Below are 109,627 nucleotides of genomic sequence, written 5' to 3' on the forward strand. Positions count from 1 at the left end.
GGCGCCGGTCCACGTCTTCGTGGATGCGGTAGGCCACCGCCCGGTTGGCGGTGATGCGGTCGCGCCAGGCATCGCCACGGTGTGGGAATGACACCTTCGCGGCGAGCACGTACCGGCCGTGCTTCGCGTTGGCCAGGTGCGCCAGCGGGGCCGGGAGTTTGACGGAGACCTCGCCACCGGGGGTGACGCGGATCGTCTCGTTCCCGTGCCGCTTCCCCGACTCGCCGTCGGCCTGCAGGAACCGCCGTTCGGCCTCCCACCGGCGCCGCCACTCGGCCTCGGTGAGCTGGGCGGCGTCGAGGTGGTTACGGTTGCGCAGCAGGCGCTTCCCGCCCCGGACGACACGGACTCGGCCCGCGGCGCGGTCGTTGCGCTCACGCTCAAGCCGGTCCTGGAACACATGCAGGCGCCGGATCTTAACGAAGCGCTCCTGTGCGGTGCGGTAACCGCCCGGAGCCCGCCTGCTGCCCTTCTCACCCACCGGCAGCGACAGCCGCCGCGCGATCATCTTGATACCGGCCTCGAGGCCCTGGATGTGGGCAAGCTGAGCGCGGCGCGACAGCGCCCACTGGTCGTGCGTGGCCTTCGTGATCGACCCGGCCCAGCGGGAGGACGACTCCAGCGTCAGGGCACGTTTCCGCTCGGCCCAGGCGTCGCTGTCGTGGTCGAGGCCGGTCACGCAACGGGCCTTGAGGTCCTTCCCGGCAAGCCTGCCGAGATGGTCACCGACCAGCCGCAGAACCTCCTCATCCTCACTGGCCAGTCCCTTGAGCCGGTCGCGAATCGCGACACCGGACGGGCCGACCGCGACGAACGGCGCATCGATCGGGCGCAGCTCACCCATGCCAGGCGGCCTCCAACGCCTTCCGCGCCCGATCACGAGCCGAGCGGCGGCCGTACAGGCGAGCGCAGAACGAGGTCAGCACCTCCACCATGTCCCGCACCAGATCGTCGGCAACCTCGCCGTCATCGAGCACGACCAAACGGCGGCCATGCGCGGACAAAGTGGCCTCAACCAGCTCCACATTCATCCGCCCAAGGCGGTCCTTGTGCTCCACCACCACGGTGCTCACGTCCGGATCGGCGAGGAGGCGACGTGCCTTGCTGCGGCTGCCGTTCATCCCGGAGCCGATCTCCGCCTCAACACGCACGATACGGTGACCGGCCTTCACAGCCCACGACGACAGCCGGGCGACCTGGCGCTCCAGGTCATTTTCCTGATCGTGGGACGACACACGGGCATACAAGCCCAGCCCTCCGACAGCTTCCGCAGTGGTGTTGGCTTCGACGTTCACCAGAATCATGCGCGGCCCAACACGCCAAGCGGGCACGGGAAGCGTCCCGTTACGAAACCAGCGATACGCCGTGTGGGGACTAATCCCCTGCGCTCGCGCCCACTCAGTCAGATTCACGCAAAGACCGTAGCACCACCCACCCAGACTGCCCTTATACACACTCACGCACACTCATTCGAGGGCAGTTCCGACCCCGAACCCGAGTACGACGGGCCCGACCGGGCCTATCTGTACCACGAGCACGACCAGGCCTATCGGGAGGAACGCCGGGACCACGATCCGTACCGACCGATCGAGGCCAGTTCGGTCCACGAGGCGCGTACGGCGCGCAGCAGGAAAGGCACGGCCTGCCGGAGGCGGGCTACACCGACGAGGGGTATTACCCGCACGATGTTTCCGCCGGCCGCAACGAGTACCGCCACGAGGAGTCCAACCCGCAGGACCCCAAGGCGGAGGAGGACCGGCGGCATCGAGGGAAGCACAGCCACGGGCGTGCCCGCCCGCGACCGGCCAGCCGAGGGCGCCGCTGGCTGATTCCGGTCGGAGGGCTCGCGTTAGGGGCGCTGCTCTGCGCCCTAGCGTTCATGTGGGGGTCGGGCCACCCACCGGAAGGCGGGCTGCCGGTGTCGGCGGCCACCACACCGCCGGACCCGTCCGAGGAGCTGATCGTCTTCCCGGAGGTACCGTCCACGTCGCCCAGTTCAGCGGCGCCACGCAGTTCCTCCGGCACGCCCAGCGCCACACCGTCGGTCACTCCGACGCAAACGCAGAGCTCGGGCCCGGTCCTGCTCGGCCCATCGAGCAGCCGCGGTGTGGCGAACATGGCCCAGCGGTACTGCGATCGGTACACGGGGGGCTCAGCAGAGGCCCGCAACGACGGCCGGTGGCAATGTACGAGGCTTCTCTCCGCGTCCATTGTCGACATGGACGTCGCCTGCCGCGACACGTACGATTCGGGCGCCTACGCACGGACATCGAATCCGGGTGACCCGTACGCCTGGCGGTGCTACCGATGATCACCCGACCGGCAGCCCCGCCGTTCAACCCCGGGGTACAGCGGAGTGAGCGACATCCCGCGCAGGCAGCCCAACAGCGCACCCACGCGGCCCGACTGGACCTGGCGCAGATCGACCAACCCACCTACCGGCCACCACGGTGACCGCGACACTGGTTCCAGACGGATACGGCGGCGTGGCGGCCACGCCGGCGTGTCGGTTCGGTGCGGGTCGTTGAGTACGCCACCGGATTGCCTTCAACGGAGCGTCTGGTGCGCTGTTCGGGTGAGCGGGACGAGTTCGTGTCGCCTACCGCGAGGGCCACGCCCCTCGACCTTCCACCATGACAAGTGGTACGCCCCTCCAGCCGTTACATTTGCGTGAGCGGACGTGCGCAGACAGTGTTCGCGATGGTGCCGCTGGTCCTGCCTTTCGGTGAGCAGGTGACGAAGGGCTGGCCGTGAGGGCGTAGGGCACTCGACGCTCAGGTGGCCGGCCGACGAAGCCGCTCGCGATCGACCACCGCTCGCGCATCAGGGGACGACGTCACGGTGCTCACCCACCACTACCTGGTACACGCCGACGACCTCGAGCGGTTCCACCCGCCCCTCGGCGCCGCCCGGCCGATCAAGTGAATCGCAGGCCAATGACACGGCGCCGATCGCACGGCATGATGGTTTACCTGGTCAGAGGCCCGGGTACGGTGTGGGCAACTGCTGCCCCGCCAACGGGCTGCTCGACCTGGGGAGAACAGGGATGACGACGGCCGAGGCGCCCGTTCCGGTCCCAGATCACGCCGAGGACCAGATCTGCCGCACCTTGGACGACCTACATGCTCGTACGCAGCAGGCAGCAGCGCACCTCGCTGACATCTATGCTCGCCTCGCGCTGCTGGAGAAGGAGATCGAGCGGCATCAGCAACGCCGCTAGGTGTCTGAAAGTGGTTGTAGGACGCCGGCCAGAGATCGGGCTCAGTGGCGGAGCCATGATTGTCAGCGGTAACACCGCCAAGCGTATGGATCGCCAGGATTCGACGTTTGTGCGTAGGCGCCCGCACCGTACGTGTCGCGGCAGGCGACGTCCATCTCGACGACGGACGCGAAGAGAAGCTTCGTGCACCGCCAACGGCCGTCGTTGCGGGGCTGGGCTGAGCTTCCGGCGGCGTGTTGATCGCAGTACTGCTGGGCCATGGTCGCCACCCCGTCGTTGCTCGACGGGCCGAGCAGGAGCGGACCCGAGCTTTGGGTCGGCGTCGGCGTCGGCGTGGTCACGGCGCGTCTCGAGGGCGGCGCGGCGGAACCTGTGGTTGACGGTGTGGCGCTATGCGTGGCGGACCGTGTGACCGACCGTGTAGTCCTGGGCGTGGCGGAAGAGCTGCTCGGCGTCGCGGAAGTGGGCGCCGTTGACGGCATCACAGGGAGAGTGATCGGCTCCTCAGACGCGTCCGGCGGGATGGTCGCGGTCGACAGCGGCAGCCCGCCTTCCGGCGGCGGGCTCGACCCCCACATGAACGCCAGAGCGCCGAGCAGCATCCCCAAGGCAAGCCCGCCGACCGTGATCAGCCGGCGCCGCCGGCTGGCCGGCCGTGGGCGGGCATCAAGCTTCCGGTGCTGCACCCGTGGCCGCCCGTCCTCGACCGCCTCGAGGTCCTGGGCATCGGGCTCCTCGTGGCGGTACCCGTTGCGGCCGGGGTCATCGTCCTGCGGATGGTGTTCCTCGTGGGTATAGCCCACCTCCGGTAGGACGTATGTCTCCTGCAGCGCCGCGTACGCGTCCTCGTGGACCGGTCCGGCATCGACATACGGCTCCGGGGCCCGCCGTTGCTCCCGATCGGCCAGCTCGTGCTCGTCGTACTGATAAGTGTGGTCGGGCTCGTCACGCTCCGGTTCCGGGTAGGCAATCGGGTCCGGCTGCCGGTACGCGCGCTCGCACTGGCCGTACGCCCCGTCGAACTGCTCGGACTCATCCTCGTATTGGTGTGCCCGGTGCCGTGCGTGCCGCCCGTCGTGCTCCTGGTTCGTCTCCGCGGGTGTGTACAACTCCTCGTAGGGATCCGAGACGTCGTCGCGCCATTGCGGCGCGGCGGCCGCCTGCCACTCGGAGTTTGTGTCCGAGTCGCTTGCTGCCGGTCGCGACAGTTGAGAGATCCAGCTGTCTATGTCACTTGCCGGGTCGTTAAGTTGGGCGGCCCCATCGGCGGGGCGAGCGGTCGATCTCTCGGCCACGGTCGCCTGCCTCCTCTGAACGCACAGGTGCGGACAGCTAGTTGACCTTACTCGCCATCAGCCAAAAGTCCACCCGACCCATCCCACGAACAGACGACATACGATCTCCGCCGGCTGCTCCGACCGGCATGACGATATCCGCGTCCAGCTCAACAAGGTCATGACCGCATCCGCCACCGATGGCCAACCGGGGCGTGTGCACAACCTCCTCTACGCGGACCTCAGCGACGGATCCGACGCCGTCCCCACCCTGCCCAGCGGCCCGGTGACGGAGACATCAACCGGCCCCACAAGGGCGACCCTGTACGGCGGTCCAACAGAAAGCGGGTGCACCGGCGCTAATCGTCGGAGTCGGGCTCGGTGAGCAACGGCAGTACCCCGGTCATCGACAGCACGCGCCGGACATGGCCGGTGGGATTGACCACCGCAGCTTTACGTGCGGGTGTCGCGGCGGCTCGACGGGATCTACACCGTCACATACGGCAGACGTTGCCAACCAGACGGATCCCAGCGACAGCATCGGCCTCGCCCTGTTCGGCGTGGACGTCTACCCGGTACGGCGGATTCCGCATCGCGATCCGGCGACCGGGCAACTCGGTGTGGCGACCGAGGGCGACATGTTTCTCGGCGGCCACATGGGCACCGGCGAGCCGTATCCGATTCCCTACCGGGCGGTCACCCCGTGGCAGTCCGACTGCGGAAACCTGCTGGTCCCGGTCTGCCTGTCTGCCACTCATATCGGCTACGCGGCCACCCGGATGGAACCGGTGTTCTGCGTCCTGGCTGAATCCGCAGCGGTTGCCGCGGTGCAGTCCCTGCGCGAACACACCGACGTGCAGGACATCGACGTTGCCCAACTCCAATCCCGACTCGTCGAGCGCGGCCAGGTCATCGCATGGACCGCCGCATAGGCCCTCAGATCCTCATTCGCCGGATGCGCGGACAGTGTCGCAGCCGGGCCATGAGGATCACCGAAAAACAGCCGCACTCTGGCGGCCTTTCGCCGCTCGGCCGGCGAGCATCATGGCGACCTGCGGGTTGGACCGGGCGACGAAGGCCGAGTACGCGGGGTCGGCGTCTGCGGCGACGCCACCTCGTCGCCGGTACGGGACTCACGTGCCCCACAGGCCCGTCTCAGGCGGACGCGATGTGATGTTCCTTCTCTTCCCGGGCGGATTCACGGTGCTCGGTGTTTGCGGATCTCGTCTGGCCAGGCGAGAGTGACGCCGAGGGTGTCGGTGAGCAGCCGCTGGTAGTCGGCCAGGTGGGTGTGGTCGATGCGGACCTTGCGGGGTGGCACGCCCCGGTCGAGGCAGTACGCCGCCATGGCGCCGGCGGCCTCGCCGATGCTCCATTCGACCGGGTGCAGCCGGTAGCAGCCGTTGGTGATGTGGGTGGTACCGATGTTCTTGCCGGCGGCGAGCAGGTTGTCGACCCGGATCGGGATGAGGGCGCCGAGCGGGATCTGGAACGGGTACGACTCGATGTCGACGTAGGTGCGCCCGGCGGTGCTGGGGTGCAGGTCGATGCGGTAGTGGCCGATGCCGACGCTGTCGGAGAAGACCTGGCTGCCGGCTCCGGGTGGGCGGGCGTCGACGCCGACGTGCTGCTCCAGGACGGTGAACTCGGCCTGGATGCGGCGTGATTCGCGGATGTAGGGGGCGATGGCTAGTCCGTCGCTGGTTCCGGTGACGTCGCCCCGCAGCCGTAGCCCGGGGTATCCGGTGCCGTCGCCGTCCGGATGCGGTGCCTCGGTCTGCATCCAGTACAGGAACGACAGCGACAGGTCGCGGGCGCCGTCGAGCGCGGCGGCCCGGGTGGCGTCGTCGACGCCGAGCAGCGGGGCCTGCCAGTAGTCGATCTGCGGCCAGTTGACCAGGGTGACGTCGGCGAAGGCGGTGCCGGTGAATTGGTGGGCGGCCAGGATCCGCCGGTAGTGCCACAGGTCGTCGGCGGGCCCGCTGGCGGGGTCATCGCGGAAGATGGGCCGGTTGCGCGTACCGAGGGTGATCGGTTCGACGTCGATCCAGGACAGCTGCGGGCCGGGCCAGAACGGGGCGACCGTGGTACGCCAGAAGTCGTAGCCTGCCGGGCGGTCGATGGTGTGGTCCTCGCCGGGCCGGTGTTCGAGGGCGAAGCACCAGGAGATCGCCTGCTGGTTGAGCGGGTCGGCGACCGGCAGCGCGTGGGGTTCGCCGGTGGTGTCCTGGCCTTCGGCGCCGATGACGTGCTCGACTCCGGCCAATGGCAGCAGGTCGCCGAGTTCGGTGGCGTCGAGGATGTAGTCGGCGGTGACGGTGATGTCGCTGCCGTCGGGGCGGCGCAGGGTGACCGCGGTGATCTGCTCCCCGGTGGTGTCGGCCGCGACCGGTTCGTGCTGCAGCAGGACCGTCACGCGACCGGCGGACTGCCACGGTGCCAGCAGCTGATCGATGACGGCCAGGGCCGAGCGGGGTTCATGGCACAGCCGACTGACGTGACCCAGCCCCGGGTTGAGCAGCGGGTCGGCGGCGGCCCGCGGCGTCAGCGGGTAGTTGTCCCGGTAGTGACGGCGGATGCGCTGCCGGAAGTCGGCGTAACTGACGGCGGCGAGCTGGGTCTCGATCCAGGCGTTCTCGTCCGGTGGCACCGCCTGGCTGGTGAGCTGGCCGCCGAGCCACTCGGTGGTCTCGGCGAGTATCACCTTGCGGCCGAGCTTGGCGGTGGCCAGCGTGGCGGCGACGCCGCCGACTCCCCCGCCGACCACCAGAACATCCGTCTGCAGCTGCGTACTCACGCAGTCGTTCCCCTTTCGCGTCTCGGGTTCATTGGCCGGTCGGCCGGGGTCGGGCTCCACTGGCGCGTCGGGCACCGAGGAGCTGGCGCCCTCATCGGGCGTCCTCGCGTACGATCCGTGGGCCGGCGTGGGTTCCCAGCTGGGCGAACCATTCCGACGCGAAATCCAGGTCCGGAACAGTTCCCGCCGGCAGCGGAATGCCAGGTACGGCGAGCTCGGGTGGCGTGCGGTGAGCCCGCAGCTCGGCGATCACGTCGCGGACCCGCGCCCCGACCGGCTTCACACAATTGTTCGTGTCGATGAGACCGAGTCCGTATTCGAGCTCGTCGAAGCCGCGGAATCGGCGATCGATGTCGTGCGACGCCCACCACGTCACGGCGGTGACCTCCGGGATCGCGGCGGTCCGCCGCAGCATCCGTTCGGCGAAGTCCGGCACCGTCGTCCGGTCGAGCCAGAGGTCGGACACGCCGACCTCCTGCACCCACAGCGGCTTCCGCCGTCCGCCGAGGGTCGCCAACGCGACCTGGGCGAGATAGTCGGGGATTGCCCACGCGCCGCGCTCCTGGTCACCGAACCGTGCGAGCGCCCCGGTGAAGTACGGCCAGGCGTGGATGGCGACCAGGTCCGAGATGTCCACCACCGCGTCTGCGGTGAGCGCGCAGTCGCCGGTCATCCAGGGTTCGTGATCGACACCAACGGTCACCGGTACGCCCGGTGCCCCGGCGCGCGCGGCCGTGACCATGCGGCGTGCCCAGGCATCGCAGGCGCCTGATCCGAGGCCGGCCTGTCGCATGAGGACGTTCGGCTCGTTCGCGATGTCGAGACACCACAGGGCCGGGTGCGCAGAGACGGCCCTGGCGGCTGCGGTCACCAACAGCGCGGCGGCGTCCACCGCGTCTGGCTCGGTGAAGGGATTGGCATCCCGCAGCCAGGCGGGACGGAAGTCGAAGCCGCTCAACCAGCCGTCGAGCACTGTCGGGCAGACTGCCAGGCCGCGCGCTTCGGCGAGGTCGAGCAGGCGTACGAGCCGGTTGAGCATGGCCGAGGAGACGTACGCCGGGTTCGGCTGGAACAAGGGCCACAAGCACTGGATGCGCACGTGGTCGAAGCCGAGTCCGGCGATGACGTCGAGATCACGCGCGATGGCAGCGTCGTTCCAGTCGACCCACGCGTACCACCAGTCGCGGCTGGGCAGGTAGTTGACGCCGTAGCGGACTGAGGTGCTCACCGGCCCAGCCGATCCGCGAGGAACGACGCCTGGAGCGTCCACTGACCTGCGGCACCACCTTCGTGACCGTTGTAGGAGTGGACCGTGATCGTCTTCTCCCCCGCGTACGCGTTGAACGCGGCGAACACCGTGGACGGAGGGCAGGTCTGGTCCATCAGACCGACCGAAAAGAGCGCCGCCGCGGACGCGCGAGACGCAAAGGACACCCCGTCGAAGTACGACAGAGTCGTGAAGACCCGCTCCGTCATGCCTCGTTGCACCGCGAGGTATCGGACGATCTCCTGGTACGGGTCACGCTCGGTGAGGCCCACCGCCCGCTCGAAGTGACACAGCAACGGGACGTCCGGCAGGGCGGCGACGAGACCGCCGGCCAGCCCGGCGGCGGCCAACGCGATGCCGCCGCCCTGGCTGCCTCCGCAGACCGACACGCGAGCGGCGTCGACCAGCGGGTGCTCCCGAACAGCGTCGATCGCGCATACGGCATCGGTGAACACCCGGCGGTAGTAGTAGGTCTCGGGGCTGTCGATGCCGCGGGTCATGACGCCACTGGCGGCAGGGCCGCTGCCGTGCGGATCGGGCGTGAGGCCGCCGACGCCCCACTGCGCCCCCTGCCCGCGCGTGTCCATGACCAGGAACGCGTATCCGGCGGCAACCCAGGGAAGCCACTCGTGCGGCAGGCCGCGACCCGCACCGTAACCCAGGTACTGCACGACGGTGGGCAGCGGCGCCTCGGCATTGGCCGGAACGAGCAGCCACCCTGCGACCGGTTCGCCCGCGTACCCGGAGAACCGCACGTCGAAGACCTGGCATGCCGCCAGGGGCGACTCGACCGGCGTGAACGACGGTTTGTCGCCCGCGGCGCGCGCCTCGGCGAGCGTACGCGTCCAGAAGTCGTCGAAGTCCGCCGGTTCGCGGACCTCAGGCCGGTAAGCGCGGAGTTCGTCGAGGGGGAGGTCGAATCGAGGCATGGGGTTCCTTCCGAGATCAGGCATTCGGCGGACGAGGGCGGCCGGCACTGCAGCGCAAGCCTTTGGGGCGGCCCGGAGAATCCCCTCCTGTTAGGGAGAGGAGGATGTCAACCTTTCAGGGCTCCCGAGTTGCCGGCCGCCCGCAGGAACTGCCGCTGGAACACGAGGAAGAGCACCACCGGGATGATCACGGAGATGAACAGGGCGCCCATGAATTGCGCGAAGTCGGCGGAACTCTCCAGCCGCGGCAGCGCGACCGAAATCGGCTGGTCCTGCGGATTCGGCAGCACCAGCAGCGGCCACAGGAACTCCTTGTATGCCCCGACGAGCGTCAGCAGGCTCACCACGCCCAGGATCGGCCGTGACATCGGCAGCACGAGCGAGACGAAGACCCGGAAGGGACCCGCGCCGTCGATGCGGGCCGCCTCGAACAGATCGGCGGGAATGGCCGCGAAGAACCGTTGCATGAGCAGCACGTTGACCGCGTTGGCCGAGGCGGGCAGCCACACCGCCCACAGGGTTCCGATCAGGTTGACGCGCACGAGCGGCATGTCCATCACCGTCAGGTAGAGCGAGACGAGCGAGATGACGCCGGGAATGAACAGCGTCGCGAGGATCGCTGCGAACACGGCCTTCGCGTACCTTGGCTTCAGAATGGCGAGCCCATAGCCACCGGTCGTGGCGACGAGGAGCCCGAAGAACAGCGACCCCGCCATGAGCCAGAGCGTGTTGACGAAGTAGCGCGCGAAGTCGACCTTTGTCCACACCTCGGCGAAGGTGTTCCAGTGGACCCCGCTCGGCCAGAGCGAGAACGGCGCGGAGAGCGTCTCGGTCGTGGTCGATGTCGCGGCCTTGAACAGCCAGAACAGCGGTCCCAGGCACAAGACGGTGAGAGCGGCGAACAGCAGCACTCGGACGGCGACGAGGGCGATCCGTACGCCGGGTCGGCGCCGATCGATACGGGACAGGAGGCTGCGTTCGGCGTCGGCGGTCATGAGCTGCTCCAGTGCTTGGTCGCCCGGAGGTAGATCCAGGAAAGGCCGGACAGGGCGATCGCGAGCAGTAGGCTCAAGGCCGTCGCGCGCCCGTAGTCCCCGGATACGAACGCGTACCGGTAGATCAGCATGAGGATCGTGACGGTGCGGTTCTCGGGACCGCCATTGGTCATGATGTAAGGCTCGGTGAAGACCTGGAAGGTGCCGATCAACTGCAGCAGCATCATCACGAGCAGCACGCCGCGCATCTGCGGGAGAGTGACGTGCCAGAACCGCCGGAACGCGCTCGCCCCGTCTGTTTCCGCGGCGTCATACAGCTCGGTCTGTACGCCCATCAGCGTGGCGAGATAGATGATTGTCGCAGTACCGAACGACCCCCAGGTGGCCTGCAGCACGATCGAGGTCATGGCGAGATCACCGTCGTTGAGCCACGACAACGGGCCCAGCCCCACCCACCCGAGGATGGTGTTGAGCACGCCGGTCGGGCTCGGGTCGAAGAATGCCTTCCACAGCAGGACGGCGACCACGGGCGGGAAGATCACGGGCAGGTACACGAGCGCCGAGGCCAGTCCCCGGGTGCGACGCAACTCCGCGATGAAGACCGCCAGGATCACCGGCACGGGGAACCCGATCACGAGGGCCAGCAGCGCGAACCACAGCGTGTTGAGCGCGGCCGTCAGGAGCAGCGGGTCGGCCAGGACCCGCGTGAAGTTGTCGAGGCCGACCCAGTCGGCCGTCAGGAAATTGGTCTGCTGCATGCTCAGGGGCAGCGACCGCAGGATCGGCCACCACGAGAAGAGGCCGAACGACAGTAAGAGCGGCAGGAAGAACACCAGCGTGGACAGCCCACCACGGCGTACCCAGCCCATGAGCCCCCGCGAAGGACGGTTCGCCACGGTCTGCTGCATGCGGGACGCCGGCCGGGACGGTGCCTGGACAGTCACCGAGATCACCTCGTCTGTTCGGGTGGACTCCCCGTCGCGTCACGGCGACCGCGGCGGGACGGGGAGCCGGTAGCAGAGATCAGCCTGCGTCGATGGTCGTCTGGACCTTGCGCTGGGCGTCCTTCAGCAGCGCGTCGATGTCGGCATCCTTGCGCGTCAGTACTGCTTGGACCACAGTGTCAAGCGTCCCGTACGTTTCCTGCGTCTTCGTCGGCGGCTCGGGGACCAGAGCCATCGTCTGAGCGGAGGTGAGGTACGCCGCGTAGTTCTGCCGCGGCACGTTGACGTAGTCCTTCACCCATGCGAGATAGTTGTCGGTCGTCGCCTGGTCGAAGAGCGAAAGCGCCGGTTCGCCCACCGGCTGTTTGTCGGCCGCTTTGGCCTTTGCGTCCGCGACGGCCGCCTCCTGGCTGCCGTACTTGCGGAGGTACCGGTACTCCGCCCACTTGATCGCGGCCTTGGTCTCGGCGGCCGAGGCGCGCGGATTGATGATCGCGACGGTACCGCCGCCGAGCGTACCCAGGCCCTGGGCCGCCTGCGGCAGCGGCGCGAGGCCGAAGTCGTCGGGCTTCATGCCCATGTTCGACACGAGCGTCTTGTACGCGTCCGCGCCCTGCACGAACATGCCGATCTTGCCGCCAGCGAACGCTTTCATGGCGTCGTTGTAGCCGATCAGGAAGTTCGAGCCGAAGGTGTTGTCCTCCCATCGCAGGGAGCGGTAGAACTCGAGCGCGCTGCGGGTGGCGTCGTTGTCGACGGTCGCGTTCTTGCCGTCCGCCGACTCGATGGTGCCGCCGTTGGCGTAGCTCATCGTGGTGAGCACCCAGCCGCCGGTGTTGTCCTTCGTCATGCTCGCGAAGCCCTGTACGCCGGTGGCCGACTGGATCGCCTTGGCGTCCGCGCGGACCTCGTCCCACGTCGTCGGGGGCTTGTCGGGGTCGAGGCCCGCCTTCTTGAACAGGTCACGGTTGTAGAGCAGACCCATGCTGTACGCCTGAACTGGCACCCCGTAAATGTGCTCGCCGGAGTCCTTGACGATCTTCTGAATGGACGGGTTGATCCGGCCGATCGCGGAGTCCTTGGGGATGGTGCCGGTGATATCCGCGATCTGCTTGCGAGCGATCAGTCCCTGCATCTCGGTGAAGGGGACGTAGAAGACGGTCGGGAGCTTGCCGCCGGCCAGAAGTGCTTGAAACGTGCGTACGTCGAAGGTGGCCTCGTCGCCGGTGACTTTGATGTCGGGGTTGGCCTTGGTGAAGTCGGCGATGTCGCGGTTGAAGTTGTTGAGCTCCTCCGGCTGCTGATTGGTGGGCATGCCCGCGACGGTGATCGACACGGGCCCGGATGAGTCGCTGTTCGGCCCGCTGCACCCGGTGGCGAGGGCGAGCGCTGCGACGGCGAGGGCTGCCGGCGCGAGAAGCCGGGTTCTTGTGCTTTTCATGAGTCTCCTCGGACGGTGTTGGTGGTGGATCACTGAGTGTGGGCGGGGCTGCCGGTCAGGGAGCGATGAGTCCTCCGTCCCGGCCGCGGACCCGCGCGGCCCACGCGTCGTGCGCGGAGAGCCCGGCGGGGAACCGGGCGGCGGCGGCCTCGTCGAGGTCGATTCCCCAGCCCGGTGCCTCGTTGGGGCGCAGCCAGCCGCGCTCGATGCGCAGCGTCCCGGGGAAGACCTCGTGCACGGCGGGGGTGTACACGTGGCCTTCCTGGATGCCGAAGGCCGGGCTGGTCACATCCAGAGCGACGTTGGCTGCCGCACCGATGGGCGATGTGTCGCCGGGGGCGTGCCACGCCGTGCGCACCCCCACGAGTTCCGCAGCGGCGGCGATCTTGCGTGCCGCGGTGAGGCCACCGATGCCGGAGACGTGGGAGCGGATGAAGTCAACGCCCCCGCCGAGCACGAGGCGTGCCGCGTCCGTCAGCGACGTGGTCAGCTCGCCCACCGCGAGGGGCACGGGTGAGGCCGTCCGTACCTCGGGCAGGCGGTCCCAATGCTCGGGCGCGATGACGTCTTCCAGAAAGAACAGGCGGTACGGCTCGAGCGAGCGGGCGAGCGCGACGGCCTGTTTCGGCGAGAGTCGCGAGTGCACGTCGTGCAGCAGAGCGATGTCGGGGCCGAGCCGGGCGCGGGCTGCCGCGAAGAGTTCGGGGGTGAGCCGCAGGTACTCCTCGACGTTCCAACCGCCCGGGTACTGGTGGTCGGCGGTTGCGGCGTGGGGCACCGCCGGGGCACCGTAGTGGCCGGCGCCCGGCTGGCCCGTCTGCAGCCGGATGTGCCGTAGCCCCTCCTCCCGGAGACGTTCTGCCTGGTCGAGGGTCTCCTCGACGGTCGCGCCGGCGGCGTGCAGGTAGGTGTCGGCCGCCGCGCGTACCTTGCCGCCGAGAAGCTCGTGCACCGGCCGTCCGGCCCGTTTTCCCGCGATGTCCCACAACGCCTGGTCGAGCCCGGAGATCGCGTTGTTGCCGACCGGGCCCTCACGCCAGTAGGACGAGAACCTGGCGAGGCGTACGAGGTCTTCGATGTCGCCCGGGTAGCGGCCGACGACCAGCCGGGCGAGATGCTCCTCCACGTAGGTCGCGACCGCCCGCCAGCGCTGCGTGAAGGTGGCACAGCCCAACCCGTAGAGGCCATCGTCGCTCGTCTCGACCTTGACGACCAGCAGCGGGATGCCCTCCGGTGCGGTCGCGATCGCCCGGACCCGGGTGATGCGCACGTCGTCGGGTGCTTCCCAGGGCTGGGCGAAGGGGGACGTTGCGTCCTGCGTGCTCATGCAGATGCCTCCATGACGGATGCCCCGCCCTCGGCGAGCGAGACGACGGGAGCCCAGCCGAGCACGCGGCGCGCGGCGGACGTGTCGATCGGCGCTCGACGCCCCTCGAATCGTTGCCTGCGTTGGACGTGGGCGGCGTAGCGATCGAGAAGGTCCTCCGTGGACTCGTTCAGGATGGTGTCCGCCGCGGCGACCAGAAGCGTGTGCATCCCGGAGATCGGCTGGGTGAGGCCGCGCAGGATCGCGTCGACGGCATCGGCCATCTCCAGGTACGCCCACCCCTCCCGGGCGAGGCGCGCCCGTTCCGCGGGAATCGCGATCATGCGCCGCACCGTGTCCCGCAACGCGGCGAGTTCGCGGACGAGCGGGAAGCGCAGCGCGACGACGGTCATGTCCCAACGGCTGCAAGCGAAGGCGGCGACCTGCTCGTCGACCCACTTCGACAGCGAGTACGCGTCGTCGTGCGCCACGGGCGACGCCTCGTCCAGCGGGTAGTACGCCGGCATCACGTCGTGCCGGTTCATCGGTACCCCGAAGGCGTTGATCGAGCTGGCGATGACCGCCCGGCGGATGCCGGCCTCCCCGGCGCACGCGAGGACCGTGAATGTCGCGGAGGTGTTCCCGACGAACACGGCCCGCGGCGTGTCGAGGTCGGGGTGCGCCGTCGCCGCCAGATGAACGACCGCGTCCACGTCCGCGAGCGCGTCTCGCACCAGGACTTCATCGGCGGCGTCGCCCGTGAAGACCCGGTCCGCCGGGGTCGGCGCGGACCATGTACGGGACAGCGCGGTGACGGCGATGCCGCGGTCGACGAGCGCCTCGACCGTCGGCCGGCCCACGGTCCCGTCGGCACCGGTGACCAACACTCGGGTGGGTCGGATGAGCTCAGGCACGCCGGTGATCCTCACTGTCGGAGACATGTTGCGAAACTGCTTTCGCAGCAGAGAAGCACACGCCCCGAAGGATGTCAATACGCGGATGCCGACGGACCGCTGCGGCGCATGCCGAGGCACGGCAGTCCCGTCAGGACTGCCGTGCGGTCAGGAACGCTGCGCTGTCCGGCCGTGCGTCAGGAGGAAGGACCGAGCACGAGGGTCGGCGCCACGAGGTGCTCGCCGGGCGCCCGCTCGGGAGAAAGGACATCGGCGGCGGCGAGCCGGCCGAGCCGCTGCAGCTCCAGATCGACGGTGGTGAGCCGGCGGATCCCCTGGTCCAGGACGATGCCTTCCCAGTTGTCGACGCCGACGACGGCGATGTCCGCGGACACCCGCAGGCCGCGCGCGGCGCAGACCTCAAGCACGCCCAGGCCGATATGGTCGTTGCCGCAGAAGACGGCGTCGATCTCGACACCGGAATCGAGCAGGTCGGACATCGCCTGGGCGCCCCATCCGTGAGACCAGGATCCGTGCCGGGTCTCACCGGCCTGCTTCAGCCCGGCAGCCTCCAGTTCCGTACGCATTCCGCGCTCACGCAGGCGCACGGCGATGCTGTCCCGACTGCCCGTGATGTGGGCGATACGCGTACGACCGCGCTCCACCAGGTGCCGCGTCGCGAGGCGGCCCGCGCCCTCGTTGTCGGGCAGGTAGACGACATCCTCGCGCTGGTCCGACGCCGCGAACGCGTACGTCACGGGTACGCCGAAATGGTGCGTCACCGACGGCGACACGCGTTCGTGACCGTCCCCGACGACGAGAAGACCGTCGATGCGGCGCGCCTGGAGCGCCCGGATGCTCTTGGTCATCTGACGCGGCACGAGCAGGTCCTCGTCGAACACGAGGGACGCCTGCTGCAACTCGCCGAGCTGCAGCACCGCGCCGATGAGGACCGGACCTGCGAAGGTACTGGCCGCGCGGTAGGTCAGGACCCCGATGGTCCGGCTGCGCCCGAGCGCGAAGGAGCGCGCGAGCGCGTTCGGCTGAAAATCGAGCCGCTCCGCGACCTCACGCACGCGCGCCCGGGTCTCCGCCGAGATCCGATCGCCCCCGTTCAGGGCCTTGGACGCGGTGGAGAGCGACACTCCGGCGATCGCCGCGATGTCGCTCAACCGGACGTTGCGGTTCGACGGCATGCCGAGAGCATACCGGCGCGAAGGCATTGACAGAGTCCGACCGCCCAGCGAAAAATGCCGAACTGCGAAACCGATTTCGCACCGCAAAGCCTCCCCGTCCCCCGATCGCGATCATCCGACGCCTCATCGAGGAGCGCTCATGCCCAGGACGATCTCTCCGCTTTCCGAAAGGGCGCTCTCCCGCCGAGCGCTCACGCTGCTGGCTTCCCTCGCTGCCGCCATGGCGCTGCTGTCCGCCCCACAGCCCGCCGCCGCCGACACCGGGCCCGTCGTGATCGGCGACTTCGAACACGGCACCGATCCGTGGTTCCCGGTGACGACGAGCGGCGCCACAGCGACGCTCACGACCACCACCGACGCCCCCGCGGGTGGCACCGCGTCCGCCCGTGTCCAGGCGAACGCGCCGAGCGGAACGGTCGAGATGGCGCGCGGCGTCCCCTCGCTCGACCTGCGAAGACTCGACCTCTCGGTACGCAGCGCCCAGCTGACCGGCCTGGTCCTGCGCCTCGTCGACAGCACCGGGCAGGCGCACCAGCAGACCCTTGCGCTCTCGCCCGGCACGCAGTGGCAGAAGCTGTCGGTCACCACCTTCGCCGGCGGAGCTCAGTACGTTCACTGGGGCGGCGCCAATGACGGCGTGTGGCACGGGCCGCTGACGCAGATCTCGCTGCTGATCGACGCGTTCCGCATCTCTCCTGGCCCCGCCGTGACGCTCGACGTCGACGACGTCATCGCCCAGGGACCGCCGCCCCCGCTCGCCATCAGGCCAACCACGCTCGGCAACGCCTTCACGACCGGCGACACCGTCTCGTTCGGCGTCGACACGGCCGCCACGTCGCTCAACTGGTCGGCGCGGGACGCGTACGGGGCCGTCGTCGCCGCCGGCTCCGGCACCCCGGCACAGCTCGGGAACACCATCTCCCTCGGCACCCTGGGGACCGGCTGGTACACGGTTGACATCGCCGCCGTCCAGCCCGACGGCACCACCGTCAACGGCGGCACGGACGTCTCGGTGCTGCCCGCGACCACGCTCCGGGAACGGCGCGTTGGTGCCGCGACGCACTACGGTGGGAGGTGGCCGACGGCCTCCGCACCCTTGCTCGGAAAGGCTGGTCTCGGCTTCGCTCGTGACGAGGCGTACTGGTCGGAGGTCGAACGGGTCAAAGGCACCTACGCCTTCCCCTCGCGCGTGGAGAACGCCGATGCGGCGCTACGCGCGACCGGCGTGGACTTCCTGCAGGTGCTCGACTACGGCAACACGCTCTACCACCAGGGCGAGGCGCCCGCGACCGATGAGGGACGAGCCGGTTTCGCCGGATACGCCCAGGCCTCCGTCGATCACTTCGGCACCGCGCGCGCGGCGTACGAGGTGTGGAACGAGTGGAACATCCGCGACGTGACCGGGCCCGCGGGGGCGACGCCGCAGAACTACGTCGCGCTGCTCGCCGCGACCGCCACGAAGGTGAAGGCGACGCATCCGGACGCGACACTGGCCGGGCCTGCCCTCGCGCCGATGAACGACTGGCAGGGCTGGCTCGACGGCTTCATCGCCGCCGGCGGCCTCGACCACATCGACGCGTTCTCGACCCACCCGTACAACTTCACCGCCGAGCCGGAGGCGTTCCGGACCCACGTGGCGATCCTGCGGCAGAAGCTCGCCGCGGCGGGGCACCCCGACATGCCGATCTGGTTCACCGAGCACGGCTGGTACACGACGCAGAACCCACCCGGCGTAGCGCCCGGCGTACAGGCACGCAACCTCGCGCGCGCCCAACTCCTGGGCCTCGGCGACGGGATCGGCCGCTACACCGTCTACGACTTCAAGGACGACGGCACGAACCCGGCCGATGCCGAACACAACTTCGGGATGATCCGCAACGAGGTTGACGCTCGTGGTGCGTACGTCCCCAAGCCCGCGTTCACCGCCGAGGGCGTACTCACTCGCCAGACGGCGGAGCGCCCCGTACGCGCGGTTCTGCCGCTCGGCACCGGCCGCTACGGAGTCGAGTTCGGCCCGCGTACGGGCGAATCCGCTGACACGCGGATGCAGGCGCTGTGGGCACTGACGCCGCAGACCTGGAGCGTCCAGGCGACCGGCTCGGTAACGGTCACCAACCTCTACGGCGGCACCACTGTCCTTGAGCCGGACGCCGGCGGACGGGTGCACGTCTCCGTGGGTGCGGAGCCGATCTATCTGCAAGGCGCACTGGGCCAGGTGGCGACCACCTCGCCGTTCTCGCTGGCCGTCACGGGTGCCATCGGTGGAAGCGCGCCGGATGCCACCTGGCACATCGCCAACCCGGGGACCGCGGCCCGCACCCTCTCGCTCGTCTCCGACGGGCTGACCACGCAGGCGACCGTGCCCGCCGGGGCGACGCAGGACGTCGCGGCGGCGCTCGCGCCCGCTCAGGTGGGACAGCGCACCTGGACCGCGGTCGTACGGGAGGGAGGTCACGCGATCGGCGTCCTCACCGCCGACGCGCAGGTCGTTCCCGCATTGCAGCTGACGGGTGAGCACTCGCTGAGCGCTGCCGGCACGGACGTGCTGCGGCTCAAGGTTCTCAATCGCAGCACGCATGCGGTACGCCTCGACGGTGTCACCTGGACTGTCGGCGGTTCGAGGGGAACAGCGCTGGCCGATGCGCAGGTGGCGGGCGGAGCCACGGCCGTACAGGATGTTCCGCTCACCGCCTTCGGTGCGTGGTCGGCGACCGTCTCCGGACCGGCGACCGATACCGCGAGCGGCGTCGTCGTGGCGGCGAGTTCGGTGGCGGTGGACGTCCCGTACCAGCCGGTGAAGATCGACGGCGTGGTGGACCGCGCCGTGGAGAAGCTCCCGGCCCAGACGCTGGGCAAGGACGAACAGGTGATCACCGGATGGAAGGGCCCGCACGACCTCAGCGGAAGCCTGTGGATCACACACGACGACAGCCGGCTCTACCTCACCGCCCAGATCGTCGACGACGTCCAGGCACAGCCCGCGAGGGATGCGGCCATCTGGCAGGGCGACAGTCTCCAACTCGGGTCGTCCCCCGGCTGGCCGGGCGAAAGTGGCCGCCCCGTCGGCGAGGTCGGCACCGCCCTGACCGACGCGGGACCGGTCGACCTCACCCGATGGCTACCCGTCAGTGGCGGGACGGACGGCATCGCGACCATGGTGAAGCGGGACGAGAAGACGAAGACGACGACCTACGAGCTGGCAGCGACGTGGGCGGCGCTCGGGGTCGACCCGGCCAGTCGCATCATGGCCGCCACCATCGCGATCAACGACAACGACGGGTCGGGTCGCCGCGGCTGGAGCACCTGGGGCAAGGGTGTCGCCGAAGCGAAGGATCCGAGCCTGTTCCACGCCCTGCGGCTCATGCCTCCCGGCGGTGACGAGGTGGACCTGTCGACACAGGCGCGTACGGTGTGCCTTCCGTCCGGTGGCGCCGTCGCGGTCGACGTGACGAACCGGGAGCTGCTGGCAGCCGGTGTTCGCCTCACCACTCCATGGGGTCGCAAGGAGTTCCGCGATGTGCCACCCGGTACGCGGGTCTCCGAGACCTTTCCCACCGGGTCGGTATCGCTTCCCGCCGGGAAGGTGACCGTGGATGCTTCGGTCGTCGCCCCGAGCGGCCAGCCGTCCTACCAGCGGCGGCAGGTGCCCTACCCGCCGATCGACTGCCCCTGACCGAGCCCACCCGGACGACGGCGGAGAGGCCTCCCCTCTCCGCCGTCAACCTTCGGCACAGCTGTCACAAGCCAGCCGGCTGGCCGCGGCAGGGCTCGCCCCGGGCCCGCTACATCGCGGTGGCCGGCGAGGGAGGACGGTCCGAGAGCAGGCCGCGTGCCGCGCGCACCTGGCTGACCGAGCAGTTCAGCGCCCCGGCGATCCGCTCCTCGAGTCCGGGGCCTTGGTTGGCCGCCTCGGACGTCACCCAGTTAATTGGTCACCCAGCCCCGATGTCAGATACCGGTGGGCGGCGGTAACCTGCGCGGCGACACCGGCCACGACACGTCCGCATCGTAAGCCGAGGGCAGGACCGCCGCCGATCTGGTCCGCTGGTACTCCGACGGACTCATCGCCTTGGTCGACACCTTATGCACGACGGCGGACGACGCCCCGGCGATGGTGTTCCCACACAGTGTGAAGGTTTCCGCCGGATCTGCCGCCCAGCCTTGGAGCTTGTTTTCGGAAACAGATACCCTCCGATGAAAGATCCACCGTCCACCTGGGAGGTATGGGACCATGCGCAAGCTGATGTCAGCGCTCGGCGCGGGGGCACTGCTGACGGCCGGGCTGTTCGTCGGCGCCGCTCCGGCACAGGCGACGACCTGCACCCTGGTGCAGTCCGAGATCTACAACGGGGCCAACATCATCTCCTGGGCGCAGGGCTTGGAGGGCTGCTCCGGCGACGTCCACTGGGAGATCCAGTCGGGCGACAGCGGCACCTGGCAGGTCGCGCAGAGCGGCACGACTCACTACGACAATGCGGTCACGAGCTACTACGGCGACGTCGATCTGCCGTGCTACCTGCGGGTCTACGCGAAGTTCGGCAGCCAGGAGAAGCTGACGCAGCCGGCGCGCAACAACAACTGCGGCGTGGGCTGAGGCGGGACGTCCGCACATGACGAGACGGCCGGACCTGGAAGGTCCGGCCGTCTCAGTTGGTAGCGGGGTCAGGATCGAATGACGCTCTGCCGGATGTCAGAGCGTCATGAAGCGCTCGTTCTCCGGCCGCTGGGGGCCTGGAAGCCGGTGAGGCTGGGTGTGTCGTTCGTGGTCAGGGCGATCTGGTTGAGCACCAGCCCGGCTTCACGAGGTGCCAGCGTGATCGTGTGCTCGCCCGGCTTGAGTGCCAATGCGGCCGCAGCGACGCTCGTGCTGCCGTACCAGGTCTCGAACCCGGTTTCCGGCCCGGACTTGTTCGACTGGTATCGCCATTGCCCGTCGACGACCACGTGGTAGGAGTCGGCGTCGGCGTTGGGATTGCTCGAGTTGACGAACAGGTAGTACGTGCCACCGGTCTGGATGTCGACGGTGAAGTCGAGCCGCGGGGGTGCTCCTGCCGCGGAACTTCCGTTGACCTTCTGCGTCGGGCCGGCCTTGAACAGCGCCTCGGCCTGGGCCGCGGAGGTGGCCAGCCACTGCGCCTTCGCGCTGGCATCGGCAGGGGGGACGACCTGCAGGCCGTTCCGAGCCGACGCCCACCCGTGCGTCCCGTTGTTGCTGTCGGTCGCACGAGCGGAAGCGCTCTTCTCCAGCGCGTCCGCCGGATCGATGACGACCAGGCCGTCGTGCTCCAGGTAGGCACCGGCCGGCGCATCTTCGCCTCTGCTCACCGTGACAGGCACCACCCAGGTCTCGCCACGGCCGTCGGTGATGGAGACCTTGGCCGTTCCAGCCCTGTGCCCGGTGATCCTGGCCTCGCTGTCCTGTACGGCGACCGTGACGGCGGTCTCGTTGTCCGATGTCGCGGCCACCGCGGCCGCCACGCCCTGGACCGTGCTCGTCCGGCCCACCGATGCCTGGATCACCGGCAGCCGGTGGCCCCGGCCGCTGGGTGTGAGGAACCCGGAGAAGCCCGGCGTGCTGTTCGTGGTCAGGGCGATCTGGTTGAGCACGATCCCGGCCTCGCGAGGCGCGAGCGTGATCGTGTGTTCGCCGGGCTTGAGCGCCAGCGCGGCACCCGTGGCGCTCGTGCTGCCGTACCAGGTCTCGAACCCGGTCTCCGGTGCGCTCTTGCCCGACTGGTACCGCCACTGCCCGTCGACGACCAGGTGGTAGGAGTCGGCGTCGGCGTTGGGGTGGCTCGAGTTGACGAACAGGTAGTAGGTGCCGCCGGTCTGGATGTCGACGGTGAAGTCGAGCCGCGGGGGTGCTCCTGCCGCGGAACTTCCGTTGACCTTCTGCGTCGGGCCGGCCTTGAACAGCGCCTCGGCCTGGGCCGCGGAGGTGGCCAGCCACTGCGCCTTCGCGCTGGCATCGGCAGGGGGGACGACCTGCAGGCCGTTCCGAGCCAACGCCCACCCGTGCGTCCCGTTGTTGCTGTCGGTCGCACGAGCGGAAGCGCTCTTCTCCAGCGCGTCCGCCGGATCAAGGACGACCAGGCCGTCCTGCTCCAGGTACGGGCCGACCGGCGCACCGTCCGCCCGCCGCACCGTGACGGCCAGCACCCAGGCCTCACCGCCACCGGCGGTGATGGAGACCTCGGTTCGCCCGGCCCTGCGTCCGGTGATGCTCACCGCGCCGTCCTTGATCGCGACCGACACCGCGGTCTCGTTGTCCGACTCCGCGGCCACCACGCCCGCCACACCCTCGACCCTGCTCGTCCGGCCCACCGACGTCTCGATCGCAGGCAGCCGGCGAAGCTGCGGCATCACGCCGGGAAGTGCCGCCACGGCCGCTGTCTGGGGTGCGGCGATGTTGTTCGGGCTCTCGGGCGGGCCGACCAGGCCGTCACCGACCGCGCCGTCGCGAGTCTCGATGATGATCCGGTCGAAGAGGATCGCGGTGTCCGAGCGGTAGACCATGAGGTCGTGCCAGCCCGGCGTGGTCACCTCGACGGTGAAGGTCAGGGGTTCGATCCCGTGCATGATGTTGAATCCCCAGGGGCTGGTGCTCGTACCGGCGACGGAGTTGCCGCGCAGCAGGCTGGGGACCTGGTCGTCGAGCCCGACGGCCGTGCGCGCGGTGCGCGGCGTGCCGTTGTCCTCGGTGCCTTCGTTCAGCGTCGGAATTCGGTAGAAGGTCCCGGTGAACCTCCCGGTGGAGGTGAAGTGGACCCGGTATCTCAGGCGGGCGGTCGTCTCGAAGGCGGAGTCGACCCGGGGCGCGATCTCCGGGAAGCTGCCCATCGATGCCCCGCGCTGGCCCACGCCTTCAAGGGGTGCCCACCGGCTTCCGTCGGCACCGGGCACGTTCTCGGAGAAGTGCTCGGCCTCGAGGGCCACGTATCCGTTGGCCTCCAGGTGCGCCGGCTCGGCGATCCGGCGCAGGTCCACGGCGGCCCGCTTCGCGTCGACCGTGAACGTCGCGACCGGGTCGCCGGCCTTGGCGCCGTCGACGGCGTTGAAGACCCGGATCGTTCCCGTCGTGGCCGGGTGGTCCTTGGCGACCGTCACCGTGACTCGGTGCTCTGTCGCGGTCGTGCCCGAGCGCTGAGAAAGGGTGATCCACGCAGCGCCCGCCTCGGCGATCCACTCCTGCGGCGTGGCGACGTCGTCCCGGGAGAACACGTCGAAGAACCGCTTGTCGTCGGGTGCCGCCGAGTTGAACGTCAGCGTGCCGTGCCCGGGCTCCTTGCTCCCCTCGGCGGCGGCGCCCACCGCATCGGTCGGTGCGGCCACCCGGGCATACCGGTCGTTGGTGAGCATGACGGCGCCCTCGTTCGGGAAACCTTCGGGATGGCTGTGGCCGATGGCGTGGTCCCACTTGCCGTCGCTGATCGTGTTCCAGTAGTCCTCGTCGGCGAGGATGCGCTCACGGGCCTGCTTCGAGAGCAGCTCGTAGCTGCCCGCGCTGGCGTAGCGGCCTTGGGCGGCAGCGAGCTGGTTCTTCCAGTAGAAGCCGATCTGCTCCGCCATGTTGCGGTAGGACCGGACCCGGTGGAGCACCTGCTGATAGAACGCGGAGCGATAGCGCGGGTCGAGCTTCGCGGACACGCCCTCAAGAATCCTCACCAGCTCGTTGGACTCGTTGATGTAGCGCTGGAGTTCATCCCCGTCAGAGGTGGCGCTGAACGGGAAGACCTGACCGGCGTGGATCCTTCCTGAGTTCGCGTTGGAGGAGTTGATCTCCCCCCAGAACTCGGCGCGCTTGGTGTTCTCGAGCGCGTCGAACCTTTTCAGTGCGTCGGCGACCACGGCGGCGTTGTTGCCCCTCAGCCGGAAGTCTCGCTGCACGTGCTCGGTGAGGAACCTGCTCCCGATGTTCGTGTCGTCATAGCCCTCGACGTCCCACGCGAGCTTGGCGAACAGGTCGAGCTTGATCTCGCCGGGCTTGATGTCCCCGACGTTGAGGATCCAGTAACGCCCCGCACCGGAGTTCCACGCCCGACGCAGCTGCTGCACCATCAGGGACATCGGCGTCGAGTTCAGCCACAGGTAGCTCTTCGGCTCGCCCCAGTAGGAGATGTGGTAGTAGACGCCGTTCCCGCCGGACCGGGCGGCTTCGGTCCGCGTGGGCACCTGGCGCAGATAGCCCTGGTTGTCCTCGGCCCACATCAGGGTCACGTCGGCGGGGATGTGGTCTTTCAGCCCGGCGTTGTAGAGGTCGTTCATCTCCTTGTACGGGATGAACACCTGCGGCACAGCGTCGGCGCTGCCGTAGACCGCTGCGATCAGCTCGCGCTGCTCGCGAATGACGTCGGCCTCCATCTCGACCTTGTCCTTGAACCCGTACTGGTTACCGGGTGTGAACACCGGATCGCTGTCGTGCACGCCGCGGATACCCAGGGCAAGAATGTTCTCGAAGTCGGCGTTGGCGACCACCCGCTGGCGCCAGTACTCCAGGATCGCGGGCTTGTTGATCGAGTAGTCGAAGGCCGCCACGGCGTCCGCGCCCTTGATGTGGAGCGCGTCCTTGTTGCGGTCGTACCACTGTCGCCACTCGCCCTCGTTGTTGCGCAGCATCAGCTCGGCGTGAGACGAGGACGCGACCACGCCGAACGCTGCCGCCTCGCGAGCGTTGATCGGTGTCCCCGTGTCGTACGTCCCGGTGTCGGTGACCGCGTTGAACGCCCTTGAGGCCAGGTGCATCGCCGGCCACAGCGTATTCAGCCTCAGCCGCAGCATCAGCTCGAAGACGTGCCGGTAGAAGTTGACATCAGGCGTGCCGTTGCCGGTGGGGAACTTCCTCTTCGCCCACGCGATGGTGCGTTCCTCATCGTTAATGAAGAATCCGCGGTACTTGACGTCCGGCCCGTCGTCGACCCGGGTCTTGCCTTTAACGTCGATGTCGTCGCGCTGCTTGACCGGCACGTCGCTGTACCAGTACCACGGTGAGACGCCGATCTCCTCAGAGATCGAGTAGATCCCGTAGATCGTCCCGCGGGCATCGCTGCCGGCGATCACCAGTGCGTTGTCGACCCCGGGCATCGGGTTCTTGATGGTCTTGGTCGCGTACGCCTCCCACTTGCCCTTGATCCCGGCGGCCTCGTCGAACCTGCCGGCTGCGACGATCTCGTCGATCAGCCGGCTCTGGCCGATCTGGCCGACGATGATCGCGTTCTGCTGGCCCGCGGCCTGGGTCAGCAGGGCCGGCAGCTTGCTCTGGTCGGCCTTCGCCAACCGCGCTTCCTTGGCCGACTCGTCGTCGACAAACAGGCTCTGCACCTCACCGGGATCGATCGCCCCGGTCACCATGGCGACGTCCTGCCGCAGGTCCTGAACGGCGCGGCGCACCTGCGTGTAGTCCCGATCGGCGTGATCGCCGCCGTAGGACGGGTCGATCAGGATCGGCGAGGTCGTGTGACCGTTGAAGATGGTGAAGTCACCCGACGACGCGTGCGCCGGCGTCACCTCCACCGACGTCAGGGACGCGGCCAGCACAACGCCGGTCACGACAGCCGCGGACCATCGCCTGGCCCGACCCGCGAAACTGCGCTTGTCGGGTTGCACACCTCGACCTCTTAGCCCGGGCTGCGACATCCCTCGCTCCTCTCGTCCGCCACGGTCACCGTGCGGCCGGCACGGTCGCAACCTAGGAACCAGGCGACAACTTCTGCAAGGTATTGCCAGAATTGCCATTGTCGTGACTAGATGCGTTCGTGGAGCCCACCATCTTCGATGTCGCGCAAGCTGCCGGCGTGGCCGCATCGACGGTCTCCCGGGCGTTCAACAAGCCCGGCCGGGTCAACGAAGCGACGCGACAGCGGATAGTCGCTGCCGCCGCACAGCTGGGCTACCAGCACAGACCGCAGAACCGCGCCCTTCCGGGTCCACGCCACCGCACCATCGCCATGGTGCTGTCCGACATCACCAATCCCCACTTCTTCGAGCTGATCCGCGGCGCGGAGCAGCGCGCGAAGGCGTCCGACGTCACTCTCGTGATCGTCAACGCCGAGGAATCCCGGCGCATCGAGGAGAACCAGATTCGCGACCTGGCCGCTGGCGTGGACGGGTTCCTGCTGGCCTCCAGCCGACTCCGCGACGAGGTCCTGCGCGACCTCGCCAAACTGCACCGGATCGTCCTGTTCAATCGAGAGCTGCCCGGGTTGACCAGCGTCACGTTCGACACCGCCGCGGGCTGTCAGCAGATCCTGGAACACCTGGCCTCGCTCGGGCACCAGAGCCTCACCTACTGCGCCGGGCCACCCAGCTCCTGGATGGGTGCGGCGCGCTGGGCGGCACTGAGCGCCGGGGCCGAAGCGCACGGTCTGACGGCACACCGGATCGGTCCGTACACCCCCAACGTCGCCAACGGCGGGGCCGCCGCCGACGGAGCACTACGCACCGATGTGACGGCGGTCGTAGCTCACAACGACCTCCTGGCGATCGGCATCATCCGACGCCTCGCCCAGCGCGGTGTTCGAGTCCCGGCCGACATCAGCGTGATCGGATTCGACGACATCTTCGCCGCCGACTTCGTCCATCCCTCGTTGACCACCCTGGCTGGACCCGGGTCGCACGCCGGTCGGCTCGCGGTAGAGCTCGTGATCGAGCAGTTCGCCGCACGACAGGGCGAGGGCGAGGCGATCCGTCTGCCTACCGAGCTGGTGCTTCGCGAGTCGTCCGGCCCAGCGGAACGCCGCGCCTGAGCGGCGCGGCCGCAGCGAACGCGACGAGCGCCTGCAGACCACCAACACCACCGGAAAACCTCGACGCCTTCTTCGACGTGGCTGTACCAGAAGGGCGAGCCGGCCTCCTGGTAACCGTGCCCGCGGGCCCCGCGAGCATGCTCGCGAAGCCCGCTGCGTGGCCGGGGGCGGGTGGCCGGATCCGGCCGAGTTCGCCGGCAAGGGTTGTAGTCGCCGCCGGTGCCTTTGTAGCGTGACCCGGGTCCTTGAATCGATTCACGTTCGCCCGAACCACGAGGCATCGTCCCGCCCGAGGAGAGGCGCAAATGACCGAAGAACCCAGAATCAGCCGACGCACTGTCCTGCGGGGAGCCGGCGCGCTCGCCGCCGCTCCGTTGATGGCCCAGGTCCTCGCCGCAGAGGCCGCAGCGGCGCAGGCGCCCCCGCAGCCCGGACCGCGCATCGACCGGCGGGCGGTGGTCTCCCGCCACCCGATCGTCCGGTACACCAGCGACCGGGAACTGCCCGTCCAGGTGGGCAACGGCCGGTTCGCCTTCGGCGCCGACGTCACCGGCCTGCAGACGTTCGTCCCGTTCTCCACCCTGTCCGACTGGGGCTGGCACAGCGACGCCCTGCCGCCGGGGAAGACCGTCGCCGACTACAAGGGCACGGTCTGGGACACCTACGGCCGGCCGGTCTACTACTGGACCGGCGACAAGAACGAGCCGGAGCTGCACAACTGGCTGCGCGGCAACCCGCACCGGATCAACCTCGGCCGGATCGGCCTGCACCTGCTGAGGGCCGACGGCACCGAGGCCACCGAGGCCGACCTCACCGACACGGTGCAGCGGCTGGACACCTGGACCGGGCTGCTGCACAGCAGCTTCCGGCTGGACGGGCATCCGGTCACCGTGGAGACCTCCTGCCACCCCGGCATCGACGCGGTCGGCGTCCGGATCACCTCGCCCCTGGTGGCGCTCGGCCGGCTCACGGTATTCCTCGACTTTCCCTACGCGACCGCCGCCGGGCAGGACAAGTTCTCCGCCCCGTACGTCGGCTTCTGGGACCGGCCGCAGGCACACACCACCACCCTGTCCTCCCGCGGCGCCGCCGGCGCGGTGATCATGCACGTCCTGGACGAGACCGAGTACCAGGTCGCACTCGCCTTCACCGCCGGCGCGACGGTGACCCAGGAGGACCCGGCGCGGCACCGCTACCGGATCACCGGCGGGCGCTCCGAGCGGCTCGACCTCACCTGCCACTTCGCACCGGAGGTGGACCGGGCGGCCCCACCAGCCGCCGAGGTGTCGGCGCAGAGCGCGTCCTGGTGGCCCCGCTTCTGGCACACGGGAGGGGCGGTCGACCTGTCCGGCAGCAGCGATCCCCGGTGGCGGGAACTGGAGCGGCGGATCGTGCTCAGCCAGTACCACCTGGCCGTCAACGAGGCGGGCAATGAGCCGCCGCAGGAGTCGGGCCTGGTGAACAACGGCTGGTACGGCAAGTTCCACATGGAAATGTACTGGTGGCACGCCGCGCACTACGCGCTCTGGGACCGGTGGCCGCTGCTAGACCGCAGCACCGACATCTACTCCCGGTTCCTGCCGCGCGCCCGGCAGCTCGCCGCCGAGCAGGGTTTCCGGGGCGCCCGGTGGCCGAAGATGACCACCGCGGTCGGTGACGCGACCGGACGCGAGTCGCCGAACGTGCCGACCGCCCTGCTGCTCTGGCAGCAGCCGCACCCAATCTTCTTGGCCGAACTCGACTACCAGGCCCACCCGACCCGCCGGACGCTGCTCAAGTGGCAGACGGTGATCTTCGAGAGCGCCGAGTTCATAGCGTCGTTCGCCCACGATGACGGCACCGGCCGTTATGTTCTAGGGCCGCCGCTGATGTGCGCCAACGAGCGCAACCCCGCCGGGGCCACCACGAACCCGACCTTCGAGTTGTCGTACTGGCGGTTCGGGCTGCGGATCGCCCAGCAGTGGCGCGAACGCCTCGGTTTGGGCCGCGACGCGCGGTGGGACGACGTGCTCACCCGGCTGGCGCCGCTGCCCGTGCAGGACGGCCGGTACGTGCTCTACGAGGGTGTGCCGGACATGTGGACCCGGTTCAACACCAACCACCCCGACCCGGTCGCCCCGTACGGCATGCTGCCCGGCGACGGCGTGGACGTCGAGACCATGCGGGCGACCACCGCCAAGGTGTACGAGACGTGGCCGGTGACCGACCTGTACAGCTGGGACTTCCCGCTGCTGGCGATGAACGCCGCCCGCCTGGGGGACCCTGTACGGGCGGTGGACTTCCTGCTGCACGAGCGACTCGGCTTCACCGACACTGGGCTGCCGGCCAGTGGCAAGAAGGGGGTCCCTTCGCCATACTTCCCGGCCGCGGGCGGGCTGCTCTACGCCGTTGCGATGATGTGCGCGGGCTGGGGTGACTCCCCAGACGTGCCGGGCGGTGCGGCCGGCGCCGACGGCACCGCACCCGGGTTCCCGGAGGGCTGGGTGGTTCGGTGGGAGGGGCTTGCCCCGGCGTTGTGACGGACGAACGGGGGCGGGTGGCCGGCTTCGCCGGTCACCCGCCCCCAAGTTCACTCCTCGATCGCCCCGCCCCACTGCCCGCAGGTGTTCCGCAAGGTCAGCGCTGAATTCTCGGCGCGGGCGGCCAGATGTGCCCTGAGGCCAATCTGAGCGCGCAGCTCCCCGGCTCACTCCGGTCGGCTTGCCGTCGCTCCGCGTCCCTGATCGACTCCGCGAGGTCGAACACCTCCCCCACCCGGTCCACCCGGCACAACAGCGCGCCGTCCTCGTCGACCAGCGCAACGTCGCCGGCATCGACCGTCCACAGCCCACCCGAGCCGAGGTCAGCGCGTCCGAGGGCCGGGGTCGAGGCGCAGTGGGCCGGTCGGGATGGCGCCGAGGCTGAACACCAGCAGCCGGACCGCCCGGATGTCGACGGTGTCCCGGTGCAGGCCCCGACCACCAGGCCGGCCAGGCCGACGGCCTGCGCCTCCAGGCCCATCAGGTCGCCGACGCAGGCCTCGCCCGTACGCGGGCTGATGTCCACCACCAGCACGTCGCCGACGCGGCCCGGTCGACGGCCTCGAGAAAGTGGTCGACGCTGCCGACGTGGCGGGTCGGCAGCACCCACCCCGCGACGGCCCGTCCGCCGGTTACCACCGGCCGCGTCCCGGGCGGCCCGCAGTGCACCGGGACGCCGGCCCGCAGGCAGGCGTCGGCGACGTGGGCGGTGGTCAGGTCGCCGAACCGCCGACGCAGCATCTGCGGGATCGACCTTCGAGGGCGAGGCGTCGCCTGGCCGCACGGATAGGGGCGCGAGACCGTCTCACGGGTGGCCGCGCGGTTCGGTGCGGCCACCCGGCGAGAATGGTCAGGGACTTCAAGAGGTTCCTGCGTCCGCGGCCACGTGGTAGACGATCGTGTTGATGTTGATTCCGTTGAACAGGTTCAGCGCGACATAGTGACGATCGGTGTACCAGTACTGGTCGTCGTTCAGCGTGATCGTGCCACTCGTGAAGGAGCCGTCCGCGTTCACGGTCACCGGAATCGCCGTGCCACTCCTGTCCACGAAGATGCGGGCCGTGCCACCGACTAAAAAGCCGGGGTATGTGGCCAGGTCGACCTGGCCGGTGATCGTGAAGCTGTGTGCGGAGACCTTGTTGATCACATTCGGGTTGCCGACGCTCACCGGCGTCAGTTGCACGGTCTCGTCACCTGCGTGGGCTACCGTCTCGTCCAGGACGTTCAGCGGTGTCGTGTTGTAGACCGTCTCCGCTCCGGTCGACGGGTCGATGTAGGTTACATTCTCGACAACCAGGTTTTTTATGTTCTTGTTCGAGTTGAAGGCGGCCTGCAGCGTGTTGCTCGTGTGGAAGGTCGAATTCCGATAGTAGACGTTCTGCACCGGTGAGCGCGAGGCTGCGCTGGAGAACTGGAACGTGGTTCTGCCCGGAGTCATCGTCGGCGCGGTGTTGACGTCGTCCAGGTAGATGTTGCGGACCGTCGGGTTGAAGATGTCGGCGTTGGGGAACGACACGGTTTCGGAGTAGTTGCTGTCGAGTTGGACCATCGCGGACCGCGCCATTTTCAGCAGGTTGTGCCGGAGATAGATCTTCTCGACGAATCCGCCCCGGTACGAGTTCGTCTTGATCTTCAGGATCATCGCCAGCCCAGGTCCACCGAACTCGTTGTGTTCGATGAACACGTTCCGGATGCCTCCCGACATCTCGCTGCCCATCGAGACCGCGGCAGAGTACGTGCCGATGTTGTCGTTGTTGTACAGCGAGTCCCGGACGATGATGTTCTCGCTTGGTTGCCGGTGCATCCTGCCATTGACGTTTCGGCCGGCCTTGATCGCGGCACCGTCATCGCTGACCGTAACGCGGTTCCTCTCCATGACGACGTTCTTGGAGGACTCCGGGTTGGTGCCGTCGTCGTTGTTCCAGCCGGTGGCCTCGAAGTCTTTGGTCTTGTCGCTGTAGATGTCGAGGTCTCTGATGAGTACGTTCTCGGAGTTGAGCGGGTGGACGATCCAGAACGGCGTGTTCCTGATCTTCACGTCCTCGATGAGGACGTTGCGGGAATGGTTCGTTTCGATGAAATGCGGCCGGAAGGTGGACTTCATGGCCACCGCGTCCGCTGGCGGCGGAACGTGTTTTACCGTGTCCCCGTCGATCACCGGGACCGCGCTGGGCATGTGCCCGTCGTCGGTGAATATTCGCTTTCTGATCGGCACGTCCTCGAAGTTCATCTGGTTGAGGATGCCGTTTTCACCGTACGGAGCGTCGAGGCTCTTGTTCTCCACCGACGGCTCACCCCAGTAGCCCTTCTTCCACGGTCGCCAGTTCCACATGTCCTCCTGGCCGTCGAGGGTCCCGCCGCCAGTGACCGCGATGTTCGTCTGGTTGAGCGCGTAGATCAGCGGAGAGAAGTTGTAGAAGTCGGTCCCCTCATAACTGCTCAGGACGACCGGGTAGTACTTGTTGGTCTTGTTCCGCATGAACTTGACCACGGCACCGGTCTCAATCCGCAGGTTGACATTGCTCAGGAGGGTTATCGCCCCCGAGTAGTAGGCGCCGTTGGCGTTGCGTGAGCCCATGGCGGGGATGACGACGATACCACCGCCGCTCTCGTGACAGTCTCTGATAGCTGCATGAATCGCCTCGGTGTAGTACCACACCTCCTGCGAGCTTGCGACCAACGGTGACGTCTTGTTCGCCGGGTTGTCGGCCTGATTTCCGACGTAGAATGTCTCGGTGACGCGTCGCACCAGGCCGGCATACTTCGGGTCGGTGATGTCGCAGTAGTTGTCTTTGAAGGTCGGCGTGTTGGCGTTGACCGTCTGGTCTATCTCGTTGTACTGGTCCTCGTTCCAGTACGCGCCGTCTCTTTTCTTGGCGTCCGGGTCGTAGATTGCCAACCGATAAGCGAATCGGTCCTCGCCATTCTCGGCGGTAACCTGGAGCTGATCGCCGTCGGCGATGACGCCCGACCGCTTCTCCTGATGATCTTTGTTCACCACGATGTGGCTTTGTCTCGACGTGTCCTTGGCGACGATCTGCGCCTTGAGTTGTTGAACGGTCACGCCGTTCCTGACAGTGATGGTCGAGGTCCCGACAGTTTTTATCATGCCGGATTCGTTCTGTTTGGCGACAACGACGGTCCCGGTGGAACGCCGTTCCGCCGTGCTCGCCTGAGATTCGACGGGATCTGCCCATGCCACGCGTGGTGCGCTTGCGACCACCAGCGCGGCAACCGCGACGAGCATGACCCGTCTCCTACCTCGCCTCTTCATCGGTATGACCTCCGGTGTGCGTGTCGTTACCGTTCATGTTTCGAGGAACAGCCGATGGCTGGCGCGTTCGTCCCGCGTCATCCAGTCGGCGCGGCCACCTCGCTGTGCCGGGCACCAAAGGCCCGGCGAGCACGACGATCTCCGGCCTTTCCAGAGCACCGTGGGACAGAACACCCGCCGGGCCACTCTTCGGCTCGGGTCCGGGCCAGGCTCAGATCACCAGCTCCACGCCGTTCTGGCGGACGTTCTTGAGGACGAGGTCGTCGACGTATTCGACGACGTTGGGCTGGCGGGTGGCGCCGAAGTCGATGTCGGTCAGGGTTATCCCCCTGATGTGGTCGTCCGCGTAGCCGCGGAGGTTCAGCGCCCGGGTCGCGGTCCCCACGATGACGTTGCGGACGTCGATGTCGCCGACGATCGGGGTGAAGCCATGGCCGGGACCCTCCTCATAGAAGAAGTTGATGTCAATCACGGACCCGCCGACCTCCCCGATGGTCAGGTCGCGGGCATGAAAGGCCTCGATGAAGCCACCGCGAACGCTGTTGGTCTTGAACCGCAGCGCGATGTTGAGGTTGGGGCTGGACATCTCACAGTCCCGCACGAAAACGTTGCGGGCACCGCCGGACATCTCGCTGCCGATCGTCACGCCGCCGTGGCCGTCGCGCATCGTGCAGCCCTCGATGAGGATGTCCTCGCTCGGCACGTTGACGCGCCGACCGTCGGCGTTCCGCCCCGACTTGATCGCGATGCAGTCGTCTCCCGTGTCGAAGGTGCAGTCACGGATGACGACCATGCGGCTGGACTCCGGGTTGCAGCCGTCGTTGTTCGGCCCGTGCGAGTTGACCGTTACACCCTGCACGAGCACGTTCTCGGACAGCACCGGATGCATCTCCCACATCGGTGACCCGACGATGGTGACTCCCTCGATGAGGACGTTGCGGCAGCGGTAAGGCTCGACGAAGGACGGCCGCAGGTAGGCGCCGTCGCCGAACACCCGTTGCTCGACGGGAACTCCCTGCTCGGCCTGCGCGAACAGCGCATTCCTGGCCTCGGTCTGCCGCGGGTCACCCGGCTTCCAGCCGAACTTGGCCGCACCGCACCAGGGCCACCAGTTCTCCATGTCGGCCTGGCCATCGAGGACGCCAGAGCCGGTGACGGCGATGTTCTCCTGCTCGTACGCGTAGATCAGCGGCGAGTAGTTGTAGAGTTCGACCCCCTCGAACCGGGTCAGCACGGCGGGCAGATAGTCGGCGGGGCGCCGGCTGAACAGCACCACCGCGTCGGCGGTGACGTGCAGGTTGACGTTGCTCAGCAGGTGAATCGGACCGGTCAGCCACCGACCGGCTGGCACGACCACGTGGCCGCCGCCTGCGGCGTGGCAGGTCTGGATGGCCCGCTTGATCGCTTCGGTGCAGTGGGTGACGCCGTCGCCAACGGCGCCGAACTGCCGGATGTCGTACGAGCGGTCGAGGAAGTGGGGGCGGCGCACCTTGCCGCTGATGTACTCGGCCCGGGCCCACGGGTTGCCCGGCGGCAACGGGGACGCCGCGGCGCTGCCGGACGGCAGCGCATAGGCCGCCAGCCCCACGGCGCCGATGCTGCGGAGAAACGTGCGGCGGCTCGGTTGGCTCGGCATGGGAAGCCTCCTCGATTGGTTGACCAAGGCGTGGGTAAACCTTTTCCTTGGTTGTCGTCGTTTCCCTTACTCGGCAAGACCCTTCAAGAGCGGAGCGAGCGCTGCCCAGACGAGCTGCGGGGCTTCGTGCCTCACAACGCGGGCACGAGTCCCTCCCAGCGCACCACCCGGCATGGTGCCGGCAGCCCGGCCGCCGCCCCGTTGGTCGCCAGTGCTCTCCAGCCCCGGGGCGGGCGTGCGCGCCTAGCCGGTGCCCGGCTTCCGGCGCAATGGCGCAGGACGACACGTCGGGCAATCCTGCGAGTCAGAGTATCGAGCCATCGAAGCGAGTCGCTAGTACCTGACCGGATGTGGCCAAATCCCTTCCTCTGTCCGGCTTCTCCGGCCATCCGCCGCAGAACTGAGCCGCGTCGACTCCCACGTACGTTCCAGTTCCGCCGCGCAGCAGACGGCGTCCTAGCGACCAAAGATCGTTAGCGCCGTCCGCGCTGCGCCACGTACAGGTCCTCGACCGACGGTGCTGACCCGTGGGCGGCGAGCAGCGATTCCAGGTCGCCGGAGAAATCGCGGGTCAGCCCGCTGCTGGTGTACTCGACGCCCTGCACGCCCACCGTGAGGCTGCGCGGCGCCACGTCGGCGATCGTGACCGCGTACTGGCGGCCGTTGGTGATGCGGACGTTCCAGTGGGTCATCCGGGCGCCGAAGAGGGGACCCGACGCGGCGGAGCCACCGACCCGCCCGTTGTTCTCGAGCGTGATGTTGGTCCGGGCGTTCTCGAAGGGCATTGCCCGGTGGGAGTCGAAGGTCCCCTCGGCCATGCGGCCGCCTCGGTAGACGTTTCCGGCCGACAGTCCCTCCAGGTTGAGCCCGTGATGGATGGCGTCTGAGGGAACGGGGACGGTGAACCGTTCGATCTCGAAGTCTTCCACGAGGTTGTCGTTGGACTGCATGCGGCAGGCGAAGCTGTGGTGGGCGGCGCGTCCGCCGACGGTGACTCCCGTGATGGTGATCGACTTGGCGGAGGTGAGTCCGAAACCGAGGTCGCAGTTCTCCACGCGGACATCCCGCGCCCAGCAGTCATGGACCGCCTGGAAGCACACCCCGTTCGAGCCCGGATGCCTGTTGTGCGCGGTCTGCGGGACGAGTTCGTTCCTGATCGTGAGGTGCTCGACGCCGGCGTCGTGGACGGTGGGGCCGACGGCGCGCAGGCGGGCCGGCCATCCAGGCCGGAGGTCGTACTTGAGTGGCTGGGCCAGCCGGACGGTCCGCTCGCCGAGCACCGCTTCGACCCGCACCGGCCACTGCAGGGTCGCGTACTGCACGTACTGCCCGCCGGATCCGGTGACGAGTTGGGGCGCCCCGCGTAGCCAGTCGTAGTACCGGGTGCCGGGGACGTCGCCGGCGAGGTGCTTCAGCAGGCTCGCGTCTGCCGGGTTCTGGCACTCGAGGACGAGCATGTCTCCGGGAGTCAGCCGGCTCGTGGTGGACACCAGGAGGGTCCGCTGACCGCGGGAGGCGACGCCGACCTCGGCGAGCACGTCACCGAGCAGCCACCCTTCGGTTCCTGCGTAGTCCTCGGCCTCGGAGCGGGCGCGGCGCTCGGGCGAGACGAACCAGATCTGGCCGCCGGTCCAGGACCAGCGGCTGTTTCCGTTGGGCTGGCGGTTCGGCCGGTAGCCGTCCTCGAGGTGGCGGGTGAAGTGCAGCACGGTGGAGTCGCGGCCTGCCCCGCGCAGCACTACTGAAGACCAGTGCATCCAGACCGGCCCGGACAGCGTGTAGGTCCCCGGCGGTACGAGGACGACTCCCCCGCCGCGCTCGCCGGCGTGGCGCACGGCGGCGTTGAATGCCGCCGTGCAGTCCGTCCCGTCGGGGCGGGCGCCGAAGTCGGTGACCTTGGCGATGACCGGGGGCGTCGGCGGGCGCTCGCCGAGCCGGTAGCCGGCGGCGGACACGTCCGGCAGCAGCGGGTGGCAGCCGGGGGCCTCCCGCCACTGTTGCAGGAGTTCGGTGGAGGCGTCCCCCGATGGCCCGGCGGTCTCCACCGCCGCCGCCGGCGCCGGCCGAGCGGTGCCGGCGAGTGTCGTGGCGGCGGTGGCTGCCCCCAGGCCGAACAGCCCTCGTCGGGTAATGGCGGGACGGCTGATCTGCGGCATGGCAACTCCTCCGCGCGTACGGGTGAAACCGTTTGCGGTGCGAGGTTCACGACACCAAAGGGTTGGCCGCCGGTCAATGCGTTACGAGACTGAAACTTGTTTCAATACCGATCTTCCTCCGCGCGGTCGTCGGTCCGCAGGCGGGCAGAAGTTGCCAATGGAGGGAACGGCGAGCAACTGCGCGACTCACCCGACACCGCGGAAGCGCTGTCGGCGCTGTTCACAGAAAAGATCAACGTCATCGACGCCCGAATGGCCGAACTCGCCGCCCTGCGGGACGACCTCGCCGCGCGGATCGGCACGGGGTGCCCCTTGCGCGCGGCCGGCCAGGCCGGGCCCTAGGCGGGCCTGCCATCAGCTGTCCGGGCCGCCGGGACAGTTGCAGTGCTCCCCTGACGCTAAGAAATCTAACAGGGATCTTGGCGTGGCACCATCGGGCACACGACCGACTGCGCAGGTCAGGGGCCATGGCTATGTTCGTCCGATGCCTACCGGAAAGATCACCGCGGCTGCGGCGGGTACGTGGACGCTCGGCGACTTGACCGTCAACCGGATCGGCTTCGGCGCGATGCGACTGACGGGCAGCGCCGCCTTCAACCTCGGCACGCCAAGCGACCGCGACCGGGTCATCGGTGTGCTGCGCCGGGCGGTCGAGTTGGGGGTGAACCACATCGACACCGCGGCGTTCTACTTCTCCTCGCTGCGCTCGGCCAATGAGCTGATCAACCGGGCGCTGGCGCCGTACCCCGACGATCTGGTCATCACCACGAAGGTCGGCCCCGGCCGGGATCCGTCGGGCGATTGGCTGCCCCTGGCCCGGCCGGATCAGCTACGTGGGCAGGTCGAGGAGAACCTGCGCCAGCTCGGCCGCGACCAGCTGGACGTGGTGAACCTGCGCCAGCACGGCCTCGACTCGATCGCCGAACATTTCGGTGCGCTTGCCGAGCTGCGCGACGCCGGCCTGATCCGGCACCTGGGCATCTCCAATGTCCGCCCGCAGCATCTCGCTCAGGCCCAGGCGATCGCCCCCGTCGTGTGTGTGCAGAACGCGTACGGCATCGACAATCGCACCAGCGACGAAACCCTCCGCGCGTGTGGCGAGCAGGGCGTCGCGTTCGTGCCGTTCTTCGCGCTCGCCGGTAAGGGACGGGAGGCCGGCGGCGTCGCCGACAACGGCACGGTCCTCGCCGTCGCACGCGCACACGGCGCCACGCCCGCCCAGGTCCGGATCGCCTGGACGCTGAGTCGCGGGCCGCACGTCTTGGCCATCCCGGGAACGGGCAACCCGGATCACCTGGTCGAGAACGTGGCCGCCGGCGCGCTTCGCCTGTCCGCGGACGAACTGGCCAGCCTCGAATAGCGCCACGCCGGTCGACCCCGCCGAGGTCGCCGACCTGGTCGAGCAGCATGCGAAGCGCATGAAACCAGCAGGGCCAAATGCCGGTATATCAGACCGGCAGGCTGACCGATTAACCGAAGGTCATAGGCGTTTCACCTGGCCACGGCCATCAACCATCCAGCCGAGTGTGCGCTGAGAATTGCTCGCCATATCATCACTCAACCCAAGATCGGGTGACCCCCTCACCCTCTTTTCGGAAGGCCCGGAATGAATTCCAGGTTGGGCAGACATGCCCTCATCGTCAGCACAGCGACCAGTGTCCTTGCGGCGCTCGGTGCGGTCCTCGCGCCGAGCGCGGCGGCAGCCGAAGGTCCCAACCTCAGCTATGTCGTCAACGCCGTCGGCAAGGCGCAGACGACGGATGCCGCCGCAGCGGTCACCGAGGCCGGCGGCCAGGTGATGGTCTCGTACGCGCAGATCGGCGTGGTCATCGCCCGCTCCACCGATCCTGCGTTCGCCCAGAAGGTGAAGGCGGTCGCGCACGGCGGCGCCGTCCTCTCCGCGGGCGCCACCCGGACCGCCGCCCTGCCCGCCATGGCGGAGGACACGGAGGAAGTCGACGCCTACGTGCCGGACGCCCTGGAGAACGCGACCCGGCAGAGCGACATGATCCTGATCGGTGCACGGGCGGCCCACGAGGTCAACCTCGGCAGCTCGACCGTCACCGTCGGCGTTCTCGACGACGGGATCGACGCCAACCACCAGGACCTCGCCCCGGTGGTGGATCAGTCAAAGTCGGTGAACTGCGTCGGCACCGGCGCCCCGGACACCACCCCCGGCGCGTGGCGCCCCAGCAGTCTCACCGCCGACTACCACGGAACGCACGTGGCCGGCACGATCGCCTCGGCGAAGAACAACGTCGGCATCGTCGGCGTCGCGCCCGGCGTGAAGCTGGCCGCCATCAAGGTCGTCAACTCCTCCGGCTTCATCTACCCGGAGTACGCGATCTGCGGCTTCATCTGGGCGGCCGAGCACGACATCCAGGTCACGAACAACAGCTACTACATCGACCCGTGGCTGTACTGGTGTGAGAGCCAGGCCGACCAGGCTCCGGTCGTCGAGGCGGTCCGTCGGGCCGTGAACTACACCACCGATCGCGGCATCCTCAACGTCGCCGCGGCAGGCAACGAGAACCAGGACCTCGCCAACAAGACGGTCGACACCACCAGCCCGGACGACACCACCCCGGTCCGGCGCACCCTCGACCCGAGCTGCCTCGACCTGCCGTCGGAGCTGCCCAACGTGGTGTCGGTGTCGTCGACCACCCAGCCCACCGCCCCGGCGAACGCGGTCGGGCCCTGGTACCCGGGCCTGACCACGCAGCCGGCGCGCTCGTCGTTCTCCAGCTTCGGGCTCGGGGTCGTGGACGTGGCCGCGCCCGGGTCGAGCATCTACTCCACCTCGCCCTCGACCGGGGTGGCCAGCTACCGCACGCTGTCCGGCACCTCGATGGCCTCGCCGCACGTGGCCGGCGTCGCTGCGCTGCTGGTCTCCAAGCACCCCGGCGCTACCCCCGACTACATCGCCGAGTTGCTGCGCAAGCAGGCCATTCCGCTCGCCTGCCCCACCTCCGGCACCGACTACACGCAGGGCCGGTGCAAGGTCGACCCGAACAACCCGAAGGTCAACGGCTTCTTCGGGTACGGCCTGGTCAACGCCTACAAGGCGGTCACCGAGGACGAGGACGTCACGCCGCCCACCGTCACGGCCACCGGGGTCAGCCAGGGTGAGCAGATCACCCTCGGCACCACGGTCACGCCGGCCTGCTCGACCACCGACAGCGACAGCGGGGTCGCTGCGCCCGCCGCCCTGTCCGTCACCGGCGGTCCGAGCGTCGGGTTCTTCACCGCGACCTGCTCCGGCGGTCGGGACCGTGCCGGCAACAAGGCCGGCCCGGTCAGCGTCACCTACCAGGTCGTCTACGACTGGCAGCCCTTCGGTTCGCCGGTCAGCGCCGACAAGGTCAACGTCGTGAAGGCCGGCAGCGCCGTCCCGGTCAAGTTCGGTCTCGGTGGCGATCAGGGGCTCGCCGTTCTCGCGTCGGGCTTCCCCGAGCTGCACGCCACGACGTGCAACACCTCGGCCGCGCAGGAGGTGGTCCAGCAGACCGTCACGGCGGGCGCGAGCACGCTGACCTACGACCCGGTCACCAAGCAGTACCAGTACGTCTGGAAGACCGACAAGTCGCTGGCGAAGACGTGTGGACGCCTTGAGGTCACGCTGATCGACGGCACGACCCACTCGGCGAACTTCCAGTTCAACTAGCGCTCGCCGTAGGCGGTGGCGGTCCGCGGCTCCGGCCCCGGACCGCCACTGCGTGGACAGGTTGCCCGGCCACCGCCCGGGGTCGGGGGTACCGGCGGTCAGCGGTCCACGTGGTTGCGCCATGAGTGCTGAGGCTCGTAGCCCAGCACCCGCCGTGCCTTGTCGATGCCGAGCAGGGTCTCATGCTCGCCGAGTTCCTTGCGGACCTCCACACCCGGGTAGACCTCGGCCATCAGGCTGACACTGGACCTGCTCATGACCGTGTCGGCGTTGGCGATGATGAAGACGTCGGCGCCGGGCTGGTCGTGGGCGAGGGCCCGCTCGACCGCCTGGGCACCGTCACGGGCGTCGATGTAGCCCCACAGGTTCCACCGGCGCAGCCGGGGGTCGGCGTCGAAGGACGGGAACCGCGCGTAGTCCTCGACGTCCATGACGTTGGAGAACCGCAGGCCCACCATGACCATCTCGGGGTCCCACCGGCAGAAGTGCCGCGCCATCTCCTCCTCGAGCGCCTTGTTCAGCGAGTAGGTCGACTCCGGGCGCGGCGGATACTCCTCGTCGAGCGGCGCGTACGGCGGCGGGGTGTCGAACGGCAGCCCGAGCACGGTCTCGCTCGACGCCCACACCACCCGCTTGATCCCTGCCGCCCTGGCCGCGGCGAAGACGTTGTACGTCGCGGCGGAGTTGTTCGCGAAGGTGGCCGCGTTGGACAGCAGCCCGGGGGCCGGCACCGCTGCCAGGTGCACGACGGCGTCGACCCTGCCGACGTGCTCGTCGGCGCCGCCGGTGAAAGCCTCCACCACCTGCCCGTAGTCGGTGAGGTCGACGAGCAGGAACTCGCCGTCGACCTCGCGGGGGTCGCGCCCGGCGGCGCGGTCCACGGCCAGCACGTCGACGCCCACGGCGCGCAGGTGCGCGACCACGGCGCGACCGAGTTTGCCGCTGGCCCCGGTGACGACAACGCGCCCGGGGAGTGCGGCTTCCGGATCGGTCATGGTCACATCCTTTCCTGCGGTAGGCCGTGCCGCGCACGAGGGTGCGGCCCGCTCGGCTCCAGCGGTGCGGCGGTGGCGGATGGCGTCACGGTGTGCCTCGGTGACTGCCTGGACGCCGGCAGCCGCGCCGACGTCATCGGGCGAGGGTGGGCAGGGTGATGGTGAAGGTGGTGCCGACGTCGACCTGGCTGGCGACCGTGATGGTGCCGGCGTGGTCGGTGACGATCTGCCGGGCGATCGCGAGCCCGAGCCCGCCGCCACCGGTGTGCCGCCCGCGGGCCGGGTCGGCCCGCCAGAACCGATCGAAGATGTGCGGCAGCGCCGAGGGTTCGATGCCGGTGCCGGTGTCGACGACCCGGATCACGGCGACCCCGTCGGTCCGGCCGGCGTGCAGGGCGACGCTGCCGCCGGACGCGGTCGCCCGTACCGCGTTCGTGATCAGGTTGCCGAGGACCTGCCGCAGCCGGTCCGGGTCGGCGTTCACCACCGCCGGCCCGGCCGGCGCGTCCGAGGCGGCCGGCTGGGCGGCCGGTGCGACGTGGACGCTCAGGGCCACCCCGGCGGCCTCGGCTCGTGCCCGGTGCGTGGTCCGGCAGGTCTCCAGGAGTTCGGCGACGTCGACCGCCACCCGGTGGTAGGTGAGTCTCCCCGCCTCGGCGAGCGCCAGGTCCTGCAGATCGTCGACGATCCGCTGCTGGAGCACGGCCTCCTCGTGCAGGGAGGCGAAGAGTTCCGGGTCGGGGGCGATCACCCCGTCGGCGAGCGCTTCGAGGTAGCCGCGCAGGTTGGCCAGCGGGGTGCGTAGTTCGTGAGCCACGTCGGCGACGAGCCGCCGTTGTCGTTCCTCACCGCGTTGCAGTGAGTCGGCCATCCGGTTGAACGAGCGCCCGAGGTTGGCCAGTTCGTCGTTGCCCTGCACCGGGACCCGGCTGTTCAGGTCTCCCCGGCCGAGGTGCTGGGCCACGGTAGTCAGGGTCCGGATCGGACGCAGCACCCGATGGCTCAACACGGCGGTGCCCAGGATGACCACGAGCGCCACGCCGGCCGCGGCGGCGAGCAGTGGACCGGTCGCCACCGGGCGCACTGCCTCCCCACGGGCACCGAAATAGATCCGGACCGGCACGGGCGTCACGTCACGGATCCCCTCGGTGAACGCGCCGGCGAGACAGCGCAGCTGGTCCTCGCGGGTCGCTGCATCGGCGGGCGGGCGCTGTGCATCGGCGGGCACGGGGATTCTCTCGGTCCTGTCCGTGGAGGCCGTGCCGCAGGCCTTCACCTGCCTGGTCGCCTCGGCGTCGTCAGCGGCGACGGCGACGCTGTCGCAGTTCGCCATGATCTCTCTGAGGTCCGGTTGCCCCGGCGACACGGGCGCGAACTGCGGCAGACCGAGGTAGCCGGACGAGCGCTCCAGCGGGACTCCGCCGGCCGTCAGGCAGGCCGCGTACCGGGCGGTGTGGCGGTATTCGGCGATCGCCATGGCGGTGGTCTTCGTGGCATCGGGGCCGGCGACGGTCAGCGGCAAGGTCGGCCGGGGATCGACGATGGCGCTGCTGCTGCCGAGCGGACGGGCCGAGCGGCCTTCCTCGGTGTCGGTGTCGACCAGCACCTCACCGGACTCGGTCACCACGTGGATCCGCTGGCCGGTCCTGGATCGCAGATCCCGTACCAGGTCGACCACCCCGGTCCACGTCCCGTGTTCCTGGCCGTACCGGGTCAGCTGTCCGGTGACCAGGTCGACCTGTGTCTGGTCGGCCGCCGCCGAGTCGAGAACCTGCTGGGACGCCTGGCGCAGGGTCAGCCAGGCGGTCGCCACGGTCGCGGTCACCGCGACGAGGACGACCAGCAGCAGTAGTCGCAGCCGGAAACTCACGGCCGGCGACCCGCCGACTGCCGAACCGACGAGCCGCCGAGGTCGGCCGACCCCGGCCGGGGAGCCGCGAGCCGGTAGCCGCGGCCGAAGACGGTCTGCACGTAGCGTGGTGCCGCGGGATCGGTCTCGATCTTGCGGCGAAGGTTCATCACGTGCGCGTCGACCGTACGCTCCAGCACGAAATGGTCGAAGCCGAACGCTCGATCGATGATCTGGGTCCGGGTGAACGCTCGTCCCGGCTCTCCAGCGAGCACCTCGAGAATGCCGAACTCCTTGGCGGTCAGCGTGACCGGCCGACCCGCCACCCGTACCTCGAATCGGCCCGGGTCGACCTCCAGGTCGCCCACCTGCAGCACCGCCTGGGTTCCCGCGGTGACGACACCGGCCCGCCGGAGCAGGGCCCGCACCCGGGCGGTGAGCTCGCGCGGGCTGTACGGCTTGGTGATGTAGTCGTCGGCGCCGATGTCGAGGCCGAGCAGGACGTCGTCCTCCGTGGTACGGGCGGTCAGCAACAGGATGGCCACGTCCGATTCGGCGCGTAGGATCCGGCACACGTCGAGTCCGTCGATGACCGGCATCATCACGTCGAGGACCACCAGGTCTGGACGGCGGCTCCGGGCCTGGTCGAGCGCGCTGCGCCCGTCGCTGACCACCAGCACGGTGTGTCCCTCGCGCTCGAGGTAGAGCTGAATCAGGTTGGCCTGCTTGGGATCGTCCTCGGCGACCAGAATCCGTCCGCCCATGTCGCTCCATCCTGATCGGGCCCGGGGGTGGCCGGCACGTCACGGCGAGCCGGCCACCTTGTCGTCACTGACGGTGACGATGTCCGGGGTGGTTCGTGAGGTCCGACGCGCGGCCCTCGTCGCAGAGGGTAGCCATGCCGGCGGCTTCAGCGGAGCCAGGGGATCCTCCGGTCGAGCAGCCCGCGATGCTTGAGTTCCTGGCGCAGGGGGATGTCGTCGTCCACGTGCCCGTCCCAGTTGATGCCCCAGTAGTTGGCCGTGTGCTTCCCGTCGCCCAGCAACTGGCGTTGCACCGGCGTACGGGCCGCCCACCACGGCCCCTCCCGGTCGACGTGCAGGTCGTCGAGCGGCCGGATCCAGCGGTACGTGTAGCCGACGAAGAGCATCTTGCGGGTGATCGCAGAGCGGTTCGTCGATCGGGAGTGCCAGAGCCGGCGGTCGAAGACGAACGCGTCGCCCGGCTCGGCGGTGATCTCCACCGTGCCCGCGGGATCCGGATGGTGCGCCGACACGTCGTCGGGTCGAGGCAGGCTGTTCCGCACCTGGCTGCCTGGGATGATCTTCGTGGCGCCGCGACCCGTCTCGGTGAGGTCGGACAGCACGTAGGCCACCTTGAGCGAGAACATCGGCCGGGGCACCGCCGGATCCAGCGTCTCCGGGTCGGAATTCTGCCGATAACCGTCCTGGTGCCACCCCCAGTACGGGCGCTCCGGCTCCCGCGCCGGCGGTGTCACGTCCAGATGGTGGTGATGCGTATAGATGTTCCAGCCGAGCAACCCCCACACATAGGGAAACGTCACGGGATGAGTGAGCAGGTCACCGAAAAGGTGGTCGCGCTCGAGGAAACCCAGCAGGTGCAGGGAACCGTCCGGGCCGGTGTTGCCGGTGGCGGTCGCCCGCCCGTGGATCCGGTCCACCGCCTGCTCAAGTGCCGCCCGGTGTTCCTCGGTCAGCACGCCACGCAGCAGCAGAAAGCCCTGCTCGTGGAACTCCTTGCGGTCGACGTCGCTGATCGGCTCGTACCCCGTCCGGCCGTCGTATTCATACATCGGGCGATCTCCATCGGCGTGATTCCTGTCGTGGTGATCAGGAGCTAACCGGCCGGGTGTGAAGAAGCTGTGCGATTCGCATGGGTAACGGATGCGCCCCTTGCCGACGGGTCCGCACCGAGGAACGATCCGTCTGCAGCGGCTGCCCGACCGAACTTGATCGTGCGCCGACAGCAGCGACACCGACATCAGCGCGCCGTGGCACACGCCGGCCTGCCACCCGGGGGGACATAACCAGATGCTCGACTCCGCGACGACCCAGGTGATCAAAGCGGTCCCGCCCCAACCGGCGAACCAGGGGCGCCGACGCGGTCACCGGTTGCTGATCAGCGGCCTGCTGGCCCTGCTCCTCGCCGCCACCGCGCTGGTCGCGGTCTCGCCGCTGCGCCGCCCACTGCCCGCCCCGACGATCACCCGGACCCTGCCCGCGTCGACCACCATCCCCGGCAAGGCACCGAAGGTGCCATGGCCGAAGACCGGGCAGGCGGCCCTCTCGGTCGAGGGGGTCGGCTCGCTCGGCACCTCAGGCGGGCGCAAGCCGGTGCCGATCGCGAGCGTGACCAAGGTGATGACGGCCTACGTCATCCTGACCGAACACCCCCTCGACCGGGGCGAGCAGGGCCCGACGCTCACCGTCACCGCGCAGCAGGCCGCCGCGTACCCGAAGGAGCAGGCGCGCGGCGAGTCCCTCGTGCCGGTCGTCGCGGGCGCGGTCTTCACCGAACGCCAGGCGCTGCAGGCGCTGCTGCTCCCCTCGGCGAACAACATGGCGCGGATCCTCGCCGCCTGGGACGCCGGCAGCATCCAGGCATTCATCGCCAAGATGAACGACACCGCCGCGGCGCTCGGCATGACCGGCACCCACTACACCGACCCGTCCGGGTACGACCCGGGCACCGTCAGCACCGCCGTCGACCAGGTGATCCTGGCCCGCAAGGCGATGGAACTGCCGGCGTTCGCGGAGATCGTGGCGCAGAAGACCGCCACCCTGCCGGTCGCCGGCACCGTACGCAACTACAACTCCCTGGTCGGCAAGGACGGCGTCGTGGGGATCAAGACCGGCTCCACCGACCAGGCCGGCGGCTGCCTGGTCTTCGCCGCCGTCGTCAAGGTGGGCGGCCGGAACTTCACCATCGTGGGCGCCGTCCTCGGGCAGCCCGGCGCCCACACCCCCGAGCAACTGGACCGGGTGTTCCGGGCGACCCGACCGCTGGTCCGCACCGCCGCCACGGCGATCGCGGTACACCCCGTCATCCGGGCCGGCGATCAGGTCGCCACCGTCCGCGGCCCGCTCGACGGCGGCACGACGCTCACCGCCGTGCAGGACCTGACCGTGGTGGGCTGGCCCGGCATGCGGGTACGGCTGGACGTCGACATCCCGGCCGTGCCGGCACGGCTGCCGGCCGAGACCGAACACGGCCGGGTCACCGCGGTCGCCGGCGCGGGTACCCCGATCGCCACCCCGCTGCGCACCGGAGCCGGGCTGGAGCCGCCGAGCACCTGGGACCGGATCCGACAGCACCGCTGAGCCCGCGCCCGGCACCGGCGCACCCGTGGGCGGACACGCCGCACTAGCGTGGGTGCCGGTGGCGCATCAGGACGGAGCTGGCACGTGCGGACCGAGCAGGGCGGAGAGCCGTCGGTGACGGAGTTGCTCACCGCAGCGCGTGCCGGCGACGGGGATGCCTTCGGCCGGCTCGTCGGGCCGATGCGCGACGAGTTGCGGGCGCACTGTTACCGGATGCTCGGTTCGGTTCATGACGCGGAGGATGCCGTCCAGGACGCGCTGGACCGGGCTTGGCGCAGCCTGCAGCGGTTCGAGCACCACGGATCGATCCGGCCATGGCTGTACAAGATCGCGACGAACCGGTCGTTGACGCTCGTCGAGCGCAGGGGGCGGCGGGAGCTGCCCGCGGATCTGAGCTCCGAGGGTGCGCCGCTGGCGGAACGGGCGTGGCTCGAACCGTACCCGGATCAGCTGATGGGCTGGACCGCACGGCTGAGCCCGGAGGACCGCGTGCTCGCGCGGGAGAGCGTCGAGCTGGCGTTCGTCGCCGCCCTGCAGCACCTGTCGCCTCGGCAGCGAGCCGTCCTGCTGCTCCGCGAGGTGCTCGGTTACTCCGCCGCCGAGGCGGCCGAGCTGTTGGACACCACGGTCGCCGCGGTCAACAGCGCCCTGCAGCGAGCCCGGAAGGTGCTCGCCGACCTGCTGCCGCAGACCAGTCAGCGACAGAGCCTGGACGCGCTGGGCGACGCGACGCAGCGGGAGGTGGTCAAGCGGTATCTGACCGCGTGGGAGGCCGGCGACGTCGACGCCATCGTGGCGATGCTGACCGAGGACGCACGGTACTCGATGCCACCGCTGAGCACCTGGTACGAGGGCCGGGACGCCGTCCGCGAGTTCCTGGTCGAGGCGGTGCTCCAGCATCGCTGGCGCTTCCGGCCGGTGCGGGCCAACGGGCAGCTCGCGTTCGGCACCTACCGATGGGACGACGAGCGCCTCGCGTACGTCCCGGCCGGCCTGGACCTGCTCACGCTGCGTGGTGGCCGGGTGGCCGAGGTGGTCTCGTTCCTGGACGCCCACTTTCCCACCTTCGGCCTGCCGGCACAGTTGGCCGAGAAAGTCTGACGGCGCGCGATGAGTTTCCGGGCCGGCTCGGGTTGTAGTCCTGACGGACACACCAAACCGAGAGGGCCCCACGGAGCATGCCTACCGACGAGGAACAGATCCGCACCCTGATCGAGCGCTGGGCCGACGCGGTCCACCGCGGTGACCTCAACGCCGTCCTTGCCGACCACGCCAAGGACATCGTGATGTTCGACGTGCCGCCACCGCAGCAGGGCGTCCGCGGCCTGGACGCCTACCGGGAAACCTGGCCGCCGTTCTTCCAGTGGCAGGCCCAGGGCGCCTCGTTCGAGATCGAGTCGCTGGACATCACCGCCGGCGACGAGGTTGCCTTCGCGTACGCGCTGCTGCGCTGCGGCACCCCGGACGAGTTCGCCCACGATCCCGACAACCGGCTCCGGCTGACGCTAGGCCTCCGCAAGCAGGACGGCCGGTGGGTCGTCGCCCACGAGCACCACTCCTTCCCACTCACCGACCCGGCCCCCGCTGACGTCCACCCCGACCGGCGCGACGACGCCGCCGAGCAGGACCTGCGCCGGCTGCACCAGCGGTGGTTCGACCGCACCGCCGCGAAGGACCTCGACGGCCTGATGGCGGGCATCGCCGACGACGTCATCTCCTACGAACACGACCATCCGCTGCAGCACGTCGGCGTGCAGGCGGTACGCGAGGTCTGCAAGGCCGGCCTCGACGCCGCCGGCGACGGCAGCGTCACCTGGCAGGTGCCCGACCTGAAGATCCTGGTCAACGGCGATCTGGCGGTCGCCTGGGGTCTCAACCAGGTCCGGGTGACGCCGACCGACGGCCAGACCGCCGACAGTTGGTCGCGCGGAACCCGGATCTTCGAACGGCGAGACGGCGCCTGGTTGATGATCCACCAGCACCTGTCGTACCCCTACGACCCGTCCACCGGCCAAGCGCGGACCGACCTGCATCCGTAGTCCTCGTTCCCCGCGCCGATCGTTGCTCCCGACGGATGTGGCTCAGGTGGGGACGGCCGGTCCGGCAGGTGCCGTGACCGGGCCGTCCCCCGGCCCGGGGGGAACGTGCTCCGCCGACCCTGCGTCGGCCGCCCGGGCGGGGGCCGCCGCCGGCAGCCGACGGACGTCCCGGCTGGCCAACATGCCGAGTACGGCGAGCACCACCAACGCCGCGAGGATCAGCAGCGTGTCGCGGGGGCCGATCACCGCGGCGATCGGTCCGACCGCCACCTGGCCGAGTGGGATGGCGACGAAGGAGCCCAACATGTCGTACGAGTAGACGCGGGCCAGCCGTTCGGCGGGGATGTGCTGCGCGATCGAGGTGTCCCAGGCGACCGCGAACTGTTCCACGGCGATGCCGACGGCCACGCCGGCGGCCAGCAGCACGGCGACGGTCGGCGCCAGGGCCAGCGCCAACAGCAGGAACGACTCGGCGAACATGCAGGCCACCCCGAGCAGCAGCAGCCGGCGTACCCGGATCCGCAGGGCGACCAGCCCGCCGACGACCATTCCGGCGGTCTCCGCGGCCAGCACCACCCCCCAGGCGCTGCGGCCGATCGTCGCATCGGCGACGGCCGGGCCCAGCACGTTCACGCCGCCGGCGAGGGCCGCATTGAGGATCATGAAGCCGAGCACCACCACCCAGACCCAGGTCCGCGCGGTGAACTCGGTCCATCCCTCACGGAGGTCGGCGACGATGCTCGTGCCACTGGTCCGTGCCCTCGGGGCGGCGACCCGGACTCCGGTGAAGGCGACGGCCGCGATGGCGAAGGTGAGCGCGTCGATGGCGAGGCCCCAGCCGGGGCCGACGGCGGCCACCAGGAGCCCGCCGAGCGCGGCGCCTCCGATCATGCCCGCGTTCATGCCGAGCCGGATGATCGCGTTGGCCGGCTGGATCATGTCCGGCGGCACGGTCTGCGGCGTCGCGGCGGCCGAGGCCGGCTGGGCCAGCGCGCTCACGACGCCGTTGGCCGCGCTGAGCGCCAGCAACAGCGGGATCGTCGCCGTACCGGTGAGCACCAGAGCGGCCACCGCCGCCTGGGTCGACGCGCCGAGCAGATTGGAGCCGACCAGCACCACCCGGCGCGGAATCCGGTCGGCTACCACCCCGCCGAAGAGCACGAACAGCACGTTCAGCAGCGACCGTGCGCCAACCACCAGGCCCAGGTCGCGCACCGAGCCGGTCAGATCGAGCACGGCGAAGGCCAGCGCGATGGGAGCAACCCCGTTGCCCAGCATGTTCACCAGGCGGCCGGTCGCGAGGTAGCGGAACGCGGCGAACCGCAGCGGAGCGAACATCACGCTCCCATCCCGGACAGGTTTGGTGTCACAGATGACGGACGCGGCACCGGCCCACTCAACCACTTCGGGGCGTGGTGCCGCGTCCCGCAACCGGCGTGATCTTCGTCCGGTCGCGCGGTCAGCGGGTGCGCGGCGGGGTGAGCCGGTAGGCGCCGCGGGGATCCCAGCCGGCCTGCCAGCCGGCCGCAAGCGCCTCCTGCAGCACAGCGCCGACGGCGTGCTGCCAGGCGCTGGCCGCGGCCGGGTCGTCGCGGCGCAGCGCGGAGATGTCGGCCGGCACCGCGACCAGCGCGGCGGGAGCGGCGGCCCAGGCCGGGTCGAGCACCGGCAGCCCGTCCGGGGCGGCGGCGACCGCCCACACCGGTGTGGCGGCGCCGTCGGCGGGTACGGCGGGCGTGCCGGTGAGGTGCCAGGCGACGAGCAACCGGTCGTAGGGCAGTGGGGTGTGGCTGTCGGCGTCGCGGAGACCCTCGTAGCCGGGCAGGAACGCCTCCACGGTCGCGCCGAGCCGGCGCAGGTTGAGGTTGGCGTTGACCGCGGCCATGGCGTCGAACGTCCAGCGGATCTCGGTGACGCCCCGGTCGATCGCCCAGGCCCGCTGGGCGAGCTTCAGCGCGACCGACACGCCGCGGCCGCGGGCGGTGGGCAACACCGCCATCGGGCCGGACTGCACCAGCGGCTGGCCGTTGGCGGTCCACCCCGGCAACGCGAGCACCACGCCGACGGGGATCTCGTTGTCCCAGGCCAGCAGCATCGGAGCGCCGGCGGCGAGCAGGTTGCGCAGCAGGCTTGGTGGATAGAAGTGGTGTCCGGCGCCCGGGGCGAAGACCCCGTCGAGGACGCTGACGGCGGCGGCGACGTCGACGTGCGTGTCGACCGGGCGGATGTCGACGCCGGCGCGGGCGGCGGCCGACGTGGCTGGATCGGTCGGCTCCGGCGCGGGCGTGGTGAGGGCCGCGACCGGATCGGCCAGCGGGTCGGGGGCGAACACCTGCCGGGTCGCGGCCTCGACCAGCTCGGTGATCGCGGCGGCGGCCTGCACCGGATCGTCGGCGAGCACCTGCGGGCCCTCGGCGGGCAGCAGTTCGGCGATGACGTCGCCGATGACGGCCTCGGGCACGTCGGCGGGCAGGACGTCGGCGACGATCTCGGCCAGCGGACCGGCGACGGGGTCGGTGACGGGCTCGGACACGGCGGCCTGCCTTCGGCGTGCGTACGGGATGGGGTGGCGACGCCGGTGTCCGGAGGCCGGGCGTCGGACGGCCACTGTCCCCGTGTCGGAGACCGAGCCGGCGACAGGCCGGTGACCTGCGGATGAACATGTCACGACTGGGCGTGTCGAGCGGCGAGCGTAGCCGATCCGGCCGTTGCCGGCGAGCGCCTTCTTCCGCACGCCCGCGATCCGCCGTCGCTACGGCGGCAGCGGGCGGCAGCTCGTGCGGCCGGTCAGCGCCACCAGGGCCGGCGCGCCACCGCGACCGCACGGTCGACGGGTTCGGCCAGGTCGTCGCCGACCTGGTGGATGCTGCGGATCCATTCGGTCGCGACCACCAGCGCCATCGCGGATCCGGCCGCCGCCTCGTCGTCACGCCACCGTTGCAGGCAGGTACGCACCGGCCCGTCCAGATCCGGCAGGGCCGGCCAGGATGATCCGGACCTCGTGTCGGCCAACCGGTCGGCCAGCCGCCCCAGCCCGCTCAGCAGCGCCTGCTGCGCCGTTCGGACGGGCTCGACCGCGTCCCGGCACTCGTCGGCCCGGTAGCCGAACTCGGTGACCGCGTTCTCCAGCAGGTTGGCCGCCATGGCCAGGTAGTTGGCCCCGGACAGCAGGGCCACAGCCGTCGAGGAGTCGAGCGGTCCGGCCGACCGCTCGGCCAGGTAGGCGCCGAGCGCCAGCTCGGCCCGGGTCCGGGCGCCCGCCGGCGGGGCCGGAGCGGGCAGCTGTTCGGCGCCGACGGCCAGCACCCGGTCGAAGGCGTGCCGGAGCCGCCCGATCGCGGCCCGTTGGTACGCGGCGACACTCCGGATGAACTGCCGGCGCGTCCCGTGCGGCCACAGCAGCAGGCTGAGCGCGACGCTGACGGCGACCCCGACGGCGACGTCCTCCAGCCGGATCAGGCCCAAGCGCCATCCCACCGGGGCGAGCAGGTTGAAAATGATCATCAGGTCGACCGTGAACGCGGCCTGGCTGAGCAGGAACCGCTGGGAGCCGGAGGTGTACGCGGACAGGAACACCGCGGCCGGCAGCACCGCCCACAGCCACGCCGGGTGCCCGGCGGTCGCGATGACCACGGCCGAACCGACGGCGACACCCACCACGTTGCCGGCGATGGCACGAAGCACCGAGCGGGCGGTTCCCAGGGCGTTGGTCCGCAGCACCTGCAACGTACCCAGCACCACCCAGAACGCGTGTGGCAGGCCCAGCCGAACGGCGAGCCACACCGACACCGCCAGGCCGACCGCGGCCCGCAGGCTGTCCTGCAACGCGATCGAGCCCGGCGCCGCGGAGGACGCCAGCCACCGCAGCCGCCGATGGCGGACCTGCTGGTCGCCCAGGACCTCCCGGCCTCGTCCACTGCTCCGGGCGCCGGTGTCCTGGCCCGCCGCCGCCGTTGCGTTGGCCGCCACCGCTGTCGCCAGGTATGCCAGCACGCGCAGCGTGTGGTCGACGTTCAACGCGGCGAGGATCTGCTCACCGGCTGTTGATGGGCCCAGCGACCGCCGCACCCACCGCTCCAGCGCGCGCCGGTGCGCCCACCGCCGCTCGTCGACCGCACGGACGTCCGGCCCGCCCGCCCGGCCCGCCAGCGTGGCGGCGCTGGCCCGCAGGACGCCCGACATCGCCGCCACCAACTCACCCTCGGTTCCGGTGCCCCGCCGGGCGAGGTGTTCGGGCCGGTACAGCGGATGACCGGCGACGCCCACGATCAACTGCAGATCGCCGATGAGTTCGGCGTACCCGCGCAGTCGATGCCGCGAGCCGATCGACCGGCTCGCCGTGCCGGCGTACCGGCGGCGAGCCGTGTCGACCGCCTCCGCCGCCGCCTGCCGGAGCCGGCTGAGACCCGGATCGTCCGGAGTGCGCGCCATCGCATCGATCAGGTCGGCTGCCGCGCGGCAGGCCGCGCCGGCGGCACGGGTCAGCGCCACCGGCCCGGCGCGGGGCAGCAGCAGGCCGGCGAGGGTCGCGGCGAGGCCGGCGAACAGCCATCCGGCCACCCGCATCGGAAGCTGCCCCGCGGCGGGGGGCAGCGTGACGGCCAGGACGAAGGAGAGCAGCAGGCCCAGCCGGGCCGTGCTGACGTGGCCGCCCACCACCGCGGCGAGGAAGGTGGTGACGAATGCCAGCAGGAACATCACGGCCGGGATGGCGACCGCCGAGCGGGACACCACCGTGCCGAGCACCACCAGGACCGCTCCCGCCGCGGTGGCGAGCAGGTAGGAGCGGGTCCGTTCCCGGCGGGTGCCACCGAAGTCACTCATGATCAGCAGAGCGAAGCCGCCGAAGATGGTGAACGTGGCGAACGACTGGTTGCGCACCACGTACTGTCCGACCGCGAACAGACCCGGCAGCACGATCGCGGCGCGCACCCCGGCTCTCGGCGCGCTCCGCTCGGGATCAGCCAGCGACGTCACCGCCCGGCGGAGGCGCCTGCGCGCGATCCCGCCGGGTGCTGCCGGCCCGCCGGCTCCGCCGCCGGAACTCCGGCTGTCCGGCCGACCGTCGGCGCCGTTCACCCCGTCGGGCTCCCCCATGCGGCATCAGTAGCCAGCAGCGAACCCACTACACCCCGGGCCGCGGCAAAAGATACGTACCCGAACCGACTCGACGGGGTCCGCCGATGCCGGCACCGGCGGTGAAACAGGCACGAAACCGGCCGGGAGCCGGCCGTCGACTTCCACCTAGTCGCGTTTCCCGACCGCTTCAGTCCGCAACATCTGGGCGGGGACGCGCAGGTAACGGATCGCCCGCCGGTGGTGGGTGAACGCGACGTGCAGGTCCCCCGCGCTGTCCACCATCAGCGACGGGTAGCTCAGCTCCCGGTTGATCCCGTCGCGGGAGTTGTTCGACAGGGCGTACCCGTCACCGTCGGCCAGCAGCCAGCGCCGCGGCCAGGTCGAGCCGTCGTCGGCGGAGACGGCGAGGACCAGCGGTGCCCGGGGTGCGCCCCAGAAGGCGGTCCGGTCACCGTCACCGTCCTCGACCGCCCGCACCTGCGGGACGGCATCCTCGACGATTCCCGCTCCGTCGATCTCGTCGTACAGCGAGACCCGGCGGGCCACCGCGTCGCGGCGGCTGCTGTCGTTGAACGCCAGGGCGGTCAGGCCGCCGGGCAGCGCGACCGCCTGGATCGAGGAGTTGTTGTTCGGCAACCCGACGGGGTGCGGCGGCTGCCAGGTGATCCCGTCCGGTGAGCCGCTGCGGTACACGTGGTCGGCCCAGCGGCTGCGGAAGTAGGCGGTCAGGCCCCCGCCGGGGCGCGGCACGATGTTCATGTGGACCCGCCCGGTCGATGCCGGCACCGGCGCCTCCTGCCAGCTGCCACCGCGGTCGTCGGAGAACCAGACGCTGCTCGTGTCGTGTTCCCCGCTCCACGCCCGACCGGCCACCCTCGGGCAGGCGAACGTCGGCAGCAGCCACCGCCCCGACGGCAGGACGACCGGGGGCTGCCGCACGAAGACGCCGCCGTGCGGGGACGACAGCAGGTCCCGCACCGGCCCCCAGGTGCGGCCCGAGTCGACGGACACGCGAGCCCGGACCACCGCGGTGTCCTGGTCCCCGGCGTGCTGCGCGGTGTGCAGCAGCCACAGCTCGCCGGTGGGCGCGGTGAACAGCACCGGATTCTGCTCGGAGCGGGTGGCGTCGTCGCTGAGTCGCACCGGGTCGCGCCACCGGTCGGTGCCGGCCGGCAGGCGGGAGAACCAGACACAGATGTCGGCCACTCCCTCCTGCGTACCGCCGAACCACACACAGCCCAGGTCGCCGTCGGGCAGCACCGCCAGGTTGGCCGCGTGGGACTGCACCGTCCGGGTGGGCAGGTACGCCTCACCGAAGCCGTCCGGTCGGGCCCGCACCAGCCCGTCCGTGGCCGGTGCGGCGGGGCGGCTCATCCCGCACCACCGGCGGCCCTCAGGTGGTCGGCCGCCGCGCGTTCCAGGTGTACGAGGTCCGAGGAGACCGTCGCGAACGTGAAGCCCTCCGCCAGTCGGCGGGCGGCGTCCGCACCGGCCGGGGTGTGGATCCCCGCCGCCACGCCCGCCTCGGCGGCGGCCCGGCTGATCCGCCGCAGCGCCGCCTCGAACACCTCCGCCACCGCCGGGTCGCCCGGGTACGCCCCGCCGACCGCCAGGCACAGGTCCGAGGGGCCGACGTACACGCCGGTGAGACCCGGCACGGCGCAGATCTTCTCGACGTTGTCCAACCCCTCGGGGGTCTCGATCATGGCCAGGCAGGCAACCGACGCGTCGGCCTCCGCCGGCACCGGGCCCACCCGCAGCGCCGAGCGCATCGGCCCGTACGACCGGACGCCGCGCGGCGGGTACGTCGCCGCGGCCACCGCGCGCGCCGCGTCGTCCGCCGAGTTGACCAGCGGCACGATCACCCCGGCGGCGCCGGCGTCGAGGGCCTGGCCGATGTGGAACGGGTCGTTCGCCCCGACCCGCACCATTCCCACCGAGCCGCCACCGGCGTCGATCGCGGTCAGGCCGCGCAGGATCCCGCCGTACTCGACCAGTCCGTGCTGGGCGTCGATGCAGACGTAGTCGTAGCCCAGCCGGGCGATACGCTCGGTGGACACCGGCGAGTCCATGATCACCCAGTAGCCCAGCGCGCGCTCGCGGCGGCGGAGCCGGTCGGTGAAGGCGCGGGCGGTGGGCCGGGCGGCTGGCGGTTGCTCGGTGGTCACGATGGTCCTTCCTGGGTGGGTCAGCGGTTGTAGGCGGGCATCGGGCCGGCGAGGACGCGGCCGACCTCGTCGCAGGCGTCGAGCACGTCGCGCGGCAGCGGCCCGCGGGCCGCTGCCTGGATGTTGTCGCGCAGCTGCTGCGGCTTGGACCCGCCGAGCAGGACCGACGTCACCACCTCCCGGGACAGCAGCCAGCGCAGCGACAGCTCGGGCAGCGGTATCCCGGCGTCGTCGGCGATGTGCGACAGCCCCTCCACCGCCTCGAAGATCGGCCGGTTCCAGTACCGGTCGCGGTACATGCCCGACAGCGCGGAGCTGCCGAATCGGCCCTCGACCGGCGCCGTGTCGAACGAGTGCCGGCCGGTCAGCAGGCCACCGCCGAGCGGGTTGTAGACGACCGTGGCCAGTTCGTGGGTCCGCGCGTACTCGACGTACTCGTCCTCGATGCGGCGGGCTACCAGGTTGTACAGCTGCTGCGCCACGACGGGCCGCGGCGCGCCGGCGGCCGCGCACGCCGCCGAGACGTCGCTGATCTGCCACGCCGCGTAGTTCGACACCCCGATCGCCCCGGCCAGTCCGTCGCGGACCAGGTCGGCGAGCGCCTCGGCGGTCTCCTCCAGCGGCACCGACCGGTCCGGCTGGTGCAGGTAGAACAGGTCGACCCGGTCGGTGCCGAGCCGGCGCAGGCTGGCCTCGAGGGAGGCCCGGACGCCCTTGCGGGACAGCAGCGGGTGGCCGCCGGCGTCCCCCGGGTAGATGCCGGCCTTGGTGGCCACGGTGACCTGGTCCCAGCGGCCCCGCAGGATCTCGCCGAGCATCTGCTCGCTGCGCCCGCCGGCGTAGCCGTTGGCGGTGTCGAAGGAGGTCAGGCCGTGGTCCAGGGCCACGTCGACCATGGCCCGGGCGGTGTCCAGGTCGGCGGTGTCGCCGAAGGTCATGGTGCCCAGCACGAGTTCGGGCAGCGGGCGGCGCAGCCCGGTCAGCGGGGTGTGCCTCATGATGCCACCGCGCTCTCCGCCGCCCTGGCCGCCGCCACCTGCCGGACCATCTCGCGGGGTTTGCGGCCGGTGATCAGCGCCGGCTCCAGGACGCTGCGGCGCAGCCGCCGGGTGTACTCGTCCCGGGGCCGCTGCAGGACCTCCTCCGTCGGGCCCTGTTCGACGACCCGGCCGGTGCGCAGCACCAGCACCTCGTCGCTCACCGCCCGCACCACTCCCAGGTTGTGCGAGATGAACAGGAACGTCAGGCCCTGCTCCCGCCGCAGCGTGCCGAGAATGTCGAGGACCTGCGCCTGCACGGAGACGTCGAGGGCGCTGGTCGCCTCGTCGCAGACCAGCAGGTCGGGCTCGGATGCCAGCGCCCGGGCGATGCCGATGCGCTGGCGCTGGCCGCCGGAGAACTCGTGCGGCCTGCGGTGCAGCGCCGAGCGGGGCAGGCCGACCCGGTCGAGCAGCTCGGCCGCCCGCCGCTCCCGGACGCTGCGCGACCGCTCGCCGCGTACGGCGATCGGCTCCGCCACGATCTGCTGAGCGTCCAGGTGCGGGTCGAGCGAACCGTACGGGTCCTGGAAGACCATCTGGATACGGTGCCGCAGCGGTCGCAGTTGCCGCTCGGTGAGGCCGGCCAGGTCGACGCCGTCGAAGGTGATCGACCCGGCGGCCGGCTTGACCAGCCGGACCAGGGCCCGGGCGATGGTCGACTTGCCCGAGCCGGACTCGCCCACCACGGCCAGCGAGCCACCGCGGGGGATCCGGAAGGAGACGTCGTCGACCGCGCGGTGCAGCCCCGGGCCCAGGCCGTACTCCACCACAAGCCCACGGACGTCGAGCAGGGGCTGGTTCATGACACACCTTCCTTCATCACCTGCGGCTGCCGCACGGCCGGCGTTCCCGGGTCGTCCCACGACCCGAGCTTCGGCAACGCCGCCAGCAGCTTCCTGGTGTACGGGTGCTGGGGCCGGTCGATCACGTCCTCCACGGCGCCGCTCTCCACGAACCGGCCGGACTGCATCACGTGCACCCGGTCGCTCATCAGCCGGGCGACCCCGAGGTCGTGGGTGATGAGCAGCATCGCGGCGCCGGTGCGTTCCTGGATCTCCAGCAGCAGGTCCAGGATGCCGGCCTGCACCGTCACGTCCAGCGCCGAGGTGGGCTCGTCGGCGACGATGAGGTCGGCCTCGGCCGACAGCGCCATGGCGATCAGGACCCGCTGGAGCATCCCGCCGGAGAGCTGGTGTGGGTAGGACTTCAGCCGCCGCTCCGGCTGGCTGAGGTGGACCGCCCGCAGCAGGTCGAGGACCCGCTCCCGGGCCTGCGACTTCGAGACGCCGCGGTGCGACAGCCGGATCGCCTCGGTCATCTGCCGGCCGATGGTGGCGATCGGGTTGAGCGCCGTCATCGGGTCCTGCGGGATCAGCGCCACCGTCCGGCCACGCAGGGCGGCGACGTGCCGCCGGCTGCCGATCACGTCCCGCCCGGCGATCTCCGCGTGGCCGCCGACCACGGCGAGGTCGTCCGGCAGCAGCCGGAGCAGGGCCATCGCCGTGGTCGACTTGCCGGAGCCGGACTCGCCGATGATCGTCACCGTCTCGCCGGGATCGATGCTGAAGCTGACCCCGTCGACCGCGCGCAGCGCGCCGAGCCCCGTCATCAGGTCGACGGTCAGGTCCCGCACAGTGAGCACGGCCATCAGGAGGTCACCGCCTTCGCGCGCCGCACCCGGTCGCGCAGTCCGTCCCCGAGCAGATTGACGCCGAGCACGAGCAGGGCGATCGCGACGCCGGGGATGGTCACCAGCCACCACGCGCCGGTCACGAAGAGTTCACGGCCGTCGGAGATGATGCCGCCCCAGGTCGGGTAGGGGCGCTGCACGCCGGCGCCGAGGAAGCTCAGCGCGCTCTCCAGCAGCACCGCCTGGGCGAGCAGCAGGAGCACCACGACCAGGGTCTGGGACAGGATGTTCGGGATGATGTGCCGGGCGATGATGCGCAGCCGGCCGAGCCCGAGGACCCGGGCGGCGGCCACGTACGGTTTCCCCCGTTCGACCAGCACGAGCGCCCGGGTCAGCCGGGCCGGTTCGGGCCACTGCGCGACGGCGATCACCAGGGTGATGACGAGGATCGACGGGCCGAACAGCGCCACGACGAGCAGCAGCATCAGCAGCAGCGGCAGGGACATCTGCGCCTCGAGCAGGCGCGAGATGACGGTGTCCACCCACCCGCCGAAGTAGCCGGCGGCGGCGCCGGCCACGATGCCGATCAGCCCGGACAGCAGGATCGCCAGCAGCCCGATGAGCAGCGAGGTCTGCCCGCCGTGCAGGATGCGCGAGAGCAGGTCGCGGCCGTTGGGGTCGGTGCCGAGCAGGTGCCCGGGGCTCAGCGGCGGCAGCGAGGTCTCCCGGAGCACGCCGTGCACCGGGTCGGGCAGCGGCAGGACGCGGGCGAGGGCCACCGGGACCACGACGACCCCCGTGCACAGCGCGCCGACCCACATCTTGATCGTGCTGTAACGGGCCTTGCGCGCCGCCGCCGACCGGCGCAGCACCTTGGGCGGCACTACGGGACGGGTGGGAGAGGCGAGTTCGCTCATCGGCGGGCCTCCTGAAGCCGGACGCGGGGATCCATGAGGGGGTAGAGCATGTCCACCAGGAGTTGGACCAGCAGGGCGAGCACCACCGTCACCAGCACCGTCGCCTGGATCAGCGGGAAGTCCCGCCGTTCCAGGGCGTCCACCACCAGCTCGCCGACCCCGGGCCACTTGAAGACGACCTCGACGATCACCACGCCGTTGAGCATGGCGGCGAAGCGGGTGCCCAGCGCCGTGACCACCGGGATGGACGAGTTGGCGAAGGCGTACCGCCAGGTCAGGCGGCGCTCGGAGACGCCGCGGGACCGGGCGATGGTGACGTACGGGGCGTTGAGGTTGGTCACCATCTCGCGCCGGACGAGCCGCGAGATGAGGGCCACCTGCAGGATGACGATGGTCAGGCAGGGCAGCACGATCGAGCTCATCGAGGTGAACCCGGACGGCGGGAACCACTGCAGGTTCACCGCGAAGACGATCAACAGCACGAAGCCGATCCAGAAGTCCGGCATCGACTGCCCGGCGATGGTCGCGATGTTGGCGCCGAGTTCCCCGGCGGTGTTGCCCCGGCGGGCCATCCACACCCCGAGCGGGATGGCCAGCAGGGCGGTCACGGCGATGGCCGCGACGGCGAGCGTGACGGTGTACGGCAGGCGGTCCAGCACCACCTGCAACGCGGACTGGCGGAACTGAAACGACTCGCCGATGTCCCCGCGCAGCAGGTGCTGCAGGTAGGTCAGGTACTGCCCGAGGACGGGCTGGTCGAGCCCGAACTCGTGCCGTACGGCCGCCAGTTGCTCGCTGGACGGGTTGGGTGGCGCGTAGTTCACCGCCGGGTCGCCGGGTGCCATGCGCAGCAGGACGAAGACGACGGTGACGGTGAACCACGCGGTGAGCACCGTCTGGAGGAGGCGCTTGAGGAGGTAGCGGGGCATGGCGCTGCTCAGCCTGACACCCGGACCTTGGACAGGTCGTAGGAGTTGGCGGGGGAAAGCTCGAGGCTGGTGACCCGCTTGCGCTTGGCCAGGACGTTGTCCGGGGTCCAGGCCCACATGGCCGGCCAGAGCGCCCAGATCTTCTCCTGGGCCTGCTTGAGCAGCGCGTCCCGCTTGGCGGCGTCGGGCTCCGAGCCGGCCTGGTCGATCAGGCCGCTGATCTCCGGGAAGACGAAGCCGTGGTAGCTGTCGCGGGTCTTCTCCTTCTCGGCGGTGCCGCCGTACTGGCCCTGCAGGTTGGTGATGGCCAGGCCGGTCTGGTTGCCGTAGCCGTTGCCGAGGACGTCCCAGTCGCCGGCCTCACCGCGGCGCCATGCGTTGATCTCACCACCCTTGGGAATCTCCTTCAGCTTCACCGTCACACCGACGTCGCCGAGCATGCTGACCAGCGCCTCCATCACCCGGGCGGCGCCGGCGAACTCGGACTCCTCCCAGATGAAGGTGAGGTCGAGCTTCGACACACCCTCGGCGGCCAGCATCTGCTTGGCCTTTGCCGGGTCGAAGGTGTATTGGCCGGTGCGGACGAAACCGGCGAGGGTCTTGGGCACCACGCCTTCGGCGGAGCTGACCACCCCGTTCATCAGGCTGGAGATCAGCGAGTCGTGGTCGACGGCGTGGCTGAGCGCCTCCCGGACCTTGGGGTTGGTCAGCGGGTGGCCGGCCGGCTTGCGGAAGTTGTAGAAGAGGTGGATCAGGCGGGTGCCCGGCTCCTGGATGAGCTCGATGTCGTTGTTCTTCTTCAGCGCCGCCGCCGACTCGGGGGTGATGGTGTCGATGACGTCGGCCTGGCCGGAGGTGATCGCGATGACCCGCCCGCCCTCTTCCTCCTGGTAGGAGATGTTCACCTCGTCGAGGAGGGCCTTCTCGCCCCAGTAGTTCTCGTTGCGGACGAGGCGGTAGGTGCCGGTGCCGGAGTCGGCGGAGGCGACCTTGAAGGGGCCGGTGCCGATGCCCTCGCGCAGTTCCTCCGGCTTGTTGGCCTTGGCCGGCGTGATGAGGATGTTCGACATCAGGGAGTCGAGCGTCACCAGCGGCTTGCTGGTGGTGAGCGTGAAGGTGCGGTCGTCGAGCTTCGCGAACACGGGCTGCTCGGGGAACTGAGCGGCGACGAAGCTCGCCTTCACCTGGAAGTAGTACTTGAGCGCGGTCTCGACGTCCTCGACGGTGACCGGCGACTTGTCCGAGTAGTGGATGTCGTCGCGGAGCTTCACGGTCCACGTGGTGGGTGCGGTGAGCTCGAACGACTGGGCCAGCACCAGCTCGGGCTTGAGGTTCTGACCGATCCGGGTCAGGGCCTGCCGGACGGCGCGCTGGACGGTGACCGCGGCGTCGTACTGGTTGAGCTTGTTGTCGAGGCTCACCAGGTTGCGGTTGAGCACGATGCTGAGCTTGCCGCCGCCCCCGGACCCGGTGGCGCCGCCGGCGCCCTGCGGCCCCGCGCAGGCGCTCAGCGCCGAGCCGACGACGGTGCCCGCGCCCACGAGGCCGGCGAACTGCAGGAGCGCCCGGCGGGAGATCCCCCGACCGGGGCCGGCGCCGGTGGCGCCGCTCATCCCGACCTTGTCGGACATGAATTCCTCCTTGTGGTGGTTGGCAACATATGTCCGTTGTGACGGACGCCACTGGTGGTGGGGCCACGATGGCACAGTTGCGCGTTCTGCGCAATGCCGCTAGCGTCTTTCGCGTCGCTGAATGCATCCGAGCCGGCGGCCGGTCCCCCGGCCGAGCCCACGCGCGGGATGCCGCGACTCTGGATCGAAAGAGCAGTTCGCAGGCGCATTCAAGGGGAGGTGAGGGAATGCCGGAGCTGACCGTCGTGGCCGATGACCTGAGTGGAGCCGCCGAAGCCGCCGCCACCTTCTTGTTGCGCACAACGCGCATCTCGGTGCTCCTCGGCCACGAACCTCCACCCTGCGGGCCAGCGGACACCGTCACCCCGCCGCGCGTCGTGGCGGTCGACACCGCCACCCGGGCCCTGCACCCGACCGACGCAGCCGACCGGATCAAGTCACTGCTCACCGGGCAGCCGGGCGGAACCGTCCTGAAGAAGGTGGACTCGCTGCTCCGCGGCAACCTCGCCGCCGAGGTGGCGGCCCTGCACGCCGCCCTCGGTGCCACCCCGGTCGTCGCCACCGCACTTCCCGGCGCCGGGCGGATCGTGGTCGACGGCGTGCTGCACGTCCGCGGCGTCCCGCTGCACGAAACCGGCCTCTGGCACGCCGAAGAACGACCCGCCCCGCGCGACCTCGCCGCTGCGCTCGCGCCCCTGCCGACCCGCACGGTGCCCCTCACCGTCGTACGCGGCGGCCCCCAGAACCTGGCCCGCTCCCTGGCGGCGGCGATCGCGGCCGGGCTCGTACCGGTCTGCGACGCCGCGACCGACGCCGACCTCGACACCGTCTGCGCCGCGGCGCGCCTGGCCACCGAACGGCCGTTGCTGGTCGGCTCCGCCGGGCTCGCCGCCGCGGCAGCCCGCGGCATGGCACCGGATCCCGACCCCGCCGCTGACCCCACCGACGCTCTGCCGGCCGCCGGCGCGGTGCTGGTCGTCGCCGGGACCGCCGCCCCCACCATTCGAACTCAGCTCGCCGCGCTGGCCCGCCGGGCCGACGTCGTGCTGCGCCTCGACCCCGAGGCCCTGCTGAGCGACCCGGCCGCCGCGGCCCACCAGGTGACCGCCCGCCTGGACGGCGCCCGCTGCGCGGCGGTCACCATCGACGGCCGCGCCGAGATCCGTCCCCACCTCGCGACGCGCCTGGCGACCGCCCTCGCCGAGGCCGTGGCACCGTCGACCATGGACGGACGCGCCCTCGTGCTCACCGGCGGCGAGACCGCCCGCGCGGTCCTCGACCGGCTCGGCGTCGCGCGCCTGCGACCCGTCGCCGAGCGGGAAGGCGCCGTGCTCTCGCATACCGACACGGGGCGCGTCGTGGTGACCCGCCCGGGCAGCTTCGGCGGCCCCACCTCCCTCACCGACCTCGTCCGCATCGTGCTGTCCGAGCACGTGACCTGAAGGAGCCGAGATGGCCAGCAGTCCCTACATCGCCGTCACCATGGGCGACGGCGCCGGAATCGGCCCCGAGATCATCGTGCGGGCGCTGCTCGACCCCCAGGTCTCGGCGACAGCCCGGTGCGTCGTCATCGGCGACGCGGCCCGCCTACGGCAGGCCGCCGGCATCGTCGGGCTCGATCCGGAGATCGCCCCCGTGACCGGAGTGACCGACGCCGAGTTCACCCCCGGCCGGATCAACGTCATCGACCTGGGACTGCTGCCGGCCGACCTGCCGTTCGGCCGGATGTCGCCGGTGGCCGGCGACGCCGCGTACCACTACGTGCGGGTGGCGAGCGAGCTGGCGATGGCGGGCGAGGTGCAGGCCATCTGCACGGCCCCGCTGAACAAGGAGGCGCTGCACGCGGGCGGGCATGTCTTCCCCGGCCACACCGAACTGCTCGCCCAGCTCACCGGGACCGCCGAGGTGTCGATGATGCTGTCGACGCCGAAGGTGAAGGTCATCCACGTGACCACCCACATCGGCCTCATCGACGCCGTGGAGCGCATCGAGCCAGGGTTGGTGGAGCGGACCATCCGGCGTGGTCACCAGGCCATGGTGGACGCGGGTGTGCCCGCACCCCGCATCGGAGTCTGCGGCATCAACCCGCACGCCGGCGAGAACGGCCTGTTCGGCCGGGGCGAGGAGGAGTCGAAGATCGTCCCCGCCGTCCAGGCCTGCCGGACCGACGGGATCGACGTGCAGGGCCCGCTGCCCGCGGACACGCTCTTCTTCCTCGCCGGACGCGGTGATCACGACCTGGTGGTGGCGATGTACCACGACCAGGGCCACGGCCCGGTGAAGGTGCTGGGCCTGGAGGCGGGCGTGAACATCACCGTCGGCCTGCCCGTCATCCGCACTTCGGTGGACCACGGCACCGCGTTCGACATCGCCGGCAAGGGGATCGCCGACCACCGATCCATGATCGAGGCGTTGCGGCTCGCCGTCGAGATGGCGCCGCAGCCGGTCGCCGGTTGACTCCTCGGATAAGGTGCGCATGACATGAGCAGGCAGAGATCGTCGCAACGACGCGACCAGATCGTGCAGATGGCCGCTTCCAACGGACTGGCCAGTGTGGAGGAGCTCTCCGCCAAGCTGGGCGTGACCCCCTCCACGATCCGGCGCGATCTCGCGCTGCTCACCACCCAGGGCAAACTCGCCCGCACCTACGGCGGCGCCCTCAGCCTGGAGCCGCACCCGGAGGCCTCACTACGTCAGCGCCTCGGCGAGGCGTACGCCGCCAAACGGGCGATCGCGGCCTGGGCGGCCGAGCAGATCGTCCCCGGCGAGAGCGTCCTGCTCGACGCCGGGTCGACGACGGCCGCCCTGGCCCAGATCCTCACCGGGTTCACCAACCTGTCCGTCTCCACCATCGGCCTGACCGCGCTGGAGGTCCTGGCCGAGGCGGAGCACCTCGAGGTCGTCCTCCTCGGGGGCCGACTGCGGACGCTGAGCCAGAGCTTCGTCGGACCGGTCACCGAGTCGGCGCTGGAGCGGATGTCGTTCGACCGCGCCTTCATGGGCGCCGACGGCGTACGCGCCGACCGGGGCATCAACGAGAAGGACCTCGAACAGACGCGGCTGAAGGAGCTCATGATGAGCCGCGCCGATCATGTCTACGTCCTGGTGCACGGGGCCAAACTGGGCCAGGCGCCCTTCCACGCGTGGGCGGTCATGCCACCCCGATGGACCCTCGTGACAGACGACTCCGCGCCCGACGACGAGGTGGCCAAGTTCCGCGACAAGGGCATCCAGGTGGTCATCGTCGAGCCGGCCCCGGCCGGCGCCGCCTGACAGCGTTCCACGCAATATCAACGGCTACAGGTGCCACAGCACAACAGATGTGCGCCGTACCGTACCTCCTGATCGGCCGACTGCTGCCCGGCTGATCTCGTGTCATGCCAGTTCAGCGGGCCTTGGCATGTCAGAGGAGAGGGCGGGATACCCTGCCTGCGGTGCCTCGAACCGCGTGACCGGAGGAGTCGATGCTGGGATGACGGCAGGGCGACCATTGCCCACACAGGACGACGTGTTCGGGTACTTCAACACGCTGTCGAACTGGGGACGGTGGGGCGACGACGACGAGCTCGGCACGCTGAACCACATCACCGACGACGTTCGGCTGGCGGCGGCGCGGGCCGTGCGCCACGGCAGGAGCGTGTCGTGCGCATGGGAGGTTGCCGTACCGGAAGAGATGGAGCGGTCGACGACGACGTGCCCGTGCGCCGCCGACATGCCGGGTGCCGAGAACATGCCGATGCCCGCCTTCCACGCCGACCGGCGCTGGGGCTTTTCGTCCGAGCGGCTCGGCATCACGTTCCACGGCAACACCCTCACCCACATCGACTCTCCGTGCCACATCTTCTGGGACGGCACGATGTACAACGGGCGGTCGCACTCGTTGGTCGACGCCGCAACGGGGTCGGCGTGGGCGGCCGTCACGGCGGCGGCGAACGGGATCATCACGCGTGGTGTCCTGCTGGACATCGCGAGGGTCCGCGATGTGCCGTGGCTGGAACCGGAGCAGGGTGTGTTTCCCGAGGATCTCGAGGAGGCGGAGCGTCGCCAGGGTGTGCGGGTGCGATCCGGCGATGCGGTACTCCTGCGGACCGGCTATGGCCGCGTCCGGCACGAGGCCGGTGCGGCCAGCGGTTTCACGCAGGCCGGCTGGCACGCGTCCTGCCTGCCGTGGCTGCATGAACGGGAGGTCGCGCTGATCGGCGCTGACACCCCCCAGGAGGTTCAGCCGTCGGGGTACGACGACGTGTTGATGCCGGTTCACGCCGTGAGCCTCGTTGCGATGGGTCTGTGGCTGCTCGACAACTGCGACCTGGAGGCGTGCGCGACGACGGCTGCCGAGCTCGGCCAGTGGGACTTCCACCTCGCAGTCGCGCCGGTCCGCTTCGCCGGTACGTCCGGCAGCCCAGTCAACCCGATCGCCACATTCTGACCGCGGGACTCGCGCCCGACAGTGTGGGCACCCTTAACGATGCTTCTCCGGCCGGCCTCCGGTCTTCACCTCTGGCAGCAGCGGCTCGCGGCCTCGGCCATCTGCCCGCATGTCGGCTCTTGACCGTCGATCGTGGCCGGCTTAGCTTCGTCAATCAGAAAGGTCTCTTAACTAATTTGGCCTCATCCCTCGCGGAGTGCCCATGCGATCGTTCCGTCACCGCCGCCTCACCGCCCTCGTCGCCCTGACGACCGTGCTGGTCACCGCCACCCCGGCGACCGCCGCGAGCGCGCCGGACAACCCGAACCGCCGGGCCGGCCACCTCCGCGTCGGCTACTTCACCCAGTGGGGAATCTACGGCCGGGCCTTCCCGGTCAAGAAGCTGGACACCTCCGGGGCGGCGAGCCGCCTCACCCACGTCAACTACGCCTTCGGCAACGTGAGCGAGGACGGGCGCTGCTACGTGGACGGTGGGCCGGGCGAGGGTGACGCCTGGGCCGACTACCAGCGCCCCGTCCCGGCGGAGGAGAGCGTCGACGGCGTCGCCGACGCCTGGGGCGAACCGCTCAACGGCAACCTCGGCCAGCTGGCCAAGCTCAAGGCCAAGCACCGCGACCTGAAGGTGATGATCTCGCTGGGCGGCTGGAGCTGGTCGACGTACTTCTCGAACGCCGCCCGCACCGACGCCTCCCGCCGGGCGTTCGTCGCCTCCTGCATCGACCTCTACCTCAAGGGGAACCTCCCGGTCCTGGACGGTGGCAGCGGCGGCCCGGCCGCGGCCGCCGGCGTCTTCGACGGCATCGACCTGGACTGGGAGTGGCCGAACTGGCCGGGTGAGCCGGGCAACGTGGTCCGCCCGGAGGACCGGCAGAACTTCACCAAGCTGCTCGGCGAGTTCCGCCGGCAACTGGACGCGTACGGCCGGCAGACCCGCAAGCACTACGAGCTGACTGCCTTCCTGCCGGCCAACCCGGTGGCCATGGACGCCGGCTACGAGGGCCGCAAGATCTTCCAGTACCTGGACTTCGCCACCGTGCAGGGATACGACTTCCACGGCGCCTGGGACGCGGTGACCAACCAGCAGTCGGCGCTGCGCGTGCCGGCGGGAGCACCCGACAGCCCCGACTTCTCCGCCGAGGTGGCGATCGACGCCTGGATCGCTCGCGGTGCACCACGTGACAAGCTGGTCCTCGGCATCCCGTACTACGGCCGGGGCTGGACCGGCGTCACCGGCGGCGGGAACGGCCTGTTCCAGCCCGCAGCCGGGCCCGCGCCGGCCACCTTCGAGGCCGGCTACGAGGACTACCGGCGGCTCAAGGCCCTGGCCGGCGACGGCTTCACCATTCACCGCGACGTTCGCGCCGGGCACGCCTGGTTGTTCGACGGCACGACGTTCTGGACGTACGACGATCCGGCGGTCGTGCTGCAGAAGACGCGGTACATCCGCCGGGCCGGCCTGGCCGGAGCAATGGTCTGGTCGCTGGACGGCGACGACGACAACGCCACGCTGACCAGGACGATCAGCCTCGGACTGGCGACCCCGTAGCCGCACCTCGCCCCGGGGCGCTCCCGCGGCACCCATAGATCCCCACCGGCCCGTCACCGACCGTTTCTCGGCCGGCGACGGGCCGGCGGCGTTCGGAAGCACCCGCAACGGCCGGCCGGGGCGACGGACGAGCGATCTGATCGTTCAGCCCTATGCAACCGGCAAACAGGGGAAAGTCGACGCAGAGCCGCACGTACCGGAGGAGGATCCCGTGCCACCAATGCACCGGCGGCTGCTGGCGCTGCTCGGGATCACCGCGGCGGTCCCGCTGGCTGAGGTCGTCGTGCTGGTGCTGCTCGGGTTCATCCCGGCCGAGGGGCTGGCGCCGCAGAGCACCGCGGTCTGGCCGTACGACTCCTACCACGACATGCGCTGGCTGCTGGTCTACCACAACTCCTGGCTCATGTTCGGCTCCGGCCTGCTGGGTCTGATCGCGCTGCGTGGAGTGCTGTCCGCGACGATCGTCAGCCTGGCCTGGCCGGCGCATGCGCCGCGGCCGCCGTACCGGGCGCTTCTGCTGCGCAACGTCGGGGTAGCGGCGTTCGGAGCGTTCCTCGTCCTACCGTTCGCCGCGTACGCGATCGCGGCGTCGGTGGTCTCGCTGTCCTGGTTCCTGTTCGCCGCCCTCATTCCGATGCTGCTGCTCGCCCCCTTCCTGCAGCGGATGTCGGTGGGCCCAGGGTGGTGGCGCGGATTGCCGTCGATCGAACTGGTCGGCTGGTCGCTACTCGACTTCGTCGTGATCACCGTTCTCGGCGGCCTGGTGTGGCGCACCCCGGAGGTGTGGACGCCCATTGTCACCATCGCCGCCGGCGCACTCAACGGTCTGCTATGGCGGCAAACGGTGCACGCGGCCGTCCTGCAGAAGCGGATACGTTGGGCGCGGGTGCCGGTCGCACCGATCGTCATGGTGCTGGCGCTGGCCGTCCCGCTGGCGTCGCAGGTGCTCTCCCAGCCCCGCAACCAGGCCAACACCGTCACGGCGCCGATCCTCAACCAGCGGCTACCGCCGCAGGTGCCCTACGCGGTGATCCTGCTCGACGGGCACGACTCGGCGTACGACGGCCGATCCGCGGCGGATCCGAACGTGCAGCCGTTCTCATACCTCGGCCTGGACTCAGCTGGCCGCCCGCGGCCGTACCGGTCGAGCGCCACCCACCGGTCGCTGGAGTCCAGCTCACAGCTGCTCGCCGCGCAGATCGAGATGCTCCACCAGCGCACCGGACGGCCGATCGCGCTGATCGCGCGGAGCGAGGGGGCGATGGTGGCCCGCACCTACCTGCGGGACCGGCCCAACTCTCCGGTGCGGGCGCTGGCGATGTTCAGCCCGCTGGTCCGCGCCGGGCGGACCTACTATCCCCCGCCGGAGGCCAATACCGGCTGGGGGCTGGCCGCGGGATGGCTGCTGCGGGTGATGTTCAAGGTGACGACCATCGGCAACCGGGCCGGCAGCACACCCGACGAGCCGTTCGTCCGCTCACTGCTGGACGGGGCGACCTTCTACCGCTACCAGATCCTGTGCCCGATCCCGGGCGTACGCGTCGTCGCCTTCCTGCCGACGGTGAGCGCCGCCGAGGCCCCACCCGGCCAGAAGCTCCAGATCCCGGTGGTCGAGGTGCCGACCTTCCACGCGGGAATCATCGGCCGGAAGAGCGCCGACGACGTGCTGATCAGCTTCCTCGCCGGCGCGAACGTCAACCATCCCCGCCGCGAGTTCGGCCCACTCCAGCAACTGGGGGACGCCTGGCACGCCCCCGCCCTGGCGATCCAGCTGAATCCGGTCTGGCGGCCCACCGCGCCACCCGGCCGGCCGTTCACACCGACCCGATTCTGCCGCACCTGATGCCCTACCTCGCGGCGACCGACACCGGCGTGCTGAGCCGGCCCTCGTTCCCGCTGCGATCCAGCCCCGACACGCAGTAGGACAGAGAGCGGCCGGCCGGGGCGGCGCGGTCGACCCAGCCGCCACCACGGGCAGTGCCGACGAGTTGGGCCACCTCGGCGTCCACCCGGTAGACGGCGAAGCTCGCCGCGCCGTCCCCGCGCCAGGTCAGCACCACCCCGTCGTCCGCCCGGCGTACGCCCGTGACCTCGGGCGCGGCCGGCGGCGCGGCCGGTAGCTGCGCCATCGTGGGCACCAGCGCCGGGCCGGCGTAGTGCGCCTCGCTGTACCGGCTGACCGCCCCGAGTTTGTCGGCGCGCACCTGCTTGGCGCTGAAGTGCACACTGCCGTTCACCCCGTGCCGCCGGTTGAGAGCGAGCTGGCGGTCCAACTCGGCCGGGTCGCGCCAGGCGCCGCGCTCGCCCACCCGGTAGTCGGCCTGGCCGATGTAGAGCTGCACCCGGGTGCCCCGCACCGTTGCCGCCCACCACGGCAGCAGCTTGGCGTAGTCGGCCTTGCCGAACCCGATGTGCCAGTAGAGCTGCGGCACGACGTAGTCCAGCCACTGCTCCCGTACCCACAGTCGGGTGTCGGCATAGATGTCGTCGTAGCTCTGCAACCCGGCGGTCGCCGAGCCGGCCGGGTCGGTGCGCTTGTTACGCCAGATACCGAACGGGCTGATGCCGAACTTCACCCACGGCTTGATCGCCTTGATCCGCTCGCTCATCTCCCGGACCAGCGTGTTCACGTTGTCGCGGCGCCAGTCGTGCTTGTCCGCGAACCCCCGGCCGTAGCGGGCGAACGCCGCGCCGTCCGGAAAGTCCTGCCCGGCCTCCGGGTACGGGTAGAAGAAATCGTCGAAGTGCACCCCGTCGACGTCGTACCGCTGCACCGCCTCCAGCATCGAGTCCTCGACGAACTTGCGCGCCTCCGGCACACCCGGGTTGAAGTAGAGGCGGCTGCCGGGCCGGCCAGCGCTGGGATAGGTCACCACCCAATCGGGGTGTCGGCGCAGCGGATGGGCCGGCGCGAGCTGGTCCAGCCGCGGGCCGGGCCCGCCGACTGTGGCCGGCTGCCCACCCCGGTACGGGTTGAACCAGGCGTGGAACTCCAGGTTGCGGGCGTGCGCCTCGGCGACCATGAACTCCATCGGGTCCCAGCCCGGGTCACGGCCGTCGCGGCTCCCGGTCAGCCACTGTGACCACGGCGCGTACCTGGACGGCCAGAGCGCGTCCCCGCTCGGCCGCACGTGCACGAACACCGCGTTGTGGTTGCGCCGCACGGCCAGGTCGAGCCAGCTTCGGAACTCGGCCCGCACCTTCTCGGCGGGCAGTCCGGGTCGGCTCGGCCAGTCGATGTTGTTGACCGTCGTGATCCACATGCCGCGTAACTCGCGGGGTGCCCGCGCCGGCCGGCCGGCGCAGGTCGGGGTGCCGGCGGCAGCCGCATCGCCCTGCTCCGGTGCACCGCCGCCGCCGGCAACCCGCCCATGCAGCGACCAGGCGCCGAGCGCGACCGCCACGGCGAGCGAGACGACCACCGCGACGAGGGTCTGGGTACGGCGGCGGAACCGGGGAGCGGGCGGAGCGGCGGCGGGCATCGGCCCAGTCTGCCCGGTGCCGCCCGCCGGAAGAACCAGTTCCGCCGTTACTTAACAGCCAGCTAAGGCGAGTCCCCGCGAGTGACGACGCCAGGACGGCTCGGTTTGCCTGAGCCGTCCTGGCGTGCACACCGTCAGTGGCTCGCCCAGCGGCCGACCACCGCTGCCGCGCCGCCGCCCCGGCGTACCGGTTCGGCCGCGGCGACCAGCCGGCCGTCCGTCAGGAACTCGATACCGGTCGCGGCGCCGATCTCCTCGGTGGAAGAGAAGGCGTGCCCCGGGGGCAGGCCGTTGGCGTACGCGCTGATGAACGCCGGCTCCGCCTGAGTGCTGGCGCCGTTGCGCTGCGACGCCCGCGGCGCCGCCAGCGCCTCCGGCAGGGTCATCCCCAGGTCGATCCGGTTGACCAGCATCTGCAGGACAGTGGTGATGATCGTCGCGCCGCCCGGCGTACCGACAGCCAGGAACGGCCGCCCGTCGGCCAGCACGATCGTGGGCGACATCGAGCTGCGGGGACGCTTGCCCGGCGCGGGCAGGTTCGGGTCGGGCGCGGTGCCCTGGGTCGGCGCGAAGTTGAAGTCGGTCAGCTCGTTGTTGAGCAGGAATCCCCGACCGGGGACCACCATGCCGTTGCCACCGGTCGCCTCGATGGTCAGCGTGTACTCCACCACGTTGCCCCACCGGTCGGCCACGGTCAGGTTGGTGGTGCTCTTACGGTCGTCGCGGGTGTCGGCGACCGCCGCCGCCGAGCAACCGCCGTAGGCGCCGTCGGGGACGCCGGGTGCAACCGGCTTGGGCAGCGCCGCCGAGGCAGCGATCTGGCACGCGCGTTCCTTGGCGAACCCGTCGCTGAGCAGTTCCTGGAGCACGCTCTGCCCGGTGTGGTCGCCGACGTAGCGGTTACGGTCGGCGAACGCCAGCGCGCTGGCCTCCAGGTAGTGGTGCATGGCCTGCGTCGCGGTCATCGACCGCAGGTCGAACTGCTCGAGGATGTTGAGCGCCTCCCCCACCGCGGTGCCGCCGCTCGACGGGGTGGACATGCCGTACACCTCGAAGCCGCGGTAGTCCGACCGGGTGGGCTCCGGGAAGCGGGTGCGGTAGGCGGCGAGGTCGGCGGAGGTCATCCCGGCCGGCCGGATCGGGTACGGCCAGGACCCGACCGGCTGCGCCGCCACCGGCGGGTGCTGCACGGTGGCGACCACGTCGCGGCCGACCTCGCCCCGGTAGAACACGTCGGTGCCCCGCTTGGCGATCAGACGGTACGTCTCGGCGAGGTCCGGGTTGCGGAACGTGCTGCCGACCGCCGGCGGCTGGCCGCCGGGCAGGTACAGCGCACTGGTCGAGCTGAACTGCCCGAACGCGGCCTGATTCGCGGCGACCTGGCTGGCGAAGGTCTCGTCGACGGGGAAGCCGTCCTCGGCGACCCGCGCGGCGGGCTTGAGCATCTGCGAAAGCGACCGGGTGCCCCAGCGGTCCAACGCGTCCTGCCAGGTCAGCAGGGTGCCGGGAACGCCGGCCGACAGCCCGCTGATCCGGGCCTCGTCGAACCGGTACGGCTGCCCGGTGGCCGGGTTGACGAAGCTGGTTTCGTTCATCGACGCCGGTGCCGCCTCGCGGCCGTCGATGGTGTGCACCTTGCCGCGCTTCGCGTCGTAGTAGACGAAGAAGCCACCGCCGCCGATGCCGGCCGAGAACGGTTCGGTGACGCCGAGGGTCGCGGCGGCGGCGACCGCCGCGTCGACCGCGTTGCCACCGCGCCGCAGCACGTCCAGCCCGACGGCCGTGGCGGTGGCGTCCACCGTGGACACCGCGCCCCCGTATCCGACGGCCACCGGCTCCTTGGGCGGCTCGGCCGGCTTCGCCTGGGCGGGAACCGCGATCCCGGCCACCAGCGCGCCCAGCGCGATGGTCGTGGTGATGAGGGCTCGAGGTCTCATGTGTTCTCCCCGATCGCGTAGGTGGGATTCCTGCCTACCCTCCTCGCCGAGTGTAGGCAACCCGACAGTCGATATTGCCGAGGCCGGGTTCAGCAGCGGGTGACCATGACGCCCGGTCTGTCACGATCGCGACTGCACTTTCGTTCGGTCCCCCCGCAGACTACGGTCGCTGTCACCTCGCCAGCGTTCACCCAGGCCGGGTTCCGGTCGTTCGTCGCAGTGCTCCGCACAGCGGAAGGGGCCGCCGTCATGACGATCAGCCACAGCAGCGTCGGTGAGTCCGACGCCGGTCCGGTCGGTCACGGCCCGCACAAGGTGCTGGCGCTGCACGGGTGGTTCGGGTCGGCGCAGGGCTGGGGCTGGCTACCCGAGTTGATCGACGCCGAACGTTTCACCTGGGCATTCCTGGACTACCGGGGATACGGCACGCGCACGGCGGTCGCGGGCGAGCACACCATCGCCGAGATCTCCCGCGACGCCCTGGACCTCGCCGACTCCCTCGGCTGGGACACCTTCTCCGTGGTCGGGCACTCCATGGGCGGCATCGCCGCCCAGCGGGTGCTCGCCGACGCCCCCGGCCGGGTGGAACGCCTCGTCGGCATCAGCCCGGTCCCGGCCGGTGGGGTGCCCTTCGATTTGCAGAGCTGGGCGCTGTTCGACGGCGCGGCCGCCAACCCGGACAACCGGCGCGCCATCATCGACCTCACCACCGGCAACCGGCTGTCCGGCCGCTGGCTGGACGAGATGGTCCGGTTCTCCCTCGATCACTGCACGCCGGCGGCGTTCGGCGCCTACCTCACCGCCTGGGCGCGGACCGACTTCACCGACGAGGTGAAGGGCAATCCGGTACCGGCGCTCGCCGTCGTCGGCGAGCACGACCCGGCGCTGGGCGCCGACACAATGCGCGAGACCTGGATGCGCCACTATCCCAACGCCCGGCTCGAGGTGCTGGCCAACGCGGGGCACTACGCGATGTACGAGACGCCGGTCCGGTTGACCACGGTGCTCGAGGAGTTCCTCGGGCAGTGACCGTCGATCCGGCGCCCCTGGTCGACCCCCGCACCTATGTCGACGGCGTCCCGTACGACCTGCTCGCCACGCTGCGCGCGGCCGGCCCGGTGGCGTGGGTCGAGGAGCCGCCGCTGCTCGGGCTACCCGGCGGGCCGGGCTTCTGGCTGGTGCTCCGGCACGCCGAGGTGACAGACGTGCTCAAGCAGCCACGGCTCTTCTCCTCCTGGCTCGGCGCCACCCAGATCCGCGACCCGGTCACCCCGGAGGATCTCGGTTACGTGCGGCGGATGATGCTGAACATGGACCCGCCGGAGCACGGCCGGCTGCGCCGGCCCGTCGCCCGCTCGTTCACTCCGCGCGCGGTCGCCGCGCTGGAGGCGTCGATCCGTGCGACCGCGGCGGCGCTCGTCGAGCGTACGTTGGGCGACGCCGACGAGGGGACCTGCGACTTCGCCCGTGATCTCGCGGCCGACCTGCCGCTGCTCACGCTCGCGGACGTGCTCGGGATGCCGGAGCCCGACCGCTGGCTGCTGTACGACTGGTCGAACCGGGTGATCGGCTTCCAGGATCCGGACCATGCCGGGTCAGCCGCGTTCGATCCGCGGGCCGGCACCGCCGCGGCCCGCGAGGCCCTGCGCCACCGGCCGGCCCCGGACGCCGACGGCCGGATGCCGGATCCGCGCACCCGGGCCGGCATGGCCGACCTCTACGCGTACGCCCACCTGCTGGCCGAGTCGAAGCGCCGCAGCCCGGGACCGGACGTCATGTCCATCCTGCTGGCCCAGCAGGGGGAAGACCGGCTCTCGGTGGACGAGTTCGAGAACATGTTCTGGCTGTTCGCCGTGGCCGGCAACGAGACGATCCGCAACGGCCTGCCCGGCGCGATGATCGCCCTGCTGGAGCATCCGGCCGAGATGGCGCGGCTACGCCGGGACCCGGCCCTCTTCGATACCGCCGTCGACGAACTGTTGCGCTGGTGGACGCCGGTGATGGTGTTCCGGCGCACTGCCACGACGGACACCGCTGTCGCCGGCGTACCGGTTCAGGCCGGGGACAAGGTGGTGGTCTCGTTCGCGTCGGCCAACCGGGACGAACGCGTCTTCGCCGAGCCCGACGGGCTCGACCTCGCCCGCCACCCGAACCCGCACCTGGTCTTCGGCCACGGACCGCACTTCTGCCTGGGCGCGCACCTGGCCCGGTGCCAGCTCCGCGCCCTGTTCGAGGCGCTGCTCGCGAACACCGTCAGCATCACGTACGCGGGTCCACCGGCGTACCTGCGCTCGAACTTCCAGCGCGGTGTGAAGCGCCTACCGATCCACTGGCGGCGCCGCTGATCAGGCTCCGGCCGCACCTCGCCGCTGGCCGCTCGGCACCGACTGGCGGGGAGCCGAAGAGGTCGGTCTGCGGCCAATTTCAGCGACCATACCAACTTTCGTCCGAACGCGACGAAAGTCGGTGCCGCTGCGGTGAAAGCTATGGACATATAGACATTAGTTTTGTACCGTCGGCCGCGTGACCACGTGGTTCGTCGAGGTGAACCGCCATCGGCGACCTGTGCGTGACTGACCGCATGTCGCACCGCGGACAGCGCTGATCGGCGCCGCGGTCGACGTCCCACGCGCCGCTCAGCGGCCCCACCACCCGGATCGCCCACTCAAAAAGGAACAAAAAGTACGTCCCCGACCTGCCCCGACCCGTCCCCAGCAAAGGAGAGGCAGATGAAGAGACGACTCTCGCTCGCCGTAGCGGGCCTGGCGACCATCACCCTCGTCGCCACACCAACCGTCGCGATGGCTCAGCCAGCCACGGCAGACGCGCCCCCCGAGTCGAGCTTCCAGAAGGTGACCCTCAACGACCACCCGGGCGAGCCGATGGACCTCGCCGTGCTGCCCGACAGCCGGGTGCTGCACGTGACCCGCCCGGGGGAGGTCTGGCTGCACGACCCCGCCACGGGCCGCAACACCCTGGCCGCGACGCTGGACGTCTACCGGCACGACGAAGAGGGCCTGCAGAACGTCGCGATCGATCCCAACTTCGGCAAGGCCGGAAACAACTGGGTCTACCTGTACTACTCCCCGCCGATGAACACCCCGGTCGACGACCCGTCGACCCCGAACGTCAACGAGGGCGACGCGCCGGCCTGGGGCACCCCCGCCGACTTCGAGCCGTTCAAGGGAGCGATCCGGCTCTCCCGGTTCCGGTTGGTCAAGGACAAGCTGGACCTGTCCACCGAGCAGCAGATCCTCGACGTACCGGTCGACCGGGGCATCTGCTGCCACGTCGGCGGGGACATCGTCTTCGACGCCAAGGGCAACCTGTACCTGTCCACCGGTGACGACACCAACCCGTTCGAGTCGGGCGGCTACACCCCCATCGACGAGCGTGCCGGCCGCAACCCGGCGTACGACGCGCAGCGCAGCTCGGCCAACACCAACGACCTGCGCGGCAAGATCCTGCGCATCAAGGTACGCGACGGCGGGGGCTACACCATCCCGGACGGGAACCTCTTCCCGGCGGGCACGCCCAAGACCCGGCCCGAGATCTACCTGATGGGCCTGCGCAACCCGTTCCGGATCGAGTTCAACCGACAGGCCGACGAACTGTACGTCGCCGACTACTCGCCGGACGCGGGCGAGGCCGATCCGCAGCGCGGGCCGGCCGGGCAGGGCAAGTGGGCGGTGGTCCGCAAGGCGGCGAACTACGGCTGGCCCTACTGCGCCACCGCACAGCTGCCGTACGTGGACTACGACTTCGCCACCGGCCGGTCCGGGCAGCCGTTCAACTGCTCCGCGCCGATCAACGAGTCCCCCCACAACACCGGCCAGCGCGAGCTGCCGCCGGTGCAGCAGCCGGACGTCTGGTACGGCTACGGCGCCTCCGCGCAGTTCCCGGAGCTGGGCACGGGCGGCATCGGGCCGATGGCCGGGCCGGCGTACCACTTCTCCTTCCCGACCACGCGGGGACGCGCCCCGGTGGCCTGGCCGGCGTACTACGACGGCATCCCGCTGTTCTACGAGTGGACCCGCGACTACGTGCAGGGCTTCCGGCTGAACTCCGGCGGCGACCTGAGCGGCATCGAGCGGGTGCTCCCCTCGTTCATCTTCGACAACCCGATGGACCTGGAGTTCGGCCCGGACGGCGCGCTCTACGTGCTCGAGTACGGCGACGGTTTCTTCAGTGAGAACCCGGACGCGCAGCTGGCCCGGATCGACTACACCGGCTGGAAGGGCAACCACACTCCGGTGCCCCAGGTCTCGGCCACGCCCACCAACGGGCTCGCACCGCTGACCGTCACGTTCTCCAGCGAGGGCACGACCGACTACGACGGCGACCCGCTGTCGTACGCGTGGGACTTCGACAACGACGGCAAGGTCGACTCGCGCACGGCGAACCCGACGTTCACCTACCAGAAGAACGGTCTCTACAACGCCACCGTCAAGGTGAGCGACCCCGGAGGGCTGTCGGCCGCCGCGTCGGTCCGGGTCGTGGTCGGCAACGCCGAGCCCGTGGTGGAGCTGGTCAAGCCGGTCGCGGGCCAGCCGTTCAAGTTCGGCGACACCGTGCAGTTCGAGGTACGGGTGACCGACGACCAGCCGGTGGACTGCGCCCGGGTCAGCGTCACGTACATCCTCGGCCACGACTCGCACGGCCACCCGCAGACCACCGCCAACGGCTGCACCGGCTCGATCCAGACGACCGTGCCGTCCGGCCACGACCCGGAGAAGGACAACCTGACCGCCGTGTTCGTGGCGTCCTACACCGATCCCGGCGGCAACGGGCTGCCCGCCCTGACCGGGTCGGACGAGGTCGTCCTGGTTCCCACGAAGTAGCCACCCAGAAGGAGTCACCATGTGTTACGGATACGACGGGGAGGCCGCGCTGCGGCGGTCCGTCATGGACCGGCGAAGCCTGCTGCGTGGTTCACTGGCGGCGCTGGCCGGTGTCGGGCTCGCGTCGGCGGGGATCGGCGCGACGGCTGCGACGGCGACCACCCGCACCACCGGGAGGCAGCACGTTCCGCCGGGCCTCATCAGCATTCAGCTGTGGACGATGCGCGACGCGTTGTGGGGTGCACCGGGGTACGACGCGACCCTGACCCACCTCGCCAAGATCGGCTACCCGAAGGTGGAGCTGGCGCTCGGCTACTTCGGGCGCACCGCCGCCCAGCTGCGTCAGTTCCTGGACGGCATCGGCATCCGGGCCAGTTCCAGCCACGACGGGATCAGCGGTAACGCCGCCGAGCTGGAGCAGAAGATCCAGAACGCGGTCACCCTCGGCCAGTCGTACATGGTGGTGCCGTACCTGTACTCCGAGCGCGCGGACGAATGGAAGCGCTGGGCGGAGCAGATGAACGTCGAGGCCGCGGCGGCGGCCAGGGCCGGCCTGCGCTACGGCTACCACAACCACGCCCACGAGTTCACGATCGACCTCGGCGGCGGCAAGCGCCCCTGGGACGTGCTGACCGCGGAGCTCGATCCCAAGCTCGTGCACCTGGAGGTCGACATCTACTGGGCCGTCACCGGCGGCATCAACTCCGGCGACGGCGTGGCCGACCCCGAGGGCTTCACCCTGGACGTCATCCGCTCCGCGCCGCAGCGTGTCCTGCAATACCACGTCAAGGACCGGCACGCGTCCGACGGCGACATGGCCGACCTGGGCACCGGCATGATCGACTTTGCCCGGATCTTCCGGGGGCACTCGGTGCAGGAGTACATCGTCGAGAACGACACCCCCGACGTGACGCCGCAGCGGACGGCCGAGATCGGCTACCGCTACCTGCGCAACGTGCGGTTCTGAGGAACCCCGGAGAGGAGCGTTGACGGACACCAGGGCCGGCAGGCGGACCAGGCATTCTCCCAATGGGCCGGAACTGCCGGCCCTGGTGTTCACGCCCACCATGTGGTGGGCAACGGGTTGACCTTTTAAGGCCACATATGCGGCGCGGCCAACTCCCTCGACAGAGGGAGCAATTCACTGTGGAAATGGCAGGGCGACAGGGCCTGTCGCGTATTTCTTTTACGCCGTCATGCCGCGGGTCGAAACTGTCGTGGCACTATCGGCAGACCACCGTCCCTGGGAATCGCCGCCCTGCGCGCCACCGCTGGCCGCGCCCGCCGGCCAGCGGTGGCGGTGCTGGTCGGCGCACCGACCGGCCGTATGCCGGGTGAGCAACCGCGGATGGTGCCGTAGCGGACGGGCTTTCTGGCGAGCCTCATCGCCATCGAGACGACGTCGCAGAAATATGGAGTCGTCCAAATATTGACCCGGCGAAATGGATCTCGTAGGGTACAAGGAACGTGGAAAGCGCTTTCCTACTCCGTCCCCCATTCAGGAGCGCGTGTATGAGACGCCACCGCACGCTACTTTTCGCCCTACTCACGGCTGTCACCCTCGTGTTGTCGAGCACGCCGGCGACCGCCGCCGAGTCCACCACCGCCGCCAATTTCCGGGTACTGGTCTTCTCCAAGGTCACGAACTTCTATCACGACTCCATCCCGGCCGGGGTCGCCGCCATCCGGCAACTCGGCGACCAGCACGGCTTCGCCGTCGAGGCGACCACCGACGCGGCCGCGTTCACCGACGCCAACCTCGCCCGCTTCGACGCCCTCGTGTTCAACAACACCAACTCCACCCCCGCCTCCGGCGACCTGCTCGACGCCGACCAACGGGCCGCGCTGCAGAAGTTCGTCCGCGGCGGCGGCGGCTGGGTCGGCCTGCACGCCGCCTCGGCGAGCGAGCGGGACTGGACGTGGTACGAGGGACTGGTGGGGGCCATCTTCGACACCCACCCGGACTTCTCCCGCACCGGGGGCACCTTCCCGGGCCGGATCAAGGTCCTCGACCACGCCCACCCCTCCACGAAAAACCTGCCGGAGCTCTGGGAGCGCAGCGAGGAGTGGTACAACTGGCGGACCAACCCCACCGGCAAGGTCCACACGCTCGCCCAGATCAAGGTGCGCGACGGCATATCCGGACTGAACGAGGGCGTCGACCACCCGTACTCGTGGTGCCAGAACTACGACGGCGGCCGGTCCTGGTTCACCGCCGGCGGGCACAGCTCCTCCTCGTTCCAGGAGCCGGCCTTCCTGCAACACCTCCTCGGCGGCATCAGGTGGGCGGCGGGCACCGCCCCCGGTGACTGCGGCGCCACCAGGACCGACAACTTCGAGCGCATCCCCCTGGTCAACCAGGACCTCTCCGACCCGTTCGAGCTGGCGGTCGCGCCCGACCGGCGGGTCTTCTACATCGAGCGCACCGGCGCACTGAAGGTCATCAACCAGGACACCCTCGCCGTCACCACCCTCCTGGACTTCGCCTACACCCCGGAGCAGACCAGCCAGTCCGACGGCCTGCTCGGCATGACCCTGGACCGGCACTTCGGCACGAACAACAGCTGGATCTACCTGCTCTGGTCCGACCGGGTGGAGAAGCAGCTGAACCTGTCCCGGTTCACCGTCGACGGCGACAGCGTCCGCCTCGACTCGGAGAAGCGGCTGCTCACGATCCCCACCTGGCGCGGTGAGGCGCGCGCCAACTCGCACATGGGCGGCTCGCTGACCATGGACAAGCAGGGCAACCTGTACGCCGCCATCGGCGACAACACCGACCCGTTCGAGTCCAGCGGCTTCACCCCCGTCGACGAGCGGGCCGGCCGCCGCGCGTACGACGCGCAGGGCACGGCCGGCAACACCAACGACCTGCGGGGCAAGATCCTGCGGATCAAGCCCCTGCCCAACGGCAGGTACGCCATTCCGGAGGGCAACCTGTTCGCCCCGGGCACGGCCAAGACCAAGCCCGAGATCTACGCGATGGGCATGCGGAACCCGTTCCGGATCACCGTCGACTCCACGACGAACGCGCTGCTCGTGGCCGACTACGGCCCCGACGCCCGGTCCGCCAACCCGAACCGCGGGCCGGAAGGGACCGTCGAGTTCAACCGGATCACCAGCGCCGGAAACTACGGCTGGCCCTACTGCATCGGCAACAACACCCCGTTCAACGACTACGACTTCGCCACCTCCACCCCCGGGCCGAAGTTCGACTGCGCCGCACCGGTCAACGACTCCCCCAACAACACCGGCCTGACCAGCCTCCCCGCGGCCAAGCCGGCGCTGGTCTGGTACGCCTACTCGGCCTCCCCGGAGTTCCCTGAGCTCGGCACGGGCGGCGGCGGCCCGATGGGTGGGCCCGTCTACGACTACGACCCGTCCAACAAGCGGCTGACCAAGTTCCCCCAGTACTTCGACGGCAAGTGGATCGTCTACGAGCTGACCCGCAAGTGGTTCAAGACGTTGTCGATCCACTCCACCGCCCAGACCTTCAACGATCCCCGCTTCAACCCCACCAACGTCGGTGACCTGCAGTCCATCAACGGCATCTTCGGCAACATGTCGTGGATCCAGCCGTTCGAGGCGGAGTTCGGGCCGGACGGCTCGCTCTACGTCATCGACTTCGGCGCAGGCAGCGGGAGCGGCCGGGGCGGCAGCAACGACGGCGCGGGCATCTACCGCATCGACTACGTCGCCAACAGCCGACCGCCGGTGGCCAAGCTGACCGCCGACAAGGACAGCGGACCCGCGCCGCTGACCGTCGCCTTCTCCAGCGCCGGCACCAGCGGGCCGGACGGCACCGCGGTCCAGTACGCCTGGGACTTCGACGGCAACGGCACCGTCGACTCCACCGCCGCCAACCCCAGCCACACCTACAGCACACCGGGGCGGTTCACCGCCCGGCTCACGGTCACCGCCACCAACGGGCAGACCGCCGTCGCCGTACAGGAGATCACGGTCGGCAACACTCGGCCGACGGTGACCCTCAGCGTCCCCAACGGGGCCTTCTTCGACTTCGGTGACCGCATTCCCTACACGGTGACGGTCACCGACCCGGAGGAGAACAGCATCGACTGTTCGAAGGTGGTCGTGCAGACCCAGCTCGGCCACGACTCGCACACCCACCCGCTGGACAACTACATCGGGTGCACCGGGGTCGCGGTCACCGAGAGCAACGGCGGTGACGGGCACGGCCCGGGACAGAACCTGTACACCGTGCTCACCGCGCAGTACACCGACGGCGGGGCGGCCGGAGCACCGGCGCTGGTCGGCTCGACCCGGGCGGAGCTGCAGACCAAGCGCAAGGAGGCCGAGCACTTCGACGGCCAGAGCGGCGTCCAGGTGATCGACCGGGCCACCGCGAGCGCCGGCAAGCGCATCGGTGACATCGACAACGGCGACTGGATCAACTTCGGCCCGGTCAACCTGCGCGGCATCGACTCGGTCACCTTCGGCGTCGCCTCGGGCAGCAGCGGCGGCGACGTTGAAGTCAGGGCCGACTCCCCCACCGGCGAACTCCTGGGCCGGGCCACCGTCGGCGGCACCGGCGGCTGGGACAACCTCGTCTCACCCACCGTCGAGCTCACCGATCCGGGCCGGACGTGCACGCTCTATCTGGTCTTCGTCAACCCGAACCAGACGGGCGGCACCCCCGACCTGATGGCGCTGGACTGGCTGCGCTTCAACGGCGCCGGGGTGCGCGAACAGACCGACGCCACGGTGTCGGCCTCGGCCACACCCACCACGGGTACCGGGCCGCTGCAGGTGGCCTTCACCGGCACCGCCGCACCGGCGGCCGGGCGCACCATCACGGATTACGCATGGGACTTCGGCGACAACGCCGCGACCGTGCACGGCGCGTCCGCCAGTCACACGTACGCCCGCAAGGGCACCTACACCGCTCGGCTGACCGTCACCGACAGCCTCGGGGCGACCATGTCCTCGATCGTGGTCGTGACGGTGCGCTGAGCGTCCGGAGCGGGTGGCGGGGTGGGACGGCACCCCGCCACCACCGGCCCGGCACCGCCGCCGTCCCTGTCGCGAGGGCCTGTCGGCCCACCACCTGACCAGTCTGAACTCCTCAACTATCTGGGAGACGACATGCATGCCAACTCCGCCCGCCCGCCCCACACCCGATCGAGACGAGCACGTCACCTGCTTGCCGCATCGCTCGCCGCGGCCCTCCTGCCGTTCACACCGACTCCGGCGTCGGCCGCCGAAACAGCGACCGACGCCACCAGCGCCCAGGTAACCGAACAGGTGACCGCGGACCGCTGCCCCTGGGGTTACACCACCTCAGCCACGGTCTTCTTCGGCCGGGGGGCCGACTCGGGCGTACCGAACCGCGACCTCGGCGACGGGTGCACGATCATGGACGCCGTCTGGGCCGAGGCGCCGTTCGCCAACCACGGCAGCTTCGTGAGCCTGGTCAGCCGGCTCGCCAACGAGCTCAGGCAGGCCGCGATCCTCACCCCCGAGGAGAGCAGCAGCATCGTACGGGCGGCGGCCGGCTCCGAGATCGGCAAGCCGCAGCCCGCCTCCGGAACCCGCGCGGTACCCGACGAGCGAATCGGCCTCGTCCTCTACACGGTGCGGGCCACCATGCCGACCGCGCCCGACGCCACCCTGGCCGCGCTCGCCGCCTGCGGCTACCGCAACGCGGAACCCTCCGGCGCGGTGAACAACTTCTACGGCAAGACGGCCACGGCGCTGGCACCCCTGGTCGCCGACGCGGGTCTGTCGGCGCCGTCGATCGGGATCGGCCTCGGCGACCTCAGGAACAACATCGACGGCGTCATCGCCAACGCCAAGGCGTTCGGCGCCAAGTACGTGCGGATCTCAGGTTCGGCCTCCTGGAAGCTCAACGACTACGCCCAGGTCGCGGCAACCCTCAACGCCGTCGGCGCGAGACTCAAGCAGGAAGGCATCACGGTCGCCTACCACAACCACGGGTTCGAGTTCACCGCACAGGACGGCACGCGCGGCTACGACGTGCTGGTGCGCGAGACCGACCCGAACCTGGTGGCGATGGAGCTGGATCTGTACTGGGCGGTCAGCGTCGGCGCCGACCCGGTGGACCTGATCACGCAATACCCGGGCCGGTTCTCGCTGTTCCACGTCAAGGACATGGCCGCCGACGGGTCGTTCGCCGACGTGGGCGAGGGCACCATCGACTTCGCCCGCATCTTCGCCTACAGCGAGATGGCCGGCACCGACTACTACTTCACCGAGAACGACAGCCCGCGCCCGGACGGCGTCTCGTCCGCCTGCGACAGCTACGCCAACCTCCGCGCCCTGCGCTACTGACGGACGTCGCCGGCCCGCGACACCCGCGGGCCGGCGAGGGCGTCCACCGGTTACGACCACGTGCCCCTTGCGGCGGCCTCAGCGGCGTAGGTGCCGAAGTCGATCGGGTCGCGTCCCAGGATCCGCCGGACCGTGTCGGTGGGCTCGGCGAGGTATCCGGCGCGCATGCCCGCGAACATCGCGTTGAGCGCCGTTGCGGTAGCCTCCGAATGTCCCTGGGCCAGCAGTTCGGCCCGGTACTCCTCGGGCGTCAGCTCCAGGTAGCGGATGGATCGGCCCGCCGCCTCCGCGATCATCGCCACCGCCGAGCCGAAGGTGAGCGCACGGGGGCCGGACAGCTCGTACACCTGCCCGTGGTGGCCGTCGGAGGTCAGCAGTGCCGCGGCGACGTCGGCGATGTCCTGGGCGTCGATGAACGGCTCCGGCGTGGCGCCCATCGGCAGGGCCAGCCGGCCCGCCACCAGCGGCTGGCGCCACAGGTCCTCATCGAAGTTCTGGTTGAAGTTGTTCGGGCGGATGATCGTCCACTCCGCGCCGGAGTCCCGCACCGCCTGTTCGGCGGCGAGCATGCCCGGCGCGAAATCCTCGTCGATCCGGTCGATTCCGCGTCCGGAGAGCGCGACGAACCGGCCCACCCCCGCCTTCACCGCCCGCGACACGAAGTCGTCGGCCAGGGCCGGGTCTTCCGGCGCCAAGAGGTAGACCGCGGAAGCTTCCGCCACGGCCGGCTGCCAGGTGGTCGGCTGCGCCCAGTCGAATCGCACCTCTCCCGAGCGGGACGCCGCCCGTACCCGCCTGCCCGCCGCCCGCAGCGTGCGTACCAGGCGGCGTCCGGTCTTCCCGGTTCCGCCAAGGACGAGGATCTCATCCGTTGCTGTCGTCATGACCACGAGTCAACCGACCCGACCGCCGTCGGCACATGCCTGGCCGTACGCGGGGCATGTGCGATCGTCCGCGACCTATGGTGAAGCGATGGACCCGTTCGACAGTCTGCTGCGGGGCGTACGCGCGGAGGGCGCGGCCTTCGGCCGGTCGGTGCTGCCGCCGACGTGGGCGTTGCGGTTCACCGACGGCGCGCCGGTGACGCTCTGCATTCCCCTGCGGGGCGAGGGTTGGATCCTGCATCCGAAGTGCGACAAACCGCGGCTGGTGCGGGTCGGCGAGGCCGTCGTGGTGCGAGGGCCGGAGCCGTTCGTGTTCTCCACCGAGCCGCGGTCGAGCTTCCGGCCCGGGGAGCTTCGGGACGTCCGCTGCGGCGAATCGCGGGTGACCGAGCCGCCGGACGCGGACCCGGCCGAGCACATGGTGCTGCTCGCCGGGGCGTACCACGTCCAGGGCCAGGCGCCGCAGCGGCTACTCGGGGTCCTGCCGCCAATCCTGGTCGTACCCGACGACCACGACTGTTCGTCGCTGCGCGACTACCTGGACCACCAGCTCGGCGGGTGCCGCCCGGGTCGGCAGATCGTGCTGGATCGGCTGTTGGACTGGCTGCTGGTGTGCACGATCCGGGACTGGTTCGACCAGCCCGGCGCCGAGGCGCCCCGGTGGTACAGCGCGCTGAGCGACGACACGGTGGGACCGGTGCTGCGCGCCATGCACGACGCGCCGGGCAAGCCGTGGACGCTGTCCTCGCTGGCAGCTCTGGTCAGAGTGTCCCGTACGACGCTGGCCAAACGCTTCACCGAACTGGTGGGTGAGCCGCCCCTGACCTACCTGACCGACTGGCGGATGACGCTCGCTGCCGACCTGCTGGCCGAATCCACCGCCACGGTCGCCGCCGTGGCGCGCCAGGTCGGCTACGCGGACGCGTTCGGCTTCAGCGCGGCCTTCAAACGCGCCCACGGGGTGAGCCCCAGCGAGCACCGCAAGCTCGCCGGAGGCACCGCGGCTCACTCCCCCGGTTGACCCGAACAGCCTGTCCTGGCCGTCCAGGCCGGCCCCAACGAGGGCCGGCCTGGACGTGCGGATCAGGCGAGGTCGAACCGGTCGAGGTCCATCACCTTGGCCCACGCGGCGACGAAGTCGTGCACGAACTTCTCCCGCGCGTCGTCACCCGCGTAGACCTCGGCGAGCGCGCGCAGCTCGGAGTTCGAGCCGAAGACGAGGTCGACCCGGCTGCCGGTCCACTTGACCTCGCCGGTGCCGAGGTCGCGGCCCTCGAAGGTGTTCGCGTCCTCGGACGTCGGCTGCCACGCCGTGCCCAGGTCGAGCAGGTTGACGAAGAAGTCGTTGGTCAGCGACCCGGGCGTCGCGGTGAAGACGCCCAGCGGCGACTGCTGGTAGTTGGCACCCAGGACGCGCAGACCGCCGACGAGGACCGTCATCTCGGGCGCGCTCAGGGTCAGCAGGTTCGCCTTGTCGATCAGCAGGAACTCCGCCGGCAGGTGGTTACCCTTGCCGACGTAGTTGCGGAACCCGTCCACCGTCGGCTCGAGCGCGGCGAAGGACTCCACGTCGGTCTGCTCCTGCGACGCGTCGGTACGCCCCGGCGTGAAGGGGACCTCGACGGCGTAGCCAGCGTTCCGGGCGGCCTGCTCGACGCCGACCCCACCGGCCAGCACGATCAGGTCGGCCAGGGAGACCCTCTTGCCGCCGGTCTGGGCGGCGTTGAACGCCTCCTGGATCTTCTCCAGGGTGTGCAGCACCGGCGCCAGTTCGTCGGGGTTGTTGACCTCCCAGCCGATCTGCGGCTCGAGGCGGATACGCGCCCCGTTGGCGCCGCCGCGCTTGTCGCTGCCGCGGAACGTCGACGCCGATGCCCACGCGGTGGAGACCAGCTGGGCGACCGTCAGGCCCGAGGCGACGATCTGGCCCTTGAGGGTGGCGACGTCCTCGGCGTCGACGAGCTCGTGCGTCACCGGCGGCAACGGGTCCTGCCACAGCAGGGTCTCGGTCGGGACCTCCGGGCCGAGGTAGCGGGCGACCGGACCCATGTCGCGGTGGGTCAGCTTGAACCAGGCCCGGGCGAACGCGTCCGCGAACTCGGCCGGGTTCGCCAGGAAGCGCCGCGAGATCTGCTCGTAGATCGGGTCGAACCGGAGCGCGAGGTCGCTCGTGAGCATCCGCGGTTCGCGGCGCTTCGACGGATCGTGCGCCTCGGGCACCATGTCGGCGCCCGCGCCGTTCTTTGGCCGCCACTGGTGCGCGCCGGCCGGCGACTGCATCAGCTCCCACTCGTAGGCGAAGAGGATGTGGAAGAACTCGTTGTCCCACCGGGTCGGGTGGTAGGTCCAGGTGACCTCGATCCCGCTGGTGATGGTGTCGGCGCCCTTGCCGGTGCCGAAGCTGTTCTTCCAGCCCAGGCCCTGCTCCTCCAGCGGGGCGCCCTCGGGCTCGGGGCCGACGTGGTCGGCGGGGCCCGCACCGTGGGTCTTGCCGAAGGTGTGACCGCCGGCGATCAGCGCGACCGTCTCCTCGTCGTTCATCGCCATCCGGCGGAACGTCTCGCGGATGTCGCGGGCCGAGGCGATCGGGTCCGGGTTGCCGTTCGGGCCCTCCGGGTTGACGTAGATGAGGCCCATCTGGACCGCGGCGAGCGGGTTCTCGAGGTCCCGGTCGCCGGTGTAGCGCTGGTCACCGAGCCAGGTGGTCTCCGGACCCCAGTAGACGTCCTCGTCGGGCTCCCAGACGTCCTCGCGGCCACCGGCGAAGCCGAAGGTCTTGAAGCCCATCGACTCCAGGGCCACGTTGCCGGCGAGGATCATGAGGTCGGCCCAGGACAGGCTCTGGCCGTACTTCTTCTTCACCGGCCACAGCAGGCGGCGAGCCTTGTCGAGGTTCCCGTTGTCCGGCCAGCTGTTGAGCGGCGCGAAGCGCTGCTGCCCGGCACCGGCGCCACCGCGGCCGTCGCTGATGCGGTAGGTGCCCGCGCTGTGCCACGCCATCCGGATCATGAACGGGCCGTAGTGGCCGAAGTCGGCCGGCCACCAGTCCTGCGAGGTCGTCAGGACCTCCGCGATGTCCCGCTTCACGGCGGCGAGGTCGAGAGCCTGGAACGCCTCGGCGTAGTTGAACTGCTCACCGAGCGGGTTGGCCACGGCGGGGTTCTTGGCGAGGATCTTCAGGTTGAGCCGGTTCGGCCACCAACCGCGGTTGCCGCCGCCCTGGGTCGGGTGCGGGGCGCGTCCATGGGCGACGGGGCAGCGAGACTCGCTGCCCGCTTCCGCGTCGTGGACGACGGCGTCGTGGTTCTCGGACATCAGGTTCCTTCCGTGACGTGGCGGATCAGAGGGAATCAGGAATTGCCGGCGGTGGAACAGTCGGGGCACAGGCCCCAGTAGACGACTTCGGCCTCGTCGATCGAGAAGCCGTTGTCGTCGGACGCGGTCAGGCAGGGTGCCGCACCGACGGCGCAGTCGACGTCGGCGATGACGCCGCATGACCGGCACACGACGTGGTGGTGGTTGTCCCCGACCCGCGACTCGTAGCGAGCCACGGAGCCGGATGGTTCGATGCGCCGCACCAGGCCCGCGGCCGTCAGCGCGTGCAGGACGTCGTACACGGCCTGGCGGGACACCCCGGGGAGATCCCGGCGTACGGCACCGATGATCGAGTCCGTGTCGGCGTGCGGGTGCGTGTGCACCGCGTTCAGCACCGCCACCCGAGGACGGGTCACGCGCAACGCGGCCTCGCGCAGCATCTGCTGGATGTCCAGGCTGGTGACCACGCCACGCAGTCTGGTCCGTTTTCTGGAATGAGTCAAGAATATCCGGCCAACGTCACCGTGAGTGCGATCTCAATCACGGATCGCCATCGAGCCGCCATCATCGGCTCATGCCGGCCGCCCGCCAAACGCCCAGCCGTGCACCTCGATGTCGGCGTACCGGTCCGGGGTCAGGACCGCACGCGCCGCGTCCGGATCCGACGCCCGCAGCAGCACCGCGGTACCCAGCCAGGTGGCGCCGTCGTCGGACAGCAACGACCCGTACGCGATCAGTTCGTCCCGGTCGGGCGGCACGGCGACGTCGGCGGCCTGCCCGGCACCGAGGCCGAGCACCAGATACAGGTTGCCCCCGGTCCGGCCTCCGGGGAAGTCCCACATGGTGCGCCCCAGCATGTTGCGCCACCGGCGCAGCAGCACGTCCCGGTACGCACCGGCCTGATAGTTGGGCTCGTCGAAGGCGAACGCCCGGGCGGCGGCGGAGTCCGGCAGGTCGACGATGTGCACGCTGCCGGTCGGCGTGGCACCGTCGTCGGCGAAGGTCGGGCCACGGGCGATCATCTCCGCCGCGTACCGGTCCATGTAGGACCAGTGCTCCTGCAGCAGCTCGCGGCGCAGAACCGCGGAGCCGGGCCGGTCACGGTGATAGCAGAAGAACTCCATGCCTCAGATCTTGACCGCACTAGCGCAGGCGGCGCAGCACCACGCCCAGCAGACGGTCGGTGGTGACATACCCGGACTGGCGGGAGTCGAGCGAACGCCTGGGGTTGTCGCCCAGCACCACCACACGCCCGTACGGCACCCGGATACCGGGGGCCTGGTGAAGCGCCGCCACGTCCCGCGCTGTGCCTGCTTCGGGGCAACCGAGCGGCCGCTCGGCCGTCGCCATGTCGTCCGCAACGGCCTCCTGCTGGCCAGCGTCGCCGCCGCGCTCGTGGCCGTGGCCCTCGGGGCGGCGTATCCGAACCTGCTGGAGCTGTTCCTGCCGGTCAGCAGCGCCCCGCCGATCGCGCCCAGCCGCCGCGATCCCTGACCGGGGCCGTCGGGATCCCGCCCCACGGCCGTTCCGCGCGGTGGCGAACACCGTCCAGGCCACGCCGGCACGAAGGTCGGGTGATCCGCGAGGGCGGCGAGGCCGGGCGGCGGCGCTACCGGCCGTTCTCGTCGCCGGTGGCTGTTTCGCGGACCAGGCGGTTGGCGTCCTGTGGGCTGACGCCGGTGGCGCGCAGCAGGTCGCTGGCGGCGCTGCGAATCTGCACGACAACGGTCCCGCCGAACTCCCCCGCCTGGGCACGGTCCGCTTGTCCGGCCAGCCGTGCGGCTTCGAGCACGGACTGCCGGGTCTGTCCGGACGCTCTGCCGGTGGTGCAGTCGCTGTGCAGGTGGGTGAGCGCGTCACCCACGGCCGTGACGGCCTGATGCAAGGACGCCGGGACCGGTTCGCGATATTCAAGCAGGGTAACGACCCGGCGGGCCATCACCCGGACGTTGGTGGTGAAAGCACGGAGTTGGTCGGCGGCGGCCCGGTACTGCTGGTAGCGGCTACGCCGGTGGCGCCACCACGGCGCGATGCTCACCATTTCCTCGGCCGCCCGCAGGGCTTCGTCGAAGTGCTTGGCGTCGGCGGCAACGCCGTTGAAGCTGTCCAGCGCTCGCACGGCCAGGTCCCGGTCGCCGGCCGCCAGCGCCCGGGCGGTGGTGTGGATGGCCGCGGCGAGATCGGTGAAGAACGGCTTGGCGGCGCGGCGGACGCCCCGCAACGGGTCGAAGGGCAGGAGCAGCGCCACGGCGAGGAAACCCATCGACGCACCCACGGCGGCATCGAGGATGCGGGGCAACTCGAGGCTGCGTTGATTGCCGGACAGGGTGGCGAACAGTGTCGCAGTGGCACCGGCCTGACTGACCAGGGCCCCACTGCGGCCGGCGACCAACAGGGCGAGCGCGACGGAACCGGAGACAACTACCGCGATCTGCCACGCGCCGCTGCCGACGAGATACAGCAGGGCGTCGGCCACCGTGATGCCCAGACCGACCCCGATGAGGAGTTCCACCGTCTGTCTGGTGCGTTGTCCCGTGGCCGAGGCGATGGTGGCGAGAGCGGCCGCGGGCGCGAAGACCGGCGCGTTGCGGCCGAGGAAGTCGGTGGCGATGATCCAGGCCCCCGCCGTGGCGAGCCCAGCCTGAACGGAGATCAACGCAATGGGCGCCAACTGCCGGGTAGCGAAAAATTGCCGTACGGCCGGCAGCGGCCATACGCGGCCGGGGTGTCCCGCCGGACGGCTGGGACGCCGGCCGGGGGCACCCGGCTTAGCCATGCGACGGCTTTCCCACTCTCCGCGGAATTAGTCATGGACATCAAGATGCGCGAAGAGCGTTCGGTGTCTCAGCCGGTGCGGTCGCCTGCCTGCTCAGTCCTGCTCGCCGCGCACCCGCTGCCGAGCGGCGAGGAACGCGCCGACCGGATCGCTCGAGTGGTACTGCCACGGCCACTCCGTCACGAGGTCGCCGATCACCTCGAACTGCTCCACTGCCGAGGGGAAGTCGCCGGCCATGGCGAAGCCCATCGCGAACAGGTTGTGCACGACCGGCCAGCCCGGCCGACGCTGGTAGTCGGGATGCCGTACCGACTGGTCGGCTGCGGCGTTGAGCTCAGCCACCACCGCCGCCGCACCGATGTACTCGGCGTCCTCCCCGACCGGAAGATCGAGCCACATCTCCAGGTGCGCGATCGGGACGAGCTGTCCCAGCGCGGACCCCGCGGGAGCCTTCACCGCCGCACTCCGGGCGAACTCGAACATCTCCTCGTGGCTGCCGAACCACTTCCGGCACCGGTACTGCAGCATGTGCTCGTGGGCGATCCGGTGCCACGGATGCCGATCGGTCACCGCGTCAAAGCGGCGTTGCGCCTCGTCCCGGTCGACCTGCCGGCCACGCGCCGACGTGACGAGGAAGGTGCGGGCCGTAGTGTCGTCCCGGTCCCGGTCGGCCACCTCGTCGAGGCAGTTCTCGGCGAGCGTGAGTCGCTTCCGGAACTCCCGGAACTGCTCCTGCCGGGTCTGCGACGCCCGGGCGCCGCCCCGCGCCTCCCACGCCCAGTAGACCGCGTGCACGCCACGCACCAGCAGCGGAAGGGTCGAATGCGGCTCGGCGTCGATCCACTCACCGATCCAGTCCTGCACGCCGGACACGTTCCCCGCGACGCCCAGGTAGTACGCGTGGTCGTCCGGGTCGGTGATCGGGGTGAGCAGATCCCGGGCGGTGGGCCAGTCCCGCTGCCGCAACGCGGCGCGGAGCGCAGCGGCGGTCGGATCGCCCATGGCCGGGTCGATCGACAGCGTGGCGGCGGTAGCAGTCTGCGTCGTCCTGCGCCGGAATGGCCACATGTCCCGTTCCTTCCCCCGTGATCTCGCGCAGATCATAGGGGCCTTGGTGATCCACCGGAAGCGACGCGGTCGATCGAGCGCCCTGCCGACGGGCCGGGCCCGCGCCGAGTGATCGGCGCGGGCCCGGGTGATCTCAGTTGTCGGTCAGCACTTGGTGGGTCGCAGGGTGAAGTCGACGGTCACCGTCTTGCCTGCCTTGATGTTCGTCTTCTGGGTCTGCGGGATCCACCCGTCCCGGGCAGCGATCACCTCGATCGGGTTGGCACCCGACGGCGCCCAGATGGCGTACTTGCCGTTGGCGTCGGCCTCCAAGGTGAACGTCCAGCCACCCTTGCCGTTGATCTGGACGGTGGTCCCGCGCAGGGCGGTGCTCTTGCCCTGGCAGTCGACGCCGGTGACGGTGCCGGCCACCTTGCCCCAGTCCTTGGGCGGCTGGACCACCATCGTCACGTCGATCGGCGCCACCGCGTACGGGGTGTCGGACTTGACCCCGAGCTGCGCGGTGTAGGTGCCGGGCTGACCCACACCCGCCGCCGAAGTGGCGTCGAGCGTGGCAGTCACCGTGACGCTCTGTCCGGGCTGCAGCGTCGCCGTGGTGGGGGACGCGGACAGCCACGGCACGTCGGTGACGGTGGCGCACTGGTCGAAGCCGGGCAGCATCTCGCTTTCCGGCGTCGGGGTGAACCCACCGGTCGAGCCACCGACCTTCACGAACCCGCACGCCGCCCCGGCCCGGTAGCGGGCGTAGTTGGCGTTGGGCAGCGCCGACCAGGAGTTGGCCGCCGGGTCGTACGCCCAGCCCTGGTTGGTGACGACGGTGGAGTTGTTGATGACACCGGTGGACAGCAGCAGCAGGCCGTTGGCGGTGTCCGCGGCCACGCCCCAGAAGTCGACCGGCAGGTCGGCCAGCTGGGTCCAGGTGTCGTTGCCCGGGTTGTAGCCGTAGGTGCTCTTCAGGGTCGTCGGCCCGTTACCGCCGGCGCAGTAGACCGTGCCGTTGATCCCGCCGCAGCCCTGCCAGGCGACGGCGACCGGGTACGGCGCGACGGTGGTGAACGAGTCGGCTCCCGGGTTGTACCGGACGACCGCGTTGGACTTGGTGCAGTTGCCGTCCGTACACCCGCCGACCAGGTAGATCTGGCCGTCGGAAACCGCGATGCCGGGGGCTGCCCGCGGCGCCGGGTTGACCGAAGCCCGAGTCTGCCAGGCGTTGGTGGCGGGGTCGTAGGCGTACACCTTGCTGGACGTGTTACCGGCCGTGTCCCAGCCGCCGAACACGTACAGCTTGCCGTCGGCGAACGCCGCCGACGGCTTCTCCAGCGCCGCGGGCAGGTCCGCGATCCGGGTCCACACGTTCGTGGCCGGGTCGTAGACGTAGCTGTTGGCGAGGTTGTTGAGGCCGTCCGTGCCGCCGACCGAGTACACCTTGCCGTCGAACGCGGCCACGGCGTTGTCCATGATCGCGATCGGGTACTTGGCCGTGTCGACCCACGGTGGCGCGTAGGGGGATGGCGCGACCGGCTCACCGGCCTTGTTGTCGCCCAGCCAGCCGATGGACGTGCCGCTGCCCTTGACCAGGTTGTTCTGCAGGGGCGCGCCGCGCGGTCCGAGGATCTCGAAGCCGCCACGCCGCTCGGACAGATCCACGCTGGCCGGCGCGTCGCCCGTGTTGGTGATCTTCGTGGTCACCGTCGTCTTCTGACCGAGCGTCTGGGTGCCGGTCAGCGACGGCGGGGTGATGGTCAACCGGCCGGCCTTGAGCGAGAAGTCGGCTCGGGTGCTCTGGTCGGCCGCGACGTTCACGGTGGAGGTGACCGACCCGTAGTTGCTCTTCGCCGCCGTGAACGGGTGCGCCCCGGTCAGCGTGGAGAACATCCAGTAGAAGCCGTCGCCGAGGTTGCCGTCGTCCGGCGTCGCCGCGGTGGTGGCCTTCTCGGCCGGCTTGTCCACGCTGGTCACCGTGGCGCCGTTCAGACCCTCCGAGATGTTGGTGTCGAGGACCTGGCCGAGCACGAGTCCGCCGGGGATCGGGTCGCAGCCCCGGTTCACGACGGAGACGTTGTCGACCTCCCACCACCAGGCCCAGCTGCCCTGGTAGTGGAACCGGACCAGCACGCCGGCCTTGCCACCGGCCTGCGGAATCGCAACCTCCTCGAGCACCGGGCCGCGCCGGCTGGTGGTGGTCCAGTTCGCCGCGGTCGCCCAGGTCGTGCCGCCGTCGACGCTGAACTCCACGTTGGCGAACCCGTTGAGCGCCCGGTAGTCGCTGTTGAACCGCAGCACCGGCGACGGCACGGCGGTCAGGTCCAGCGACGGGGTGATCAGCTCGGTGTTGATGGTGGTGCCGGAACCGGCCGCGTCGCTGTCCGCGATCGCGTACTTGCCGGTGCCGCCGGTGAGGTTGCCCCGGTTCTTCGGGTCGTTGAACACCCAGCCGCCGCTGGTGGTGTGGTTCACCACGTTCCAACCCTGCGGTGTCGTCCCGGACTCGAACGACTCGGTGAACAGCGGGCTGCCGTAGTTGAACTTGTAGCCGGCGGCGGTGCAGTTGTTCTCGACGGCCAGGTCGAAGTTCTTCACCTGGTCGCCGTCACCGACGGTGAGCTGCGCGGTGCCCTGCTGATACGCCGGGTACATCGCCTTGACGGTCAGCCCGTATTCGCCGGCGGGCAGGTCGACCGAGTACGCGCCGGTGACGGGGTTGGTGAACACCGGTCCGCCCGGCTTGCCGGCCACGTCGATCCGCGCGTACAACGGCCAGCCGTGCCCGGACCCGTCCTTCACCACACCGGAGATCTTGCGCGCCGGCACAGCGTCGAGGGTGAAGTTGACCGTGACCGTGCCGCCGTCGGTAACCGTGACCGTCTGGGTCTTCGGGGCGTAACCGAACGCCGACGCGGTCACCTCGTGCTGCCCGGCCGGCAGGGTCAGCTTGTAGCTGCCCTGGTCGTCCGTGACGGTGCCGCCGCCGCCGACGCGCACCGAGGCACCGGCAATCGGCGCGCCACCGGACTTGGTGACCTTGCCGTTGACCTCGCCACGCGGTCCGGCGACGCAGTTCGGGAACTTCATCGCACCGACCCGGGTCTGCCACGTGGCGGAGCTGGTCGTGGTCAGGTACTCGGAGGTGAACCAGAAGGTGCAGCCGTCGGTCGGGTCCACCGACATCGAGCTGTAGTCACCCCAGCGGGCCGCCGAGTGGGTCTGCGCTCCGGTGCCGGCGATCAGCGTGCGCTCGCTCTGCCCGAGCTGGCCCAGCGGGTCGCCGGAGAGCCGGCCGGCCATCCGGATCGACGGGAAGGAGTTGCTGCTCGACGCCGAGTAGCCGAACGCGATGTTGCCGGAGACGTCGATCGCGCCGCTGGCCATCCAGCGGTGCTCGGCGTCGGGGGCATAGGTGCCCTGCTGGTTGATCCGCCAGTTGGTGGGCGAGGTGCTCTGCAGCTCGTACCAGCGCACGCCGGCGTGGTCGGTGCCGTCAGCGTCGACCGTGTGGTTCAGCACGATCGAGGCGTGGTCGCCGAAGTTGCGGTACGCGGCCCGGTACATCAACCGGTCGGCGATGGCGTCCAACCGCGCCGAGGTGCCCTGCTGGGGTACGCAGGTGCGGGCGTAGTTGCACATGTTCGAGTCGAACGGTGCGGTCTCCATGAAGCGGCTCGGCGCGAGGTTGTTGCCGAACGTGGAGTTCGCGGGATTGGCCCAGTCGACCTTGAAGTCCCACATCAGCAGCCGGTCGGTCGGCGAGACGCCCCAGGCGTCGTCGTCGAACATGACGAACGGGTTCGGTGCCCCGGCGGGCGGGGCGAGGCCTTCGGCGTCGGCGGGCAGCAGGCCACCGAAGTCCGGTCCGAGGTGGAAGTAGACCATCCGGGCCGGCTGGCCGGTGAGCATCTTCTCCCGCTCGAACGCCACCGCGCCCGCGCCGACGAAGGACGGCGCGAACTCGTTGGTCGTCATGTAGTAGGCGTCCGGCCAGATCCCGTACTTCGGGTAGTCGTTCATCCGGGTCTGGTGGTAGAGGAAGTCGTACCGGAAGTAGGCGCCGGTCGGGTCCGGGGTCTGGGAGATCGCCATGCACTGGTGATTGCCGGCCGTCCCGCCGGGCAGGGCGAACTGGGTGACCATCCACCGGTCGGCGGTCTCGTCGTAGAGGACGATCGGGTCGCCGTCGTTGCGGGTCTCGCACGGCCCGCCGAAGCCGGACCAGATCGCGTTGGCCGGCAGCGGGCCGAGCAGCAGGTTGCCGGTCTTGTTGTAGACGGCGTAGTGCAGGTTCACCATCTGCACGTAGTGGTTGGGCCCCACATCGCCGTTGGTGTCCGGCGGCAGCACCCCGTCGATGTTGCCGACGCCCTCGAAGTTCGCGGTGAACTCAGGCACCTGGCTGGCGGTGAAGCCGCGCTGCACGGCGTCGCTTCCGGCCTTGGCGGACGCGTCCGCCGCCTGCCGGTTCAGCGACTGAGCCGGCTGGACCGCAATTTTCGAGCCTTGTCCGCTTTTGGTTTTCGGAGCGATGTCGCGCAGTTTCCGGGAAACGTCGTGTTTGGCGGCTTGGCGCACTTCGGCCTTTGTCGCTGCGGCTGCGGGCGCGGCGGGTTCCGGGTCGACGGGTCGGGCGGCCGCGGGTAGTGCACCGAGGAGCAGAGCGGCGACGGCCACGACGGCGACCGGGCCCGCTCTCAGCAGCCCTCTTCGCGATTTGCGCATCAGATGATGACCTCCTAGCTGACGGCAGCCAAGGGTGGTTGACCACCGAGGGTGCAGGACTGGAAACCGCAGGTAGGCGGCATCCCGCGATCATCGTCGATGTACTTCGATCTTCTCTCAAGCGCAAATGGCGGGCAGTAATGGGGCAAAATCGGTTCAATATCGAGCTTTAGGTTTCAACAACAAAAGTTTTGATATTGACCTGCGTTCTGCAAGTTGCTTTCCTACACCCATGAGCACTCCTGCGGGAGATTTCGACGAGCAGCCGGTCATACTCTGCGTGACTGCCAGCCGCAGCAAGCGAGCGCAAGTCGCTCGGCTCATGAGCGGCCACGGTGTCGTACTAATGTTTCCTGACCTCCAGACGGTCCGCGCCGTGCTGTTCGACGACACGGCCGCCTCCACCGCCCCCGCGACCGGCGCAGTGGCGCTGGGTCGCCTAGTGGTCGATCAACAGCGGCAACAGGTCAGCTGGGCCGGCCAGGCCCTCCCCCTGACCCGCCTGGAACGGGACGTGCTCGCCGCACTGGCCAGCCCGCCCCTGCGCGTCTGGACCTATCAGCAGTTGTACGAGCGGGTCTGGGGCGCGGACTACCTGGAGGACGCGGCAGCCGTCCGGTCCACCGTCAAACGCTTGCGGGCCAAGCTCCGCGACGCGAACGCCACCGTCGCGGTGGAATCCGCACGCGGCGTCGGCTACTCCCTGGTGGACGCCAACTCCCATGGTCGCCACTGACGGCGCCCGAGGAACGAGCACACTGGCCGGGCGTCAGATCATCCGCGGTGATCAGTCCTCGGGCCACCCAGCCGGGTTGCAGACGGACTCCCGTGAGATACCCGAGCCGGTCTCGGGCCACACGCCGAAGCACTCCTCGTACAGGTGGGCGAAGAGGTAACAGAGCCCCTCGCAGTCGGCGTCGAGCACAGCCATCGCCGGATTCGCCTGGACCGCCTCGTAGAACTGGCGGCCCATCGCCACAATGAACCCGCGGGCGTACAGGAAACCGTCGTCGGAGCCGTCCGTCACCTCGTGGATGTCGGCGCGGTCGATGTCGTACAGCTTCCGCTCGACGACCCGGTCGAGGTCGACCAACTCCGGACCCGAGAGCCCGGCGCACAACTCACGCAGCTCGCCCAGGAACGGGTCGAGCCACTTGTCGATCGCGTACAGCCCGTCCCCACCCTCCTCGTCGTCCGCCGGATCCCGGTCGAGCAGGGCGCGGCGCAGCACCGCCGGCTCCGGGCCGAGTCGGGCCCACGCCTCCTCCACGAGCGCCCAGAAGCGGGACTCTTCCTCTGCCGTCGGCAGCCGCGGCGAAGCCGCGAGATCGGTATCGGTCACGGGCGCAGATTAATGAAGCCCACCGACAAGCAGCGGGCCCGGACGGGGCGCACGGCCGAAAGTCGCTTGCCGCGCCCCGGCGGGTTCCGGGAGGGTGGGCGCCATGACGTTCTGACGGACCGCACCCGCTGATCCCAGGTTCCGCGGCACCGACCGGTGCCGTCCCGGCCGTCCGCCCATACCCTTTCCGTAAGAAGCGAGCGTCTTTGTCTCAGCACCCCTCGCGGCGGGAGTCCGTGCCGCCGTCCATTTCGGCCACCGTCACCGTGTTCGCCTCTCCGACCAGCTGGATCGAGTCCGACGCCGTCGCACAGTGCCATCAGGTGGCCGCCCTCGACGGCATGATCCACGTCGCCGCCATGCCGGACCTGCACCCCGGCAAGGGCGCTCCCATCGGCGCCGCGATGGCGTCAACCGTGCTGTACCCGTTCCTGGTGGGCTCCGACATCGGGTGCGGAATCGCCGTGTTCCCGATCAAGATCAAGCGCCCCGTACCCGAGAAGCTCGCCGCCCGGTTCCCCGATCTCGACCGCACCCTGGACCCTCAACGGGACGCCGACGACCCCGCCTGGGCCGTCGTGGACGGCGAGGTTCCCGCCGGCCACCTCGAGGGACTCGGCACGGTCGGCCGGGGTAACCACTTCGTCGAGCTGGCGCGCATCGGCACCGTCTTCGACCCGGGTCACGCGAACCGTCTCGGGCTCGACGCCGGCGACCTCGTACTCGTCGTCCACAGCGGCTCCCGGGTCTCGGCGAACGGATCCTGCGGGCGCACACCGAGGTTCACGGCGCGGGCCCCGCCCCTGACCCCGCCGCCTACCTGGCCATGCACGACCAGGCCGTACGCTGGGGTTCGCTGAACCGACGGCTGTTGGCGGCCCGGGTCGCGCACGCGCTGGGGACCGAGCCCAGCGAACCGATCCTCGACCAGTGCCACAACCTGGTCGAAATCCGCGACGGGGTCTACCTGCACCGCAAGGGCGCGGCACCGGGCGACGGCCGCGACGTGCTCATCGCCGGCACCCGCGGCACCCCGTCCTACCTCGTGGCCGCCCACGCCGGCCCGGACGCCAACCACTCCGTGGCCCACGGCGCGGGCCGCAAGATGTCCCGCGCCGACGCTCTGCGCCGGGGCCGCGCCAAGCACACCGTGGAGGAACTGCGCCGCACGCCGGTGGGGTCGCTGGTGGTGTGCGGCGACCGCCAACTGCTGTTCGAGGAGGCGCCCAACGCCTACAAACGCATCGAGCAGGTGATCAACGATCTCGTCGACCACCGCCTGGCCACACCGGTGGCGACCACGATCCCCCTGGTCACCTACAAGACGCCCGACGTCGGGGCCACGCCGCGACCGGACCGCCGGGACAACCGCCGCAGGCGCGGCCGGCCATGAATGTCCACCTGCTCATCTCCGCCGGGCGCGGCCCGCAGGAGTGCGCCTGGGCGCTGGCCCGGCTGCTGTCCCGTCTGGAGGCCGACGCCACCCGGCACGCGCTGACCACCCGCCGGGTCCAGACTGTGCCCGGTGACCGGCCCGACACCTACCGGTCCGTCCTGGTGCGCATCTGCGGCGCCCGCGCCGAGGCGTTCGCCGCCTCGTGGACCGGAACCCTGTGCTGGCAGGCACCCAGCCCCTACCGGACGAGCACCGGCCGGAAGAACTGGTACGTCATCGCCCGACCGTGCCAGGTCGACACCCCGACCACGACGTTCACCGAAGCGGACGTCGACATCGTCGCCTGCCGCACCGGCGGCCCGGGTGGCCAGCACCGGAACAAGGCAAGCACGGCCGTACGGGCGACGCACCGTCCCTCGGGCGTCGTCGTCGTGGTCGACACCGAGCGCCAGTTCGGCCTCAACCGCCGCATCGCCATGCAACTGCTGCGGCAACGCATCGAGCACGGCGACGAGGAGGCACGCCGCGCCCTTACCACCGGCCGATGGCGCATCCACGACGAACTCGTTCGCGGCAATCCCACCCGCATCGAACGCCCGAAGCCGTCGTGACAGGACAGCCGGCGGCGAGTCGCTTCAGCCGGGCGGCTCGAACGCCACGAACAGCGAGGTCGCGGCCCAGTCGGAGAGCGGCTCGCCCTCCCGCCAGCCCTGATACTTCGCGGCCAACAGGCGCCGGGCCAGCGCCTCCTCGCCTGGGGCGGCCACGAACCGGGCCGTCACGGCGGCCGTCCCGGGCAGATCTGCGTGCAGTTCGCGGGGACCACCGAGGCGCAACCGGGCGCTCGGCTCCCGGCGGAGGTTGCGTACCCAGTCGGCGCCGTCACCGTCGCCGGACAGCACATACCGAACGCCCTGGTGCTCCGCGTACCAGATCTCAATCGTGTGGGGGCGACCGCAGCGCCGGCCGACGGTGGTCAGGTAGGCGAATTCGTGGACGGGCACGAGGCAACCCTATCGGCCCGCGTCAGCCAGGGAGCGCCGCCGACCGCGACCGCCATTCCCGGGCCAACATCGCGAACACGAGCTGGTCGGCCCACTCGCCGCGGAATAGGTAGCTCTCGACATGCCGCGCCTCGCACCGCATGCCCAGCCGGGTCATCAGCCGGGCCGACGCCTCGTTGCCGGCGTGGCACCGGCCGTAGACGCGATGCAGACCGAACTCCTCGAAGCCCCAGCCCAGCAGCGCCGCCGCGGCCTCGGTGGCCAGCCCCCGGCCGGAGAACTCCGGGTTGAAGACGTACCCGATCTCGGCGGTCCGGTCGGCCTGGCTCCGCCAGACCAGCTCGACGGTGCCGGTCACCCGCCCGTCCGCCGCGGCGGCCAGGGTCAGGACGTCGCCCTCGACACGCAGCCCGTCCTCGCGGGCCATCGCCGCCACCGACTCCCGCGACTGCTCGCGGGTACGCGGCTCGCCGCCGAGCAGCCAGCGGCACACGTCGGGCCGGCGCTGGTACGCGTACACGTCGTCAAGGTCGTCCGGGGTGACCGGCCGAAGGGTGAGCCGGCGGGTGCGGATCGGGGTGAACACGGCCGGAGCGTACCGGGACGGGCCTGTTCGGTCCGGACAATTTTTCGCTCGGGGCCGGCCCAGTCACCCCGCCGTACGCCAGCCTCCAGGCATCGGTCGGCATGCCATGACACGTTGTGGGCGAGCAAAGGTTCCGGTACTTTTTCGATAGATTTCCTTCGATCAACTCATGGTGGGGCGGGAGACGATCCCGGCGCGGCCTCCGGGCGACCGCGCAGCGAGCCGACCACCGTGGCGGGCAGTGGTCGAAGAGTCCTCCTCATCCGCACGGCTTTGGAAAGGCTTTCTGATGGACAAGGTGCTCGCCCGCGGCAGCGGGAGCTCGACGGCCCGGTCACGCCCGCATACCGCCCTGGCGTTGGCGGCGGCTGGTGTCGCGGTGTTTGCCGCCACGGTGGCGGTGACCTCCACGGCCAGCGCCGGCACGACCCTGGGGACCTCGGCGGCCGAGCAGGGCCGCTACTTCGGCGCCGCGGTGGCGGCGAACAAGCTGTCGGACGCCACGTACGTCGGCATCCTGAACCGCGAGTTCAACATGGTCACCCCCGAGAACGAGATGAAGTGGGACGCCACCGAACCGTCCCAGGGCCAGTTCACCTACCCCAACGCCGACCGCATCGTCAGCCACGCCCAGACCAACGGCATGCGGGTACGCGGCCACGCCCTGGCGTGGCACTCGCAGCAGCCCGGCTGGGCGCAGAACATGAGCGGCAGCGCACTGCGCCAGGCGATGGTCAACCACATCACCCAGGTCGCCACCCACTACCGTGGCAAGATCTACGCCTGGGACGTGGTCAACGAGGCCTTCGCTGACGGCGGCAGCGGCGGCCGCCGGGACTCGAACCTGCAGCGCACGGGCAACGACTGGATCGAGGTCGCCTTCCGCACCGCCCGAGCCGCCGACCCCGGCGCCAAGCTCTGCTACAACGACTACAACACGGACGGGCAGAACGCGAAGTCCAACGCCGTCTACGCGATGGTGCAGGACTTCAAGGCCCGCGGCGTGCCGATCGACTGCGTCGGCTTCCAGTCCCATTTCAACAGCGCCTCCCCGGTGCCCGGTGACTACCAGGCCAACCTGCAGCGGTTCGCCAACCTCGGCGTCGACGTGCAGATCACCGAACTGGACATCGAGGGCTCCGGCACCATCCAGGCCGACAACTACGGCCGGGTCGTCCGGGCCTGCCTGGCCGTGTCCCGCTGCACCGGCATCACCGTCTGGGGCATCCGGGACACCGACTCGTGGCGGGCCAGCGGCACCCCGCTGCTCTTCGACGGCAGCGGCAACAAGAAGCCCGCGTACACCGCGGTCCTCAACGCCCTGAACGGCGGTTCCACCCCGCCACCGACCACGACTCCCCCGACCACGACCCCGCCGACCAGCCCGCCGCCCTCGGGCAGCGGCTGCACCGCGACCCTGACCCTCAGCCAGTGGCAGGGCGGCTTCGTCACCTACGTCCGCGTCACGGCCGGTGCGACCCCGCTCAACGGGTGGACCGTCGGGCTGACCCTGCCGGGCGGCGCGACCATCACCAACACCTGGAACGCCCAGCCCAGCGGCACATCCGGTGCCGTGACCTTCCGCAACCTCAGCTACAACGGCCAGCTCGGTGCCGGAGCCAGCACCGAGTTCGGCTTCCAGGGTGTCGGCACCGGACCCTCCGGCACCGCCACCTGCACCGCTGCATGACAGAGCGCGGCCCGGCGCGGAAGGTCCCGCGCCGGGCCGCCGCCCTGCGTACCGGTGCCATGTCGTGCCGGCGCGGCCCAGTCACCGCCGCGTCGGGTCTCAACGCGACTTCGCGACCTCGACCAGCTGGTCCAGGGCGGCGCCCCAGCCCTCGTGGAAGCCCATGTCCGCGTGCGACTTCCTCGACGAGGCGTCGGCGTGCATCGCGGTGGCCGTGTACTTCGTGCCGTCACCGTCGGGCTCGATGCTGATCACGGCGGTGAACGCGAAGCCGTCGACGAGCTGTGGGCGGAACCCGGGGCCGAGACCGGAGGTGAAGATCAGCCTCGACCCCTCCTCGACCACCAGGACGCAGCCGGTGTTCGGATACTCGTCGCCCTCCGGCGAGCGCATGACGGTGTTGAACCTGCCTCCGGGGCGCAGGTCGAGCTCGCAGGACGTTGTCGTCCAGGGCCTCGGGGCGAACCACCGCACGATCAGTTCGGGGGTCGTCCAGGCTTTCCAGACCAGCTGGGGCGCGACGTCGACGGTGCGCTCCAGCACGAGGTCGAGCTCCGGGTTGGTGAGGTGAGCGGTCATGACTGCTGCTCCTTCAGGTCGTAGAGAAGCGAATCAAGTTGATCGAGACATCGGCTCCACAGCGCGCGCTGCGCGGCGAGCCAGGCGTCGACCCGGTCGAGCGGCTGGGGAGCGAGCCAGTAGGTCCGCACCCGCCCCTTCTTCTCCGACCGCACCAGGCCGGAGCGTTCGAGAACGCTGAGGTGCTGAGTGAACGACGGCAGCGCCATGTCGAACGGCCGAGCCAGGTCGCTGGTTGTCGCGGGCCCCTGGCCGAGCCGCTCGATGACCCGGCGGCGGGTGGGGTCCGACAAGGCGTGAAAGACCTCGTCCAGCGGCGCCACGGCCGCGCCGCCCCCATGCTTAGGCATGAACCTAAGTATGGCGGCGGCCCTCACTTAGGTCAACCACTAAGTGACGTTCCGGGCCATTACCCTGTCCGGGATGAACGATCAAGGTTGGTTGGCGGACACCCGGACCTCCTACGACACCGTCGCGGTCAGCTATGCCGACCACGTACGCGACGCTTTCGCCCGCTCGCCCCACCTACGCGGGAGCTTGGCCGTGTTCGCCGACCTGATCCACACCGCCGGTGGCGGACCGGTCGTTGACGTGGGCTGCGGACCCGGACACATCACCGCCCACCTGCACACGTTGGGCATCGACGCCTTCGGCATCGACCTCTCACCCGGAATGGTCGACGTGGCTCGGCGTGACCACCCCGGCCTGCGGTTCGAGGTCGGCTCGATGACGGACCTACGCCTCGCCGACACCTCCGTCGCCGGTCTGCTCGCCTGCTGGTCGCTGATCCACGTTCCCGACGACGCGGTCCCCGTGGCCCTCGGCCACTTCCGGCGGGCGTTGCGTCCCGGCGGACCACTGCTGCTCGGCTTCCACGTCGGCGACGGCTCGCGGCTGAAGACGCAGGGCTACGGTGGCCACCCGATGAACGTCCACGTTCACCGCCGCCAGCCCGATCAGGTGGCCGCCTGGCTGCGCGACGCGGGATTCACGGTCGAGGCCCAGCTGCTGATCGATCCGGACCAGAGCGTGCCCGGGGCCCTCCTCTTCGCCCGTCGCCAGCCCTAGAAACGTGCGGTGCGGAAAGTACAGTGGGGGAAGTCCTGGCCCCACTGATCTTGGCAGGCACACGGTTCCGGCGACTTTCGCCCACCGGCAAGGGCCTGCCAGCCGGAAGGAGCACAGTGCACAGACGTATCAGGAGCGCCCTCGGTGTCGCCTTGGCCGCCACCCTCCTCGCCACCACTCCGCAGGCTCCGTCACAGGCGCACGACAGGCAGGCCAAACCCGACGTCATCTCGTTGCCGGACGGATTCCAGCCCGAAGGCATCGCCACGGCCGGCACGTACGCCTACTTCGGATCCCGCGCCACCGGTGCCATCTACCGCGCCGACCTGATCTCCGGCGAAGGCGAGCAGATCAGCCCCGCCACCGGCACCCCCTCAGTCGGGCTCAAGGTCGACCGGCGCGGCCGGCTCTTCGTCTCCGGCGGCACGGCCGGCGACGCCCGGGTGATCGACACCCGCACCGGGGCCGCCCTGGCGCGTTACCAGTTCGCCGCCGCCCCGACGTTCGTCAACGACGTCGTCCTCACCAGGGATGCGGCCTACTTCACCGACTCCAACAAGCCGGTCCTCTACCGCCTGCCACTCGGCCGCGACGGCGCACTGCCGCCGACCGACGGTTTCACGGCGATCCCTCTCACCGGCGCCTACCAGCAGGTCGGCACCGGGATCAACCTCAACGGCATCGCGCGGACGCCCGACGGGAAGGCACTGATCGTCGTCCAGTCCAACACCGGCATCCTCTTCCGCGTCGACCCGGCGACCGGCGTCACCACCACGGTCGACGTGCCCGGCCACACCTTCGCCAACGGCGACGGGCTGCTGCTCGTCGGTCGCACGCTCTACGTCGTCCAGAACCGGCTCAACCAGATCGCCGCGGTCGAGCTGAACCCCTCCGGGACCGCCGGCACGGTGACCGGGACCATCACCGACCCGAACTTCGACGTCCCCACGACGGTGGCAAGCGCCCTCGGCCGCCTCTACCTGCCCAACGCGCGCTTCACCACGCCGCCGACCCCCACCACGCCGTACACCGTGGTCGCGGTCCGTCCGCTCTGAGAGCACGTCGGGGGTACGCGCAGTCCGCGCGTACCCCGGCGTCCTGCTCGTTGATTCGCTCCTGCCGGCAAGCTCATCGGCCCATCACCGGGTCGCCCTCTCGTCAGCCCATCGGTCCCGCACCGATCCGGGCCACACCAAATGCTTTCACCAGTTCGAACAGCAGATCATTTCTTTGCGGGACGCCCGAGGGCCCCTGTCCGGCCCGCAACTCCAGCCGCGGACGTCGGCAACACTCGCAGTGGACAGAGTGGCGTTGCGCGTCGGAGGCCCTATCACCGGATCAACGGAAATTCGCAAAGAATGTCGACTGACGGCCGCAAAGAACAGACTTCGCGTCGCGGAAAACATGGACGTCGCGAAATTGCGGATGACTTGAAACTGCCGGGTTACTTGCCCCCAATCCGCCCGGGACGGTCATCATCCCGCCCACGGAACGGCACAGGCTGATCTTCCGGTCAGTCCCGGCCTGGCGTGCCGGAACAGGACGAAGCCGCACGTCAGCTTCGCCATTGCCGCGTGTCCCGCCCGCCTCGCCCGTCAGTCATCGCCGCCTACTTCCTCATCAGCAGCCACACCCTTCGTTATCCGGACGGCAAGGCGGCGGGAAACGCTAGATTCAGTCGGAGGTGCAGCCATTTCCGCTCGGCGGCGAGTGACCGCGGCGAGGGCTGCCAGGTGCGGCGGACGGCAGTCGCGGATCGCCTTCGACGGCGATCACTGCCCGGGCGAATGGTTGCTGATTGCTGATGATGTTGCTTAGCGCCACGACAGAGTGCGATGACCAGGTGTCCGCACGGCCCCCGAGGTACCGCCTGGCCGCGCACCGCTTGCTCGGGACGGCGGGTTCGCTGGTGACCGTGGTGGGCGGGTTGCTGGCGGGCGTACGGCCCGTCGGCGAGGTGGCGATCGACCTGCCGATCGTCCATCAGGTACGCGCGTCGACGGCGCTGTCGGTCGCCGTGGTCTACGTCGGCCTCACGATGCTGTTGCTCGCGTGGTGGCGGGTGGGCCGGCAGGTTCGTTCCGGCGACACCTCCTGCCGCAGCCTGGCGACGACCGCGGCGTGGTGGGGAGCGCCCTTCGCCCTCACCATCCCGATCTTCAGCGGCGACGTCCACAGCTATCTCGCCCAGGGTGCGATGACCAGGGCCGGGTTGGACGCGTATCAGGTCGGACCAGCCGCCCTGGGTGGTCCCCTCACGGTGAACGTGCCCGACATCTGGCAGCACACGCCGGCGCCGTACGGTCCGATCTTCCTCAACCTCGCCGGCGGGGTGACCGAGGTGACCGGGGGTGGCGTCTGGGCGGGCATCCTCGGGATGCGTCTGCTGGCCCTGTTGGGGGTGGGCCTGATGGTGTGGTCGGTGCCCCGACTGGCCCGCTTCTGCGGGGTGCGCCCGGCGGCGGCGATGTGGCTGGGCGTGCTCAACCCGCTCGTGCTGCTTCATCTGATCGGCGATGCCCACAACGAGGCGGTGATGCTGGGCCTGATGTGCGTCGGCCTGGTCATGGCACTACGGCGGCGACCGGTGGTCGGGGTCGTGCTGCTCACGCTTGCCACGCTCGTCAAGGCGCCCGCGGCGCTGGCGATCGCCTTCGTGGTGCCCATCTGGGCGCGGCAGCTGTGTGGCCGCTGGCCACGACTGCGGGTCGCGCTGTGGGTCGGCGCGGTCGCCGGCGGAACCGCGGTGTTGGTCACGGCGCTGGCCGGGATGAGCTTCGGCTGGGTGCAGGCCCTGGGTACGCCCACCCACGCGCGTACCTGGATGTCGATCACCACCGACCTGGGCTGGGCGGTGGGCACGGTGCTGCACCACCTGATCGGCGTCGGGGTGGAGCAGACGAGGCACGCTGTCTGGCTGGTGGGTCTCGTCGTTGCCGCGGGGTTGTGCATGGCCCTGTGGCGGCGCAGCGCGCGGATCGGACCGGTCACCGCCCTCGGCCTGTCGCTCGCGGTGGTCGTCATTGCTGGCCCGGTGGTGCATCCGTGGTACCTGCTCTGGGCGATCGTGCCACTCGCGGCCGCCGCGGGCGGCACCGCGATCCGTCGGGTGGTCACGGCCGGTTCGATCGCCCTCGTCCTGCTGGTCCTGCCTGGCGGTGTCCAACCCGGCCTGCCCGCGCTCGTCGGCGCGCTGGCAGGAACGGTGCCCGTCCTTGTCGCGGCTGCGGCGTTCCTCCGCCTGCGGCAGCGACGTGGATCAGCTTCGTCGGCAGGCGACCCGGTCGAGCGGGTTCAACCGGTGCTCACGGCCGGCCGGGCAGTCGGTCGTTCGCCCGGCGGCCGGCGACCTACCGCGCAGCCAGCGCTGGTGGCAGCCTCGGGCAACGCCGGTCGCCGGGCGCCGGCCCGTCACGTCGACCCGGCCGGCGACGCTGATCACGACGCGCCGCCCGCCGCCGGGCAGCGCCTCGCGCTGCGTGCGGTCAGCACGCGGCGCGGTGGCCTGCCGCGTTGGTACACCGCAGTTCCCACCACAGCGGCGGGTCCGGCGGTCTGTCACTGCTGGTGGTCCAGCGGGCCACACCGTCGGCACCGATGACCTGATCTCGTTCCGACCTTGACGGGATGTCCTTCACCCGGTGGGCACCCGACCATCGACGCAACGCCGAGGCCTGGGCCAACGACCGGACCGGGGCGGACCTCACCGCCCAGATCGATCCGGATTTCCGGATGGGCCCGCAGGCCGTCAGCGTGCCGGCTTCGGCGACCACCTGAACCGGCTGGTCCCTGTGCTCACTTGGCGCACTGCGCGCAGGCGCCGAAGATCTCCAGCGTGTGGCCGACATCGGTGAAGCCGTGCTGGCTCGCGACCTGGTCGGCCCAGCGCTCCACCGCCGGACCGGCCACCTCGACCGTGCGGCCGCACTCCCGGCAGACCAGGTGATGATGGTGCCGGCTCTGGCTGCACCGGCGGAACAGCTGCTCCCCGCCCGGCAGCCGGGTCGAGTCGATCTCACCGGCGTCGACCAGCAGCTGCAGCGTCCGGTAGACCGTGGTCAGTCCCACCCGGGCCTTGCGGGCGACGAGCATCTGGTGCAGCTGCTGCGCGGTGTGGAAGCCCTCGACCTCACGCAGCAACTGCAGCACCTCGGCGCGCTGGCGCGTGTTCCGGGTCACGTTCGGGATCGCCTGAGTCACCGTACCGCCGTCTCCGCTCGTCCTCGTCGGCCGCGCAACCCGCCGGGCTCTTGTTGCGCGCCGGCCGAGCTACCGCCGGATCCATTATGCGTTGCGCATGTGTTGGCACCTCGACCAGCGACCCTGACCACGGGCCGGGCCGCCCGGTGACCGTTCGCCCGCGCGTCGTCGTCGAAAGGGCATCATGGCGGGATCGGTCTCCGCCGCCCCGGACGCTGCGTCACACTGTGGGGACTCTACGCTTCTGCCGTCCACACGAAGAAGGTGGCCGCACTGAGCGCAATCGACCCCGCCGACCTCGTCGCGCCGCCGTCCGCATCGCCCGCGCCACTGTCGCCGGCGCCAGCCGCCACACCCGTTCCACCCCGGCGAGACCGGACGATCGGTTCGGTCGAGGTGCTGTGCGTGCTCCTCATCCTCGTCGGCGTGCTGCACCGGCAGGTCGGCGGGTTGTTCGCCGATCCGCGGTTGCAGACCTGGTTGACGGTGTTCGTGTCGGTGCTGGTGCAGGCGGTGCCGTTCCTCGTGTTCGGGGTGGTGCTGTCGGCCGTGATCGCGGTGTTCGTGCCGCGCTCGTTCTGGGCCCGGGCCCTGCCC

Annotated in this window: 81 protein-coding genes and 2 pseudogenes; 35 read left to right on the forward strand and 48 right to left on the reverse strand. The window is 70.1% G+C overall.

Annotated features, from left to right (window positions below):
- Both ABZ783_RS28760 and ABZ783_RS28765 read right to left on the reverse strand, forming a co-directional pair.
- On the reverse strand, nt 1–844 hold an 844-nt coding region (locus ABZ783_RS28760; RefSeq protein ID WP_357443534.1), incomplete at its 3' end, for a hypothetical protein.
- Nucleotides 837–1,412, reverse strand: a complete 576-nt coding sequence (locus tag ABZ783_RS28765) for an IS607 family transposase (RefSeq protein ID WP_357443536.1) — start codon at nt 1,410–1,412, stop codon at nt 837–839. The genes ABZ783_RS28765 and ABZ783_RS28760, both read right to left, overlap by 8 nt.
- Nucleotides 1,413–3,046: 1,634 nt before the next feature.
- On the opposite strand from ABZ783_RS28765, the gene ABZ783_RS28770 reads away from it, so the two are divergent.
- Nucleotides 3,047–3,220, forward strand: a complete 174-nt coding sequence (locus tag ABZ783_RS28770; protein WP_357443538.1) for a hypothetical protein — start codon at nt 3,047–3,049, stop codon at nt 3,218–3,220.
- A gap of 62 nt (nt 3,221–3,282) precedes the next feature.
- Here the strand turns inward: ABZ783_RS28770 and ABZ783_RS28775 are convergent, their stop codons facing one another.
- Nucleotides 3,283–4,515: a hypothetical protein gene (locus ABZ783_RS28775; protein ID WP_357443540.1), complete on the reverse strand. Its 1,233-nt coding sequence runs from the start codon at nt 4,513–4,515 to the stop codon at nt 3,283–3,285.
- A 404-nt stretch (nt 4,516–4,919) separates the two neighbouring features.
- Here ABZ783_RS28775 and ABZ783_RS28780 point away from each other — a divergent pair, with 404 nt between their 5' ends.
- Complete coding sequence (locus tag ABZ783_RS28780; protein ID WP_357443542.1) at nt 4,920–5,426, forward strand: FAD-dependent oxidoreductase; 507 nt, start codon at nt 4,920–4,922, stop codon at nt 5,424–5,426.
- A gap of 266 nt (nt 5,427–5,692) precedes the next feature.
- Here the strand turns inward: ABZ783_RS28780 and ABZ783_RS28785 are convergent, their stop codons facing one another.
- From ABZ783_RS28785 to ABZ783_RS28825, 9 genes are all read right to left on the reverse strand, one after another.
- A complete protein-coding gene (locus ABZ783_RS28785; protein WP_357443544.1) occupies nt 5,693–7,291 on the reverse strand; it encodes an FAD-dependent oxidoreductase in 1,599 nt (532 codons plus the stop codon).
- Between the two features lie 91 nt (nt 7,292–7,382).
- Nucleotides 7,383–8,519 (reverse strand): cellulase family glycosylhydrolase, encoded by a 1,137-nt coding sequence (locus tag ABZ783_RS28790; protein ID WP_357443546.1) that lies wholly within the window; start codon nt 8,517–8,519, stop codon nt 7,383–7,385.
- Nucleotides 8,516–9,487: an acetylxylan esterase gene (locus ABZ783_RS28795; protein WP_357443548.1), complete on the reverse strand. Its 972-nt coding sequence runs from the start codon at nt 9,485–9,487 to the stop codon at nt 8,516–8,518. The genes ABZ783_RS28790 and ABZ783_RS28795 overlap by 4 nt, the downstream gene beginning before the upstream one ends.
- A gap of 107 nt (nt 9,488–9,594) precedes the next feature.
- Nucleotides 9,595–10,482, reverse strand: a complete 888-nt coding sequence (locus ABZ783_RS28800; protein WP_357443550.1) for a carbohydrate ABC transporter permease — start codon at nt 10,480–10,482, stop codon at nt 9,595–9,597.
- A complete protein-coding gene (locus tag ABZ783_RS28805) occupies nt 10,479–11,390 on the reverse strand; it encodes a sugar ABC transporter permease (RefSeq protein WP_357443552.1) in 912 nt (303 codons plus the stop codon). The genes ABZ783_RS28800 and ABZ783_RS28805 overlap by 4 nt, the downstream gene beginning before the upstream one ends.
- A 115-nt stretch (nt 11,391–11,505) precedes the next feature.
- Nucleotides 11,506–12,762 carry an extracellular solute-binding protein gene (locus tag ABZ783_RS28810; protein WP_357443554.1) on the reverse strand — a complete coding sequence of 419 codons (1,257 nt, stop codon included), beginning with the start codon at nt 12,760–12,762 and terminating at the stop codon, nt 11,506–11,508.
- Nucleotides 12,763–12,922: 160 nt separating this feature from the next.
- Nucleotides 12,923–14,194 carry an enolase C-terminal domain-like protein gene (locus tag ABZ783_RS28815; protein ID WP_357443556.1) on the reverse strand — a complete coding sequence of 424 codons (1,272 nt, stop codon included), beginning with the start codon at nt 14,192–14,194 and terminating at the stop codon, nt 12,923–12,925.
- The gene (locus tag ABZ783_RS28820) at nt 14,191–15,087 is read right to left on the reverse strand and encodes an NAD(P)-dependent oxidoreductase (RefSeq protein ID WP_357443559.1); all 897 of its coding nucleotides are present in this window, start codon (nt 15,085–15,087) and stop codon (nt 14,191–14,193) included. The genes ABZ783_RS28815 and ABZ783_RS28820 overlap by 4 nt, the downstream gene beginning before the upstream one ends.
- A gap of 176 nt (nt 15,088–15,263) precedes the next feature.
- Entirely contained in the window at nt 15,264–16,262 is a 999-nt protein-coding gene (locus ABZ783_RS28825) for a LacI family DNA-binding transcriptional regulator (RefSeq protein ID WP_357443561.1), read from the reverse strand.
- Between ABZ783_RS28825 and ABZ783_RS28830 the strand changes: the two genes are divergently transcribed.
- Nucleotides 16,228–19,935 (forward strand): hypothetical protein, encoded by a 3,708-nt coding sequence (locus tag ABZ783_RS28830; protein ID WP_357443563.1) that lies wholly within the window; start codon nt 16,228–16,230, stop codon nt 19,933–19,935. The two genes, ABZ783_RS28825 and ABZ783_RS28830, sit on opposite strands and share 35 nt — an antisense overlap.
- A 558-nt stretch (nt 19,936–20,493) precedes the next feature.
- On the forward strand, nt 20,494–20,856 hold the full coding sequence (locus tag ABZ783_RS28835; protein ID WP_357443565.1) for a hypothetical protein: 363 nt from the start codon (nt 20,494–20,496) through the stop codon (nt 20,854–20,856).
- A gap of 104 nt (nt 20,857–20,960) precedes the next feature.
- On the opposite strand, the gene ABZ783_RS28840 is transcribed toward ABZ783_RS28835, so the two are convergent.
- The gene (locus ABZ783_RS28840) at nt 20,961–25,808 is read right to left on the reverse strand and encodes a glycosyl hydrolase 115 family protein (protein WP_357443566.1); all 4,848 of its coding nucleotides are present in this window, start codon (nt 25,806–25,808) and stop codon (nt 20,961–20,963) included.
- Nucleotides 25,809–26,014: 206 nt separating this feature from the next.
- Here ABZ783_RS28840 and ABZ783_RS28845 point away from each other — a divergent pair, with 206 nt between their 5' ends.
- Together ABZ783_RS28845 and ABZ783_RS28850 are read left to right on the forward strand one after the other, a co-directional pair.
- Nucleotides 26,015–27,004 (forward strand): LacI family DNA-binding transcriptional regulator, encoded by a 990-nt coding sequence (locus tag ABZ783_RS28845; RefSeq protein WP_357443568.1) that lies wholly within the window; start codon nt 26,015–26,017, stop codon nt 27,002–27,004.
- 305 nt (nt 27,005–27,309) lie between these two features.
- Nucleotides 27,310–29,523, forward strand: coding sequence for a hypothetical protein (locus ABZ783_RS28850; RefSeq protein ID WP_357443570.1), 2,214 nt, complete (start codon nt 27,310–27,312; stop codon nt 29,521–29,523).
- A 97-nt stretch (nt 29,524–29,620) separates the two neighbouring features.
- Here the strand turns inward: ABZ783_RS28850 and ABZ783_RS28855 are convergent, their stop codons facing one another.
- The 4 genes from ABZ783_RS28855 to ABZ783_RS28870 form a co-directional block, all read right to left on the reverse strand.
- The gene (locus ABZ783_RS28855; RefSeq protein WP_357443572.1) at nt 29,621–30,058 is read right to left on the reverse strand and encodes a hypothetical protein; all 438 of its coding nucleotides are present in this window, start codon (nt 30,056–30,058) and stop codon (nt 29,621–29,623) included.
- Between the two features lie 324 nt (nt 30,059–30,382).
- Nucleotides 30,383–32,770, reverse strand: coding sequence for a glycosyl hydrolase family 28 protein (locus ABZ783_RS28860; protein ID WP_357443574.1), 2,388 nt, complete (start codon nt 32,768–32,770; stop codon nt 30,383–30,385).
- Nucleotides 32,771–33,008: 238 nt separating this feature from the next.
- Nucleotides 33,009–34,433: a glycoside hydrolase family 28 protein gene (locus ABZ783_RS28865; RefSeq protein ID WP_357443576.1), complete on the reverse strand. Its 1,425-nt coding sequence runs from the start codon at nt 34,431–34,433 to the stop codon at nt 33,009–33,011.
- A 473-nt stretch (nt 34,434–34,906) separates the two neighbouring features.
- A complete protein-coding gene (locus ABZ783_RS28870; protein ID WP_357443578.1) occupies nt 34,907–36,589 on the reverse strand; it encodes a glycosyl hydrolase family 28-related protein in 1,683 nt (560 codons plus the stop codon).
- 96 nt (nt 36,590–36,685) lie between these two features.
- On the opposite strand from ABZ783_RS28870, the gene ABZ783_RS28875 reads away from it, so the two are divergent.
- The 3 genes from ABZ783_RS28875 (at nt 36,686) to ABZ783_RS28885 (ending at nt 40,253) form a co-directional block, all read left to right on the forward strand.
- Nucleotides 36,686–36,931: a hypothetical protein gene (locus tag ABZ783_RS28875; RefSeq protein ID WP_357443580.1), complete on the forward strand. Its 246-nt coding sequence runs from the start codon at nt 36,686–36,688 to the stop codon at nt 36,929–36,931.
- A 142-nt stretch (nt 36,932–37,073) separates the two neighbouring features.
- Nucleotides 37,074–37,949 (forward strand): oxidoreductase, encoded by an 876-nt coding sequence (locus tag ABZ783_RS28880; RefSeq protein ID WP_357443582.1) that lies wholly within the window; start codon nt 37,074–37,076, stop codon nt 37,947–37,949.
- Nucleotides 37,950–38,207: 258 nt separating this feature from the next.
- Entirely contained in the window at nt 38,208–40,253 is a 2,046-nt protein-coding gene (locus ABZ783_RS28885; protein WP_357443584.1) for a S8 family serine peptidase, read from the forward strand.
- Between the two features lie 98 nt (nt 40,254–40,351).
- On the opposite strand, the gene ABZ783_RS28890 is transcribed toward ABZ783_RS28885, so the two are convergent.
- The 4 genes from ABZ783_RS28890 to ABZ783_RS28905 form a co-directional block, all read right to left on the reverse strand.
- Nucleotides 40,352–41,248 (reverse strand): NAD(P)-dependent oxidoreductase, encoded by an 897-nt coding sequence (locus ABZ783_RS28890; protein WP_357443586.1) that lies wholly within the window; start codon nt 41,246–41,248, stop codon nt 40,352–40,354.
- Between the two features lie 133 nt (nt 41,249–41,381).
- Nucleotides 41,382–43,118 (reverse strand): ATP-binding protein, encoded by a 1,737-nt coding sequence (locus tag ABZ783_RS28895; protein ID WP_357443588.1) that lies wholly within the window; start codon nt 43,116–43,118, stop codon nt 41,382–41,384.
- Nucleotides 43,115–43,861: a response regulator transcription factor gene (locus tag ABZ783_RS28900; RefSeq protein WP_357443590.1), complete on the reverse strand. Its 747-nt coding sequence runs from the start codon at nt 43,859–43,861 to the stop codon at nt 43,115–43,117. The genes ABZ783_RS28895 and ABZ783_RS28900 overlap by 4 nt, the downstream gene beginning before the upstream one ends.
- Before the next feature lie 146 nt (nt 43,862–44,007).
- Entirely contained in the window at nt 44,008–44,910 is a 903-nt protein-coding gene (locus ABZ783_RS28905) for a phytanoyl-CoA dioxygenase family protein (protein ID WP_357443592.1), read from the reverse strand.
- A 238-nt stretch (nt 44,911–45,148) separates the two neighbouring features.
- Here ABZ783_RS28905 and ABZ783_RS28910 point away from each other — a divergent pair, with 238 nt between their 5' ends.
- The 3 genes from ABZ783_RS28910 to ABZ783_RS28920 all read left to right on the forward strand — a co-directional run bounded on the left by ABZ783_RS28910 (nt 45,149) and on the right by ABZ783_RS28920 (nt 48,477).
- Nucleotides 45,149–46,438, forward strand: coding sequence for a D-alanyl-D-alanine carboxypeptidase (locus tag ABZ783_RS28910; RefSeq protein WP_357443594.1), 1,290 nt, complete (start codon nt 45,149–45,151; stop codon nt 46,436–46,438).
- Nucleotides 46,439–46,522: 84 nt separating this feature from the next.
- Entirely contained in the window at nt 46,523–47,539 is a 1,017-nt protein-coding gene (locus ABZ783_RS28915; RefSeq protein ID WP_357443596.1) for a sigma-70 family RNA polymerase sigma factor, read from the forward strand.
- Nucleotides 47,540–47,616: 77 nt separating this feature from the next.
- The gene (locus ABZ783_RS28920) at nt 47,617–48,477 is read left to right on the forward strand and encodes an SgcJ/EcaC family oxidoreductase (RefSeq protein WP_357443598.1); all 861 of its coding nucleotides are present in this window, start codon (nt 47,617–47,619) and stop codon (nt 48,475–48,477) included.
- A 42-nt stretch (nt 48,478–48,519) separates the two neighbouring features.
- Here the strand turns inward: ABZ783_RS28920 and ABZ783_RS28925 are convergent, their stop codons facing one another.
- The 11 genes from ABZ783_RS28925 to ABZ783_RS28975 form a co-directional block, all read right to left on the reverse strand.
- Nucleotides 48,520–49,815 carry an MFS transporter gene (locus tag ABZ783_RS28925; RefSeq protein WP_357443686.1) on the reverse strand — a complete coding sequence of 432 codons (1,296 nt, stop codon included), beginning with the start codon at nt 49,813–49,815 and terminating at the stop codon, nt 48,520–48,522.
- Between the two features lie 121 nt (nt 49,816–49,936).
- Entirely contained in the window at nt 49,937–51,010 is a 1,074-nt protein-coding gene (locus ABZ783_RS28930) for a hypothetical protein (RefSeq protein ID WP_357443600.1), read from the reverse strand.
- Nucleotides 51,011–51,264: 254 nt separating this feature from the next.
- Entirely contained in the window at nt 51,265–53,409 is a 2,145-nt protein-coding gene (locus ABZ783_RS28935; RefSeq protein ID WP_357443602.1) for an FUSC family protein, read from the reverse strand.
- Nucleotides 53,410–53,721: 312 nt separating this feature from the next.
- Nucleotides 53,722–54,930, reverse strand: coding sequence for an exo-alpha-sialidase (locus tag ABZ783_RS28940; RefSeq protein WP_357443604.1), 1,209 nt, complete (start codon nt 54,928–54,930; stop codon nt 53,722–53,724).
- Complete coding sequence (locus ABZ783_RS28945; RefSeq protein WP_357443605.1) at nt 54,927–55,724, reverse strand: aldolase/citrate lyase family protein; 798 nt, start codon at nt 55,722–55,724, stop codon at nt 54,927–54,929. Before ABZ783_RS28945 ends, ABZ783_RS28940 begins: the two co-directional genes overlap by 4 nt.
- A gap of 20 nt (nt 55,725–55,744) precedes the next feature.
- Entirely contained in the window at nt 55,745–56,722 is a 978-nt protein-coding gene (locus ABZ783_RS28950; protein WP_357443606.1) for an aldo/keto reductase, read from the reverse strand.
- Nucleotides 56,719–57,567 (reverse strand): ATP-binding cassette domain-containing protein, encoded by an 849-nt coding sequence (locus ABZ783_RS28955; protein WP_357443607.1) that lies wholly within the window; start codon nt 57,565–57,567, stop codon nt 56,719–56,721. Before ABZ783_RS28955 ends, ABZ783_RS28950 begins: the two co-directional genes overlap by 4 nt.
- Nucleotides 57,564–58,412, reverse strand: coding sequence for an ABC transporter ATP-binding protein (locus ABZ783_RS28960; protein ID WP_357443608.1), 849 nt, complete (start codon nt 58,410–58,412; stop codon nt 57,564–57,566). Before ABZ783_RS28960 ends, ABZ783_RS28955 begins: the two co-directional genes overlap by 4 nt.
- A complete protein-coding gene (locus ABZ783_RS28965; protein WP_357443610.1) occupies nt 58,412–59,311 on the reverse strand; it encodes an ABC transporter permease in 900 nt (299 codons plus the stop codon). Before ABZ783_RS28965 ends, ABZ783_RS28960 begins: the two co-directional genes overlap by 1 nt.
- On the reverse strand, nt 59,308–60,240 hold the full coding sequence (locus ABZ783_RS28970) for an ABC transporter permease (protein WP_357443612.1): 933 nt from the start codon (nt 60,238–60,240) through the stop codon (nt 59,308–59,310). Before ABZ783_RS28970 ends, ABZ783_RS28965 begins: the two co-directional genes overlap by 4 nt.
- An 8-nt stretch (nt 60,241–60,248) precedes the next feature.
- Nucleotides 60,249–61,871 (reverse strand): ABC transporter substrate-binding protein, encoded by a 1,623-nt coding sequence (locus ABZ783_RS28975; protein ID WP_357443614.1) that lies wholly within the window; start codon nt 61,869–61,871, stop codon nt 60,249–60,251.
- Between the two features lie 227 nt (nt 61,872–62,098).
- Here ABZ783_RS28975 and ABZ783_RS28980 point away from each other — a divergent pair, with 227 nt between their 5' ends.
- From ABZ783_RS28980 to ABZ783_RS29005, 6 genes are all read left to right on the forward strand, one after another.
- Entirely contained in the window at nt 62,099–63,313 is a 1,215-nt protein-coding gene (locus ABZ783_RS28980) for a four-carbon acid sugar kinase family protein (protein WP_357443616.1), read from the forward strand.
- Between the two features lie 10 nt (nt 63,314–63,323).
- Nucleotides 63,324–64,328 carry a 4-hydroxythreonine-4-phosphate dehydrogenase PdxA gene (gene pdxA, locus ABZ783_RS28985; RefSeq protein ID WP_357443618.1) on the forward strand — a complete coding sequence of 335 codons (1,005 nt, stop codon included), beginning with the start codon at nt 63,324–63,326 and terminating at the stop codon, nt 64,326–64,328.
- A 24-nt stretch (nt 64,329–64,352) separates the two neighbouring features.
- The gene (locus tag ABZ783_RS28990; RefSeq protein ID WP_357443620.1) at nt 64,353–65,144 is read left to right on the forward strand and encodes a DeoR/GlpR family DNA-binding transcription regulator; all 792 of its coding nucleotides are present in this window, start codon (nt 64,353–64,355) and stop codon (nt 65,142–65,144) included.
- A 235-nt stretch (nt 65,145–65,379) separates the two neighbouring features.
- Nucleotides 65,380–66,300 (forward strand): cyclase family protein, encoded by a 921-nt coding sequence (locus tag ABZ783_RS28995; protein WP_357443622.1) that lies wholly within the window; start codon nt 65,380–65,382, stop codon nt 66,298–66,300.
- Nucleotides 66,301–66,502: 202 nt separating this feature from the next.
- Entirely contained in the window at nt 66,503–67,846 is a 1,344-nt protein-coding gene (locus ABZ783_RS29000; RefSeq protein WP_357443624.1) for a glycoside hydrolase family 18 protein, read from the forward strand.
- Nucleotides 67,847–68,066: 220 nt separating this feature from the next.
- Entirely contained in the window at nt 68,067–69,689 is a 1,623-nt protein-coding gene (locus ABZ783_RS29005) for a hypothetical protein (protein ID WP_357443688.1), read from the forward strand.
- Nucleotides 69,690–69,693: 4 nt separating this feature from the next.
- Here the strand turns inward: ABZ783_RS29005 and ABZ783_RS29010 are convergent, their stop codons facing one another.
- Together ABZ783_RS29010 and ggt are read right to left on the reverse strand one after the other, a co-directional pair.
- Nucleotides 69,694–71,328 carry a family 10 glycosylhydrolase gene (locus ABZ783_RS29010; protein WP_357443626.1) on the reverse strand — a complete coding sequence of 545 codons (1,635 nt, stop codon included), beginning with the start codon at nt 71,326–71,328 and terminating at the stop codon, nt 69,694–69,696.
- A 134-nt stretch (nt 71,329–71,462) separates the two neighbouring features.
- The gene (gene ggt / locus ABZ783_RS29015; RefSeq protein ID WP_357443628.1) at nt 71,463–73,265 is read right to left on the reverse strand and encodes a gamma-glutamyltransferase; all 1,803 of its coding nucleotides are present in this window, start codon (nt 73,263–73,265) and stop codon (nt 71,463–71,465) included.
- 249 nt (nt 73,266–73,514) lie between these two features.
- Here ggt and ABZ783_RS29020 point away from each other — a divergent pair, with 249 nt between their 5' ends.
- From ABZ783_RS29020 to ABZ783_RS29045, 6 genes are all read left to right on the forward strand, one after another.
- Nucleotides 73,515–74,294 carry an alpha/beta hydrolase gene (locus ABZ783_RS29020; RefSeq protein WP_357443630.1) on the forward strand — a complete coding sequence of 260 codons (780 nt, stop codon included), beginning with the start codon at nt 73,515–73,517 and terminating at the stop codon, nt 74,292–74,294.
- Nucleotides 74,291–75,610 (forward strand): cytochrome P450, encoded by a 1,320-nt coding sequence (locus tag ABZ783_RS29025; RefSeq protein ID WP_357443632.1) that lies wholly within the window; start codon nt 74,291–74,293, stop codon nt 75,608–75,610. Before ABZ783_RS29020 ends, ABZ783_RS29025 begins: the two co-directional genes overlap by 4 nt.
- Nucleotides 75,611–75,994: 384 nt before the next feature.
- Nucleotides 75,995–78,106, forward strand: coding sequence for a PQQ-dependent sugar dehydrogenase (locus ABZ783_RS29030; protein ID WP_357443634.1), 2,112 nt, complete (start codon nt 75,995–75,997; stop codon nt 78,104–78,106).
- 19 nt (nt 78,107–78,125) lie between these two features.
- Entirely contained in the window at nt 78,126–79,073 is a 948-nt protein-coding gene (locus ABZ783_RS29035) for a sugar phosphate isomerase/epimerase (protein WP_357443636.1), read from the forward strand.
- A 545-nt stretch (nt 79,074–79,618) separates the two neighbouring features.
- Nucleotides 79,619–83,074, forward strand: a complete 3,456-nt coding sequence (locus ABZ783_RS29040) for a ThuA domain-containing protein (RefSeq protein ID WP_357443638.1) — start codon at nt 79,619–79,621, stop codon at nt 83,072–83,074.
- Nucleotides 83,075–83,206: 132 nt separating this feature from the next.
- Nucleotides 83,207–84,412 (forward strand): sugar phosphate isomerase/epimerase, encoded by a 1,206-nt coding sequence (locus ABZ783_RS29045; protein WP_357443640.1) that lies wholly within the window; start codon nt 83,207–83,209, stop codon nt 84,410–84,412.
- A gap of 50 nt (nt 84,413–84,462) precedes the next feature.
- Here the strand turns inward: ABZ783_RS29045 and ABZ783_RS29050 are convergent, their stop codons facing one another.
- The gene (locus ABZ783_RS29050; protein WP_357443642.1) at nt 84,463–85,296 is read right to left on the reverse strand and encodes an NAD(P)H-binding protein; all 834 of its coding nucleotides are present in this window, start codon (nt 85,294–85,296) and stop codon (nt 84,463–84,465) included.
- Between the two features lie 88 nt (nt 85,297–85,384).
- Between ABZ783_RS29050 and ABZ783_RS29055 the strand changes: the two genes are divergently transcribed.
- Nucleotides 85,385–86,317, forward strand: a complete 933-nt coding sequence (locus ABZ783_RS29055) for an AraC family transcriptional regulator (protein WP_357443644.1) — start codon at nt 85,385–85,387, stop codon at nt 86,315–86,317.
- A 62-nt stretch (nt 86,318–86,379) separates the two neighbouring features.
- Here the strand turns inward: ABZ783_RS29055 and katG are convergent, their stop codons facing one another.
- The 4 genes from katG to ABZ783_RS29075 all read right to left on the reverse strand — a co-directional run bounded on the left by katG (nt 86,380) and on the right by ABZ783_RS29075 (nt 89,874).
- On the reverse strand, nt 86,380–88,611 hold the full coding sequence (gene katG / locus ABZ783_RS29060) for a catalase/peroxidase HPI (protein WP_357443646.1): 2,232 nt from the start codon (nt 88,609–88,611) through the stop codon (nt 86,380–86,382).
- Nucleotides 88,612–88,646: 35 nt separating this feature from the next.
- Complete coding sequence (locus ABZ783_RS29065; protein WP_357443689.1) at nt 88,647–89,051, reverse strand: Fur family transcriptional regulator; 405 nt, start codon at nt 89,049–89,051, stop codon at nt 88,647–88,649.
- A gap of 132 nt (nt 89,052–89,183) precedes the next feature.
- Nucleotides 89,184–89,735, reverse strand: a complete 552-nt coding sequence (locus ABZ783_RS29070; RefSeq protein ID WP_357443648.1) for a YciI family protein — start codon at nt 89,733–89,735, stop codon at nt 89,184–89,186.
- Between the two features lie 19 nt (nt 89,736–89,754).
- On the reverse strand, nt 89,755–89,874 hold the full coding sequence (locus ABZ783_RS29075; RefSeq protein ID WP_357443650.1) for a S26 family signal peptidase: 120 nt from the start codon (nt 89,872–89,874) through the stop codon (nt 89,755–89,757).
- An 18-nt stretch (nt 89,875–89,892) separates the two neighbouring features.
- On the opposite strand from ABZ783_RS29075, the gene ABZ783_RS29080 reads away from it, so the two are divergent.
- Nucleotides 89,893–90,105, forward strand: coding sequence for a hypothetical protein (locus ABZ783_RS29080; RefSeq protein WP_357443652.1), 213 nt, complete (start codon nt 89,893–89,895; stop codon nt 90,103–90,105).
- Between the two features lie 115 nt (nt 90,106–90,220).
- On the opposite strand, the gene ABZ783_RS29085 is transcribed toward ABZ783_RS29080, so the two are convergent.
- The 3 genes from ABZ783_RS29085 to ABZ783_RS29095 all read right to left on the reverse strand — a co-directional run bounded on the left by ABZ783_RS29085 (nt 90,221) and on the right by ABZ783_RS29095 (nt 96,838).
- Nucleotides 90,221–91,387: an FUSC family protein gene (locus ABZ783_RS29085; protein ID WP_357443654.1), complete on the reverse strand. Its 1,167-nt coding sequence runs from the start codon at nt 91,385–91,387 to the stop codon at nt 90,221–90,223.
- A gap of 93 nt (nt 91,388–91,480) precedes the next feature.
- Nucleotides 91,481–92,455: a DUF4034 domain-containing protein gene (locus ABZ783_RS29090; RefSeq protein WP_357443656.1), complete on the reverse strand. Its 975-nt coding sequence runs from the start codon at nt 92,453–92,455 to the stop codon at nt 91,481–91,483.
- Between the two features lie 144 nt (nt 92,456–92,599).
- On the reverse strand, nt 92,600–96,838 hold the full coding sequence (locus ABZ783_RS29095) for a carboxypeptidase regulatory-like domain-containing protein (RefSeq protein ID WP_357443658.1): 4,239 nt from the start codon (nt 96,836–96,838) through the stop codon (nt 92,600–92,602).
- A 673-nt stretch (nt 96,839–97,511) separates the two neighbouring features.
- On the opposite strand from ABZ783_RS29095, the gene ABZ783_RS29100 reads away from it, so the two are divergent.
- Nucleotides 97,512–97,901: a winged helix-turn-helix domain-containing protein gene (locus ABZ783_RS29100; protein WP_357443660.1), complete on the forward strand. Its 390-nt coding sequence runs from the start codon at nt 97,512–97,514 to the stop codon at nt 97,899–97,901.
- A gap of 51 nt (nt 97,902–97,952) precedes the next feature.
- Here the strand turns inward: ABZ783_RS29100 and ABZ783_RS29105 are convergent, their stop codons facing one another.
- Entirely contained in the window at nt 97,953–98,507 is a 555-nt protein-coding gene (locus ABZ783_RS29105; RefSeq protein WP_357443662.1) for a DUF4240 domain-containing protein, read from the reverse strand.
- Nucleotides 98,508–98,713: 206 nt separating this feature from the next.
- Here ABZ783_RS29105 and ABZ783_RS29110 point away from each other — a divergent pair.
- Both ABZ783_RS29110 and prfH read left to right on the forward strand, forming a co-directional pair.
- Nucleotides 98,714–99,900 (forward strand): annotated as a pseudogene (locus ABZ783_RS29110) (RNA ligase RtcB family protein).
- Entirely contained in the window at nt 99,897–100,514 is a 618-nt protein-coding gene (prfH, locus tag ABZ783_RS29115) for a peptide chain release factor H (protein ID WP_357443664.1), read from the forward strand. Before ABZ783_RS29110 ends, prfH begins: the two are co-directional and overlap by 4 nt.
- 24 nt (nt 100,515–100,538) lie before the next feature.
- On the opposite strand, the gene ABZ783_RS29120 is transcribed toward prfH, so the two are convergent.
- Nucleotides 100,539–100,907 carry a nitroreductase/quinone reductase family protein gene (locus ABZ783_RS29120; protein ID WP_357443666.1) on the reverse strand — a complete coding sequence of 123 codons (369 nt, stop codon included), beginning with the start codon at nt 100,905–100,907 and terminating at the stop codon, nt 100,539–100,541.
- Between the two features lie 22 nt (nt 100,908–100,929).
- Nucleotides 100,930–101,493 carry a GNAT family protein gene (locus ABZ783_RS29125; RefSeq protein ID WP_357443668.1) on the reverse strand — a complete coding sequence of 188 codons (564 nt, stop codon included), beginning with the start codon at nt 101,491–101,493 and terminating at the stop codon, nt 100,930–100,932.
- 289 nt (nt 101,494–101,782) lie between these two features.
- Here ABZ783_RS29125 and ABZ783_RS29130 point away from each other — a divergent pair, with 289 nt between their 5' ends.
- The gene (locus tag ABZ783_RS29130; RefSeq protein WP_357443670.1) at nt 101,783–103,183 is read left to right on the forward strand and encodes an endo-1,4-beta-xylanase; all 1,401 of its coding nucleotides are present in this window, start codon (nt 101,783–101,785) and stop codon (nt 103,181–103,183) included.
- Nucleotides 103,184–103,282: 99 nt separating this feature from the next.
- Here the strand turns inward: ABZ783_RS29130 and ABZ783_RS29135 are convergent, their stop codons facing one another.
- Both ABZ783_RS29135 and ABZ783_RS29140 read right to left on the reverse strand, forming a co-directional pair.
- Entirely contained in the window at nt 103,283–103,762 is a 480-nt protein-coding gene (locus ABZ783_RS29135) for an SRPBCC family protein (RefSeq protein WP_357443672.1), read from the reverse strand.
- Nucleotides 103,759–104,112 (reverse strand): metalloregulator ArsR/SmtB family transcription factor, encoded by a 354-nt coding sequence (locus tag ABZ783_RS29140; protein ID WP_357443674.1) that lies wholly within the window; start codon nt 104,110–104,112, stop codon nt 103,759–103,761. The genes ABZ783_RS29135 and ABZ783_RS29140 overlap by 4 nt, the downstream gene beginning before the upstream one ends.
- A gap of 73 nt (nt 104,113–104,185) precedes the next feature.
- Here ABZ783_RS29140 and ABZ783_RS29145 point away from each other — a divergent pair, with 73 nt between their 5' ends.
- The 4 genes from ABZ783_RS29145 (at nt 104,186) to ABZ783_RS29160 (ending at nt 108,607) form a co-directional block, all read left to right on the forward strand.
- A complete protein-coding gene (locus tag ABZ783_RS29145; protein ID WP_357443676.1) occupies nt 104,186–104,830 on the forward strand; it encodes a class I SAM-dependent methyltransferase in 645 nt (214 codons plus the stop codon).
- Nucleotides 104,831–104,946: 116 nt separating this feature from the next.
- Nucleotides 104,947–105,885 (forward strand): superoxide dismutase, encoded by a 939-nt coding sequence (locus ABZ783_RS29150; protein ID WP_357443678.1) that lies wholly within the window; start codon nt 104,947–104,949, stop codon nt 105,883–105,885.
- A gap of 788 nt (nt 105,886–106,673) precedes the next feature.
- Nucleotides 106,674–108,431, forward strand: a complete 1,758-nt coding sequence (gene mptB / locus ABZ783_RS29155; RefSeq protein WP_357443680.1) for a polyprenol phosphomannose-dependent alpha 1,6 mannosyltransferase MptB — start codon at nt 106,674–106,676, stop codon at nt 108,429–108,431.
- A 26-nt stretch (nt 108,432–108,457) separates the two neighbouring features.
- Entirely contained in the window at nt 108,458–108,607 is a 150-nt protein-coding gene (locus ABZ783_RS29160; protein ID WP_357443682.1) for a hypothetical protein, read from the forward strand.
- An 18-nt stretch (nt 108,608–108,625) separates the two neighbouring features.
- Here ABZ783_RS29160 and ABZ783_RS29165 read toward each other — a convergent pair whose 3' ends face one another.
- Nucleotides 108,626–109,030 carry a transcriptional repressor gene (locus ABZ783_RS29165; RefSeq protein WP_357443684.1) on the reverse strand — a complete coding sequence of 135 codons (405 nt, stop codon included), beginning with the start codon at nt 109,028–109,030 and terminating at the stop codon, nt 108,626–108,628.
- A gap of 330 nt (nt 109,031–109,360) precedes the next feature.
- On the opposite strand from ABZ783_RS29165, the pseudogene ABZ783_RS29170 reads away from it, so the two are divergent.
- Nucleotides 109,361–109,627, forward strand: a pseudogene (locus ABZ783_RS29170) (permease); the annotation flags it as partial.

It is taken from the genome of Micromonospora sp. NPDC047738, assembly GCF_040642675.1.
Lineage (GTDB): Bacteria > Actinomycetota > Actinomycetes > Mycobacteriales > Micromonosporaceae > Micromonospora.

Excerpts from the sequence above, each read along its gene's own strand:
- ABZ783_RS28865 (WP_357443576.1), bottom strand. The coding sequence starts at position 34,433 with ATGCCGAGCCAACCGAGCCGCCGCACGTTTCTCCGCAGCATCGGCGCC.
- ABZ783_RS29130 (WP_357443670.1), top strand. The coding sequence starts at position 101,783 with ATGGACAAGGTGCTCGCCCGCGGCAGCGGGAGCTCGACGGCCCGGTCA.
- ABZ783_RS28960 (WP_357443608.1), bottom strand. The coding sequence starts at position 58,412 with ATGGCCGTGCTCACTGTGCGGGACCTGACCGTCGACCTGATGACGGGG.
- ABZ783_RS29050 (WP_357443642.1), bottom strand. The coding sequence starts at position 85,296 with ATGACGACAGCAACGGATGAGATCCTCGTCCTTGGCGGAACCGGGAAG.
- ABZ783_RS28920 (WP_357443598.1), top strand. The coding sequence starts at position 47,617 with ATGCCTACCGACGAGGAACAGATCCGCACCCTGATCGAGCGCTGGGCC.
- ABZ783_RS28830 (WP_357443563.1), top strand. The coding sequence starts at position 16,228 with ATGTCGCTCAACCGGACGTTGCGGTTCGACGGCATGCCGAGAGCATAC.
- ABZ783_RS29070 (WP_357443648.1), bottom strand. The coding sequence starts at position 89,735 with ATGGAGTTCTTCTGCTATCACCGTGACCGGCCCGGCTCCGCGGTTCTG.
- ABZ783_RS28940 (WP_357443604.1), bottom strand. The coding sequence starts at position 54,930 with ATGAGCCGCCCCGCCGCACCGGCCACGGACGGGCTGGTGCGGGCCCGA.
- pdxA (WP_357443618.1), top strand. The coding sequence starts at position 63,324 with ATGGCCAGCAGTCCCTACATCGCCGTCACCATGGGCGACGGCGCCGGA.
- ABZ783_RS29065 (WP_357443689.1), bottom strand. The coding sequence starts at position 89,051 with ATGCTGCGCGAGGCCGCGTTGCGCGTGACCCGTCCTCGGGTGGCGGTG.
- ABZ783_RS28860 (WP_357443574.1), bottom strand. The coding sequence starts at position 32,770 with ATGCTCGTCGCGGTTGCCGCGCTGGTGGTCGCAAGCGCACCACGCGTG.
- ABZ783_RS28815 (WP_357443556.1), bottom strand. The coding sequence starts at position 14,194 with ATGAGCACGCAGGACGCAACGTCCCCCTTCGCCCAGCCCTGGGAAGCA.
- prfH (WP_357443664.1), top strand. The coding sequence starts at position 99,897 with ATGAATGTCCACCTGCTCATCTCCGCCGGGCGCGGCCCGCAGGAGTGC.
- ABZ783_RS28905 (WP_357443592.1), bottom strand. The coding sequence starts at position 44,910 with ATGTATGAATACGACGGCCGGACGGGGTACGAGCCGATCAGCGACGTC.
- ABZ783_RS29140 (WP_357443674.1), bottom strand. The coding sequence starts at position 104,112 with ATGCCTAAGCATGGGGGCGGCGCGGCCGTGGCGCCGCTGGACGAGGTC.
- ABZ783_RS28950 (WP_357443606.1), bottom strand. The coding sequence starts at position 56,722 with ATGAGGCACACCCCGCTGACCGGGCTGCGCCGCCCGCTGCCCGAACTC.
- ABZ783_RS29055 (WP_357443644.1), top strand. The coding sequence starts at position 85,385 with ATGGACCCGTTCGACAGTCTGCTGCGGGGCGTACGCGCGGAGGGCGCG.
- ABZ783_RS28780 (WP_357443542.1), top strand. The coding sequence starts at position 4,920 with ATGGCCGGTGGGATTGACCACCGCAGCTTTACGTGCGGGTGTCGCGGC.
- ABZ783_RS29020 (WP_357443630.1), top strand. The coding sequence starts at position 73,515 with ATGACGATCAGCCACAGCAGCGTCGGTGAGTCCGACGCCGGTCCGGTC.
- ABZ783_RS29135 (WP_357443672.1), bottom strand. The coding sequence starts at position 103,762 with ATGACCGCTCACCTCACCAACCCGGAGCTCGACCTCGTGCTGGAGCGC.
- ABZ783_RS28805 (WP_357443552.1), bottom strand. The coding sequence starts at position 11,390 with ATGCAGCAGACCGTGGCGAACCGTCCTTCGCGGGGGCTCATGGGCTGG.
- ABZ783_RS28965 (WP_357443610.1), bottom strand. The coding sequence starts at position 59,311 with ATGAGCGAACTCGCCTCTCCCACCCGTCCCGTAGTGCCGCCCAAGGTG.
- ABZ783_RS28795 (WP_357443548.1), bottom strand. The coding sequence starts at position 9,487 with ATGCCTCGATTCGACCTCCCCCTCGACGAACTCCGCGCTTACCGGCCT.
- ABZ783_RS28970 (WP_357443612.1), bottom strand. The coding sequence starts at position 60,240 with ATGCCCCGCTACCTCCTCAAGCGCCTCCTCCAGACGGTGCTCACCGCG.
- ABZ783_RS28975 (WP_357443614.1), bottom strand. The coding sequence starts at position 61,871 with ATGTCCGACAAGGTCGGGATGAGCGGCGCCACCGGCGCCGGCCCCGGT.
- ABZ783_RS28925 (WP_357443686.1), bottom strand. The coding sequence starts at position 49,815 with ATGTTCGCTCCGCTGCGGTTCGCCGCGTTCCGCTACCTCGCGACCGGC.
- ABZ783_RS28910 (WP_357443594.1), top strand. The coding sequence starts at position 45,149 with ATGCTCGACTCCGCGACGACCCAGGTGATCAAAGCGGTCCCGCCCCAA.
- ABZ783_RS28770 (WP_357443538.1), top strand. The coding sequence starts at position 3,047 with ATGACGACGGCCGAGGCGCCCGTTCCGGTCCCAGATCACGCCGAGGAC.
- ABZ783_RS29045 (WP_357443640.1), top strand. The coding sequence starts at position 83,207 with ATGCATGCCAACTCCGCCCGCCCGCCCCACACCCGATCGAGACGAGCA.
- ABZ783_RS29145 (WP_357443676.1), top strand. The coding sequence starts at position 104,186 with ATGAACGATCAAGGTTGGTTGGCGGACACCCGGACCTCCTACGACACC.
- ABZ783_RS29000 (WP_357443624.1), top strand. The coding sequence starts at position 66,503 with ATGCGATCGTTCCGTCACCGCCGCCTCACCGCCCTCGTCGCCCTGACG.
- ABZ783_RS29005 (WP_357443688.1), top strand. The coding sequence starts at position 68,067 with ATGCACCGGCGGCTGCTGGCGCTGCTCGGGATCACCGCGGCGGTCCCG.
- ABZ783_RS28980 (WP_357443616.1), top strand. The coding sequence starts at position 62,099 with ATGCCGGAGCTGACCGTCGTGGCCGATGACCTGAGTGGAGCCGCCGAA.
- ABZ783_RS28900 (WP_357443590.1), bottom strand. The coding sequence starts at position 43,861 with ATGGGCGGACGGATTCTGGTCGCCGAGGACGATCCCAAGCAGGCCAAC.
- ggt (WP_357443628.1), bottom strand. The coding sequence starts at position 73,265 with ATGAGACCTCGAGCCCTCATCACCACGACCATCGCGCTGGGCGCGCTG.
- ABZ783_RS28990 (WP_357443620.1), top strand. The coding sequence starts at position 64,353 with ATGAGCAGGCAGAGATCGTCGCAACGACGCGACCAGATCGTGCAGATG.
- ABZ783_RS29010 (WP_357443626.1), bottom strand. The coding sequence starts at position 71,328 with ATGCCCGCCGCCGCTCCGCCCGCTCCCCGGTTCCGCCGCCGTACCCAG.
- katG (WP_357443646.1), bottom strand. The coding sequence starts at position 88,611 with ATGTCCGAGAACCACGACGCCGTCGTCCACGACGCGGAAGCGGGCAGC.
- ABZ783_RS28800 (WP_357443550.1), bottom strand. The coding sequence starts at position 10,482 with ATGACCGCCGACGCCGAACGCAGCCTCCTGTCCCGTATCGATCGGCGC.
- ABZ783_RS28955 (WP_357443607.1), bottom strand. The coding sequence starts at position 57,567 with ATGAACCAGCCCCTGCTCGACGTCCGTGGGCTTGTGGTGGAGTACGGC.
- ABZ783_RS29035 (WP_357443636.1), top strand. The coding sequence starts at position 78,126 with ATGTGTTACGGATACGACGGGGAGGCCGCGCTGCGGCGGTCCGTCATG.
- ABZ783_RS29090 (WP_357443656.1), bottom strand. The coding sequence starts at position 92,455 with ATGTGGCCATTCCGGCGCAGGACGACGCAGACTGCTACCGCCGCCACG.
- ABZ783_RS29160 (WP_357443682.1), top strand. The coding sequence starts at position 108,458 with ATGTCCTTCACCCGGTGGGCACCCGACCATCGACGCAACGCCGAGGCC.
- ABZ783_RS29085 (WP_357443654.1), bottom strand. The coding sequence starts at position 91,387 with ATGGCTAAGCCGGGTGCCCCCGGCCGGCGTCCCAGCCGTCCGGCGGGA.
- ABZ783_RS28880 (WP_357443582.1), top strand. The coding sequence starts at position 37,074 with ATGCCTACCGGAAAGATCACCGCGGCTGCGGCGGGTACGTGGACGCTC.
- ABZ783_RS28850 (WP_357443570.1), top strand. The coding sequence starts at position 27,310 with ATGACCGAAGAACCCAGAATCAGCCGACGCACTGTCCTGCGGGGAGCC.
- ABZ783_RS28825 (WP_357443561.1), bottom strand. The coding sequence starts at position 16,262 with ATGCCGTCGAACCGCAACGTCCGGTTGAGCGACATCGCGGCGATCGCC.
- ABZ783_RS29040 (WP_357443638.1), top strand. The coding sequence starts at position 79,619 with ATGAGACGCCACCGCACGCTACTTTTCGCCCTACTCACGGCTGTCACC.
- ABZ783_RS28890 (WP_357443586.1), bottom strand. The coding sequence starts at position 41,248 with ATGACCGATCCGGAAGCCGCACTCCCCGGGCGCGTTGTCGTCACCGGG.
- ABZ783_RS29100 (WP_357443660.1), top strand. The coding sequence starts at position 97,512 with ATGTTTCCTGACCTCCAGACGGTCCGCGCCGTGCTGTTCGACGACACG.
- ABZ783_RS28870 (WP_357443578.1), bottom strand. The coding sequence starts at position 36,589 with ATGCCGCAGATCAGCCGTCCCGCCATTACCCGACGAGGGCTGTTCGGC.
- ABZ783_RS28835 (WP_357443565.1), top strand. The coding sequence starts at position 20,494 with ATGCGCAAGCTGATGTCAGCGCTCGGCGCGGGGGCACTGCTGACGGCC.
- ABZ783_RS29030 (WP_357443634.1), top strand. The coding sequence starts at position 75,995 with ATGAAGAGACGACTCTCGCTCGCCGTAGCGGGCCTGGCGACCATCACC.